The sequence below is a fragment of the Aliidiomarina iranensis genome, from assembly GCF_003987135.1.
GTDB classification, from domain to species: Bacteria; Pseudomonadota; Gammaproteobacteria; order Enterobacterales; family Alteromonadaceae; genus Aliidiomarina; species Aliidiomarina iranensis.
This window is the reverse complement of the sequence record NZ_PIPJ01000004.1, coordinates 57,672-173,014: the sequence shown is the minus strand read 5'-3', so window position 1 is coordinate 173,014 and position 115,343 is coordinate 57,672. Positions and strand designations below refer to the sequence as shown.

104 protein-coding genes (2 of these 104 cut by a window edge) are annotated in these 115,343 nt (G+C 46.6%); 60 read left to right on the top strand and 44 right to left on the bottom strand.

The annotated features are described in order from the left end of the window. The 4 genes from CWE08_RS07540 to CWE08_RS07525 all read left to right on the top strand — a co-directional run. Positions 1 to 2,885 carry the 3' portion of an efflux RND transporter permease subunit gene (locus CWE08_RS07540; RefSeq protein WP_126767225.1) on the top strand. Its footprint begins 256 nt before the window's first position, so 2,885 of the gene's 3,141 nt are visible here — the last part of the coding sequence; its start codon lies off the left edge, out of view; it ends in the stop codon at positions 2,883 to 2,885. 171 nt (positions 2,886 to 3,056) lie between these two features. Next, the gene (locus CWE08_RS07535) at positions 3,057 to 3,317 is read left to right on the top strand and encodes a DUF3081 domain-containing protein (protein WP_126767223.1); all 261 of its coding nucleotides are present in this window, start codon (positions 3,057 to 3,059) and stop codon (positions 3,315 to 3,317) included. A 122-nt stretch (positions 3,318 to 3,439) separates the two neighbouring features. Further along, positions 3,440 to 4,084 carry a PAQR family membrane homeostasis protein TrhA gene (gene trhA / locus CWE08_RS07530; RefSeq protein WP_126767222.1) on the top strand — a complete coding sequence of 215 codons (645 nt, stop codon included), beginning with the start codon at positions 3,440 to 3,442 and terminating at the stop codon, positions 4,082 to 4,084. Between the two features lie 250 nt (positions 4,085 to 4,334). Further along, entirely contained in the window at positions 4,335 to 5,879 is a 1,545-nt protein-coding gene (locus CWE08_RS07525; protein ID WP_126767220.1) for a sensor domain-containing diguanylate cyclase, read from the top strand. A gap of 155 nt (positions 5,880 to 6,034) precedes the next feature. On the opposite strand, the gene typA is transcribed toward CWE08_RS07525, so the two are convergent. Further along, entirely contained in the window at positions 6,035 to 7,870 is a 1,836-nt protein-coding gene (typA, locus tag CWE08_RS07520) for a translational GTPase TypA (RefSeq protein ID WP_126767218.1), read from the bottom strand. A 203-nt stretch (positions 7,871 to 8,073) separates the two neighbouring features. Here typA and CWE08_RS07515 point away from each other — a divergent pair, with 203 nt between their 5' ends. The 7 genes from CWE08_RS07515 (at position 8,074) to CWE08_RS07485 (ending at position 16,815) form a co-directional block, all read left to right on the top strand. Beyond that, a complete protein-coding gene (locus CWE08_RS07515; protein ID WP_126767217.1) occupies positions 8,074 to 8,772 on the top strand; it encodes a DsbA family protein in 699 nt (232 codons plus the stop codon). A 287-nt stretch (positions 8,773 to 9,059) separates the two neighbouring features. Beyond that, a complete protein-coding gene (gene glnA, locus CWE08_RS07510) occupies positions 9,060 to 10,469 on the top strand; it encodes a glutamate--ammonia ligase (RefSeq protein ID WP_126767215.1) in 1,410 nt (469 codons plus the stop codon). A gap of 143 nt (positions 10,470 to 10,612) precedes the next feature. Beyond that, positions 10,613 to 11,734 carry a nitrogen regulation protein NR(II) gene (gene glnL / locus CWE08_RS07505; protein WP_126767214.1) on the top strand — a complete coding sequence of 374 codons (1,122 nt, stop codon included), beginning with the start codon at positions 10,613 to 10,615 and terminating at the stop codon, positions 11,732 to 11,734. Next, on the top strand, positions 11,731 to 13,233 hold the full coding sequence (gene ntrC / locus CWE08_RS07500) for a nitrogen regulation protein NR(I) (RefSeq protein ID WP_198677104.1): 1,503 nt from the start codon (positions 11,731 to 11,733) through the stop codon (positions 13,231 to 13,233). The genes glnL and ntrC overlap by 4 nt, the downstream gene beginning before the upstream one ends. 193 nt (positions 13,234 to 13,426) lie before the next feature. Next, the gene (locus CWE08_RS07495; RefSeq protein ID WP_126767210.1) at positions 13,427 to 14,134 is read left to right on the top strand and encodes a response regulator transcription factor; all 708 of its coding nucleotides are present in this window, start codon (positions 13,427 to 13,429) and stop codon (positions 14,132 to 14,134) included. A 3-nt stretch (positions 14,135 to 14,137) separates the two neighbouring features. Then, on the top strand, positions 14,138 to 15,577 hold the full coding sequence (locus CWE08_RS07490) for a sensor histidine kinase (RefSeq protein ID WP_126767209.1): 1,440 nt from the start codon (positions 14,138 to 14,140) through the stop codon (positions 15,575 to 15,577). A 95-nt stretch (positions 15,578 to 15,672) separates the two neighbouring features. Continuing rightward, positions 15,673 to 16,815 (top strand): alpha/beta fold hydrolase, encoded by a 1,143-nt coding sequence (locus CWE08_RS07485; protein WP_126767207.1) that lies wholly within the window; start codon positions 15,673 to 15,675, stop codon positions 16,813 to 16,815. A 97-nt stretch (positions 16,816 to 16,912) separates the two neighbouring features. On the opposite strand, the gene CWE08_RS07480 is transcribed toward CWE08_RS07485, so the two are convergent. After that, positions 16,913 to 17,377 (bottom strand): tRNA (cytidine(34)-2'-O)-methyltransferase, encoded by a 465-nt coding sequence (locus tag CWE08_RS07480; RefSeq protein ID WP_126767206.1) that lies wholly within the window; start codon positions 17,375 to 17,377, stop codon positions 16,913 to 16,915. A gap of 54 nt (positions 17,378 to 17,431) precedes the next feature. Then, positions 17,432 to 17,935 (bottom strand): prepilin-type N-terminal cleavage/methylation domain-containing protein, encoded by a 504-nt coding sequence (locus CWE08_RS07475; RefSeq protein ID WP_126767204.1) that lies wholly within the window; start codon positions 17,933 to 17,935, stop codon positions 17,432 to 17,434. A gap of 311 nt (positions 17,936 to 18,246) precedes the next feature. Between CWE08_RS07475 and CWE08_RS07470 the strand changes: the two genes are divergently transcribed. After that, positions 18,247 to 19,923: a type 1 glutamine amidotransferase family protein gene (locus CWE08_RS07470; RefSeq protein ID WP_126767203.1), complete on the top strand. Its 1,677-nt coding sequence runs from the start codon at positions 18,247 to 18,249 to the stop codon at positions 19,921 to 19,923. A gap of 87 nt (positions 19,924 to 20,010) precedes the next feature. On the opposite strand, the gene CWE08_RS07465 is transcribed toward CWE08_RS07470, so the two are convergent. From CWE08_RS07465 to rph, 3 genes are read right to left on the bottom strand one after another with little or no spacing between them, the layout of a single operon-like run. Next, positions 20,011 to 20,664 (bottom strand): NADPH-dependent FMN reductase, encoded by a 654-nt coding sequence (locus CWE08_RS07465; RefSeq protein ID WP_126767201.1) that lies wholly within the window; start codon positions 20,662 to 20,664, stop codon positions 20,011 to 20,013. A gap of 48 nt (positions 20,665 to 20,712) precedes the next feature. Beyond that, positions 20,713 to 21,357: an orotate phosphoribosyltransferase gene (gene pyrE / locus CWE08_RS07460; protein WP_126767199.1), complete on the bottom strand. Its 645-nt coding sequence runs from the start codon at positions 21,355 to 21,357 to the stop codon at positions 20,713 to 20,715. Continuing rightward, positions 21,357 to 22,070 carry a ribonuclease PH gene (gene rph, locus CWE08_RS07455; protein ID WP_126767197.1) on the bottom strand — a complete coding sequence of 238 codons (714 nt, stop codon included), beginning with the start codon at positions 22,068 to 22,070 and terminating at the stop codon, positions 21,357 to 21,359. The genes pyrE and rph overlap by 1 nt, the downstream gene beginning before the upstream one ends. A 222-nt stretch (positions 22,071 to 22,292) precedes the next feature. Between rph and CWE08_RS07450 the strand changes: the two genes are divergently transcribed. From CWE08_RS07450 to CWE08_RS07365, 17 genes are all read left to right on the top strand, one after another. Continuing rightward, positions 22,293 to 23,156, top strand: a complete 864-nt coding sequence (locus tag CWE08_RS07450) for a YicC/YloC family endoribonuclease (RefSeq protein WP_126767196.1) — start codon at positions 22,293 to 22,295, stop codon at positions 23,154 to 23,156. Between the two features lie 173 nt (positions 23,157 to 23,329). Then, on the top strand, positions 23,330 to 24,520 hold the full coding sequence (locus tag CWE08_RS07445) for a tyrosine-type recombinase/integrase (protein ID WP_126767194.1): 1,191 nt from the start codon (positions 23,330 to 23,332) through the stop codon (positions 24,518 to 24,520). Positions 24,521 to 24,555: 35 nt separating this feature from the next. Beyond that, positions 24,556 to 25,368 carry a DUF6387 family protein gene (locus CWE08_RS07440; RefSeq protein WP_126767193.1) on the top strand — a complete coding sequence of 271 codons (813 nt, stop codon included), beginning with the start codon at positions 24,556 to 24,558 and terminating at the stop codon, positions 25,366 to 25,368. Between the two features lie 112 nt (positions 25,369 to 25,480). Continuing rightward, positions 25,481 to 25,738 (top strand): AlpA family phage regulatory protein, encoded by a 258-nt coding sequence (locus tag CWE08_RS07435; protein ID WP_126767191.1) that lies wholly within the window; start codon positions 25,481 to 25,483, stop codon positions 25,736 to 25,738. Continuing rightward, positions 25,731 to 25,925, top strand: a complete 195-nt coding sequence (locus CWE08_RS07430) for a hypothetical protein (protein WP_126767190.1) — start codon at positions 25,731 to 25,733, stop codon at positions 25,923 to 25,925. Before CWE08_RS07435 ends, CWE08_RS07430 begins: the two co-directional genes overlap by 8 nt. A 311-nt stretch (positions 25,926 to 26,236) precedes the next feature. Next, complete coding sequence (locus tag CWE08_RS07425) at positions 26,237 to 27,544, top strand: DUF5906 domain-containing protein (RefSeq protein ID WP_126767189.1); 1,308 nt, start codon at positions 26,237 to 26,239, stop codon at positions 27,542 to 27,544. A gap of 159 nt (positions 27,545 to 27,703) precedes the next feature. Continuing rightward, positions 27,704 to 27,940: a hypothetical protein gene (locus tag CWE08_RS07420; RefSeq protein ID WP_126767187.1), complete on the top strand. Its 237-nt coding sequence runs from the start codon at positions 27,704 to 27,706 to the stop codon at positions 27,938 to 27,940. A 25-nt stretch (positions 27,941 to 27,965) separates the two neighbouring features. Further along, entirely contained in the window at positions 27,966 to 28,478 is a 513-nt protein-coding gene (locus CWE08_RS07415) for a hypothetical protein (RefSeq protein WP_126767186.1), read from the top strand. A 360-nt stretch (positions 28,479 to 28,838) separates the two neighbouring features. Next, positions 28,839 to 30,389, top strand: coding sequence for a type I restriction-modification system subunit M (locus CWE08_RS07410; protein ID WP_126767185.1), 1,551 nt, complete (start codon positions 28,839 to 28,841; stop codon positions 30,387 to 30,389). A 2-nt stretch (positions 30,390 to 30,391) separates the two neighbouring features. Continuing rightward, entirely contained in the window at positions 30,392 to 31,555 is a 1,164-nt protein-coding gene (locus CWE08_RS07405; RefSeq protein WP_198677103.1) for a restriction endonuclease subunit S, read from the top strand. 156 nt (positions 31,556 to 31,711) lie between these two features. Then, positions 31,712 to 32,719 (top strand): virulence RhuM family protein/type II toxin-antitoxin system death-on-curing family toxin, encoded by a 1,008-nt coding sequence (locus tag CWE08_RS07400; RefSeq protein WP_126767183.1) that lies wholly within the window; start codon positions 31,712 to 31,714, stop codon positions 32,717 to 32,719. 104 nt (positions 32,720 to 32,823) lie between these two features. Next, on the top strand, positions 32,824 to 35,922 hold the full coding sequence (locus tag CWE08_RS07395; RefSeq protein ID WP_126767181.1) for a type I restriction endonuclease subunit R: 3,099 nt from the start codon (positions 32,824 to 32,826) through the stop codon (positions 35,920 to 35,922). 56 nt (positions 35,923 to 35,978) lie between these two features. Next, a complete protein-coding gene (locus CWE08_RS07390) occupies positions 35,979 to 36,812 on the top strand; it encodes a phosphoribosyltransferase-like protein (protein WP_126767180.1) in 834 nt (277 codons plus the stop codon). A gap of 4 nt (positions 36,813 to 36,816) precedes the next feature. Beyond that, positions 36,817 to 37,116, top strand: a complete 300-nt coding sequence (locus tag CWE08_RS07385) for a winged helix-turn-helix domain-containing protein (protein ID WP_126767179.1) — start codon at positions 36,817 to 36,819, stop codon at positions 37,114 to 37,116. 264 nt (positions 37,117 to 37,380) lie between these two features. Further along, positions 37,381 to 38,394, top strand: a complete 1,014-nt coding sequence (locus CWE08_RS07380) for a reverse transcriptase family protein (RefSeq protein ID WP_126767178.1) — start codon at positions 37,381 to 37,383, stop codon at positions 38,392 to 38,394. A gap of 547 nt (positions 38,395 to 38,941) precedes the next feature. Continuing rightward, the gene (locus tag CWE08_RS07375; RefSeq protein WP_126767177.1) at positions 38,942 to 40,498 is read left to right on the top strand and encodes a Fic family protein; all 1,557 of its coding nucleotides are present in this window, start codon (positions 38,942 to 38,944) and stop codon (positions 40,496 to 40,498) included. 431 nt (positions 40,499 to 40,929) lie between these two features. Beyond that, positions 40,930 to 42,537, top strand: coding sequence for an MBL fold metallo-hydrolase (locus CWE08_RS07365; protein WP_126767174.1), 1,608 nt, complete (start codon positions 40,930 to 40,932; stop codon positions 42,535 to 42,537). Between the two features lie 41 nt (positions 42,538 to 42,578). On the opposite strand, the gene CWE08_RS07360 is transcribed toward CWE08_RS07365, so the two are convergent. Next, positions 42,579 to 43,781 carry a hypothetical protein gene (locus tag CWE08_RS07360; RefSeq protein ID WP_126767172.1) on the bottom strand — a complete coding sequence of 401 codons (1,203 nt, stop codon included), beginning with the start codon at positions 43,779 to 43,781 and terminating at the stop codon, positions 42,579 to 42,581. A 59-nt stretch (positions 43,782 to 43,840) separates the two neighbouring features. Between CWE08_RS07360 and CWE08_RS07355 the strand changes: the two genes are divergently transcribed. Continuing rightward, positions 43,841 to 44,137: a hypothetical protein gene (locus tag CWE08_RS07355; protein ID WP_126767171.1), complete on the top strand. Its 297-nt coding sequence runs from the start codon at positions 43,841 to 43,843 to the stop codon at positions 44,135 to 44,137. Between the two features lie 106 nt (positions 44,138 to 44,243). Here CWE08_RS07355 and CWE08_RS07350 read toward each other — a convergent pair whose 3' ends face one another. Together CWE08_RS07350 and CWE08_RS07345 are read right to left on the bottom strand one after the other, a co-directional pair. Continuing rightward, positions 44,244 to 45,488 (bottom strand): ATP-binding protein, encoded by a 1,245-nt coding sequence (locus CWE08_RS07350; RefSeq protein WP_126767170.1) that lies wholly within the window; start codon positions 45,486 to 45,488, stop codon positions 44,244 to 44,246. A 126-nt stretch (positions 45,489 to 45,614) separates the two neighbouring features. Further along, positions 45,615 to 45,899 carry a hypothetical protein gene (locus tag CWE08_RS07345; RefSeq protein ID WP_126767169.1) on the bottom strand — a complete coding sequence of 95 codons (285 nt, stop codon included), beginning with the start codon at positions 45,897 to 45,899 and terminating at the stop codon, positions 45,615 to 45,617. Positions 45,900 to 46,044: 145 nt separating this feature from the next. Between CWE08_RS07345 and CWE08_RS07340 the strand changes: the two genes are divergently transcribed. Beyond that, complete coding sequence (locus CWE08_RS07340) at positions 46,045 to 49,197, top strand: DEAD/DEAH box helicase (protein WP_126767167.1); 3,153 nt, start codon at positions 46,045 to 46,047, stop codon at positions 49,195 to 49,197. Here the strand turns inward: CWE08_RS07340 and CWE08_RS12310 are convergent. Genes CWE08_RS12310 through CWE08_RS12300 form a run of 3 tightly spaced genes read right to left on the bottom strand, consistent with a single transcriptional unit; the run spans position 49,194 to position 50,195 of the window. Then, positions 49,194 to 49,469 (bottom strand): hypothetical protein, encoded by a 276-nt coding sequence (locus CWE08_RS12310; protein WP_241973857.1) that lies wholly within the window; start codon positions 49,467 to 49,469, stop codon positions 49,194 to 49,196. The two genes, CWE08_RS07340 and CWE08_RS12310, sit on opposite strands and share 4 nt — an antisense overlap. 54 nt (positions 49,470 to 49,523) lie before the next feature. Beyond that, on the bottom strand, positions 49,524 to 49,943 hold the full coding sequence (locus CWE08_RS12305; protein ID WP_241973856.1) for a hypothetical protein: 420 nt from the start codon (positions 49,941 to 49,943) through the stop codon (positions 49,524 to 49,526). Between the two features lie 6 nt (positions 49,944 to 49,949). Further along, the gene (locus CWE08_RS12300; RefSeq protein ID WP_275540783.1) at positions 49,950 to 50,195 is read right to left on the bottom strand and encodes an SEC-C metal-binding domain-containing protein; all 246 of its coding nucleotides are present in this window, start codon (positions 50,193 to 50,195) and stop codon (positions 49,950 to 49,952) included. A 130-nt stretch (positions 50,196 to 50,325) separates the two neighbouring features. On the opposite strand from CWE08_RS12300, the gene CWE08_RS07330 reads away from it, so the two are divergent. Then, positions 50,326 to 50,544, top strand: coding sequence for a hypothetical protein (locus tag CWE08_RS07330; protein ID WP_126767165.1), 219 nt, complete (start codon positions 50,326 to 50,328; stop codon positions 50,542 to 50,544). A gap of 141 nt (positions 50,545 to 50,685) precedes the next feature. Here CWE08_RS07330 and CWE08_RS07325 read toward each other — a convergent pair whose 3' ends face one another. Continuing rightward, entirely contained in the window at positions 50,686 to 51,141 is a 456-nt protein-coding gene (locus CWE08_RS07325; protein WP_126767164.1) for a nuclear transport factor 2 family protein, read from the bottom strand. Positions 51,142 to 51,229: 88 nt separating this feature from the next. After that, positions 51,230 to 51,967, bottom strand: coding sequence for an endonuclease/exonuclease/phosphatase family protein (locus CWE08_RS07320; RefSeq protein ID WP_241973855.1), 738 nt, complete (start codon positions 51,965 to 51,967; stop codon positions 51,230 to 51,232). A gap of 171 nt (positions 51,968 to 52,138) precedes the next feature. Between CWE08_RS07320 and CWE08_RS07315 the strand changes: the two genes are divergently transcribed. Next, entirely contained in the window at positions 52,139 to 53,875 is a 1,737-nt protein-coding gene (locus tag CWE08_RS07315) for a bifunctional protein tyrosine phosphatase family protein/NAD(P)/FAD-dependent oxidoreductase (protein WP_126767162.1), read from the top strand. Positions 53,876 to 53,942: 67 nt separating this feature from the next. Here CWE08_RS07315 and CWE08_RS07310 read toward each other — a convergent pair whose 3' ends face one another. Beyond that, positions 53,943 to 55,070 (bottom strand): GGDEF domain-containing protein, encoded by a 1,128-nt coding sequence (locus CWE08_RS07310; RefSeq protein WP_126767160.1) that lies wholly within the window; start codon positions 55,068 to 55,070, stop codon positions 53,943 to 53,945. Between the two features lie 266 nt (positions 55,071 to 55,336). Here CWE08_RS07310 and CWE08_RS07305 point away from each other — a divergent pair, with 266 nt between their 5' ends. Next, on the top strand, positions 55,337 to 55,888 hold the full coding sequence (locus tag CWE08_RS07305; RefSeq protein ID WP_126767159.1) for a phosphoribosyl-AMP cyclohydrolase: 552 nt from the start codon (positions 55,337 to 55,339) through the stop codon (positions 55,886 to 55,888). 15 nt (positions 55,889 to 55,903) lie between these two features. On the opposite strand, the gene CWE08_RS07300 is transcribed toward CWE08_RS07305, so the two are convergent. From CWE08_RS07300 to CWE08_RS07290, 3 genes are all read right to left on the bottom strand, one after another. After that, on the bottom strand, positions 55,904 to 56,587 hold the full coding sequence (locus CWE08_RS07300; protein ID WP_126767157.1) for a response regulator transcription factor: 684 nt from the start codon (positions 56,585 to 56,587) through the stop codon (positions 55,904 to 55,906). After that, positions 56,584 to 58,191: a sensor histidine kinase gene (locus tag CWE08_RS07295; protein ID WP_126767156.1), complete on the bottom strand. Its 1,608-nt coding sequence runs from the start codon at positions 58,189 to 58,191 to the stop codon at positions 56,584 to 56,586. The genes CWE08_RS07300 and CWE08_RS07295 overlap by 4 nt, the downstream gene beginning before the upstream one ends. A 76-nt stretch (positions 58,192 to 58,267) precedes the next feature. Then, on the bottom strand, positions 58,268 to 58,963 hold the full coding sequence (locus tag CWE08_RS07290) for a tellurite resistance TerB family protein (RefSeq protein ID WP_126767154.1): 696 nt from the start codon (positions 58,961 to 58,963) through the stop codon (positions 58,268 to 58,270). Between the two features lie 120 nt (positions 58,964 to 59,083). Between CWE08_RS07290 and CWE08_RS07285 the strand changes: the two genes are divergently transcribed. Together CWE08_RS07285 and CWE08_RS07280 are read left to right on the top strand one after the other, a co-directional pair. Continuing rightward, the gene (locus CWE08_RS07285; RefSeq protein WP_126767153.1) at positions 59,084 to 59,278 is read left to right on the top strand and encodes a zinc ribbon domain-containing protein; all 195 of its coding nucleotides are present in this window, start codon (positions 59,084 to 59,086) and stop codon (positions 59,276 to 59,278) included. 180 nt (positions 59,279 to 59,458) lie between these two features. Further along, on the top strand, positions 59,459 to 61,195 hold the full coding sequence (locus tag CWE08_RS07280; protein WP_126767151.1) for a DUF5666 domain-containing protein: 1,737 nt from the start codon (positions 59,459 to 59,461) through the stop codon (positions 61,193 to 61,195). 120 nt (positions 61,196 to 61,315) lie between these two features. On the opposite strand, the gene kynU is transcribed toward CWE08_RS07280, so the two are convergent. Beyond that, a complete protein-coding gene (gene kynU, locus CWE08_RS07275) occupies positions 61,316 to 62,569 on the bottom strand; it encodes a kynureninase (RefSeq protein WP_126767150.1) in 1,254 nt (417 codons plus the stop codon). Between the two features lie 61 nt (positions 62,570 to 62,630). Then, complete coding sequence (locus CWE08_RS07270) at positions 62,631 to 63,434, bottom strand: alpha/beta hydrolase family protein (protein ID WP_126767148.1); 804 nt, start codon at positions 63,432 to 63,434, stop codon at positions 62,631 to 62,633. A 260-nt stretch (positions 63,435 to 63,694) separates the two neighbouring features. Here CWE08_RS07270 and CWE08_RS07265 point away from each other — a divergent pair, with 260 nt between their 5' ends. After that, positions 63,695 to 64,702, top strand: a complete 1,008-nt coding sequence (locus tag CWE08_RS07265) for a sensor domain-containing diguanylate cyclase (protein WP_126767146.1) — start codon at positions 63,695 to 63,697, stop codon at positions 64,700 to 64,702. 97 nt (positions 64,703 to 64,799) lie between these two features. On the opposite strand, the gene CWE08_RS07260 is transcribed toward CWE08_RS07265, so the two are convergent. Continuing rightward, positions 64,800 to 66,368 (bottom strand): glutamate synthase-related protein, encoded by a 1,569-nt coding sequence (locus CWE08_RS07260; protein ID WP_126767145.1) that lies wholly within the window; start codon positions 66,366 to 66,368, stop codon positions 64,800 to 64,802. Positions 66,369 to 66,500: 132 nt separating this feature from the next. On the opposite strand from CWE08_RS07260, the gene CWE08_RS12460 reads away from it, so the two are divergent. Further along, positions 66,501 to 66,563: a hypothetical protein gene (locus CWE08_RS12460; protein WP_420837081.1), complete on the top strand. Its 63-nt coding sequence runs from the start codon at positions 66,501 to 66,503 to the stop codon at positions 66,561 to 66,563. Here CWE08_RS12460 and CWE08_RS07250 read toward each other — a convergent pair. The 9 genes from CWE08_RS07250 to CWE08_RS07210 all read right to left on the bottom strand — a co-directional run bounded on the left by CWE08_RS07250 (position 66,535) and on the right by CWE08_RS07210 (position 74,852). Next, positions 66,535 to 66,822, bottom strand: coding sequence for a helix-turn-helix transcriptional regulator (locus tag CWE08_RS07250; RefSeq protein WP_126767143.1), 288 nt, complete (start codon positions 66,820 to 66,822; stop codon positions 66,535 to 66,537). The two genes, CWE08_RS12460 and CWE08_RS07250, sit on opposite strands and share 29 nt — an antisense overlap. Next, the gene (locus tag CWE08_RS07245; RefSeq protein WP_126767142.1) at positions 66,822 to 67,106 is read right to left on the bottom strand and encodes a type II toxin-antitoxin system RelE/ParE family toxin; all 285 of its coding nucleotides are present in this window, start codon (positions 67,104 to 67,106) and stop codon (positions 66,822 to 66,824) included. Before CWE08_RS07245 ends, CWE08_RS07250 begins: the two co-directional genes overlap by 1 nt. A 61-nt stretch (positions 67,107 to 67,167) precedes the next feature. Next, positions 67,168 to 68,601, bottom strand: coding sequence for a M24 family metallopeptidase (locus CWE08_RS07240; protein WP_241973854.1), 1,434 nt, complete (start codon positions 68,599 to 68,601; stop codon positions 67,168 to 67,170). 75 nt (positions 68,602 to 68,676) lie between these two features. Next, positions 68,677 to 69,222, bottom strand: coding sequence for a cytochrome b (locus CWE08_RS07235; RefSeq protein ID WP_126767140.1), 546 nt, complete (start codon positions 69,220 to 69,222; stop codon positions 68,677 to 68,679). After that, positions 69,222 to 70,262, bottom strand: a complete 1,041-nt coding sequence (locus CWE08_RS07230) for a catalase family peroxidase (protein ID WP_126767139.1) — start codon at positions 70,260 to 70,262, stop codon at positions 69,222 to 69,224. Before CWE08_RS07230 ends, CWE08_RS07235 begins: the two co-directional genes overlap by 1 nt. Before the next feature lie 110 nt (positions 70,263 to 70,372). Next, positions 70,373 to 71,671, bottom strand: coding sequence for a type II toxin-antitoxin system HipA family toxin (locus CWE08_RS07225; RefSeq protein ID WP_126767137.1), 1,299 nt, complete (start codon positions 71,669 to 71,671; stop codon positions 70,373 to 70,375). Continuing rightward, positions 71,661 to 71,954 (bottom strand): helix-turn-helix domain-containing protein, encoded by a 294-nt coding sequence (locus CWE08_RS07220; protein WP_126767136.1) that lies wholly within the window; start codon positions 71,952 to 71,954, stop codon positions 71,661 to 71,663. The genes CWE08_RS07225 and CWE08_RS07220 overlap by 11 nt, the downstream gene beginning before the upstream one ends. A 112-nt stretch (positions 71,955 to 72,066) precedes the next feature. Beyond that, positions 72,067 to 73,731: a GGDEF domain-containing protein gene (locus CWE08_RS07215; protein ID WP_241973858.1), complete on the bottom strand. Its 1,665-nt coding sequence runs from the start codon at positions 73,729 to 73,731 to the stop codon at positions 72,067 to 72,069. Positions 73,732 to 73,967: 236 nt separating this feature from the next. After that, positions 73,968 to 74,852 carry a hypothetical protein gene (locus tag CWE08_RS07210; protein ID WP_126767133.1) on the bottom strand — a complete coding sequence of 295 codons (885 nt, stop codon included), beginning with the start codon at positions 74,850 to 74,852 and terminating at the stop codon, positions 73,968 to 73,970. A 174-nt stretch (positions 74,853 to 75,026) separates the two neighbouring features. Between CWE08_RS07210 and CWE08_RS07205 the strand changes: the two genes are divergently transcribed. The 4 genes from CWE08_RS07205 to CWE08_RS07190 all read left to right on the top strand — a co-directional run bounded on the left by CWE08_RS07205 (position 75,027) and on the right by CWE08_RS07190 (position 79,986). Continuing rightward, entirely contained in the window at positions 75,027 to 76,007 is a 981-nt protein-coding gene (locus CWE08_RS07205) for a M23 family metallopeptidase (protein ID WP_126767131.1), read from the top strand. Between the two features lie 109 nt (positions 76,008 to 76,116). Beyond that, complete coding sequence (locus CWE08_RS07200) at positions 76,117 to 76,710, top strand: class I SAM-dependent methyltransferase (RefSeq protein WP_126767130.1); 594 nt, start codon at positions 76,117 to 76,119, stop codon at positions 76,708 to 76,710. A gap of 3 nt (positions 76,711 to 76,713) precedes the next feature. Beyond that, positions 76,714 to 79,167, top strand: coding sequence for a DEAD/DEAH box helicase family protein (locus tag CWE08_RS07195; protein WP_126767128.1), 2,454 nt, complete (start codon positions 76,714 to 76,716; stop codon positions 79,165 to 79,167). 57 nt (positions 79,168 to 79,224) lie between these two features. Next, entirely contained in the window at positions 79,225 to 79,986 is a 762-nt protein-coding gene (locus CWE08_RS07190) for a nuclease-related domain-containing protein (RefSeq protein ID WP_126767127.1), read from the top strand. A gap of 85 nt (positions 79,987 to 80,071) precedes the next feature. Here the strand turns inward: CWE08_RS07190 and CWE08_RS07185 are convergent, their stop codons facing one another. From CWE08_RS07185 to CWE08_RS07170, 4 genes are all read right to left on the bottom strand, one after another. Beyond that, the gene (locus tag CWE08_RS07185) at positions 80,072 to 80,848 is read right to left on the bottom strand and encodes an START domain-containing protein (RefSeq protein WP_126767125.1); all 777 of its coding nucleotides are present in this window, start codon (positions 80,846 to 80,848) and stop codon (positions 80,072 to 80,074) included. A gap of 28 nt (positions 80,849 to 80,876) precedes the next feature. Next, positions 80,877 to 82,157 carry a DUF4236 domain-containing protein gene (locus CWE08_RS07180; protein WP_126767124.1) on the bottom strand — a complete coding sequence of 427 codons (1,281 nt, stop codon included), beginning with the start codon at positions 82,155 to 82,157 and terminating at the stop codon, positions 80,877 to 80,879. A gap of 100 nt (positions 82,158 to 82,257) precedes the next feature. Then, complete coding sequence (locus CWE08_RS07175; RefSeq protein ID WP_007420073.1) at positions 82,258 to 82,467, bottom strand: helix-turn-helix domain-containing protein; 210 nt, start codon at positions 82,465 to 82,467, stop codon at positions 82,258 to 82,260. 9 nt (positions 82,468 to 82,476) lie between these two features. After that, on the bottom strand, positions 82,477 to 83,082 hold the full coding sequence (locus CWE08_RS07170; protein ID WP_126767122.1) for a hypothetical protein: 606 nt from the start codon (positions 83,080 to 83,082) through the stop codon (positions 82,477 to 82,479). 382 nt (positions 83,083 to 83,464) lie between these two features. On the opposite strand from CWE08_RS07170, the gene CWE08_RS07165 reads away from it, so the two are divergent. From CWE08_RS07165 to CWE08_RS07150, 4 genes are all read left to right on the top strand, one after another. Beyond that, on the top strand, positions 83,465 to 83,659 hold the full coding sequence (locus CWE08_RS07165; protein WP_126767121.1) for a type II toxin-antitoxin system VapB family antitoxin: 195 nt from the start codon (positions 83,465 to 83,467) through the stop codon (positions 83,657 to 83,659). After that, positions 83,656 to 84,051, top strand: coding sequence for a type II toxin-antitoxin system VapC family toxin (gene vapC / locus CWE08_RS07160; protein WP_126767119.1), 396 nt, complete (start codon positions 83,656 to 83,658; stop codon positions 84,049 to 84,051). The genes CWE08_RS07165 and vapC overlap by 4 nt, the downstream gene beginning before the upstream one ends. 395 nt (positions 84,052 to 84,446) lie before the next feature. After that, positions 84,447 to 84,947 carry a type II toxin-antitoxin system antitoxin DhiA gene (gene dhiA / locus CWE08_RS07155; RefSeq protein ID WP_126767118.1) on the top strand — a complete coding sequence of 167 codons (501 nt, stop codon included), beginning with the start codon at positions 84,447 to 84,449 and terminating at the stop codon, positions 84,945 to 84,947. Positions 84,948 to 85,151: 204 nt separating this feature from the next. Next, positions 85,152 to 85,361, top strand: coding sequence for a cold-shock protein (locus tag CWE08_RS07150; protein WP_126767116.1), 210 nt, complete (start codon positions 85,152 to 85,154; stop codon positions 85,359 to 85,361). A 101-nt stretch (positions 85,362 to 85,462) separates the two neighbouring features. On the opposite strand, the gene CWE08_RS07145 is transcribed toward CWE08_RS07150, so the two are convergent. The 5 genes from CWE08_RS07145 to zwf form a co-directional block, all read right to left on the bottom strand. Then, entirely contained in the window at positions 85,463 to 86,107 is a 645-nt protein-coding gene (locus CWE08_RS07145) for a bifunctional 4-hydroxy-2-oxoglutarate aldolase/2-dehydro-3-deoxy-phosphogluconate aldolase (protein ID WP_126767115.1), read from the bottom strand. Between the two features lie 29 nt (positions 86,108 to 86,136). Continuing rightward, on the bottom strand, positions 86,137 to 87,156 hold the full coding sequence (gene glk, locus CWE08_RS07140) for a glucokinase (RefSeq protein WP_126767113.1): 1,020 nt from the start codon (positions 87,154 to 87,156) through the stop codon (positions 86,137 to 86,139). Between the two features lie 11 nt (positions 87,157 to 87,167). Further along, a complete protein-coding gene (edd, locus tag CWE08_RS07135) occupies positions 87,168 to 88,985 on the bottom strand; it encodes a phosphogluconate dehydratase (RefSeq protein ID WP_126767112.1) in 1,818 nt (605 codons plus the stop codon). 2 nt (positions 88,986 to 88,987) lie between these two features. Continuing rightward, positions 88,988 to 89,680 (bottom strand): 6-phosphogluconolactonase, encoded by a 693-nt coding sequence (gene pgl / locus CWE08_RS07130; protein WP_126767110.1) that lies wholly within the window; start codon positions 89,678 to 89,680, stop codon positions 88,988 to 88,990. An 88-nt stretch (positions 89,681 to 89,768) separates the two neighbouring features. Next, complete coding sequence (gene zwf, locus CWE08_RS07125; RefSeq protein WP_126767109.1) at positions 89,769 to 91,274, bottom strand: glucose-6-phosphate dehydrogenase; 1,506 nt, start codon at positions 91,272 to 91,274, stop codon at positions 89,769 to 89,771. A 124-nt stretch (positions 91,275 to 91,398) separates the two neighbouring features. Between zwf and hexR the strand changes: the two genes are divergently transcribed. The 4 genes from hexR to CWE08_RS07105 all read left to right on the top strand — a co-directional run bounded on the left by hexR (position 91,399) and on the right by CWE08_RS07105 (position 99,144). Continuing rightward, on the top strand, positions 91,399 to 92,247 hold the full coding sequence (gene hexR / locus CWE08_RS07120; protein ID WP_126767107.1) for a transcriptional regulator HexR: 849 nt from the start codon (positions 91,399 to 91,401) through the stop codon (positions 92,245 to 92,247). Between the two features lie 52 nt (positions 92,248 to 92,299). Then, entirely contained in the window at positions 92,300 to 93,307 is a 1,008-nt protein-coding gene (gap, locus tag CWE08_RS07115; protein WP_126767105.1) for a type I glyceraldehyde-3-phosphate dehydrogenase, read from the top strand. Between the two features lie 193 nt (positions 93,308 to 93,500). Next, on the top strand, positions 93,501 to 96,140 hold the full coding sequence (locus CWE08_RS07110) for a family 16 glycosylhydrolase (RefSeq protein WP_126767104.1): 2,640 nt from the start codon (positions 93,501 to 93,503) through the stop codon (positions 96,138 to 96,140). A 31-nt stretch (positions 96,141 to 96,171) separates the two neighbouring features. Beyond that, on the top strand, positions 96,172 to 99,144 hold the full coding sequence (locus CWE08_RS07105; RefSeq protein WP_126767102.1) for a TonB-dependent receptor: 2,973 nt from the start codon (positions 96,172 to 96,174) through the stop codon (positions 99,142 to 99,144). 211 nt (positions 99,145 to 99,355) lie between these two features. On the opposite strand, the gene CWE08_RS07100 is transcribed toward CWE08_RS07105, so the two are convergent. Then, positions 99,356 to 101,875, bottom strand: a complete 2,520-nt coding sequence (locus CWE08_RS07100; protein WP_126767100.1) for a glycoside hydrolase family 3 protein — start codon at positions 101,873 to 101,875, stop codon at positions 99,356 to 99,358. Continuing rightward, on the bottom strand, positions 101,875 to 103,131 hold the full coding sequence (locus CWE08_RS07095) for a sugar MFS transporter (RefSeq protein WP_126767099.1): 1,257 nt from the start codon (positions 103,129 to 103,131) through the stop codon (positions 101,875 to 101,877). Before CWE08_RS07095 ends, CWE08_RS07100 begins: the two co-directional genes overlap by 1 nt. Before the next feature lie 100 nt (positions 103,132 to 103,231). Between CWE08_RS07095 and CWE08_RS07090 the strand changes: the two genes are divergently transcribed. Genes CWE08_RS07090 through CWE08_RS07080 form a run of 3 tightly spaced genes read left to right on the top strand, consistent with a single transcriptional unit; the run spans position 103,232 to position 106,936 of the window. After that, the gene (locus CWE08_RS07090; protein ID WP_126767097.1) at positions 103,232 to 104,593 is read left to right on the top strand and encodes a GH1 family beta-glucosidase; all 1,362 of its coding nucleotides are present in this window, start codon (positions 103,232 to 103,234) and stop codon (positions 104,591 to 104,593) included. Further along, the gene (locus CWE08_RS07085; RefSeq protein ID WP_126767096.1) at positions 104,590 to 105,909 is read left to right on the top strand and encodes a glycoside-pentoside-hexuronide (GPH):cation symporter; all 1,320 of its coding nucleotides are present in this window, start codon (positions 104,590 to 104,592) and stop codon (positions 105,907 to 105,909) included. The genes CWE08_RS07090 and CWE08_RS07085 overlap by 4 nt, the downstream gene beginning before the upstream one ends. 37 nt (positions 105,910 to 105,946) lie before the next feature. Then, the gene (locus tag CWE08_RS07080; RefSeq protein WP_126767094.1) at positions 105,947 to 106,936 is read left to right on the top strand and encodes a LacI family DNA-binding transcriptional regulator; all 990 of its coding nucleotides are present in this window, start codon (positions 105,947 to 105,949) and stop codon (positions 106,934 to 106,936) included. On the opposite strand, the gene CWE08_RS07075 is transcribed toward CWE08_RS07080, so the two are convergent. The 3 genes from CWE08_RS07075 to CWE08_RS07065 all read right to left on the bottom strand — a co-directional run bounded on the left by CWE08_RS07075 (position 106,928) and on the right by CWE08_RS07065 (position 108,507). Next, positions 106,928 to 107,509, bottom strand: a complete 582-nt coding sequence (locus CWE08_RS07075) for a gamma-glutamylcyclotransferase (protein WP_126767093.1) — start codon at positions 107,507 to 107,509, stop codon at positions 106,928 to 106,930. The two genes, CWE08_RS07080 and CWE08_RS07075, sit on opposite strands and share 9 nt — an antisense overlap. An 11-nt stretch (positions 107,510 to 107,520) precedes the next feature. Further along, a complete protein-coding gene (locus tag CWE08_RS07070) occupies positions 107,521 to 107,838 on the bottom strand; it encodes an Mpo1-like protein (protein WP_126767091.1) in 318 nt (105 codons plus the stop codon). Between the two features lie 222 nt (positions 107,839 to 108,060). Beyond that, a complete protein-coding gene (locus CWE08_RS07065; RefSeq protein WP_126767090.1) occupies positions 108,061 to 108,507 on the bottom strand; it encodes a hypothetical protein in 447 nt (148 codons plus the stop codon). Between the two features lie 182 nt (positions 108,508 to 108,689). Here CWE08_RS07065 and CWE08_RS07060 point away from each other — a divergent pair, with 182 nt between their 5' ends. The 7 genes from CWE08_RS07060 to CWE08_RS07030 all read left to right on the top strand — a co-directional run. Beyond that, a complete protein-coding gene (locus CWE08_RS07060; protein WP_126767088.1) occupies positions 108,690 to 109,049 on the top strand; it encodes a PepSY domain-containing protein in 360 nt (119 codons plus the stop codon). Then, positions 109,046 to 109,717, top strand: a complete 672-nt coding sequence (locus CWE08_RS07055; protein ID WP_126767087.1) for a response regulator transcription factor — start codon at positions 109,046 to 109,048, stop codon at positions 109,715 to 109,717. The genes CWE08_RS07060 and CWE08_RS07055 overlap by 4 nt, the downstream gene beginning before the upstream one ends. Next, complete coding sequence (locus CWE08_RS07050; RefSeq protein WP_126767084.1) at positions 109,714 to 111,024, top strand: ATP-binding protein; 1,311 nt, start codon at positions 109,714 to 109,716, stop codon at positions 111,022 to 111,024. The genes CWE08_RS07055 and CWE08_RS07050 overlap by 4 nt, the downstream gene beginning before the upstream one ends. A 100-nt stretch (positions 111,025 to 111,124) precedes the next feature. After that, a complete protein-coding gene (sufB, locus tag CWE08_RS07045; RefSeq protein ID WP_126767080.1) occupies positions 111,125 to 112,561 on the top strand; it encodes a Fe-S cluster assembly protein SufB in 1,437 nt (478 codons plus the stop codon). A 3-nt stretch (positions 112,562 to 112,564) separates the two neighbouring features. Further along, the gene (gene sufC, locus CWE08_RS07040; protein ID WP_126767271.1) at positions 112,565 to 113,323 is read left to right on the top strand and encodes a Fe-S cluster assembly ATPase SufC; all 759 of its coding nucleotides are present in this window, start codon (positions 112,565 to 112,567) and stop codon (positions 113,321 to 113,323) included. Further along, positions 113,320 to 114,567: a Fe-S cluster assembly protein SufD gene (gene sufD / locus CWE08_RS07035; RefSeq protein WP_126767079.1), complete on the top strand. Its 1,248-nt coding sequence runs from the start codon at positions 113,320 to 113,322 to the stop codon at positions 114,565 to 114,567. The genes sufC and sufD overlap by 4 nt, the downstream gene beginning before the upstream one ends. Next, positions 114,564 to 115,343 carry the 5' portion of an aminotransferase class V-fold PLP-dependent enzyme gene (locus CWE08_RS07030; RefSeq protein ID WP_126767077.1) on the top strand. 444 nt of this gene lie beyond the right edge of the window, so the window shows 780 of its 1,224 coding nt (coding positions 1-780); its start codon is at positions 114,564 to 114,566; its stop codon lies off the right edge, out of view. The genes sufD and CWE08_RS07030 overlap by 4 nt, the downstream gene beginning before the upstream one ends.

Below are 115,343 nucleotides of genomic sequence, written 5' to 3'. Positions count from 1 at the left end.
CCGGCAGTGTAAGCATCACTGTGGTATTTGAAGTGGGCACCGATGTAGACCAAGCAGCAATCGATGTAGATGCGCAGGTGCAACGGGCGTTTTCTCGTTTACCCGAGGAAGTGCAGCGCAATGGTGTACAAATTCGCAAGCAATCAAGCTCGATTCTGAAAATCGTTTCCTTGAGCTCTCCCGATGCTAGCCGTGACTCCCTATTTTTGAACAATTACGCCACGCTCACGGTGCAAGATGAGTTAAGCCGTGTAAACGGTGTTGCCAGCGTTACCTTCTTTGGTTCGAAAACCTATGCGATGCGCGTTTGGTTACGCCCAGATCAACTCGCCGATTATCGGCTCACACCCGCCGATGTAAGTGCCGCCATAAACGAACAAAATGCCATGTTCGCGGCCGGCCGTTTTGGCGATGCACCCAACCCAAATAATCCACAAGAAATTAGTTTTCCCATTGGAACCGAGGGCCGGTTTTCGAGTGTTGAGCAATTTGAAGAAATTATTTTGCGTAGCGATGAAGGCGGCTCAGTAGTTCGTTTACGTGATGTGGCGCGAGTAGAGCTGGGTGCCAGTAATTACGATTTTGATGCAGTACAAAATGGTGAAACTGTGGTTCCCATGGGTATCTTCTTGCGCCCAGGCGCCAATGCGCTTGAAGTATCACAGGAAGTCGATGCGGTAATGGCGCGCATGAGCCAAAGCTTCCCCTCTGGGGTTGATTATTCTACCTCGTTCGATACTACCGAGTTTGTGCAGGTATCCATACAGCAAGTTGTGTTCACGCTATTCCAAGCCTTAGTTTTGGTTATGGCGGTGATTTACTTGTTCTTGCAGCGCTGGCGCGCCGCGTTAATACCCTTGCTATCGATCCCAGTAGCCCTCATAGGCGCCTTTGCTGGCATGTTTGTGTTTGGCTTTTCAGTGAACTTATTAACCTTGCTAGCAATGGTTCTAGCTATCGGTATCGTGGTTGATGATGCCATTGTTGTACTAGAGAATGTGGAACGGCTAATTCGCGAGAAAGGCTTAACCCCGAAAGAGGCTGCGATTGAAGCCATGCAAGAGGTATCAACGCCGATTATCACCATGGTATTGGTACTCGCTGCTGTGTTTATCCCAGTGGCATTTCTAGGTGGGCTTGCCGGGATTATGTATCAGCAGTTTGCACTCACTATCGCGGTATCGGTAATTTTATCAGGCTTTATTGCTCTTACGTTATCGCCGGCGTTGTGTGCGCTTATCTTGGAAGAAAAACCCAAGCCACCACCGAAACTGCTTGCGCAGTTCAATGATTGGTTTGATAAAGCCACCCAAAAGTACACCAGCGGCGTTCGCTTTATGCTGAAGCGAACGGGGATTGCAAGTGCCGTATTTGTGGTTATTGCGCTCGCTGCTTGGGGTGGCTTTACTCAATTGCCGGGCGGCTTAGTACCTGATGAAGATCAGGGCTACGTGATGGTTTCTCACCGTTTGCCTGAGGGGGCCTCGCTCGATCGCACCGTTGCCTTCTCATTGCCTTGGAACGCCGAGCTCGGGGAAATGCAGGGTGTGGCGAACACGCTTACCTTCATGGGCTATGATCTTGTGAACGGAGGCCGAAAGCCGAACGTTGGCGCAAGCTTCGTTACCCTTGAGCATTGGGATGATCGCGATTTAGGCAGTAATGGTTCCCAAGCGTTCGCTGAAAGTGTAAATGCGGCTGGCCTTGAACACTCACAAGCAAGTGTGAGTGCGTTTAATCCGCCTCCGATTTCGGGTATCTCAACCACCGGCGGGCTCGAAGCGTACCTAGTTGCCATTATGGATGGTGGTAATGAAAGGTTGGTAGAGCGCATTAATCAAGTGATCGAAAACGGCAATGAACGGCCAGAGCTGGAGAATTTGCGCACTACATTAAACATGGATATTCCGCGTTATACTGCGTATGTGGATCGCGAACGGGCAAAATCTATTGATGTGCCGATCAACGAAATTTTCGCAGCAATGCGCTCAACTTTTGGGCGAGCTTATGTAAACGATTTTAATTACCTTGGCCGTGCATGGCGCGTTTACATGATGGCGGAATCTTCTTATCGTGAAGGCCCACACAACTTAGCCGATGTGTTTGTGCGTGCCGGCAGCGGAGAAATGATTCCACTCAACTCACTAGTGCAAATTGAACGTATCACCGGGCCAGATGAAGTACACCGTTACAACAACCGCCCAGCGGCTCGGTTATTGGCAGATCCAGCTGCAGGTTATAGTTCTGGTGAAGCAATGCAAGCGTTGGAAGAAGTAGTAACGGCGCTAGTAAGCGAAGATCAAGATTATCAGTTGTTCTGGACAGGCGCCTCTAGGCAGGAGCGGGAAAGTTCAAATGCAGCAGGCCTAGCGTTTGGCTTTGCGATCCTTATGGTGTTCTTGCTGCTGGCTGCGCAGTATGAGCGTTGGAGCCTACCATTGGCAGTGCTAACGGCTATACCCTTTGCGATTTTTGGTGCAGTGATGGCAACTTGGGTAACCGGCTTACAGAACAATATTTACTTTCAGGTTGGGCTATTGGTACTAATTGGGCTATCCGCGAAAAACGCGATATTGATCGTTGAATTCGCCGTAATCAATAGGAAACGCGGCATGAGTGTACTTGCTTCAACGCTTATTTCGTGCCGTCAGCGTTTTCGCCCCATATTAATGACATCGCTTGCCTTTATTTTAGGTGCTATGCCACTAGTAATTACTTCCGGTGCTGGTGCTGCGGCGCGGCAGGCCGTGGGGGTTACTGTGGTAGGAGGAATGTTGGTAGCCACTTTTGTATCAATATTCTTTATCCCGGTTTTCTACCAGTTTATTGAAAAGCGGGTATTATCGAGCAAGGTGAAAAAGCGGAAATTAGCACGCAAGAGTTAAGTTAACGAGTGCCTTTTCACGGGATACTTGAACAAATATGCGATATCTCAAAAGAACTGCAGCAATCCAAAGGGTTGCTGCAGTTTTTGTACTACACTTCTGAACTATACGCTTTGATTCCACGTTAGCGTGCTATGAATGAACCAATTTTAAGCTGCAATGAGGTGTAATATGGATAAAGATATAAGTGTTCGAATGATTCTCTCAGTGTTTGAAAAAATCACTGAGCATGGCACCGCAAAAGACGACCGGCACGAGCTTGAGGGTGTTATTGGTTATACCGATCACGATGGCTACACGGTGTTTTTAGAAGACCACAAAGTAAAACTTCGCACGGGCTTTCACAATACCTATCACCTTGATTACGATTCTGCGCGCGATTATGAAAACTTCATGAAAAAGCTAAAGCAAATCGAGCGAGATTACGATTAATGATAACAATTTCAACTTAATGTATGTGCTCCCGAGCCAAGCTTGAAAATTAGGCTTACACGTGTGCGCTGAATATGTTTTAATAGTAACCTAATTTGCTTTTTTAAGTGACAGAGGTATTTATGGGTTCCGCGAAAAACTATTCGTTGGGTGAAGAAATAGCGCATGCAGTAAGCCACGGCTTCGGTGCCATTTTAGGTGTGATTGGCCTAGTAGTAATGCTTTGGCTTTCCGTTGAATATGGCGATGTATGGCACATAGTGAGCGTATCCATTTATGGTGCGTCCATCATCCTGCTATATTCAGCGTCAACGCTCTATCATGCGATTACCAACGAGCGCGCGAAACGATTCTTTCAGTTAATGGATCATGCCGCAATCTTCCTTTTAATTGCCGGTACCTATACCCCTTTCCTTCTGGTAAACCTTCGTGAATCTTGGGGTTGGCCGCTGTTTATCATTATTTGGTCGATAGCAATTGGTGGTGTTTTTCTTGAAACTATGAAAAAAGAACGCATCAAGTGGTTATCACTTACGCTTTATCTAGGGTTGGGTTGGATGGCCTTAGTAGCGATGAAGCCTATGCTAGAGTATGTGAACACGATTGGCCTTACACTGCTGTTAGTGGGCGGCTTGCTCTATTCATTCGGCGTTATTTTCTATGTTCGTAAGCAAATGGTATATCACCATGCAATTTGGCATGTGTTCGTTTTAGCCGCCAGTGTGGCCCATTTCTTCGCAGTTATTTACGGGGTTATTTTAGTCTAGGTTGGGCGTTCAAAGCTCGTACTTACATTACAGCAGTTCAGTTTGCAACGAGGCAATTAATGCTACCTATAAATAGGTAGTTAACTGAAAATAAAAGGTATTTACTCAGAATCAATCTATGGGAATTACTGTGAGCTTACTTTTATTCTGATATCTAACCATTTATCATACGCGTTTGGTTGAGCAGAATCTGAGCTTTAGATTGAAAAACCCATCCTTCGAAAAATTAAAAAATATTCATTGGCGAGCCGTGTTCGGATTCGCCCTTGCTATTTTTATTCTGCTATCCGCTGCCTTTGTTTACACGGTATATAGCCAGATAAAAACTTTTTCTGTTGCTCAGCATGAAAAACAGCGAGCGCAATTTCAATTTAATGTAAAAGCCACGGGTACGCTCAGTGATTCGGTATTTCAAACCACTATCAATGTTCCTGAAGTACAAAAGCTTCTAGCAACAGCCCATAACGGCGATGAGAACGCGAAAGCGGAAGTGCGCGAAGCTCTATATCGGTTGATGCAACCGTTGTATGAAACATTACAGTTTTCAAATGTTCAACAACTGCACTTTCATACTACGGATAACCATAGTTTTTTGCGTATGCATCGGCCAAATCTGTATGGCGACGACCTCTCTGATTTTCGTTTTTCGGTTAAATATGTGAATGAAAATTTAGAACCATTTCATGGCTTTGAAGAGGGGCGGATTTTTAATGGCTACCGGCATGTGTATCCTATGTTCTACCAAGGTGCGCACGTGGGCAGTGTTGAGATATCTAATTCACTGATTAGCTTCAAAGAAGGTTATGAGCAAATCGCCCGCGATAGCGTTGATTTTGTAATGCTGCGAGACGTTGTAGAGGCGTTTGTTTTTGAGAGTGAACAAAGTAATTATGATGATTATCTGCTTTCACCAGATTTAGTGATTCAAAATATCTTTAATCGTGTGGAAAGCGAGCAAACATGGCTTTCTGATGCAGAGCGAAATACGGTGCTTGAAGCTAGCGCAAAGCGTTCTAAGTTGCAGCAAGCTGTTGCGGCAGGAAACAAGTACTTTGATATTTTGTTCGTGGATGGGAGATTATATTCTCTACGGCTCGATCCGCTCTACGGCTCGTTAAATACTCGTGTTGTGGGTTTTGTGGTGAGCGTTTCCACGTTTGAATATCTAACTCAAGCGTTACCTGCGTTGCTGATTCAGCTAGGTATCTTCTTTATTATTTCGTTGGTATTTGCGTTCTTACTCGCTAAACAGCGCGTATATACCAAGCAAATGCGGCGGTTAGCGCAGCGTGATGGGCTTACGAATCTTTATAATCGCCGCTATTTTTCCGAATGTGTAAAACGGGTGTTGGTGAATAAATTATCGGCGCGCGGTAACCGAAAATCTGCTGAAACAAATAACAAGCGCTATTGCTTTATTATGTTTGATGTCGATCATTTTAAGAAAGTGAACGATACCTTCGGTCATGATATCGGTGATGCCGTGCTTGTGAAGTTGGCCGAGATTTTAAAATCAGTGCTCCGAGAGGGCGATTTGTATTGCCGTTGGGGTGGTGAGGAGTTCATGGCTTTAATCGAAGCCGATCTTGCTATGGGCGAAGAAATTGCTGAGCGCTTAAGAGTAGCCATTCCGGCCGGTTTTGCTGATAGTGATATGCCTGCGGTTACCTGTAGCTTCGGTGTAGTGGCTATGCACAAATTTGATCAACTTGAGCCTGCGCTGAACCTAGTAGATAAAATGCTTTATAAAGCGAAGGCTGAGGGCCGTAATACCACACGAATCGCGAGTGTTTAATTAACGAGCTATATTTTTCAGTAAAGTGACCTTGCTACAATTAATTACAGTTTTATAGGCGCGAGTGAATAAGCGCGAACCTTGGCGACAAAAAACCGGTTTATCTCTCGATAAACCGGTTTTTGCGTTTTTATCACGGCGCATGAGGCGGCGTGTTAAGCTTCTTCGCCACCAGTGCGTGAATGACGTTTACGCTCATTCTCAGTTAAGAACTTCTTGCGTACACGAATAGATTTTGGCGTTACTTCTACCAATTCATCGTTATCGATGAACTCAAGCGCACGCTCAAGCGACATTCTGATTGGCGGCGTAAGCGTTAACGCTTCATCAGTACCTGCCGCACGAATGTTGGTTAGCTGCTTACCTTTCAAACAGTTTACGGTTAAATCGTTCGAACGGTTATGAATACCAATAATTTGGCCTTCATAAACTTCATCAGCGTGCGAAGCGAACAAACGGCCACGTTCTTGGATGTTGAACAGGGCGTATGCCAATGCTTTACCTTGCGCGTTTGAAATCAATACACCGTTAACACGTTGGCCAATTTTGCCACCCTTGTGCGGGCCGTAATGATCAAACGCGTGGTATACCAAACCAGTACCTGAAGTAAGTGTCATGAACTCAGTTTGGAAACCAATTAAGCCACGGCTCGGCACGATGAAATCAATACGCGTACGGCCTTTACCATCTTGCTGCATGTCGGTCATTTCTGCTTTACGCAGGCCTAACGCTTCCATTACAGAACCCTGATGCTGTTCTTCAACATCAACGGTTAAGGTTTCATAGGGTTCCATTTTCACGTCGTTTTCATACTTGATGATAACTTCAGGGCGGGAAACCGCTAATTCAAAACCTTCACGGCGCATGTTTTCGATTAATACACCTAAGTGCAATTCACCACGGCCTGATACACGGAATTTATCCGGGTCAGCCGTTTCTTCAACACGCAACGCAACGTTGTGTACTAATTCTTTTTGTAAACGCTCAAGAATTTGGCGAGAAGTAACGTATTTCCCTTCTTTACCAGCAAACGGCGAGGTGTTTACTTGGAAGGTCATGGTTACTGTCGGTTCATCAACGGTAAGCGGTGGTAACGCTTCGTTGTGGCCTACTGCACAAACGGTATCGGAGATTTTTAATTCGCCCAAACCGGTAATCGCGCAGATATCGCCCGCATGTGAAGAATCAACTTCCATGCGATCAAGGCCTAAGTAACCAAACACTTTACCAATTTTACCATTGCGGGTAGAACCATCGGCACCCACTACGGTTACTTGTTGATTTGGCTTTACGGTACCACGACGAATCCGGCCAATACCGATAACGCCAAGGTAGCTTGAGTAATCAAGCTGTGAAATTTGTAACTGTAATGGGCCATCGATTTCAGCAACTGGCGGCGCAACTTCACGCACAATTGTTTCGAACAATGGGTTCATATCGCCGCTCTTCACTTCTGAATCAAGCGAGGCAAAACCATTTAGTGCCGATGCATAAACGATTGGGAAATCGAGTTGTTCATCGGTAGCACCAAGGTTTACAAACAAATCAAAGATTTGATCAACAACCCAATCAACGCGAGCGCCTGGGCGGTCAACTTTGTTTACTACAAGAATAGGGTGCAAACCGTGCGAAAACGCTTTTTGTGTTACAAAGCGAGTTTGTGGCATTGGGCCATCAACGGCATCAACCAAAAGTAATACAGAATCGGCCATTGAAAGTACGCGCTCTACTTCACCGCCGAAATCAGCGTGTCCTGGAGTATCCAAGATGTTGATGTGGTAATCGCCCCAATTGATCGCAGTGTTCTTTGCGAGAATGGTAATGCCGCGCTCTTTTTCTAGATCGTTTGAATCCATGATCCGTTCTTGCAATTCGCCCCGGCTTTCAAGTGTGCCAGATTGTTGCAGAAGTTTATCAACCAGTGTTGTTTTACCATGGTCAACGTGCGCGATAATTGCGATATTGCGAATTTTTTCAATAGCTTTTGACATAAAACTGTATTTTAACCTGTGGTGAAGGCCATCGGGCCATAGGGGGGCGGATCATACGCTGATTTCACTGAATAAAAAAGCACCGAATGGAAAGCAGCGCTATATTTAACGAAAAAACTACGTTTTTCCTATTAGGAACGCTATGCTGTGGCCCTAATGCGCAGAAAATAAATTTTTTAGTTAATTAATCATAGGAAGTATTTATGACAGAACGAGGTTTATTCCGCTCAATTCGCGCTGCTTTGCTTTCGGCTGTGGCCATTCTAACTATTTCAGCTTGCGGTGGTGAGGCACCAGCGCCGAGTAGCAGTACTGAAGCCGTGCCAGAAGCAAGTGCCGCCGCGGCATCACGTTCATTCACTGAGGGTGATTACTACCGCGTTTTGGAAAATCCGGTGCAAGGTGATCGCGCTGAACCATTCATTGTGGAATACTTTTGGGTAGGTTGCCCTGCTTGTCAGCGTTTTGAGCCGATTATTCAGGGTGTGAAGCAAGCTTTTCCAGAAACGCCAGTAGTGCGCCGGCATGCGGTATTTAATGAGCGCTGGGCGCTTGATGCGCGTATTTATCATGCTACAAGTGAAGTGGCCGGCCGAGATGTAGGTACTGAAATGCTGGCCTTTTATCAAAGCCAAGCGCCAGATCTTCCTGATTTTGCCGATTTATCGGTATTTTTTCAGCAACAAGGGTTAGATGAAGAAGCTATTTTTGATATCGCTGATACGGCGGAAATTGTGAGCACAATGGAGCAAACCTTCAACGAAATGCAAAGCAATGAAATCCCTGGTGTGCCAGCTATTGTGGTGAATGGGCGCTACTTAGTGAAAAACCCACTGCCCGAAGATATGCGAACACAAGAAGATTATAATCAACTCATTGAGCACTTGCTGAGTTTAGATTAAGAAAAAGGCGCACCATAGTGGTGCGCCTTTTTTTATGGAACCAGAGCGTTACGCACCAAATTAGTGCAATATTGTTCGGGGCTTAACTTTTTCATAGCGTGAGCCTGAAAAATTTCGAAGTAATAGCAGCACAACGGCGTAGCCATTTTATTTTTATCATTAAAAACAATGGCATGTGGCGTTTAATTTGGTTTTGGCACGCGGTTTGCTACACAGGCTGCTAAATAGTTCACAATTTAGATTTACACTTATCTGCACAAATACGCACAACAACCCGGAGGCAAACAATGTCTATTAAAGCGGTGATGGATTTAATTGAAGAAAACGAAGTACGCTTCGTGGATATGCGTTTTACCGATACTAAAGGTAAAGAGCAACACGTAACGATTCCGGTTTCACAGATTGACGAAGATTTTTTTGAAGATGGCAAAATGTTTGATGGTTCATCAATTGCCGGCTGGAAAGGCATTAATGAATCCGACATGGTGTTGAGCCCAGATACTGAAACCGCGGTAATGGACCCGTTTTCAGAAATTCCTACGCTGATTGTACGTTGCTCAATTTTAGAGCCTGATACGCGCCAAGGTTACGATCGTGACCCTCGTTCTATTGCGCGCCGTGCGGAAGAATACTTAGCATCAACCGGTATTGCCGATAGCGCCTTGATGGGCCCTGAACCAGAGTTTTTCTTGTTCGACGACGTACGCTTTAATACCGACATGAGCGGTTCGTTCTACAAAATCGATGATATCGAAGCGAAGTGGAACTCAGGCACTGAATATGAAGGTGGCAATAAAGGCCATCGCCCAGGTGTGAAAGGCGGCTACTTCCCAGTACCACCGGTTGATTCTTCCCATGAGATTCGTAGCGAAATGTGCGAAGTGATGGAAGAGATGGGCTTGGTTGTAGAAGCGCACCACCACGAAGTGGCCACTGCAGGCCAGAACGAAATTGCTTGCCGGTTCAACACCTTGGTGAATAAAGCTGATGAGCTGCAAATTTTTAAATATGTAGTGCATAACGTAGCTCACGCCTATGGCAAAACAGCCACCTTTATGCCGAAACCTTTAGTGGGTGATAATGGCTCAGGTATGCATGTGCACATGAGCTTAGCCAAAGATGGTAAAAACTTATTTGCTGGTGATAAATACGGTGGCCTTTCAGAAACGGCGTTGTATTACATTGGCGGCATTATTAAGCACGCGCGTGCAATTAATGCCTTTACTAACCCTGGTACCAACTCTTACAAGCGCTTGGTACCTGGTTTCGAAGCACCGGTCATGCTTGCTTACTCAGCACGGAACCGCTCTGCATCGATTCGTATTCCATTAATTTCGAATCCAAAAGGGCGCCGTATTGAAGCGCGCTTCCCAGATCCAAGCTCGAACCCATACTTCGCGTTTACTGCGTTGTTAATGGCCGGCCTTGATGGCATTCAAAACAAAATTCATCCGGGCGATGCTATGGATAAAGATTTGTATGATTTGCCAGCTGAGGAAGCGAAAGAAATTCCAACGGTAGCGAGTTCATTGGAAATGGCGTTAGATGCGTTAGATAAAGATCGCGATTTCTTAACCGCTGGCGGTGTAATGAGCGACGATATGATCGATGCTTACATTGGCTTGAAGCGCAAAGAAGTAGAGAAGCTGATGATGACAACGCACCCTGTTGAATTCGATATGTATTATTCGTGCTAATTTTCGTTCTGATTTAAGATCGAAAAACGAATTAGCGCTGCGTAATAGAGCCTTGCTCATTGCGCAGCGCACCATTCTGGTGCAAACTCTTCGATTGCACCAAAGAAGCCCGGTGCGATTTAATTCTAACACTGAGGTTCATTATGTCGGCGGCAAACCCTGTACTGCACGAAAGCATAAACCAAACCCTTGTGGATCAACTCACAAGTGCGGTTTTGGTGTTAGATAAAAACCTCCATGTATGCTTTGCGAATGCTGCGGCAGATGCCATTTTTTCTGGAAGCTCTCGGCGCTTGCTGGGCGCGCCCCTCGATAGCCACCTGCGCTATAGCAGCTTTGATCTCACCTTATTACGAAATATCGCCTTGAACCAGCAGAGCATATCCGATAGCGATGTGAGTTGGGTGTTTCATGATGGCAAATCGATTGCCATTGAATTGAACGCCTCGATTGCTGCATTCAAGGGGTTGGATAGTGCAATTCTGGTGGAATTAAGGCAGGTTGATTTAATTCGCCGGCTGAATCAAGAGCAAGCGCAACAGCACCAGCGCGAAGCAGCTCAACAACTTGTGCGTGGGCTTGCACATGAAATTAAAAACCCTTTAGGTGGTATTCGTGGCGCGGCACAACTTCTGAATGCGGAATTGCAAGCGCCGGAACAACGAGAGTTCACTCAGTTAATTATGGCGCAATCGGATCGCTTGCGAAATTTAGTAGATAGGCTGCTAGGGCCAAACCGGCCGAGTGCCCGCAGCTACCAGAATATTCATGCGGTATTGCAGCAAGTGCTGGATGTGATTGGCGTAAATAAACCGGCTAATTTAACCATTAGCAAAGATTATGATCCAAGCCTACCCGACCTCTACATTAGTGCCGATCAAATAGAGCAGGTATTTCTAAACCTTATCAGCAATGCAATGGATGCCCTAGATCAACAACTTGGTGAACGGCAAATTGTAGTGCGTACACGGGTAAGCCACCAAGAAACGATTTACGGCAAACGGTATCGCCAGTGTGCATTAATTTGTGTGCAAGATAACGGCCCGGGAATACCGAGCGAACTGAAAGATACTTTATTCTACCCATTGGTAACTGGGCGTGAGGGTGGAACGGGCCTAGGCCTTTCGATTGCGCAATCCTTGATACATCAACATGCGGGTAAAATTGAAGTGAGTAGCCGGCCTGGGCATACGGAATTTACCGCAGTGTTGCCCTATTTAGACAATGCTACTGGCGAAACAACAACCCCAGGAGCGGCATCATGAATCGAGTTGTTTGGATATTAGATGATGATAGCTCCATTCGTTGGGTGTTGGAACGCGCTTTTAAAGGAGCGGGCTGGCAGCCTCGGCTTTTTGCTGAACCAACATTCTTTTTACAAGCGTTAACCGAAAGTGGTGGCGAAACCCCGGCTTTGGTGCTCACTGATGTGCGGATGCCCGGTACCGATGGCATGCAGGTGTTGCAGGAAATTCAACAGCGGTTTGCCGATATTCCGGTGATCGTAATGACAGCACACTCGGATTTAGAAAGTGCGGTGAAAGCTTTTAAAGGAGGTGCGTTCGAGTATTTGCCGAAACCTTTTGATTTAGATGAAGTGATTGCAATTGCGGAACGCGCGGTGAAGCCAAAGCAACAGGAAAGTTCAGAGGCTGGGGAAAAGGTGCCAGAGCACGCCGACAACGACACCGGTAACGACACCGGTATTATTGGTGAATCGGCGGCGATGCAAGAGGTGTTTCGCGCAATTGGGCGGCTTTCGCGGTCAAGTGTTTCGGTGTTACTTACCGGCGAATCGGGCACTGGTAAAGAGCTGGTGGCGAAGGCTTTACATGATCATAGCCCGCGGGCGGAAAAGCCCTTTGTGGCGTTAAATATGGCGGCGATTCCGGGTGAATTAATTGAATCGGAATTGTTTGGCCATGAAAAAGGCGCGTTTACCGGCGCCCAAAGCCGCAGAGCTGGCCGATTTCAGCAAGCAGATGGCGGTACCTTATTTCTCGATGAAATTGGTGATATGCCACTGGCGGTGCAAACTCGTTTGCTACGGGCCTTGGCGGAGGGGCAATTTTACCCGGTGGGAAGCCATCAACTCGCCACCGTGAATGTTCGCGTTATTGCGGCTACCCATATTGATTTACGCAAAGCGATTGATGAGGGCCGCTTTCGTGAAGATCTCTATCATCGGTTGAATGTTATTCACTTGCAGCTTCCTTCGTTGCAGGAACGCCGGAGCGATATCCCAGCCCTAGCGGAACATTTTCTGTTTATTGCTGCCAAAGAGCTGCAAATGCCGCAGAAGCGCTTAACGCCTGCGGCATTTGGGCAGTTACAAACAGCAGCTTGGCCTGGTAATGTTCGGCAACTGGAAAACACCTGCCGTTGGATAACCGTGATGGCAAGTGGTGATGTGGTTGATGTTGATGAGCTACCAGCCGATTTACAGCGTATCGCGGCCGAAACTGCGGGTGAGAGCGTAGGGCAGGTATCGATACTTGGCACTGGCGAGCAAGATAGTGAGCAACAAGCAAGCGCCGTGGTAATCGGGCAAAAACTGCAGAATAATTGGCGAGAAGGCCTACAAGCCGAATTGCTGGCGGCACTTGATGGCACTAATAATACACGGTGTGCTGAAGTGCTGGCGGAAATAGAACAGCTCGCCATTGATGCAGCATTGCAGCAAACCAAAGGCCATCGGCAACAAGCCGCCGAACGTTTGGGTTGGGGTAGAAATACCCTCACCCGAAAATTGAGTAAGCGTTAAATACAAGCTGTACAGCTTGCGAGCTTCTGTAAAGGGAATGCAAAGGTACTCGCTTCTGTTTGTGTAACGGGTAGATTGTGGAAATGTAAAGATTGTAAAGGCATTTCCATTTAAAGGTTGGCTGAGGCTAAGCACCTATACCGAATTGTTTGGGCCAACCCAATATCGTAAGAATACGAAAGGAAGGTAGATTGTGGTACATGTTCTGTTAGTAGATGATGATGCTGATTTAGGCGCAATGCTCACTGATGTGTTCGCCAGGGAAGGAATTCGCCTTACCACCGTTGAGGATGGTAAAACTGGCCTCGATACGGCGAGCAAAGGCGAATATTCACTTATATTACTCGATATTATGTTACCGGAAATGGATGGCTTGCAGGTTTTGAAGCATCTGCGCCAAGGTGGCATTGAAACGCCAGTGCTCATGCTTACCGCTCGCGGTGAAGATGTGGATCGCGTTGTGGGTTTAGAGTTGGGCGCTGATGATTATCTCGCCAAACCTTTTTATCCACGCGAGCTTGTAGCGCGAGTGAAAGCTTTATTACGCCGCAGTAAAGGCGGCGACACGGCGGTGGCGGAAACTATTCGGTTCGCAGGTTTTGAACTCGATACCGTAAATGCTGTGGCTCATTGTGATGGTGAGGCCCTAACCCTTACCCCCACAGAATTTGAGGTTCTGCGCCAGTTAGTTACTCATCATGGCCAATTAGTTACCAAAGAAAGCCTCTCGAATCAGGTTTTGGGGCGCCAATTGGGGCCATTTGATCGCTCCCTTGATGTGCATATTAGTAACGTTCGGAAAAAGCTTCCAGCCCACCCAGATCGTATCCAAACAGTTCGGGGCCGTGGCTATCGCGTGCTAGAGCCTGAGATACTGGAACCTGAAACTTTGGAAAACTAGAAAATGCGCTTACGCCGTACGCGATGGTATCAATCGTTAACCATTCGGTTGTTAGCGATATTTTGGGCTTTAATCCTGCTTACGGCGATCGCGGCATTTTCTGTTGTTTTGTACCTTTCCCGCCCGCCGGGCCCTTCGCCAATGGCAGAAGATTTCCCGCGGGCGTTGCAACCTATTCTTAATCACGCTTCAACCGTGGGAATGATACAACCCGGGCGCTTGTTAGTGGGCGATTATCGGGTAGTGGCGGTTGATAGCCCTGATAACAGTGATATTCAATATATTCCTGGGTTAGGGCAAACCGAAGTGGGTGTTGCCTTTAATATTCTGCAAAGCCCCGAACCAATTCAAACAATAGTGGCTGATCGCACTTATGCTGGCCCCTTAGGAAGTAGTGCAGGCGCCGTAGTGATGAGCCGAACAGCCACTAACGAAGAGCTAGCGGCGCTCGTAGCTGCTGAAGATCAAGATTGGTTACCGCGTTTGATTCTAATGGCATTTGGGGCCTCTTTCTTGGGTGCATTAATTCTTGGCTGGTGGTTTGTGCGGCCACTGAAGCAACTACGTGATGCCACGAGAGAAATAGCCACCGGCTCTGCGGAACCAAACCTAGCGCGCTTGCCAAAACGCAAAGATGAACTTGGTGAGCTGGCGCGAACGATGAACGCAACGGCTATCGAATTAGCGAATTCTCGCGATGCTCAGCGGCGTTTGTTAAGTGATGTTTCTCATGAGTTACGTTCACCTTTAGCGCGCTTACAAGTGGCCCTTGATTTGATGGAAACCGATACCTTAAAAACCGACCGTAATTACATGCAGTTAAATAAAGATATTTATCGGTTGGGCTCGATTATTGATAGTATTTTGTGGCTTTCACGGTTGGAAAACGGCCTCGATAAATTGGTGAAAGGCCCGGTTAACGTATTTGCGTTGCTGGAAGAACTTCGTAACGATTTGTATTACATGCAATACGGTAAGGGGCAACAAAACTGGGATGGCCGATTAACGCTGCCTGAGCAGCCAATTCCGGAAATAGAAACCGATGGTGTGTTGCTTCGCTTAGTGCTGGAAAACCTGATTCGTAACGGCTTCCAATATGGGCCCGATAACGGGGTAGTAATTGTGAGTGCGGAAGTGGTGAAGCAAGAAAAAAGCACCAACAGCCCGAATCGAAAAGGAAATAAAAGCAACGCACCTGCCCAGAAGCAACAATGGCTTGAAATTACCGTAAAAGATGAAGGGCCGGGTGTGCCAGCCGATAAACTGCAGAAAATGTTCGAACCCTTTTATCGTGCCGATCCCTCACGCCATCACGGCGCCGGTGTAGGCCTTGGCCTTGCCCTTTGCCAGCGCGCTACGGCGGTATTAGATGGGGAAATTACGGCGATTAATCATGCGCAAGGTGGCCTTGCCGTGAGTGTGCGTTTACCACTAGAAAATTAAGCACTTATGCTCTTGAAAAATCCGCGTTAGAATAAACCAAAACCGCTCGCGAACAACGAGCAAAACTTGGTATGAAAGGGTAGTAAGGATAATTCATGAGTGAAATGGCCAGTAAGTACGCACTTGCGGTGCTCAATCGCCGCCCGGCTGATAATCAAAGTGCATGGCTAGATTGGGCGCGTGAAGATCTTTATGAGTTTTATCGTTACGCTGAACATGGTGAATTTCGCAGTAGCGATGGCCATGAAATTCGCTACGCGCTATTTGAAAATAAAGTATTACCTGAAGAAGCCAACACATCTTCAGTGAGCGACCCCCTCAACGACCCAACCGATCAGTTTGTTGCCAGCCTTGCGCAAGCAAAAGAAGAACCCGCCGAGCCGCACCGTGGTTGGGTGGTTATTGCGCCGGGTAGAATAGAATCCTACTTAAAGTATCAAGAAATCACATTGGAACTTGTGGCCGCCGGCTACTCCGTGGCAATGATCGACCACCGAGGGCAAGGCCACTCTTCGCGATTAACCCACCACCATCAGCATGGGCATGTAAATAACTTTACCGATTATGTCCGTGATTTTGCCGAATGGATGCAACTGATCGAGCCCCGAATTGGTGATGCGCCGGCCTATATACTTTCTCACTCGATGGGCGGCGCCATTGCCGCACAATACTTACAACAATTTGCCGGTAGCTCGGAGTTTCCGTTTAACCCGTTTAAGAAAATTGTGTTTTGCGCGCCCATGTTTGGCATTCAAACTCGGCCGTTTCCGTTCTGGATTGCCAAACCGCTTACTAGGTTTTTAGCTTTTTTGAACAGTATTCTGGCACCGAAAAAGCCTTGGTATGCGCCAACCACCGGCGATTACATTATGCTGCCGTTCGCCGAAAACTTACTCACACATAGTGAGAGCCGCTACAGCTGGTTTAGCAACATGTACCACGATATGGAAAATATTAAAGTGGGTGGCCCTACTAATTACTGGGTGGCCGAGGCCATTTTGGCGGCGCGCCAAGTAGTGCTCCAGGCTGAGCGCTTAAAAATTCCAGCGCTCGTTTTGCAAGGTGCGGAAGATAAAATTGTTGCGCCCAAGCCGCAACAGGAATTTATTGAGCGGCAGAAAAATAGTGCCAGTAAATTAAAGCGCATAGAGGGTGCACGGCACGAAATTTTAATGGAAAACGATGCCATCAGAGAGCCAGCCATGAAGCAAATTTTGCAATTTTTGCGCGCTAAATAGCGGCTACGTAGCAGGCAATTTAAAACAGCAAGCAGCTCAAATAGCAGGAAACGCCGGCGTATTGCAGCATGTAGGTGCATATCCTAGTTTCTGGCCCTTAACTACCACCCGCAAACTCATGCTGGCGCCAGGCTTCATAGCTCACCAGTGCCACTGTGTTTGAAAGGTTCAACGAGCGGTTATTTGGCATCATGGGCACGCGCAGCCGCAGCTCTGGCTGAATTTGCCCCATTACATCTGCTGGCAAACCGCTGGTTTCAGAACCAAAGAGCAAAACATCACCAGGTTGGTATTGGAGTTCCGTGTAGCCACGGGTGCCTTTTGTGGTGATCGCGTAAATATTATGGCCAACAAACTTCTCAGCAAATGCGGCAAAATTTGGATAACGCTCCACGTTGCTTAAATCGTGATAATCCAACCCAGCTCGGCGCAACTTCTTTTCTTCTAAATCAAAACCCAAAGGCTCAATCAAATGCAAAGCGCAGCCGTTGTTCGCACATAGCCTTATGATATTACCCGTATTAGCCGCCATTACCGGATTGTGTAAAACAATATGAAACATCGAAGGGTTTTCTCCATTCAAAACCAAAGTAAGCGCTACGAACCGGAGTGTATATTAACAGCCTGAATCAAAAAATGTATAAGTTGGCGCATCACCAGGATTTGTTGGTGGGCGATAGGCAAGGTAACAATCGGGTCTGAGAAGTGGAATGTTATTATTGGTGGGGCCACTAGAGCCAATAATACGCGCGGGTGAAAAGAACAATTGTGTTCCGCCGAAGGTATTACCATATCGCCAATCTTCCTCAAGCGACAAGGCGTTTGGCAGGCCTTTAATGCGATCGCCCGTAGGGTAACCGTAAACAGTTTCTATGTCGCTCACACCATCACCATCCAGATCGACAGTGCCAAGCACTTTGCCAGCTTCACCTTGGATCAATGCTTTAGCATACACAAGATTTGCGGCACTTTTACTCGCGCCCGCGAGTTCTTCGAGCAGAGCACGGTTGGCATCAGTGCTCAGGTTAAAAAAGCGTGGGGCAGCCGTAACCCCTACCACAGCTAAAATGATAATAACGATGATAAGTTCGATAAGGCTGAAGCCACGAGCTCTACCCATAATACTGAAACCATCCCAATTGGTTTTTACGCGTTAATTATTAAATGAACCATCGCTTTATTATCGCGTAATATTCACAACTGACGTTATATGTTGATCAATATACCAATTTTTAACAGAGACTGGACAAAGTTTAGAATTTACAACCATAAAGAAACTTAACAGCGAGCGCACACTCAAATGCGTTATACTGATGAGCTCAACCTCGCAGTGGCCTAAGAGTATTAAGCCTTGAATAGCTTAAGGGTTTAAATTAGGGGCTTGAAATAGGCCAACGCAATGAAAAGCCAACGCAACGAAAGGTAAGCGCAATGAGCAGTAAGTTGAAAGCAGTATTCGCCGCCATCAGCCTAGGGTTGATGTTCACTAGTACAAGTGTGAGTGCACAGGCGGAAAACAACGGTTCAGCCGAGAATCCACAATGGAATCTAATGCTCGCCGGCAGTGAATTGCAGATTTGCTCGAGCATGAATTCTGATTACTGTAATTCTACAAGCTGGATTGATGCCAATGAAATGCGCACTGCGCGTTTATTTCAGCTTACTGATGTGCGGCGCCGCGAAACCTTGCGGCAGGCCATTTGGCCGCGGGAAAGAAACGGGGTGCGCGAAGAGCTCGATGTTGCTTTACGCGAGATGGTGGATTATTTCGGCCGCGGCGTAGTGCCCGAATATCGTTTTGTTGAACGCTTGCGCTCGCGGGCCTACCTTGAATTAATTATGCGCCTTTCGGAAGCCGAGTATGAGCGCGTGCTTGATAACTTGGAAATGCCACGCCTTGAAGGCTTGAATGAAGTAGTGAACCTGGCAGAGGGCAAAGATAATAGTGCCGTGTTTGTGAACGAGTTTGTGCAAATGGCGGCGCAAATCAAAGGTGATACCCCTACTATTTTGGTAGTTACCGCGGGCGAGCGTGATAGTTTCCGTGCTGTTGATAGCCATCTTCAAGCATTTGAACAAGCCGGAGCCAATGCCCAATGGTTGCCTATCGATATTGCCGTTACCGAAGCTCAACGCACGGGTGCCTGTGGCTCGCTTGAATCGCTGCGCCGTGAATTGAGTGGAAGCTATGATCGAAACCGCGTGAACCCAGCTCGGCACGCTGAGCAAGTAGCGTTCTGTAACAATGAAAATGTGGCAGCTGAGCTTTTAGCTAACGCCGATGGGGTATTTTTCACCGGCGGCAGCGCCAATCGTTTAAGTAATACGTTATTACCAGAAGGCGAACCCATCAGTGCGCTGCAAGCATTGCGCAGCAAATTCGCCGAAGGTGAGTTAGCAGTTGGCGGCGCTGGCGCTGGTGCACAAGCGTTAGTAAGCGCTAACATGATCACCAACGGCCACAGCCGAGAAGCGTTAGTAGCAGGCTCTAATGCGGCCGCGGCACCAACTCCGGGCTGTGATTTCGATGATAGTTGCCCGCGTGGCTTAAACCCGAATTCACTCACCTATGAGCCGCTCGGTGGCGTAGGCGTGTTCCGCGCCGGTATTGTGGATACCGATGTAGGCCAGCGCGGCCGAGAAATGCGCATGTTGCGAGTAGCCGCCGATACCAACACTCCCCTTGCTATGGGCATTGATCGCGATACCGCGGTGTTAATGAATACCCGCAGTGGCGTGTTTGCGGTGCAGGGTGCAAACAGTGTGTTTTTCGTTGAAGGGGCGCAAAGTACCGGCAACATGTTGGCGGCAAGCTTTCATTATTTGCGCAACGGTAGCATGGGGCGTTTAGCCGGCAGCCGAGTAGCCAATGTGGTATTCGCAGAACAACCGGATTTCTTCCCAGAAAGTGCAACGAACCGATTTTTAGGAAATACGGGCATCAGCGATAATATTCATGTGGCGTGTAGCGGGCAGAGGCAGCTGCGCTTGCTACAAGATAACTTTGTATTGATGATGCAAACCACTGATAACAGCGAAACAGTAACAAGCCGCGGGCGCTGCCAGATATATAACGGCGTAATGGGTGTGGCCGAGCAATCATTGTAAACACGACTAACACAAAAATGCCCGCCAAATGGCGGGCATTTTTGTTTGATTTTCTAAAAATAAGAACTAGTTGCTTGAATATTTTTTCTACGGTGCATTGCGCTGAGCTGGTGACATTGCAAATGCGGGAGCCGTATCTAAGGGGCTTTCTTGCTCGCGTTGAGCGTTGCAAGCTTCAGCCCACCAGCGCAACTGGCCGAAACTGCGGCCAAAATATTCAGCCCAGCGCTCGGAGTTCTCACAGAAGTTACCTTCCGCATCAAGCGCCTCTTGCGCTTTAGGCACATGAATCATTGCTGAAACCGGCAAGCAGCCCAACTCACTTAAAAAGCTGCGCATGCCAATAGCAGCGCGGGTGCCGCCCCACTGGCCAGCAGAGTAAGTAACAATGCTACTTGGCTTATAACTAAAGCTCGAGCTACGAAAATGGTTCAGCATATCGGCTAAAGCTGGGCTCATTGAATGGTTATATTCAGGGCTCACCATTACATAACCATCCGCGGCTTCTATCTTTGCTTGCAGGGCGCTCAGCTGTTTCGGGCGGTTGTGATCACCGTAAGCAAATGCAGGTTTAAATATTGCTGGGCGTTCATAATCAATCGGGTCGATAAGCTCAACATCATGCCCTGCCTCGCGGATTAAACGTTCACAAGCGAGGGCTACGCGTAATCCCAACCGAGCAGGCTTTGGCGGAGTGCTATCGCGTACGCTTCCTAAAAATACGAGTATGTTTAATGCCATGCGAAGCTCCTTTTTGATGCCTGAATTCAGGGTTAAAAATCTAGCAAGTTAAGAAATACCGTAGGTTGCCCGATATTCCTTCATTTTTGCCAGCATATCTTCGTTGCCTGGCTGTTCTGCTAAATATTCAATTACATCGCTAAGCGTAACAATGGCAATCACAGGCGCATTATAATCGCGCTCCACCTCTTGAATAGCCGAAAGCTCTCCACGGCCCTTCTCCTGCCGATCAAGGGCGATAAGCACGCCTGCTAAGCTGGCGCCGTTCGCTTCTACGATATCCATCGATTCCCGGATAGCCGTACCGGCGGTAATTACATCATCAACCAGCATAATACGGCCATTTAGCGGCGAACCCACTAAGCTGCCACCTTCACCGTGGTCTTTTTTCTCTTTGCGGTTAAAGCAATAGGGCACATCTTTTTGATACTGCTCATAAAGGCTAACCACGGTAGCACTAGCAATTGGAATACCTTTGTAAGCCGGGCCAAACAGCACATCATAGGCAATACCGGAATCTTCCAATGCCGCTGAATAATAGCGGCCTAAACGCGCTAAATCAGCGCCGGTGTTAAATAACCCGGCGTTGAAAAAGTAAGGGCTAGTGCGGCCCGATTTCAGCGTAAACTCACCAAATTTCAATACGCCCTTACCGAGCGCAAATTCAATAAATTCCCGTTGATAGGCTTTCATTAGTTTAGTGCCTCTTTCTGGTGATCGTTCAGCTCCCGAATAGCGTGCTTTGCAAGCTCAACCATGCTATTCATTTCTTCAAAGCTAAATGGCTCTTCTTCAGCGGTGCCCTGAATTTCAATGATTTTGCCGGTGTCTGTCATTACCACATTCATATCGGTATCAGCCGCTGAATCTTCTGGGTAATCGAGATCGGCAACTGCTTCGCCTTTATAAATGCCAACTGAAATCGCTGCCACCATGCACTTCAATGGGTTGCCTTTAATAGCGCCCTTCTTGCGCAAAAAGTTAATGGCATCCACCATGGCAACACAAGCACCGGTTATAGAAGCTGTGCGCGTACCGCCATCAGCCTGAATAACATCGCAATCAACGGTAATAGTATTTTCGCCAAGCGCATTTAAATCAACCGCCGCCCGCAATGAACGGGCAATCAGGCGTTGAATTTCCATGGTGCGGCCACCTTGTTTGCCGCGTGCCGCTTCACGGTCAGAGCGCGTGTGCGTAGCGCGTGGAAGCATGCCGTATTCAGCGGTTATCCAGCCTTTGCCTTTGCCTTTCAAAAAGCGCGGAACGCCCTCTTGCACACTCGCGTTGCACAAAACCTTAGTATCACCAAACTCAATTAAAACGCTACCTTCAGCGTGGCGGGTGTAATTCCGGGTAATCGTTACCGGGCGAATTTGTTGTGCGGTACGGCCACTTGGACGCATGAAAACCTCTGCTGATTTGTAGGAATGGGGTGTGAAAAAACATCGCCATTATAGGCTTTTCCGCAAATTTTCGCCATGCCGCACAGTTTTTAAGGTAAGCGGGCCGTGCATTATTGCTCGGTATCGTTATACTTAAGCCCTGTTTAGCAGCTACAAGCGACACCAAATGGCGCAAAACTACTGAACAAAGAAACCTCAAAGCTTTGTTTAATAAGGATTATTATGATTTACAGCATGACAGCCTACGCCCGTGAAGAAGTAAAATCAGAATGGGGCACCGCGGTTTGGGAATTACGCTCAGTAAACCAACGTTATTTAGAAACCTATTTTCGCCTACCAGAGCAATTCCGCGGCTTAGAAACAAGCTTGCGCGAGCGTTTACGGAAACAGTTGCAACGGGGCAAAGTAGAATGTGGCTTACGTTTTACCGCGAATGCTGGCGCCAATACCGAACTGCAAGTAAATGAAAACCTCGCCAAAGCGCTCCTGCGTTCCGCCGAGTGGGTGCAAGAAAACGGCGCCAAAGCCTCTATCGATCCGCTCGATGTCTTGCGTTGGCCCGGTGTGCTAGAAACCGCAGAAGCGGACATGGACGCCATTCAAAAAGAGTTACTGGAAGGATTCGAACGCGCGCTAACTGCTTTTATTGAGCATCGTGCCAGCGAAGGTGCGAACATGCAAAAGCTCATCGAAGCTCGCCTCGAAGGTATTAGCAATGAAGCCAGCAAAGTGCGTGCTAATATGCCCGCCGTACTCGAGTGGCAACGGGAACGCATCGCCAGTAAGTTCGCAGAAGCAAAAATCGACCTCGATTCCGAACGCCTCGCCCAAGAAATGGTGCTCCTTGCCCAAAAAACTGACGTAGCCGAAGAACTCGATCGCCTCGATTCCCACATCAAAGAAACCCGCAATATACTCCGCAAAGGCGGTGCCTGCGGCCGACGCCTCGATTTCATGATGCAAGAATTCAACCGCGAAGCCAACACCCTCGGCTCCAAATCCATCAACAGCGACATCACCAACAGCGCCGTAGAAGTGAAGGTTCTGATTGAGCAGATGCGGGAGCAGATCCAAAATATAGAATGATGCACTGGGGGTGTCGGGTGGTTATATAAATCAATAACTTACCTGAAAATAATTGCCTCAAGATACCCCAAGATCACTAGCGTAAACAGTCCAAATGGATACAATAATGGATCCAAAAACTGGAGTTCCCACTCCATGTTCCGATTTTTGGATCCATTTTGAGATTTACGTGAATGGCAAAGTTAAATACCAAACAACTCCACGCAATCTGGAAGCAAGGCGAAGAGGGCCGAACCTTTCTCGGGAACGGTTTGATTTTTCGCGTAAGTGCTTCAGGTACCGCAACTTTTGAGGTTCGCTACAGCATTTATGGTCGGCGACGAATAATGGGATTACTCCCCGCTTTCCCCGCCCTATCACTTGCTGAAGCTGAACACCAAGCCGCCCAAATTCGTTACCAAGCCAAGCAAGGTTTGGATCCACAAGAGACAAAAAAGCAGGTAAAACAGAAGCCGTTTAAGCTTTTTAGGGATCTTGCGAAGCACTGGTTAGACGATATCGACGACCGGATTAAAACCGGGCACATCTATCGACGCGTCTACAACAACGACATAGACCCACAGCTGGGTGGCTTGCCACCGGACAAGATACGGCCTATCGATATTAATAACCTGCTAAAGAAAATACGTACATCGGGCCGACCTGCCATCGCCAATGACGCGCTGCATTACATTAAGCGTATTTTCCAACATGGCATGAAACTCGGTGAAGTGACGAACAACCCCGCCGAGCCGTTCCGGTATGAAGATGCAGGCGGTACCGAGAAACCCAGAGACCGAGCGCTCACCTTCAAAGAGCTGGAAATTTTGTTCAGCACCATGCGCAAATACAAAGACCAGATCACGCGGGAGAACTACCTTGCCGTTGCGCTCCTGGTTTGTTTGGGTTGCCGAAAAATGGAGCTCATGGCTGCCACTTGGGACGAGATCGACTTTAACGAGCGAGAATGGCTGATGCCAAGCAACCGCAGTAAAACCGGGAAAGCGATTCGTGTACCCTTGGTGGACCCCGTTTACGACTGGCTACAAGAACTGCACGTTCGCGCTGCCGGTTCCGACTATGTATTCCCGAGCCGACGCGCCAGCAAGCGACCACATGTGTCACCCGACACCTTGAATGCGGCACTGGCAAAGCTGCTGCGTGAAGAGAAGCTGGCGCTGGAACCTTTTACCATTCACGACCTTCGCCGCACCACGAAAACCTTACTGGCCAGCATGGGCGTTCCGCCGCACGTGAGCGAGCGTTGCCTGAACCACAAGATTCGTGGCGTTGAAGGCGTGTATGACCATTATGACTATTTTGATGAGCGCAAAACCGCGTATGAGAAATTGAGCGGGGTTATTGCGCCGATGGTTCGAGAGTAGATTTATGTGGTTTCCAAAAACTTGGAGTTTTTTGCGTGGATAAAAGCATTTTAACCAGATTAGATTTTGAGAGTTATGGAGTCCTATATGAACTTCCAATCGAAAAGCTATTGAGTGAAATTAAGCTAAGAGTTTGGCTTTATGCGCAAGACTACTTCGATTGTAAGAAACCTGACTTACTTGAAGAAACAGCGGCACACTTTGAAAGGTTCTGGGCAGAAAGATTCGTTAAAGGAAACATCATGGGTCACACATTTGGTGAGGATTTACACCAAGCCCACTTACCATATGTATACTGCGATCGCGATCATGTTGAACCATCGTTACCAGTCACATCACGGAAATCTGTCAAAGTACCATCCATGTTGGAGACAATAGATTGGGTTAACGCATTAGGTAAAGTAATGAAAGATAACTTCTATGCTCATAGTAAGGAGGCTGGTATTGAATCAGCGGAAAAAGAATATTTGATGTTTATGAAAGGTCCTGCTTACAGGCTTCACGAGATATTCGTAACGGTTGACTTCCTTCAACCAAAATCCCTCATCCTGAGAGATATGGAAAGAATTATAGACCAGGTAAAGTCTCATGATCTTACCTATAGCCTCATAGGTTCATCTTGGCGAGATGATAAACGACAGAAAATGCGTAACTACCGAGTTTTTGAACAAGTAGACTCGATTATTGTTGCTAGAGCATTCTCTATAAACCTGTCTAACGAAAAACTAGCTGAAATAATTTTTAAGAATAATCCAGATATGGATCCAGATAATTTTAGACGGACTCAACATAAGTTTATGAAAAGAATTTTTTCACAGAGGGGCTACCGCGAGCTAAGTTCATTGTAGTTTGGTTCGTCGACTACAAAAAAGTGCCGATACTTTTTTGCCTAAAACTCCAAGAAGATCAGTCATAACATCGGTATCCGTTATCACTCACTATCTAACGGAGACTTGAGCTATGACGAAACTACCTACACCTGATCGTGTCCGCCAAGCGCTGCTTGAGGCATATGGCGAAACCGAGCGCCTTGTGCGCGAACAGGAGCGCAAGCGGATCACGACTCTTTCTCGCAGCCGAACCACACAGCTAGAGCGCGAGGGTATACACCCGAAGCGTCGTATTCTTGGCAACAATAGCGTGGCTTGGCTGCTTTCTGACTTATTGCTGTTCATTAATCAGCGGAACCCAGGTTTGGAGGGTTTCAACGATGAATAACAACTACGAGTCAGTGGAGTTTCACATTCACGAAGCCAACCTCGTTGTGAAGTTGCTGTTTAATGCCGGAGCTGATGGCGAGTTTCCGATCACGCACAACGATGTGCTCGATATCCTCAACATGATTCGCAAGAAACTTGATGAGGCGGGTTTAACGTTGGAGGACTTGGCTCGTGAACAGCGTTAACCGATTGACCTTAATCGCCAATGGTCGACCCCATTCATTTCTACTAAGCCAGCCGGACGGAAGTCCGGATTGGCTCGCAATAACCATAGTTCCGAGCAAGTTTGGCTGGTTTTTGTGTGCAATTGCGTCACAACCGGGCGTAGTGGCACATCAGTTCAACCACCCGATTCAAGCTACCGGAGACTGGCCCAAGCGCATTCGCATGTCGCTAATGGAATGCTCCGTAATGTTCCACCAAGAGACGTTACACCGCATTCATCAAGAACTGCGCCGGAAGTTAAAATTTTTGCGCCAGTTAGAGGAGAAAGATCGTGCAGCAGCTTGATCATCGCGTGCTCTCTGACGGCAAAGAACTAAGTTCGGCAGAGCTTACGCAACTGGAAAATCTGAACAAAACATTCACCCATGTATTGTTTGGTAACAAGAACAAGATAGTGACGGTAAAGCCGTGCCCAGTGCACGGCGCAAACTTCGTCTTCTTGTCGATGGAGGAATTCATCAATTACGTTCGCCACTTGCCGCAGATTGCGGGTAAGAGTGCCGGAAAAGCGTGGTTAATGTGGCCGGGTAAATCATTCAAGCCCGATGGCATTGGCTTTTACCCTAAGCCCGAGAAATGCCCTGCCAGCGTATTTAATACCTATACCGCCTCGCATGTGGTGCCGTTACCGGGTAGCTGCGAGCCGTACTTAAATCATTTGAAGCACGTGATATGCGCGGGCGATGAACGTGCCTACCACTATCTCATTCAGTTTATGGCACACCTTCTGCAAAAGCCGGACGAGAAACCAACTACAGCGATTTTGTTACGCTCGGTGGAGGGTACCGGGAAAGGAACCATGGTGAAGCCGCTGTTGGCAATGGTAGGCGCTCAGGGAGCACATATAAACGGGCATCATCACATTACTGGACAGTTCAATAGCGTGATAGCAAACAAGCTACTGATATTTGCTGACGAAGTAGACCTTTCATCGAGCCAAGTAGCCGATAAACTCAAGGCGCTCATTAGCGAGCCGATTGTGCAGTTGGAACGCAAAGGACTCGAACCCATAGCGATACCCAACTATGCGCGGTTGATATTTGCCAGTAACCGTGACTTTGTATTGAAAGCTGGCCTAAAAGAACGGCGTTACTTCGTGTTAGAGCCTTCGGCTGAATACGCACAAGATCAGCGCTATTTCAGTAAGCTACACCAGTGGTTAGAAAATGGCGGAACGTCGTTTCTGATGGATTACTTGTTAAAGCTCGATATTAGCGAGTTCAACCCATACAAAGCGCCGACCACATCGGCACTAATGGAGCAAAAGCTGCAAGCCATGCCATTGATATACCAATATGCGTATCAGAACCTAAGCAGTGAGACACCTTTTGCAGGCCGAGCAAGAATATTGTCTACCGATGCCATCAACGACTTTATGCACTGGTGTGAGAGCCATAATCATGACGTGAGTTATGGCAGTGCCAGCAGCTCGGTGGGCAAGTTGTTCAAAGAGATCGCAGAGCAAGTTTATGGTCGGTCAGATCGAGGTGGTCGGTATTTTGAACTTGGTAGCGTTGATGATATGCGCGAGCGATTCGCAAGGCTTATCGGTGCTGAACCACATGACCTCTTCGACTAGTTGACTAGTGCGCGTTATTGATAATGATGTAGCTGGAACACCAATACTTGGAACGCTGCATCGTTTTAGGTAACGCGTTTCTTCTGAGCCCTCCAAACGATAGCAATACTCCTAGGTTTCGGTGTTCGTTAACGCATGCTCAAAATAAGGAGAACGAACATGTGGCACGTTTTACAAATGTCAGAAGAGTACATCGAAAAATACTTAAGACTGACGGGCCAAACCCGTGAGGAGGTCGAGGCAAGGTTTGCAGCCGATCGTGAACGCGATATGCGAGACGACTTTGATGAATCGGACTGGGTGCAAGGCTGTGACCCAAGCCAGCGGGAGAAATTCACCATGCCAATCGCATTTGAAATTGTCGGCGATGACAACGAACAAGAGAACAAAGAGTAAAAGAAAGTTAATACGGAGAACGCTCATGAGAAAAACAATGATAACAATGACTCTAGCCACTCTTCTAACCGCATGTGCAACAACAACCGGCACACAGCCCGACGTGCGAACCAGCGGATTTGACCAGGCAAAGATCGTGGAGATTCAACCACACGGAGCCTCATGCGGCAGTGCTGGGTGCCTGGGGCTCGGCGCACAATGGAACGAAAGCCACGGCGACAACGCCTTTTTTATAGTAACCAGCTACATGGACTATGTCGCCATTCTGGACGCCCAGCTAAACATCGACGGTCAGGTGATCGATTTAGAGCCCGCCGATGTCGTAACCGACTTTGATAGTCAATATGGCAAGGTTTCATCAAAAGGGTTCAGAACGAACTTGGACACCATCGAAGCCATCACAAAGGCCGATCGAGTGTGGCTGCGGATTAAAACGCCTAACGGCACCAGAGAGGATCGTATCATTGACCAGGACGGCGACAGCAAAGCCTACCATGCAATGAAACGGTTTATGAACTCAGTAAGAGGAACGAGATAACCTATCCCACCACTCCCACCTTACCCCAAGGCAATAAGAAAGCACTCTTCCGATGGGGAGGGTGCTTTTTAACTTAAAACCGACCCTACCCAGCTACAGCGCAATAAGCTTGTGCCTTCCCGAGACTTGGGAGGGGTGGTATGGGTAGTCTGCCACTATTTATTTGGACCTATGAGGCAAAACGATAGACGTGAACCGACTTTGTTCTGCCTTAACAAAGTGATAACTTTTCTATATTTTCAAAATTAAGATTTTATGGACAATTAAAACTTAGCTTAAAGGTTCCACGCGCACAGATTGTGGTATCTTTTAAAGCATATTAATAACAAGCTCAAAATGGATTAAGGCAGGGATATAAAAATGACAAGTACCCAACAGCGCGCCGCGCTTCAGCGCCAAATTTGGCAGATTGCCAACGACGTTCGTGGCTCAGTAGACGGCTGGGATTTTAAGCAGTATGTACTCGGTACCTTGTTCTATCGCTTTATCAGCGAAAACTTCGCCAGCTACATCGAAGCCGGTGACGAAAGCATCAACTATGCATCGCTTGATGACTCGGTAATTACCGACGACATCAAAGACGATGCCATTAAAACCAAAGGCTATTTTATTTACCCAAGCCAATTGTTCGTGAACGTTGCTAAGAACGCGAACAACAACGAGAGCTTGAACACCGACCTGGCCCGCATCTTTGGTGAAATTGAAAATTCAGCCAACGGCTATGCATCCGAAGATGACATTAAAGGCTTGTTCGCTGATTTCGACACCACCAGCAACCGCTTGGGTAATACCGTAAAAGACAAAAACCTACGTTTAGCGGCCGTATTAAAGGGCGTAGCCGGGTTAGACTTCGGCAACTTCGAAGACAACCAAATTGATTTATTCGGAGACGCTTACGAGTTTCTTATTTCAAACTATGCAGCGAATGCCGGGAAATCAGGTGGCGAGTTCTTCACGCCACAACATGTATCGAAGCTGATTGCGTTACTGGCGATTCATGGGCAAACCAGTATCAATAAAATCTATGACCCGGCAGCGGGTTCGGGTTCTTTGCTGATGCAGGCGAGAAAGCACATCGACGTGCATCGTATTGAAGACGGTTACTTCGGGCAGGAGATTAATCACACCACGTACAACCTTGCCCGTATGAACATGTTCCTGCACAACATCAACTACGACAAGTTCAATATCCAGTTAGGGAACACGCTTACGAATCCACATTTTTTGGATGACAAGCCGTTTGATGCCATCGTTTCTAACCCACCCTACTCGGTGAAGTGGATTGGCAGCGATGACCCCACACTCATTAACGACGAGCGTTTTGCCCCAGCAGGCGTACTAGCCCCCAAATCAAAAGCTGACTTTGCCTTTGTGTTGCACGCACTCAGTTATCTTTCGAGCAAAGGCCGTGCAGCCATTGTTTGTTTCCCCGGTATTTTCTATCGCGGTGGTGCCGAGCAGAAAATTCGTAAGTACCTGGTAGACAACAACTACGTTGAAACCGTGATTTCGTTAGCGCCAAACTTGTTCTTTGGTACCACGATTGCCGTCAACATTTTGGTGCTCTCCAAGCATAAGCAAGACACCAGTACACAGTTTATTGACGCGAGTAACCTGTTCAAGAAGGAAACCAACAACAACATTCTGACCGATGAGCACATCGAGCAGATCATGAAAGTGTTCGAGAGCAAAGAGGATGTTGAGCACTTTGCCAAGTCGGTACCATTTGAGAAGGTTTCTGGAAGTGAGTACAACCTTTCTGTCAGCAGCTATGTCGAAGCCAAAGACAATCGCGAAGTTGTCGACATTACGGAGCTTAACGCAGAGCTGAAAACGACCGTTGCCAAAATTGACCAATTGCGTGCGGATATTGATGCGATTGTGGCGGAAATTGAGGGAGCGGGAGTATAAGTATGGATATTTCTGGTTTTATGGCGAAGTTGCTTCATAGGGATGACATCATATGGTTGCCGTTGAAATCGGTATTGGTGCGCACAAAAGGGACTAAAATCACAGCGGGACAGATGAAGGTACTGCATAAAGATGGTGCGCCGGTAAAAATATTTGCTGGGGGAAAAACTGTTGCGTTTGTCGATTACGACGATATACCGGAGAAGGACATAAACACCAAACCCTCTATCATTGTTAAGTCGCGTGGAAATATAGAGTTTGAGTATTATGACCAACCATTCTCACACAAGAACGAAATGTGGTCGTATCATTCAAATGAAAAAAGTATAAATATTAAGTATCTGTATCATTACCTAAAAATGAACCAGAGCTATTTTCAAGGCATCGGTAGTAAGATGCAGATGCCACAAATCGCCACACCAGATACTGATAATTTTCAGGTTCCAATCCCATGCCCTGAAAACCCAGAAAAGTCGCTACAAATCCAAGCGGAAATCGTCCGAATTTTGGACGCGTTTACCTCCCTTACCGCCGAGCTTACCGCCGAGCTTAGCGCACGCAAGCAGCAGTATAGCCACTATCAGTTTGAACTGTTGCAATTTACAGAAGCGACTCAACATTTAAAAATTGGAGAGTGCTGTGATATCAAAAAAGGTTTAACACCAATTAAAAAAGCAACGCCAGGTAAATATCCACTTGTTGCCACAACTCAAGAAAGACAGTCGTCTTCTGAATATCAATTTGATTGTGCTGCTGTATGTGTGCCATTAATATCATCAAGAGGTCATGGGGTAGCAAGTATAGACCGGATATATTTTCAAGAAGGTAAATTTGCTCTTGGCAATATTTTGTGTGCAATCATCCCCAATGACAGTCAAGTTTTATCAGCTAAATTTCTAAGATATTATCTCTTTGATAAAAAAGATGTACTGTTAGTCCCTTTGATGAGAGGTGGCGCAAATGTTTCCTTAACTGTGGATTCTCTCAAAAAGGTTAAAATACCTATACCACCTATAGCTGACCAAGAACGAATCGTTCGTATCCTCGATAAGTTCGATGAACTTGTTAAAGGCCTCCCTCGCGAAATCGAGCTGCGGCAAAAGCAGTACGAGTATTACCGTGATCTGCTATTAAGCTTTCCAAAGCCAGATGAGCAGGCGGCTTGATATGATAAAAATGCTTGGGGATGTAGTCTGTTCAGGTGCTCTTCCCGAAGCGATAGGTAATTGTGGAATGTTGGTTGGGTACGAGTTTTTAATGGTGATTACCGAGGATTTCTCGGTAGTTCAAAGTTTAACAATGACACGGAAAAGGAGTTTCCAATGACCAGCAATATTGAGATATACCAAACCGATAATGGCAAGCTTGAGCTGAAAGTTGAGCTTGATGATGAAACAGTATGGTTAACACAGGCTCAAATAGCTGAGCTGTTCGAAGTTAAACCGCAAAACATCACCATGCACCTGAAAAATGTATTTTCCGATGGCGAGCTGCAAGAATCGGCAACTTGTAAGGATTCCTTACAAGTTCAAATGGAAGGTGCACGAGAAGTTAAACGGAAGCGCAAGCTCTACAATCTCGATGCCATTATTTCCGTGGGTTATCGTGTGAACTCAGCGCGCGCAACGCAATTCCGCCAATGGGCCACACGCACGTTAAAGAACCACCTGATTGAAGGCTACACGCTTAACCAGCGGCGACTACAAGAGCGAGGTGTTGAGTTCGAGCAAGCGATTGCTTTGCTTTCTCGTACACTGGCTAACCAACAATTAGTGAGTGATGAAGGCGCGGCTGTACTTGCTGTCATTAATGACTATGCGCGCAGTTGGAGCCTGTTACAGGGTTATGACGAACAAAGCCTAACCTCATTAACGAACAAGCAAAATGACATGCTGGCGCTGAAGCTAGACGATGTACTTGTTGCGATTGCCGAACTTAAAAAGATGCTGATTGAAAAAGGTGAAGCGACCGAGCTGTTTGGCCAAGTACGTGGTGACGGCTTGGCGTCCGCACTGGCTACTATTGAGCAAGGCTTCGCCGACGAACTGTTTTATCCGAATGTTGCCAGCCGCGCTGCACACTTGCTCTACTTTGTGATTAAGAACCACCCGCTTGCCGACGGTAATAAGCGCACCGGGTCATTTTTATTTTTATGGTATTTACGAGTAAACCAGCACTTATTGGCAAAACCTGTCGAACAACTAATAAACGACAATACGTTGGTTGCGCTGGCATTATTAGTTGCCGAAAGCTTGCCCGACCAGAAAGAACTAATGATTCGTTTGGTTGAGCATTTTATTCTGTTGAAAGCAGATGATAAAAGCGACTAGTTCCATTTTGGAACCCGTGCACTGAAAGCAGTTATTTCCATTTTGGAAACAACCACTCAACCGCACGTGATTAAAAGGCTGTTGCAGAAAAAGGATACAAAGGAATGACCACCTACAAACCCATAGCCGAGTCAAAACACTTTATCGTTTTAGATAAGTACACCAAGCAATATGAAGTTGCTGAAAGCTATCAAAGCGAGAGTGATTTAGAGCGTGAGCTGATTCAAGATTTAGTGAATCAGGGCTATGAGTATGTTCCCGGGCTGAATAACCCAATGGCGATGCTTGCCAACGTGCGCGTGCAGTTACAAACCTTAAATAACGTTGAATTCTCGGACGGCGAGTGGGCGCGCTTTGTTGAGATCTACCTTGATAGGCCCAGCGACAGCATCACCGATAAAACGCGCAAAATTCACGACGACTACATTGAAGATTTCGTTTTTGATGATGGCCGTATTCAAAACATTTACTTGGTCGATAAAAAGAACATCGCGCGCAACAAAGTGCAGGTGATCAAGCAGTTTGAACAAACGGGTTCGCATGCGAATCGTTACGACGTCACCATTTTGGTGAACGGCCTGCCACTCGTTCAAATTGAACTGAAAAAGCGCGGTGTGGCCATTCGTGAAGCCTTTAACCAAGTGCACCGCTACAGCAAAGAGAGTTTCAATGCCGAAAGCTCATTGTTTAAGTATCTGCAGCTATTTGTGATTTCAAACGGGACCGACACGCGCTACTTTGCCAACACCGTCAAGCGTAACAAGAACACCTTTGATTTCACCATGAACTGGGCGAAATCTGACAACGGCTTGATTAAAGATCTTAAAGACTTCACTGCGACCTTCTTTCAAAAAGAGACGTTGCTCAAAGTATTACTGCACTTCTCGGTGTTTGATGTAAGCGACACCCTGCTGGTGATGCGGCCTTATCAAATTGCCGCCACAGAGCGAATCTTGTGGAAAATAAAAAGCGCGTTTCAGGCCAAGCAATGGAGTTCAACCGATGCTGGCGGCTATATCTGGCACACCACAGGCTCGGGGAAAACATTAACCAGCTTTAAAGCAGCACGCTTAGCGACCGAACTCGATTTTATCGACAAAGTATTCTTCGTGGTGGACCGTAAAGATCTCGATTACCAGACCATGAAGGAATATCAGCGTTTCTCGCCGGATAGCGTCAATGGCTCGGATAGCACCGCAGGGCTTAAGCGTAATTTGAGTTTGGATGACAACAAAATCATTGTGACCACCATTCAGAAACTAAATAACCTGATGAAAACAGAGCGTGACTTGCCGGTTTATCGTCAGCAGGTGGTGTTTATTTTTGACGAATGCCACCGCAGTCAGTTTGGTGAAGCGCAGAAGAACTTACAGAAGAAATTTAAGCGCTATTATCAGTTTGGTTTTACCGGAACGCCGATATTTCCACAGAATGCATTAGGCGCTGAGACGACCGCTAGCGTGTTTGGTCGGGAACTGCATTCGTACGTGATCACTGATGCCATTCGCGACGAAAAAGTGCTTAAGTTCAAAGTGGACTACAACGACGTACGACCCCAGTTCCGTCAAATTGAGACCGAGCAGGACGAGAAAAAACTCAGTGCCGCAGAGAACAAACAAGCGTTACTTCACCCGGAACGTATTCGGGAAATCACCCAATACATACTGACGCACTTTCGCCAAAAAACGCACCGCATGAAGGCGGGCGGGCGAGGTTTTAATGCCATGTTCGCGGTCAGCAGCGTTGATGCTGCAAAAGCCTACTACGAGGCGTTTAAACAACTGCAACAAGATGCCGAGCGACCTTTGCGTGTGGCGACCATTTTCTCGTTCGCCGCGAATGAAGAGCAAGATTCCATCGGTGAGATACCCGATGAAAGCTTTGAAGTCTCCGCCATGAATAGCAGCGGTAAGGAGTTTCTAAGCGCAGCGATTGCTGATTACAACGCCATGTTTCAATCCAACTATGGCGTGGATAGCAACGGCTTCCAAAACTACTACCGTGATCTTGCCAAGCGCGTGAAAAGCCAAGAAATTGATTTGCTGATTGTGGTGGGTATGTTCCTCACCGGTTTTGATGCACCGACACTGAATACCTTGTTTGTGGATAAGAACCTGCGTTACCACGGACTTATTCAAGCCTATTCGCGCACCAATCGTATTTACGATGCTACGAAGACTTTCGGCAATATCGTGACCTTCCGTGATTTGGAGAAAGCGACGATTGATGCCATCACTTTGTTTGGTGATAAGAATACGAAGAATGTAGTGCTCGAGAAGAGCTATAAAGAGTACATGGAAGGCTTCACAGACCTCGTCACTGGGCAAGCGCGACGTGGCTTTATGGAAGTGGTTTCCGAACTCGAGCAACGTTTTCCTAACCCTGATGAAATTGAGCTCGAGAAAGACAAGAAAGACTTCGCCAAATTATTTGGCGAGTATTTGCGTGTTGAAAACATCCTGCAAAACTACGATGAATTTGCCAGCTTAAAAGCGTTGCAGACCATTGATACGAGCGATGCGGAAGCTGTTGAAGCGTTCAAGATTGAGCATCACTTAAGCGACGACGATATCGCGACGTTACAAACGATTCGCATACCGCCTGAGCGCAAGGTGCAAGATTATCGCTCGACCTATAACGATATTCGCGACTGGATACGCCGCGAGAAATCAGCCGAGAACCAAGCACAGTCAACAATTGACTGGGACGATATCGAGTTTGAAATCGACTTGCTAAAATCGCAGGAAATTAACCTCGACTACATTCTTGAGCTGATATTCGAGCAGAACAAGAAAAACAAAAGCAAAGGTGATTTGATTGAAGAAGTTCGCCGTCTGATTCGAGCCAGCCTTGGCAACCGCGCCAAAGAAAGCTTAATTGTCGACTTCATCAACCAAACCGACTTAGATGAAATGCCAGATAAAGCAGGCATTATCGATGAGTTCTTCAAGTTCGCTCAAGCCGAGCAGCAGCGCGAAGCCGAAGAGCTCATTCGTTCAGAAAACCTAAATGAAGACGCGGCCAAGCGCTATATCGCCGCCTCATTACGCCGAGAATACGCCAGCGAAAACGGCACCGAACTCAACTCAACACTACCGAAGTTAAGCCCTTTGAACCCAGAATACCGGACCAAGAAGCAAACGGTGTTTCAGAAGATCTCGGCGTTTGTTGAGAAGTTTAAAGGGGTTGGTGGGCAGCTTTAGTTACGCTTAATCTGAATCAAATAAATTCAAGCCGAGTTAAGGAGTTTTACCTGATTATGCAGAAATATCACAAACAGATGCAGGAATTTCTGCTTGCTAATCCATGGATGAGTGAATTTCAAGATCAGCTTTCATATTTGATATTCGAAGAGTGTTCGTCAAACACAGAGAGAGACTTAGTGTTTCATTTCCTAAGAAGTGGAAAATTCATGTCTCAACAAGCATATAACTCGGCTATTGGAGAGCTTGTGAGGGAAGCTGAGGCAATGGTTAACAGATACTCGCAAGACATTATTGTTGTCGCCACTTCAATTGACAGCGATCCCGACAGCTCTAATGAATTGATATATGCCATTAAGATAGGTCTTGGACGAAGTTGCCTACAGCAACGAATTAAGCCGATCAATTCACTTAACTCATTAAAGGACGCAATCAAGAAATCAGGTATTAAAAAGTGTCTTTGGATCGATGAGTTTATTGGAACAGGAACTTCGATTATTGGTCGGCATAAAGAGATTATGACACGGTTCGCGCAGGCTAAAATTACCGATGTCGATGTAAAAGTCAAAGTCATTCTTTCAACTGAAGAAGGCTTAGCAAAGGTCAAAGCGGCGGGAATAAATGTTGAATCGCTCCACTCCATTAGAAAAGCAATAGCAGATTCTTTTGGGCCTAGTGCTATGGAATATAAAGTGCTTGATGGTATGTGTTCGCAGTTTGCAACTGAATACGGTAACGAGCAGTTAAGTGTCTTGGGATGGGGCGATTCCGAAGCAGTTTATGGTAGGGAGAGAGGTAACGTTCCTAACAATGTGTTGCCTATACTGTGGTGGGGTCTTTATAAAAATGGAAATCCTCGGCCTTTCGTGCTGAGTCGATTTATCGGTTAGGTTTATGAAAAAAGATGTAGCAAAAAAAATATTAAAATTACTCATTGAGAGCTATGCAGGTTTAGCGGCGAGTACGCTTTATGGTCGAGCTAACCTTGAGTTTAAAGTGTTTACTCAAACTCTTCTGTTGCTCGAAGAGGAGGGATATATCCTTAATCGCGAGGATTTTATTCGAATAACCTCTAAAGGCAAGGAGCAGCTTTTACAGGTTGAGAAAGCACAAAAAAGGCAAGTAGCTCATGTGCGAGATGAAGAGTTCTATACTCCCAATGTGAACCGATTGAGATTGTCGCAAAAGAGTTAGTTTGCTATGGTTGGAAACGTGGCTCTCGAGCCTAGTTACCTGTAAAAGAGTGCAGTCGCTCTGGGCTTAAGGTCAGTTTTAGCCTCGGTAAAAGACGACTCCTTAAAAATGTTCCATTTTTAAGGAGTGCTCGCACCGCTGCGCGGTGACTCGCTGGAAAGATTATCAGTCTTTCCGCGCGAGCACGGAAAGACTGATAATCTTTCCGCGGGAGCAAAAGTTTCGATGTAGGATCGAGAGCCACAATTACAAGCGTGATAAATTATGAAATTAAAATCGCCAAAAGAATGGGAAGGCTATATAAAAAGCAGGGGATTAGAACCTGAATTAGAAAAGACCTTGTCAGCTTATGCGAGCAACCTCTCAAGTAAAAACTTACCGGTTATATTCGAGCTCGAACATTTATCTAATATACTTGATATTGAACATGACGAGATGAGAGTCATGGTGAATGGCTCGGATTGGTTTTATAGAGAGTTCGAAATACCAAAGCGACGCGGAGGGGTAAGGGTGATTAAAGTCCCCTACAGTTCGCTAATGCACGCCCAATATTGGCTTAAAGAAGCAATACTAGACAAAGAATTTATTCACAGTAAAGCGCATGGATTTGCTAATGGGAAATCTATAAAAAGTCACGTAGAGTGTCACTGCCATTCACTTCATATATTAAAATTAGACATTAAAGATTTTTTCCCAACATTTAAGAAATCTTGGGTAGCTAATTATTTTAATCAGCTTGGTTATGCGCCAAACGTTGCTTTTTATCTAGCAAACTTAACGACTGATACTGTATCACTTGTTCAAGGTGCGCCCACAAGTCCTGTGTTAAGTAATATTTTGTTTAGAAAAGCTGACAGAGCTTTGAACAAAATAGCGGTGAAGTACGAATTATCATATTCACGGTATGCCGATGACATGTGTTTCTCGGGTAATTATATTCCTAAAAAACTTTTGAGACTGGTAGAACGAATTTTACGTTATTTTGGTTTTCAGTTAAATTCGCGGAAAACATATTTAGGTCCAGTTAATGGTTGCCATATCACCGGGATAAAAGTTGTCGATGGACAACTAAAGGTTTCGAGAAAGCTAAAACGAGAACTACGAAAACAAATTCATTTTATTGGTAAGTACGGGTTACTAAGTCACGTAAATAAGAAAAGGATTAGAGACGTATTTTTTGTCGAAAGGTTGATGGGGCAACTTAACTTTTGGAAATTCATTGAACCTGAACATGAATTTCCAATCGAAGCTTTGAGTCTTTTGCGACAAAAATTATAAGCTACGGCGTGCCAACTGGATCCAAAAATGGATCCTAAATGCGAAAAAACCAGACTTTAAACCAGCAAGTGTTTGTTTTATAAGACGATAATATCTACATCATCCATTCAGATCCAAAATATTGAATAATTTTCTCTACGCTGTCTGATATTTTCCTGATGCTTCCAAAGCCCTTTTAAATAGAGGGCTTTGTTGTTTCTGGAACTTCCTGATTTTTCCGTTGCGTAGCAGCTTTCTAGGGGATTACAGAACGACGGGAGGCGCATCAGAAGGTTGCTGATGTGATTGGGACGCTAGTTTAGAGCTGTGTCATTAATGGGGAAGTGGACAACTGATGTAACTAAAAATCGCAGTTCAACAAGGAAATGTTGATTCGTAAGTTAAAAGTCTACTTTTTAAGTGCAATACCTTATTTATAAGTGTGGTTGGTGATTTGTAATCAGAATATCTAAAATGTAATGATTTTTTTGGTAAATCAGCTATCATATATGTATACATAAACGTTGGCTAAAGATAAGACCTTTTTGGCGAGAAGTAAAGGACTGCTATGAAACCAGTTGGATATGCTTACCTTAATCTGCATTACGATCTACGTCTACCAAAGCTCGGGGTGGAGGTTTATCAGGACCCAAATGCCGAAAAAGAACAGTTGATCCAGTATGGTGGGAGCAAGCGAAAGGTGATTCCTGGCCATCTAAAATACGATGATAACCCCTATTCGCAAATGCATGCGGCAATAAAGAACCAAGGCATTAGATTACATTTCTTTGCGGCAATTTATAAAAAAATTAATGTGACTGAATTTACGGCGTTTATTTTAGATAAACCGACAAGTCAATATAATCGAGTGCTCTGGTTTCTGTACGAATGGCTAACTGGACAGAAACTTGACATCCCGGACTTAAAGTCGTCGAATTATATAAAGTTATTTGAGGACGAGTTCTACTACACCCTGGGAAATGGGCAGAAAGATAAAAGAACACGGGTTATTAACAACGCGCTAGGTACACCTGACTTTTGTCCGACGATCCGAAAAACAACTGAGATAAGTGAGCTTGATAAGGCTGACGTTTATAAAACTGCATTTGCAAAAATGCAGCGCATCGGAGAGCAGCTATCAGTTGATGTGATTGGGCGATCAGTTAATTACCTTTATACAAAAGAAACAAAGTCATCCACAGAAATCGAAAGAGAAAAGCCAAATCGACAGCGAATGCAAAGATTCCTGAATGCGATAAAAAATGTTGGCTTATATGAGTTGAACAAGCATTCGCTCATCAACGTTCAGAATCAAATTGTGGATGAGAAGTTTAAAGCGATAGATTACCGTGAATCGGAAATTTATGTCGGTACAACGATTCAACGGTTTGGGAATCGAGATGAAGATGTTCATTATGTTGGTGCGAAACAAGAACACGTAGCAAGTATGATGAATGGACTATTCAAGCTACACGAAAACTTGATGATCGATGGCTCAGTTCCCCCATTATTCCACGCAACTTTGATCTCATTCGGTGAAGTTTATATTCACCCATTTGACGATGGAAATGGTCGCATTCATCGCTATCTGATTCATGACGTCATGAAGCATCGAGAACCAGAGCATAAGTTTATTATTCCGATATCTGCTGCGATCTTAAAAAACCAACAAAAATACGACCAGGTTCTTGAAACCATTTCAGTACCAATAATGGCGATGTTGGATTATGAACTCGACAATTCCAATAGAATCGTAATCAATAATGATATTGATTACATGTATCGCTTTCCGGACTACACCGAGCATGTAAAGTTTGTATATGAGATGATGGATACAGCCATCTCCGATGATCTACTAAAAGAGGTATGCTTACTTACCGTTTTCGATTGTTTGAAAAAATTTATCAACGAAAATGCGGATTTGCCGAATAATAAAATTGATATGGTTTTGTCGATTATTATTCAAAATGGCGGTGAAGTTTCGAAACGCAAGCGTCAGGAATTAGAATCTCTATTAGAAAGCCAGATTCTCAATGAATTAGAGGAGCTCGCGACACACCTAATCGAAGAAATTAAAAATAAATTCGAAATAGATGTTGTTGCGGTGATGAATGAAGAGACTTAAGCGCTAATAAACGAGACGGTAAATGTTTCTATTTCTCTATTTATTTTATTAACCGCTTGTCGGTGGATCAATTTTACTCCGTTGGTAACATCGGTTTTGCTGGTTAATTTCATTTACTTCACGTTTATTCTGTTGTTGCGCTTTTCGCTCAATTTGCAAGCGATAGGCTGAGGTTAAAAATGCTTTATCGTAGGCAAAACTAAATCCCCCACCTCGGCTTGTGAAAGGCGCTGGTCTACATAACATTACTTTATGACTAATAACCCTGTAGACCTTAAAGATACATGGTTTGATTTCGGGATCGTGTCGCAGAAAAGGTATTTGCCTGCACTGAAGTAATAAACTTTGAACTTAGACTCCCAACCCACCTATTTCAGAGTCTTTTGCACGGAGAGAATGACCTCGAATTAACTAAACGAGGTAATACAATAATGAATATTGAATTTTTGGGTCCTTTAGGCCGTGTAACCGGTTCTTGTACTTGGATGTACGATAAAGAAAAGGATTGGAATTTCTTGGTAGATTGCGGCATCCAACAGGGCGAGGGCAATTCGGATGTTTGGAATCAGGGAGTTGAATGGCCATTTGAGCCAAGGGAGATTAAATTTGTATTGCTAACGCATGCTCACGTGGATCATTGCGGTCTGATCCCGCTTCTTTACAAAAAGGGCTTTCAAGGCAAGGTAATCTGCACCTCAGAAACGGCAGCGATTGCCAGAGTTATGCTTGCTGATGCTGTGAAGTTATGTGCCTTTTATGACGAAAGTGATGTAGCAAAAATAAAGTGGTTTGAGCCGCGAGGAAAATCATTGTTAGGGGGCGCTCTTCACCCGATTGATGATGATCTTTATATCAATTTTTACCGAACGAGCCATATTATCGGTGCCGTTGCAATTGGTGTGTACTGGGGTGACTTCAAGGCAGGTAAGCAGAAAAAGATTGTTTTCTCGGGTGACCTAGGTGTCTGCAACGAAGACTCAGAGCACTTGCCTTTGCTACGACACATCATGAAACCACATGAATTCGATTATGCTGTTATCGAGTCTACTTACGGAGGAAAAGTTCGCTCTACGGAGGAGCAAACCGTTGAGTTTCGTTGGAATCAGATTCAGAAATTGTGTGATCAAGTTGTAGCAAATGACCGCGGGGCTTTGTTACCCTCTTTCTCTCTCGGTAGAGCGCAAGATCTGCTCTTTGATTTGCATTGGATTCTTAACTCAAAACCCGAGAAGTACTCGAATATTGAGCTTGTGTTCGATTCACCAACAGCAAACAAGCTTACTCCCATCATATTACAGGCACTGGAGCGTACCGAAGTAACAGGTAAATCCTTTAAAAAAGCACGTCCTTTATGGTTAGGAAAACAAATATTCCGTTGGTTTGAGCTCGACGATACCGACCCAAATCAGGTAGACAGGCTGATTGATATCGTGAGAATGACTCTTGGTGAAGTGCCAAAGTTCCCAGAATATGCGGGGCTTTTCGGAAATCAGATTGCAAAATCATGGGCGTCGAGAGTACGAGTCATCTCGGAGCGTAACCAAAGGGAAGAGATACCAGAGAACGGCTCGCAAATTGTCATCGCAAGTTCTGGTAGCTGTGATGGTGGGGCAGTAACCCATTGGCTGCCGAAAGTCGTTCGCAGTGAAAGGAACCTCATCTGCCTTACTGGGTTTTCTGGGCCTGCCTCAGTTGCCGGGCAGCTTTCAAATCTTCAGGGTGTCGAACGGAGTGAACGACGACGTCTTCGGGGGAGCATTCAAATAGAGAGCGCTAATCTTGAGATTCCAATTCGAGATATATCTTGTCAAATAACCACCTTAAATGGTTACTCAGGTCATGCGGATCAAACAGGGCTCCTGAATTGGCTGTTTTGGAGTTTCAAAGGCGAAAGCAGGCGCACTGCACCATTTATTTTTATTCAGCATGGGAATGACAATGAGAGGAAAGCCTTAAAAAAAGCGATTTGTGAAAAAAACGGAAAAGAGTCATTAACAGTGAAATTACCGAGCCGGCAAACCCATAAGTACAGGTTGTAGCTCAAGATCTCGGAACAAGAGGGCGCCACTTATGTTCCCTCTTATTCCGAGTAAATGGCTTTAAAATGTACATAATATGAGGGATAGCGATCAACACTTCGATTAAAAGCCTCGAAACATTGAATGGATTGAAAAGGCTGTAAATCTTCGAAAATCTCCAAAAAGAGTCGGTCCATAGCCATAACTGCCACCCCGATATGTGTTAGAAAATCAACTTCAACGCTGCTTTGACGCTCACTGCGAAGGTTCTTAATAAAGCCTCGAAATTTATTATAGCTAGGGAGCTTTCCTTTGCGCCAATCTTTAAGCAAGTCGAGCTGCTTTTCTGCTAAATCATAGCCATTAATCGTCTCGTTGCTGTTTTCTATGGGGATGTATGAGGCAAGTTCGTATAATGTTATCCGGCTCTTAAATGGCGAAGTTCCAATGTCGTCTGCAAGCCATTTTAAGAACAGTTCAAATGAATCTTTGAGCTCAACTCTTGAATTCTCAATCACTAGCGGTTGAATAAGTGAACTGATGATGCCGCGCTTGAACCAAGATGGTTTTCTGTCAACCATTGCTGGCGATAACTGACGAATCCTATTTAACCAACCTAGCTCAAGCAGGGCTGCGGCTGAAAAATAGAAATCCATTTTTGAGCTGCAGTGCCATAGGGCGAGATCCTCTTCTGAGTATGAATTCGGTAGTTTATGAAGAACCGACTGAGCCGTCTGTAAGGCTCGGTCGGTAATAAGTGTCTGACTCTTTAGTTGAGCAATATAGTCGTCAAACATACAATGCTTCGGTAAATTTGCGAGTGAAGTTTTATTCAAAATGGTTCGTTCTAGATTGATTCTAGCCTCAATAAAATCAATAAGGTAACTCCATTCACTCAAGCTGTTTTGATTACATTTGAATGCTGCAACCATGCCAGTCCAGCCAGTTTCAGCTGCGCCACCGGTGTACTCATCTTCATTCGGAAGGCCCAACTCGAGGGAGTTAGAGGCCGACATCGCTTGCTGGAAAAATTCAGTAACTTTATCGCGGGATTTCGAGCTGACGCTTTGTATATTCTCCGAGTCGTTAAGTTTATACAGTGTTGCTCTTGATATAGGTAAATCAATTTCTAATGCCACTGATAGCTCCTGAAGCATTAAAGCAAAGCCGCTCGTTAGCCCAAGTAACTTTTTTGTATGAGCAAGATTTGGCAATAATGGTGTAGACTTGCTTCCAAGCGCGGGTAGCATTCTTGCTATTGGCACAACATATTCCTTATTGTTAGGGCATCTAGCGGTTTTACTTTTCACTATATCGAATAACCATGCGAAAATCTGACAAAAAGCTGGAAACTGAAATCATTCGGCGCTTAACCGATGTGTGTGAAGCTATGAAGCCGCAGCTCGAAGGCTTTGTGTGGCTCACCCATGAGGTAAATTATCAGCGGTTTCCACAGAGCCTGGTGGTTACGTTGGTGTTTAATGACGAGGTGACGGAGCAAGTTTTATTGGCTGAATTTGCTCAAATGCTTCCTGCAGTTCAAGCCGCGCTGCGGCCTATTCTAAAGAACGACTTACCCGCCAAACAAATCGAAGCACGACGAGAGCACCGGTTACATTGATCGCAGAATGTTCCGGTTCTAGCTGCTCACTTTATGAGAAACTACCCGGCGGTGGACGAAGCACGCGTTATCGAGTTCAGGTTTGTTAAGCAGCACTGTATCCTCTTCACATCAAAACGCTTATTGGAATGGCATAAAATCCATTTCCAAAGGGCAAAATTGCATCACCATCATAAAAAAGTACACCCATTGCAAAATTTTCAGGACAAGAATGCTGCAATTTGCGTAGGCCCTTAAAGTCACTTGTGAGCACAGTACTGGCCGACTTCACTTCAAAACCGTAGATCGAGCGTCCACGCTCAATAACAATATCAACTTCAACCTTATCTTTGTTTCGGAAATGGTAAAACTTCAAAGGCTCATTATAGGCATCAGCATGTTTTTTAAGTTCTTGTAACGTAAACGTTTCGAGCATTTGCCCCCAAATAGTTCGGTCTTGATAGAGTGTCTCCGCATCTACCCCCAGAAGTGAACACGCAAGACCTGTGTCGAGGAAGTGTAACTTGGGCGTTTTAACAGCACGACTTAATCGATTAGTATGCCAAGGTTGCACTTGCTCAATAATAAACAGTTGCTCTAACAACCCAAGATAATGATTTATCGTTGGTCGCGATAACGCAAAAGGAGCCGCGAGCTCGGAGGCATTAAAAAGCCGTGCGGATTGGCTGGCAGCTACCTCCAGCAATCTCGGTAGCTCACTCAAGTTCTGAATAGCTGCAATATCCTGTACGTCACGCTGAACAATAGTGTTGACATAATCTCGATACCAAACCGCTCGCCGTTTCGAATTGTTTCTGAGAATTGCGGGTGGATAGCCACCGGCGGTCACTACACGACTTAATTCTGCACCTAAGCGCCATAATCTATGTTGATTGAAAGAGGCTCGCGGCTTTTCCTCAAAAAGCTCATCGAAAAATGTCGTTGCGGAACGATGAGCGATTTCTGCTTGTGCCAAGGGCCGTAAGTGAATAATTTCCATGCGCCCAGCAAGAGAATCAGAAAGTGTAGGCAATAGAAGAATATTGGCTGACCCAGTCAAAATAAAGCGCCCAGCTGTCCGGTTTGAGTCAACAACGGCTTTTATCGCAGTAAAAATCTGTGGAACGCGTTGAACTTCGTCAAGAATACACAAATTGGGTAGGTCACGAACAAAGCCAACGGGGTCTGACTGCGCCGCGTTTAGCTGGTTTGCATCGTCAAAACTAATATAGTGATACCCGAGTGGCTCACCAATCCGCCTCGCTAATGTTTTTTTTCCGCTCTGGCGAGAACCATGAATCAATATAACTGGCGATTCATTAAGCGCCTCTTGGATGGCGTGTTCAGCAAAACGTGAATAGTAGTCCGTCATAACGATCACCCTAGTTAAATTTCAACATCGGCTAATTGTAACTTTTGGTTCGTCTAATTGAAAGTTCTATTCCGTCTAGTTGAAAGTATCCGTCCGTTTAAATGAAAGTGAACTCTAGGCAAAGATCTACCCACTATTTGCTTCACGTGCATCAATTGTTAGGGCCTTCTCTATGAACTTCTTGATCAATTCCTCTGGCGTAATGCCAAGCTCTGCGGCGCGATTTTTCAATGCTTGCGGTGTCGCCTCTTCGTGCGTAAACATAATGGTAAAACGTTCGCCTTCGGGTTCGCTTAGAGCCTTCATTTCCGCTCGCCATTGGTCGCGGTGAATATAAAGGAATACAAAAGTGCCGATGAGTACAAACATCGGCCCGAGTACGATCATAAATTTAGCAACGGTATCGACCATGGTTTATTTCCTTTCTGTGAGTGAGTTAACACTAAGCTTTCCCATTCATTGAATCATGCTTTTTGAATCGCGCAACAAATTCGCACCTCAAACTTGCCCTTCACAAATTTTCCTGGCACTTTAGGTTTCCAAGTAAGGAGGCTGCATGTCGGATTTGCCACAGGGTTTGTATGAACTGCTGAGAACGGCCGAGTTAGACGAGGCGTTGGCGCAGTTTGGCGATCGAGCGGAGCTTGAAAGCCTTAATTTAGAAACCGGTGTGCGCCATTTGGCTCATGCTATTACTGAGCAGATTTCCGATATTCTAACGCAGGTTGCAGAAACGGGGGGCAATGGCCAAGAGCGATTACAGCGGCAAGTAGAGCTACTCAACGCATTGTTAGTGCAAGCGCGGCAGCTTGCGCAGGTTGAGCGTGAAGCAAATCCAATAGCAAATCCTCCCCAAGTGCTACGCAGTATTTCGCCGCCGAACCAATCGTTAGAGTTACCCGCCATTGGCCTTGCACAACCTTGGTTGTTTACTTCAGGCAAAGATTCCCCAGCACTTTTGCATGAGCTGCAAAGTGAACTGAATAGCTGCGATTCCGTGGACATTCTGGTGAGCTTTATTACAGTGTCGGGTGTTCGCAAAATTATCGATACGTTGAAACGCATTACAGCGCTTAACGCTGCAGGCCAATCGCAAACCAAGCTTCGCATTATTACCACCACCTACATTGGTGCTACAGATCAAAAAGCGCTCGATCAACTGGCCGCGCTGCCGAATACCCACGTGAAAGTTTCCCTCGATGGGCGGCGAACTCGGCTGCATGCTAAGGCTTGGATTTTTGGACGGGAAACGGGCTTTGGTTCGGCCTATGTGGGCAGTGCGAACCTTTCCGGTGCAGCGCTTATGGGCGGTTTAGAATGGACGGTGAAGTTTACTGAAAAAGGCCAAAGAGCACTTTTTAGCCGCGCCAAAGCCCATTTTGAAACCCTTTGGCAAGACGAAGAATTTCAAGCCTACGATCCGAATAACACCGAGCATCAACGTGCCCTTAAAGATGCGTTGGTGCGGGAAAAAGGCGGGCAATACGAAGTGGTGCAAGGCATTACCACTTTCTTTGATATTCAACCGAAGCCTTTTCAGCGTATTTTGTTGGATCAGCTCGAGAATGAGCGCGAGCATGGCCGTTTTAAGAACCTGTTGGTGGCCGCTACAGGCACAGGTAAAACTGTAATGGCAGCCTTTGATTACAAACGTTTATGTGAGCGTGAAGGCGGTCAACCGCGGTTGTTGTTCGTGGCGCACCGAAAGGAAATACTCCAGCAAGCATTGAATACTTATCGGCATGTGTTGCGCGACGGTAATTTTGGTGAGCTTCTTTCCGGGCAGCACCAACCGAGCCAATATGCCCATGTGTTCACTACCATTCAAAGTGCCTTGAGCCAGAAATTGATTGAGCGATATGGTGCCGATTACTGGCGTGTGGTGGTGATCGACGAGTGCCACCATATTGCCGCTAATAGTTTTACTCAGTTTGCACAAGCGATTCAGCCGCGCTATTTGCTAGGGCTTACCGCTACCCCAGAGCGCTCTGATGACAGAAGCATTTTCACCCATTTCGATATGCGGCCTGATGGCTCGCCTGCCGCACAGTTACGTCTTTGGCATGCACTCGATCAGCAATTGCTGGCGCCTTTTGAATACTATGCCTGTGCCGACAATACGGATTACCGCGATGTTCCGTGGCGACAAGCGGGGGAAATTAGTGCGCTCGATGCCGTATTAACCGGCAACCATGTGCGTGCACAAGCCATCGTGAATGCGTGGCAAGGGCTGGTGAGCAATATTGAGGAATGCCGTGCTTTGGCGTTTTGTGTAGCCATTGCTCACGCCGAGTTCATGGTGGAAATGTTTGATAAAGCAGGCATTAAAGCTGCCTGCATTACTGGTGCAGCAACGGCTACTGAGCGTGAAGAGTTGCCGCGCATGCTGGAGCGCAGAGAAATCAACGTGCTGGTAACCGTTGATTTGTATAACGAAGGGGTGGATTTGCCCTTCGTTGATACCTTGCTGTTATTGCGCCCAACTCAAAGTGCCACGCTTTTTCAACAGCAAATTGGCCGTGGGCTGCGCTTGCATGAAGGCAAAGAGAGCTGTTTGGTGATTGATTTTGTGGGCAATTCCGCAGGCAATTTCCGCTTCGATGTACTTTACAGCGCCATTACGGGGCTCTCTCGCAAAGGCATTATGGAAGGTGTTGAGAAGGGCTTTGGTAAGTTGCCGATGGGCTGCCACATTCAACTACAAAGCCAAGCCCGTGAACAAATTCTTGCCTCGTTGCGAGAGGCGGTGAATTTTAGTTGGAATCGATTAGCACAAGAGCTGGCTCATTACCGTGCCAGAGGCGGAGCGAACTCGCTCAGCCAGTTTTTGAGTGAACAGCAGCTTGAACTTGATGATGTTTACCGCAGCGCTATCGGAACTAAAAAAACCGGCTGGACCCCACTGAAGCGCGCTGCGAATATTGTTAACGAAGAAGTAACCGCTCACCAACTTGAAGAAGAGCGTTATTTTAGCCGCCGGTTTGCCGCGCTTTTGCATGTAGACGACGTGGAGCAACTCAATGTTTTGAGAGCCGTGGGTGCGAGCCTTGGTGCGCTAGAAGTTACTGCAGAAAATAAAACACGCTTGCTCATGTTTTGCTATCAGGTAGCTGGTGGCAGTGGTGCACTTACCATTGCCAGTGTGATGGAGCGATTGGCTGCACTACCCGATATATGTAATGAGTTGGTAGAGCTCGCTGATTACTTAGATGCCCGCACCAACAAAGTATATGCTGCACTTCCCGGTTTAAGCGATACGCCTTTGAAGCTGCACAGTGCCTATCATATTCGGGAAATACTCGCCGCTATTGGGTATTACACAGAAGCCACAGCACCGCCATTTCAGGCGGGAGTTCTGCGCTTGAATGAGCAAAAAACCGAATTGTTGTTTGTTACGCTCGACAAATCCGACGCACTTCATGAAGGCGTGGCGTACGACGATTACGCCATTAGCCGATCGCTCTTTCATTGGCAATCGCAAAGCTCAACGGGGCCAAATGCACCGGCGGGTAGGCGCTATATAGAACAGGCACAAAACGGCTGGCAATTTCAGCTCTTCGTGCGCCTGAACAAGCAAAGCCCTTATCGCGCCTGCGGCCCTGTTGATTTTGTTCGCTATCACGGCTCACAACCCATGAACATTACCTGGCAGCTCCGCGAACCTCTCATCGACGAGCTCTTCCAAGCGTTCTCGGTAATTCGCGGCTAAACCTCAAACACGAAGGTGTGTGCCAACATGTGTTGCAGTTCCACACTGTAAGATGTTTCTCCTTCTGGGCTATATCGCCCAGGGGAGGCTTTCAAGAAGCCCCAATACTGCAAGAAGCGCTCGATAAAGCGAGTTTCGATGATATGGCAGAATGTGCGTTCAACCGTGGTGTATTGTGATTGCGGAATTTGAGCCAAAATATCTGGAAACGCGGTGGCGGTTTCTTTGCCTAACTGGTTGAGTGAGCGGTGCTTTTGGATGCGCCAAAGCATGAACACCCAAAATAGGCGTATGTTTATGTGTTCACCGTAGCTATCGAAGTACGCTCAGTTGTAGCGATTCACTGTAACTTCCAGCATGGGCACAAAAAAGGCGCCTATCCCATGTTTTAAGAACTGCTTTTGCGCGTCTTTTTTCACATGGAAGTAGCCTCCACGGCGGTAAATAATGCCTGCTAACTCTGCGATAATTCGAGTGTAGTGCAGGGCGTTGAACTTGTCTTCGTTTGCACCCGCGAATTCACTGATACTGATATGCGTGGGGTAATCGGAGGTAGGCAATTCGGCCCAAAGCTCGGTGGCTTTTTTCACAATAAAGGTGGGTAAATTCCCTTTCGATGTCGCTTTAAATTTGCCATCGTTTTCCATGGCCGCGCTAATGATCAGTTCCAAGTACCGCATTACGGGGCTGGCGCTGAAGTCTGTGGGGGTATTTATTTTTATCCCCTCCAGCGCATCGAACGGCATATAAAGCTAGTTCTGCATTAGGTTGGGTGAAATGCCACAGAAGTCGTCGATGGGCTTATTATTTCGGTCATGCATCATGCGCTCGGCCACTAAATTTATCTCATCGATGGACAAATTCGGATTCATCGCAAGCGTTTGCTCGAGCGCATCACGAATTTCGTTGGTTTGTTTGCCAACGCTGTTCATGCAGCACTTTTTGAATTTTTTGCCGCTGCCACAAGAGCATGGGTCGTTCCTACCGAGCTGAGCCATAAACGTTTTTCCATCATTAATTTTAGGTTGATATTCTAACAAATGAACACTTAGGTTGAGAACCGCGACACATCTTGTCGTGGCGTTGCGTAGAATGGAGTGCAATTAGAAAACACCAAGGAGAAAGCCAATGGCGCAGCGACTACATATTGTATTGAGCGAGGAAACCACCAAACGTTATTTAAAGCTGGCGAGAGAAAAAACAGAAGGCGAGATAAACGAAGACTGTGAACCCTCAGGCGCAAGTATTCAGATAGATATTTGGCACTTAGAAAATGCAGTATCGATCGAGGTGGGCAGCGATTGGATTGACATCGGCGAAGCGAGTGTGGATTTAATCGACGCCTAAATGAAACCGTATACGCTAAGCCCTTAATTGTGAGCAAAAGAGCAATAACGGTTTTGTATGGCACGAATCAATAGTTTGAGTGAAATGCCACAGAAACCCTCAACGAGATTGTACTATACAGAACACGAAGTAGCCGCTAGGCTACTCCTGCCGCCGCGTGGCATGCCAATTAATAGCCTGCCAGCGGTTATCTTGCCATAGCATAACGCCGCTGTTGTAGAACTCTTCTCGGCCGTAGCCGGCATTGCTTTCGGTTTCTGATACGAGAACGAAATTAATCACTACCAAATCACCAAAGGCTTTATAGCTGAAGTTTTCGGCGCTATAACTTTGCCAAAAACCTTCAATCTGTTCGGCGGGGCCGGCGCTAAAAACACCTTCCATCAGTTGCTGTTTACCAAATCGGGTGCCGCTCGAGCTGGTGTAAGTGAGATCAGCGTGCCAGAAGGCGTCGTGTATTTCTGCATCGTTGGCGCTAGCGCCCTCTAAAAAGCGTTTAAGCGTTGGTTCGAGCTGCTTGAAATCGGCTGTAGATTGCGCCAACGCAGGCATTGATAAACTTAAGCTAATTAGCACCAGTAGTAAGAGCTTTTGCATTTTTGTTCCTTAATCGTTCATTTAGAGAACCTAACTATAGCTGATGAGCCAAAGTGGCGCCCTCACATCGTTACAGCCGTTTAATAATTCACAGCACAAATCGCGCATAAATTGGGTTGTGGTCGGATACACTTGTGGTGTCGATGGCCGTTGCCTCTTTCAATCCTAAATCGCGATAGAAAATGAAATCGAGAGGGTTTTGGCGATAGGTTTTGATGTGCTGGGCATCAAACATGTTGGCTTGGCGTAAGCCTACACTGCGGCAAAATTTAAGTAGGTGTAAACGCCGCTGGCGGTTCCATACGTTAAAATCACCAGCAACGATAAGCGGCCCTTCATGATGCAGAAGTTCGGCTTTCAATAGCTCAAGTTCGCGTAAAAAATGGTTGGTGCGCACAAAGTTAATAGCGTGAACATTCACAATTAACAGCGATTTATCATCTGAAAGTGGATGATACGAGAGCATATAGCTTTTATGGGTAGCGAACATACCTTCTCGATGGCGTGAAAGAAGTGGCTGCGCTTCGGTAAATGCATATTGGCTGGCGGTTATAACGCCATAGGTTGAACGGTTGGTTTGCATATTCGGCGCAAGGGCATACGACCACTGGGGTAGATACCAATCATTATTTGAGGCGAATTTGGCTTCTTGCAGCAACAAAAACAAGCTCGGAAATTGTTCCAGCACGCGTGAAAGCGCCAACTGAAATTTCAACGTTTGCGTGAGCTTTTGCGTGTTCCAGCAAAGCACGCCAAATTCCTCACCCGGCACAATGAGCTGCTCATGAAAAAAACGCTGAGGAACAATGATCTTGGGTTTTAACACTTCCCCGCCTTGCAATCGCTAGTAAATGAATTTTGCGGTTCACGATTCTGGTTGCTAAATCATCATACTTCAAGCGCAGCAAACACCCAAAATTTCTTTCCTGTTGGAATTGCAACAGATACCGAATTGTGGTTATATGCTTAGAATGAATCGAAATATAAGGTTTTGCTAATGGATATTCGTCAACTAACTCCGCTGATTAGTGTTTCACCACAAATTACGGTTGAAGATGTGGGTGTTTTGGCATCGAAAGGTTTTAAAACTATTTTTTGTAATCGCCCGGATAACGAAAGTGATGATCAGGTGAATGCTGATGCAATCAGGCATGCAGCAGAAAAAAATGGTTTAGCTTTTCATTATTTGCCGATTACGCCCGGCCAGATAAGCGATACGGATATTTCAGAATTTGCCGAACTCATGGCGGGTAACCGCGGGCCGATTTTGGCTTACTGCCGCACTGGAAATCGTTCGAGTACATTGTGGGCGCTAGCTGAATCTGCGCATATCACGCCGGAAGCGCTGCTCGAGGCCACCAAAGCTGTGGGTTATGATTTATCGGGGCAGCATGAACGCATGCAGCAACGTTTTGCCGAGAGTAAATCGGAAGCAACAACATCGCGTTCAGCAAAACGCCATACGGTGGTGATTGTAGGAGGTGGCGCGGGTGGCCAATCGGTAGCGAGTAGCTTACTGAAACGCCAGCCTGATCTAGACATCGCTATCGTTGAGCCGGCGAGTTCGCATTATTATCAGCCCGGCTGGACCTTGGTAGGTGGTGGCGTATTCAAACGCGAACAAACGCAGCGGGCGATGAAAGATGTGATGCCAAGCAAAATCGCCTGGTATCAAACCGCTGTGAGCGAATTTAACCCGAAAGATCAGCGTATTGTTTTAGAGAATGGCGATGAACTTGCCTATCAAAGTTTGGTGGTGGCCACAGGCTTGAAGCTTGATTGGGATGCCATTCCGGGCCTCAGAGAAACGCTTGGGCAAAATGGTGTTACTTCTAATTATCGCTTTGATTTGGCCCCTTACACTTGGAAACTGGTGCAATCTTTACGCAAAGGCAAGGCTATTTTTACTCAACCACCGATGCCTATTAAATGCGCAGGTGCACCGCAAAAGGCCATGTACCTCTCTTGTGATGAATGGAAGCGAAGTGGCCATTTGGCACAGATGGACGTTGAGTTTTGTACTTCGGGTGCGGCCCTTTTTGGGGTGGCGGATTATGTTCCTGCACTTATGGAATATGTGGATGATTACGGTATTCAATTGCAGTTCAAGCACACGCTTAAATCAGTTGATGGCCCCAACAAGAAAGCGATTTTTTCAGCGATTGATGAGCAGGGAAACGAAACTGAAATCACTAAATCGTTTGATATGCTGCACGTTTGCCCGCCTCAATGTGCGCCCGATGTAATAGCTAAAAGCCCGTTGGCCGATGCCGCTGGCTGGGTAGATGTAAGCCCAGAAACGCTACAACATAAGCATTTCGGTAACATTTACGCTGTAGGTGATGTATCGAATGCACCGAATGCAAAAACTGCTGCCGCTGTGCGCAGCCAAGCCCCTGTGGTGGCCGAAAACGTATTAGCTAGCCTACGAGGCGCACCGGCTATGGCGCTCTACGAGGGCTACGGTTCTTGCCCGTTAACGGTTGAGCGCGGCAAAATTGTGTTAGCGGAGTTCGGTTACGGTGGCAAATTGCAACCTACGTTCCCCGGTTGGCTAGTAAATGGTAAGCGCCCTTCACGATTAGCTTGGTTTTTAAAAGAAAAACTACTGCCGTGGCTATATTGGGAAGGCATGCTGAAAGGGAAAGAGTGGCTAGTGGCGCCGAAGCACCTTACGCACCGGCCAGAACCACAATCAGCTCCCGATGCCTGTAACTTTGAAGATAAAAAATAGCTTCTTCAGTGGGCGCCGCACCGAATAGGTGAGGCGCCCACTGAATCTCGCTCGTCGGAGGAGCTGCTTATATTTCACCAGCATAAAGTGCGTCTTTTGCTTTATATAACAATACATCGGCTTTGCGCATGATGTCGTGAACGGTGCCGGCATCGCGGGAACTGCATGCGCCGCAGCTGAAGCTCATGGGTTCGCCGATGTATTGCTCACCTTGGGCGGCAATTTCGCTGCGCAGTTCTGCAAGTATTCGCTCGTGGCTGATCGGCGTTTGCTCCGGCAGCACTAGGCCAAACTCTTCGCCGCCTAAACGGCCGGCAACGCCATTAAACCGGTTTTCTATCTGTAATAGCGCTTTTGAAAACTCACGCAAAACTAAATCACCGGTGGAATGGCCGAAACGGTCGTTCACTGATTTAAACTTATCAATGTCCATGAAATAGAGTGTGAATGGCTCGCGAGCAACCAGCTTTTCTTTCGTGAGCAACTCAAAGTGTTGGCGATTGTGAATGCCGGTTAAATAATCAACATTGGCGCGCATTTGCAGCTTTTCATCGGAACGTTCTTTTAAGAAGCCAATAAAGCCGATGCCATTCCCCAAAGCACTGATAAAGGTAGCAAACATAAACAGTTGGTTACTAAAGAGCGCTTGGGTAATGATGTAATCGGGGTTCTCAATCGCTAGTGTGCCGCGAATTAGGCAAAGCATCATGATAAACACATTTACAATCAGCAATACTTTTGGGAACACGCTTCCTGAATGCTGCCGTGTGAGTTTGTAAAGCGCGAAAACATTCACCAGAAAAGATACCGCAATTAAGTATGAGGCGGTAACAATCATGGTGTTGTTGGGGCCGGGTGCGCTGTTGAAGTGCATATAAGAGAAAATAGCACTCGCAAGCATGAAACCAAGCACAAGGTGAAATAGCTTTATGCCGGCATCGGCAAGTTTGTTGTATGCGCGAGCTTCGGCCCAGCAGCCGAGGAGAATGAGAATATTGGCAAACCAGCGTAAATCATCGGAAAACGTATATAGGGCGATGGCATAAATAAAGAATGAAACCGCCTTAACACCGTGTGCTTGCGCCCAATCTTTACAGGCCAGATGCGATTCAGGGTTACGTACCTGCTGCCAGCTATACAAGGCAAACGTGAGATTGGTAATCCCCGTTAGAATAATAATGGTAATAATATCCATGCGCGCGCCGCATTCTCTTTTTATTTGTTGGGCGTTTTGCAAACTTTATGGCCTAATCAGCGATTGTGCAAGCTTTGTGCTTTTTCGAATCACATTTTCTGCTGAACGGAGCTTAATACCTTAAAAACCTAATACCTTAACAACCTAATACCTAAAAAACTTAATGCGCTGTTCATTTTATTTTAATGTAACTCGCACGTTGCTTTTCTCCCCTACCGATATGCTATAGCCCTTATCAAGTAACAAAGCTTTTAAGGAGCAATGAGATGAAGCGAGCAACATTGATATCGATGGGTTTTATGGCGGCACTCAGTTCCGCAGCGATTGCCGCAACGCCGGTGCAGAACAACAACATCACCGAAAGTGAAGTTGAGGCGGCGCAAAAAGCTTGGGGCGCAGCATTGATACAAATTAGCAAAGATTATGCCGCAAATGGCCACGAAAGTGCCTCTGCCTTGGCGAATCAAGTATTGGATCAAGCATACGGTTATAGCCATGGCCCGGTATTGTTTAAACCTACGCTGGCCTCAGGTGAAAAAACCTTCCGCGTAACCCAAGAAGGTGCATTATCGTATTTTGTGGGTGGAAACGATTACTATGGCGATGGCGGCTTTGCTTTAAAACCTTGGGAAACCTATGATTTTGAAAACGCCGCGGTTTACATTAACGGTGATTTAGCCTTAACCATGGGGCATGTGATACTTACCGATTCAGCCGGTGATACCACTACGGTGGATAAAACCTGGGCGTTTAAGAAAGACGAGCAAGGTACACTGCGCATTGTGCTGCATCACTCTTCTTTACCTTACAGCGAGTAATTACAGGAGCGGCGGTTATTCCGCCGCTTTCATATCGAGTACGTAGCCCAAACCACGCCTTGTTTTTAATAGTTTCACAGCAAATTCATCATCAATTTTTCGGCGCAACCGCGCCATGTAAACATCCACTATATTGGTGGCTGGATCTTCAAGAATTCCCCACACATGATTCAAAATCCGCTCCCGGCTCATTACTCGGCCCGGATTACGCATGAGCATTTCAATTATTTTCAATTCTTTGGCGGTTAACTCAATTAGCGTATCGCCTCGCTTCAATTCGAGCCGATCCAGATCCAATAAAAGGTCGCCTACTTGCAGTTCGTTAGCGGTATAGGTTGCGTGGTGGCGTTGTGTAAGGGCCGAAATTCGGGCTAAAAGCTCTTCAAGATGAAAAGGCTTACCAAGATAATCATCAGCGCCGCTGCGCAGCCCCTGAACCCTATCATCTACATCAGAAAGGGCTGATAGCATTAATATCTTACAAGGTATTCGTAAGTGGCGAATGCCTTTGCACACTTGCAAGCCATCACCATCTTCTAGGAGGCGATCGAGAATCACGAATTCGGGCTTCACCGCCCGCACATAACTCAAGGCATCGTGAATGCTGCTCACGGTATCGGTAGCATAACCCTCCGAAGCAAGGCCACGCGTTAGAAAATCTGCTAACTTTTGGTCGTCTTCAACGATTAAAATTTTCACGTTTCACTACTCTCGTTATCAAACAACGGTAGGCTAATTTGTGCAATAACGCCACGCGGCTCGTTGGCCTCTAACGTTAATGTACCATCGTGGGCATCAATAATGCTTTTGGCAATACACAAACCAAGCCCCAACCCATTCGGGCGAAGTTCCATGGCTTTGGCTCCCCGCTGATGGCGAGTAAATAAACAGGTTTTATCGGCTTCATTTAAGCCAATACCACGATCGATAACTTGCAACTTCACCGCCGTGTTCTGCCATTCACACCGCAAGCCCAGGTATAAATCATTTTCCTGATATTGAATGGCATTTTCGATAAGAATGCGAAACGCAAGATCGAGTTTAGCATTATCCACCAGTAAAAAAGTGTTGTGAAGATGAGCAGGTGGCGGTGGTGCTTGCCTGGCGTAATCAAGGCTTACCTGATGATGCGCGGTTTGTAATAAAACTTGCGCAACGAGTTGTTGGTAAACAGCGGCAACCGACGTTTGCTGTAAAGTTACCGAAACTAAGGCGTGCTGGCCCTTACTGAGCATTATTAAATCATCAATGCGCGAGCGTAGGGTGTGGCAGCAATCGAGAATGCGTTCAAAACTAGCTCGGTTCTCAGTGCTTTGGCCGCCGCGAAGGGCAAGTTCTGATTCACCCAAAATAATTGTAGTGGGTGTTCTTAATTCGTGTGTGATTTCACTAATAAAACCTTTTTGCCGCTCTTCAGCTTCATGCAGCTGATTTACCACGTGTTGCAGTTGAGCTGTGCGCTCAATAACTTTATCTTCTGTGGCGTTTTGCAGTGTTTTTTGTTCGCGAAGTAGGTGCAATAAGCTATTCGCCATTTTATTGAAACTTTGAGCTAATTGGGCAAATTCTCGTGAGCCTTGTTCTGGAATGGGTTGATCAAAATTTCCGGCTTCAATGCGTTCGGTGCCCTCGGTTAGCTGTTTTACCGAGGCGCTAAAATGGCGAGTTAAATACCAACTGAGGCCGAAAAACAGCAACAAGCTAATCACTGAAAACAAAATCAAATTCAAATCAAGCAGGTTATTTATAGCTTTAGCATCTTGTTCAGCTTCAACGCTTTTTTCCGTGTGCAAATTAATAGATTCGCTCACCAAACTGGAAATATCAAAGCCTGCATATTCATCTACGAGCGCCACCAACGTTTGCCAGCGCTCGCTATCGGTTTGCATCGATGTGGCTTCGCGTTCTTGTAGTGTTTCTTTTAACGCTGAAATTTTCTCACGTAGATTTTCCGATTTTTCATTTACTCGTAGTGCAAATGCAGTATCAGAATCGTAGCGTGAGTTCAGAAAAACATTCTCGTTGAGTTGTTCTATTTCTCTGAGCTGAACACTCATTCGTTCGAACAATTCATCTTGCGGGTAGGTTTCATCATGATTGGCAATAATGGAATTGGCTAGCCATATTTGTAGGCGTTTCGCTTCGGCACGGAACTGCACCATGTGGGTGAGCATTTGCTGTGCCGCGCGGCTGCGTTCAGTGTGATAAGCGGTTGTTTGGAAGGCCCAATACACGGCAATTGCTTCCGCAATGGCGAGTAGTAGAAAAACACTAAAGGCAACGATGAGCTTTCGTTGATACATGTTAAATGTTCCGTATTTTTGAGCGTGCTCTCTTGTGTTAAATCAACACGCATCGTTGCCAAATTTCAGTGGTTTACTACTGAGCTGAACCAATTGCAGCTTGCGCTTGTGTATCCAATTCTTGCTTGAGGTTTTCCGGCAAATTCAATTGCCGCGCTAATTCTTGCAAGTAACTACGCTCCATGAAGTTTTGTTGATCAACCACAAATACGCTGGCAAGGTACATTTCGGCAGCGATTTCTGGTGTAGAAGCGGCTTTCGCTACTTCGGCAGGATCAAGAGGTTTACCTAGTTCGGCGTGAAACCAGTTTTGTGCTGCCTGATCATTATTAAGTTTGGCTAACTCATCATCAATCAGCTGTTGTTCCCGTTGATCGATGTGGCCATCGGCTTTTGCTGCAGCAATAATGGCACTTAAAATCGCTTGGCTATGAATTTCAACTTCCGGCTCTGGCACACGATCAATGGTTTGTGGGGTATTTTGTGGTGCCGATCGGTTATTTTGCTGGTAATTGTTATAGGCCTTGTAAGCAACAACACCTAATGCGGCAATACCACCATACTTAAGTGCTGAGCCGCCGATTTTTCGGCCTTTCTTACTACCAAGAAGTAAACCTAGAGCGCCACCAGTAACGGCACCACCGCCAAAACTATTCATAAAGCCACCGGCTTTTTTCGGCTCGGGGCTTGCAGTTTGGCCTGAACCTCCCGAGTTTCCTAAAAACTGGCTTCCCGATTGCAACAACTGGTTCAATAAATTTTTACTACTCATGTGTGCGCCTCATTTTATGGATTAACGTAAAGACCACAGGAGCATTAAAAAATTCCCAGAAACTACCGTGGCTTTAATGCCTGCTATAGTTACATACGAATAAAACAGCGGAGTTGTATCATGAGTTTAAGTTATGAATCTGAATTTTCTTGCCCGTATTGCATGGCGCCGAACGCATTGGAAATCGATGCTGCCAACGATGTTGGCCAGGCGCAAATTGTAGATTGCCAAATCTGCTGCCAACCCATTGAGCTAACAGTTCATGAAACCATGGAAGGTGTGTTCGAGGTGCATGCTCGTACCGATGATGAATAAATGAAGCCCCGGTTTGTTTGTGTAGGCGTATTACATTCTGTAAATATCATGTTAAGAGAAGATTAATATTAGATTTTCCTAATGAGCTGATTTATTCTTCGATTTAGAATATCTACGCGAAGTATAGTAATTTCCCCTGCATGGTTACAGATTAACTGATTTAACACGAGGTAGTATCGTATGCGTTATGTAAAACCCCTTATTACGCTCGCTTTAGCTGCAGCCTTGAGTGCTTGTGGTGGTGGCTCATCAAGTGAAACATCAACCCCAAATCCTGATACTGGGAGTGGTGGTGGCGGCGGTGATCCTGTAGCTACAACAACGGTGATATCGGAAGGTGTTATTACTGGTTTTGGCAGCGTTTATGTAAACGGCCAACGCTATCGTTCTGAGAATGCGGTCATTTCAATTGCGGGTGTTCCTGCTGCCGATGAGGCCCAGCTTAAAGTGGGCATGGTTGTAAAAGTTTCGGCTTCAAGCTCCGACGATGGTGAAGACCCTGAAGCATCTGAAATTTCATATGAAGAGCATTTGCAGGGGCCAATTAGTTTTATTGACAAAAGCACCCAGGTAATTACCGTGCTTGGCCAGCGCATCGTGTATGACGATCTGACCAAATTTGATGACACTAATATCGATATGCTCTCGGTAAATGATTTTATTGAAGTAAGTGGTTATCAAGATCAGGATGGTGATTTTTACGCAACGCTGATCGAATTAGAAGATGATCAAGAAATTAAGGTTAGAGGCGAAGTTGCCTCACTTGATACGGAAGCGGGTACCTTTGTTATTAATGGTTTAACCATTGATTACAATACGGCCTTGTTTGATGATATGAGCGCAAGTGATCTTATCGATGGCTTCTTTGTAAAAGTAGAAGGCACTGATTTTGATGGCGATACCCAAACGCTTGTGGCAGAGAGTATTGAAAATAAAAACGATAACGATATCGATGCCGATATTGATGAGGTAAAAGCTGCGGGCATTGTGAGAGATTACGATGCAGAAGCAGGTACCTTCCGGCTGAATCGCTTCACGGTAGTGGTGAACGATGCAACTGAGTTTGATGATGGCACCATTGAAACCTTAGCCAATGGCGTTATTGTTAAAGTAGAGGGCGAATATGTAGATGGCCAGCTAGTTGCCGAAGAAGTTGAGTTTAAGGCACAGAAATCGGATACCAAAACCGAAGGGCAAGTAACCGATATAAATACTGATGCACGAAGCTTTACGGTAAATGGTTTGGTGTTTACGGTAAATCAGAACACGCGTTATGAAGATGATTCTGAGCTTGATGATCGCCAGTTCAACTTCGATAAAATACAAGTGAATGATTGGCTTGAAGTGGCTGCAGCCACAAACGACGCCGGTGAGTTCATTGCATTGAAGGTTGAACGCATTGATGAAGACGACTTTGAAGGTGAAGTGAAAGGCGTTGCTCGTGATGTTACTGAAACTGGCATGTTTGTAGCGGGTGTTGCAGTAACCTTCACTGAAGGAACGCACTTTGACACCGAAGAAGACCGCATTACCTTAGAGGAATTCTTAACCTTGATAGACGAGGAAAATGTTGTACTCGTTGAAGTTGAAGGTGAGTATGAATCAGGTGTGTTAGTTGCAAAAGAAGTAGAAATTGAAATGCCGAGTGATGGTAACGATGACAACCTTGGCAGAGTAGAATTCGAAGGTAGTGTTGAAGCTATCGAAGGCAACTCAGTGTTTGTTGTGGGTAATGAATTGCGATTCAACGACCAAAGCGACCTTGAGATTAATGATCAAGAAGTAACGGTTGAAGAGTTCATCGCGGCACTGAGCGTTGGCAGCGTGATTGAAGTTGAAGGTGTGTGGCGAGATAACAGCTACATTATGGTTTTAGAAGCCGAACTTGAAACTGATGACGACGATAACGACGATTAACCATCTGTAAAATTGAGAAAGCCGCGCACTAGCGCGGCTTTTTTGTATTCGGGCTTAGCGCACATTGTTTAGTGCACATTGTTTAACCCACGTTGTTTAGCCCACGTTGCTTAACTTATTCTAGGTAACGGTATTACGCTGCTGAAAGGCCTCGTTTTCATAACGGCGCTCATGCATGATAGTAGCAAGTGAACTCACCGCCTGCTGCACTTCGCCATAGGTGTTGTATAAAGCTGAGAAGCCGATACGCAGATAGTTCGGGGCACGGAAATCGGCAATGATGCCCTCGGCGATGAGCGCTTGGCAGATGGCATAAGCATGCTCGTGCTCAAAGGCTAGTTGGCTGCCGCGCTCTTCAGCTTTATCTGGTGAAATACTTGGCATAATTTCAAGCAAACCCTCATCGGCCATACAAGCCAACCAATATTCACTTAAACCAATCGATTTTTTACGAATATCAGCCATATCGATATCTGCAAAAATATCTAATGCTGCATCAACCGCGGCTAATGCCAATATGGGCGGCGTGCCGGTGAGAAATTGGCGAATGCCTTTTGCTGGCGCGTAATCCACTGAAAAGGCGAAAGGTTCGGCGTGGCCAAGCCAGCCAAATAAGGGCTGCATGGGTTTGCGGCTTGATTCCAAGTGTTTCGGCGCCACATACAAGAACGCTGGCGCACCCGGGCCTGCGTTTAAATACTTGTAGGTGCAGCCAATGGCAAAATCGATATCGTGTTGCAATAGCGCAACCGGAAAGGCGCCGGCACTGTGCGCTAAATCAACGATGGTGAGCGCGCCTTGTGCTTTCGCTTTGGCGCTGAGTTCAGCAAGCGGCAATTTCCGGCCAGTACGGAAATTCACTTCGGTGGCTAACACGGCGGCGGTATTTTCATTGATGGCGGCTAACAATTCCTGTTCCGGCACTAAGCGCAGGGTGCAGCGTTCACCTAAAAGTTGCTGCAACCCCTGAACCATATATAAATCAGTAGGAAAGTTATCTTCGGTAGAAAGCACTTCTGTGCGCCCGTGATTAATATCCAACGCCGCACATAATACCTTAAACAGGTTAAGAGAGGTGGAATCACAACACAGCGTAGTGCCCTCGGGAGCGCCAATTAAACGCGCAATTTTATCGCCAACGGTGAGCGGTAAGTTAATCCAGTTGTGCTTATTCCAACTGGTAATCACATCGTTACCCCATTGTTCGGCCATGGTATCAGCAACACGCGTTTGCACCGTTTCGCTTAATAAACCCAGCGAGTTACCATCAAAGTAAATGGTATCGGCAGGGATATGAAACTTGGTGCGTAAGGTAGCGAGTGGGTCGTGAATATCTTTTTCGTGGGCTGTTGGTGTTTGCAATGAGCGTGGCATGAGTGTTCCTTGTGTTTATTCGTTATCGGCCGCTTGAAGCTGCTTAATCCGCGTGAAGCTTCTAAGGCGCTGCGGGCGCTAGTGAATGGGTAGTGTTGAGTTGCTCTAACACCTCTAAAACCCGAGCAAAAGCGGCTGTATCTGGGTGCACCAAATCGAAATGGCCAGTATTCTCAAGGTGAATTACTTGGGCGTTCGGCAGCTCGCCTTGCTCAGCAGCAACGATGGTATCGGCGCCACCAAGGAAAAGTGTCACGTTTTCATGGCGCTTTTGCTTAACAGGGTTCATGGTTTGTGTTTGCTCAGGTGCGGTGGCCAGAAAACGCGCCGCCGCTTGTTCACAACCACTCTCGCCCTCGGCATAGCGCTCAATATCGGTAATTGCAGCTAAACCCACTACCGCTGTAATTGGCAAAGCACGCTCGGGCTGGCTCGCCAATAAGGCTAAATGGCCGCCGGCACTGTGCCCCATTAAGATGATGTTTTCTGGGTTGTAACCACTATTTGATTTTGCCGCCAATGAGCTAACCGCGCGCTCTATATCACTTAAGGTATTAGGCCAACCGCCGCCTTCATCATCTAACCTTCTGTATTCAATTAAGGCGGTGGAGAATCCAGCATTACGCAAGCCAGAAGCTAAGCCGCGGGTGTGATTAATATTAAAACTATTGAGCCAGCAGCCACCGTGTACAAAGGCAACCAGTGGTGGTTTTTCACCAGCAAAAGTTTGCGCTTTGCTTGGTGTTAAATACAATTCGATAAACTGAGGTTCCGCAGCACCATAGCGAATAATGGAATCAGGCGAGGCGCTTGAACGCTCTAGTAAATCTCCAAAGCTCTTGGTTTCGGCGCTCGCTGCGCTCATGCTGAAGCAACAGAAAATTAAGCTGGCAAATAATGTTTTTGGATATGTGAGGCGTTGAAGCACGAGCTTTTCCTTGTTAATTGTTATCTACGAAATATGAGTACCATACTTTTACCGGAATTTGCCAAGAAGGATCGCTACTATCTTATAAATTACTAAAAAAATGTGGAAGTGAACCGTTGTACTATACTTAGAGTACATATTATACGTTGAGTGCAACAAGAGCGTTGTTAACAACACACAAAAGGAATACCGAAGCAATGGAATCAGCGGTTAGTGTTTCTGAATTTTCGATACAAGTGAACAACTCGATACAGCCGTTGTTAAAACTGGCTGGGCAAATTTCTGGCCTAGAAACCACATTTATTACTTACATTGATCCAGTGAAGCAAATTCAACGGGTAATTTGGGTTGATGGCGATGGTGATATTCAGATTCAGGCTGGTTCAGAAGTGAATTGGTCGGATTCAATGTGCCGGTTATTGTTTAATAGCGATGCTATTGTATCTGAAAATGTGCCTGCGGAGTTTCCCAAAAGTGCGGGTGCTGAATTAGGCATGCAAACCTTCATTGCGCTGCCTGTGCGCAGTACTCAAAAAATAGTGGGTAGTTTGTGCGCCGCGAGTTCGAAACAGCATCACTTACCGGAAAACGCAAAGTATCAATTAAAGTTACTGGCCGAAGCCGTGAGTTTGCACATTGAGCAATGGCAAACGATTACAGAACTAGCAGAGCGATATGAAAAAGCGCAAAAAAGCTTACGTAAAGTGAAGCGAGAAACCCAAATGCTATCGCAAAAAGCAAATACCGATTTGCTTACTGGGTTGTTGAACCGCCGCGGCTTTTCTGAAAGATGGGCTGAATTGAAAGAAGCGGAATCGGGCTTGGTAACCGTGCTTGCCATTGATCTCGATAACTTCAAACCATTAAACGATGAGCATGGCCATGCAGTAGGCGATCAAGTGCTTGCTACCTTTGGTAAAGCGCTGCGGGCTTCCAGCCGAAGCTGCGATATTTGTGCGCGCATGGGTGGTGATGAATTCTTTTGGATATTTATGAATGGGTCGGTGAAAATTGCTGAGGAAGCGGCTGAACGCTTGCGCAAACAATTCACCAAACTAACCAATACGGCCATCCAATCATGTGCTTTTAGTATCGGTATTCATGTTGAGGATATTACCAAAGGTGATGATTTACTGATGGCCGCCGATAAAGCAATGTATCAGGCGAAATCACAAGGGCAATCGCTCACGCAGCTAACTGCCTAGAGTGCAGAAAAAATGGCAGCAGGTTTTTTACCTTGCTGCCATTTTTTTATTCAGCATTTACCTTGCTGGCATTTGCTTAATAACCATTCACTCTTTGCTAGCTCAGCGTTTCAATAGGAATACCGGTGTAAGGAATGCCGGCTAAAAGCGCAAGTTCGCGCTGCCAGGTGCCAATATCGTTGATATTAAAATCACTCAACCGATTATGGCCGCAGGCCCGAGCCATTACCTTCATTAGCTCATTCGAGGCATTGAAATAATTACTCAAACGCTCAGCTGCCACATCAACATTTAACCGTTTGCGCAGATCTTCGCGCTGCGTGGCAATACCCGAAGGGCAGTTGTTGGTGTTGCACATGCGGGCCCCCACACAACCAATGGCCTGAATGGCACTATTGGCAACGGCAATGCCATCTGCGCCTAGCGCCATAGCTTTAACAAAATCAATGGGTAAGCGTAAACCGCCGGTGACAATGAGCGTTACCCGGCCGCTAGCACCCTGTTGATCCAGATAACGCCGCGCACGAGCTAAAGCAGGAATGGTGGGTACGCTGATATGATCGCGGAACATGGCTGGAGCAGCGCCGGTGCCACCACCACGGCCATCTAAAATAATGTAATCAGCGCCCGCATCGAGGGCAAATTGCACATCTCGTTCAATGTGATTAGCGCTCAGTTTAAAGCCCACAGGCACACCGCCGGTAATTTCGCGAACGCGATCGGCAAAGGCACGAAAATCAGCCACACTGGAAAGATCTTTAAAGGTAGGCGGTGAAATGGCCGGTTCGCCTTCCGGAATGCCCCGCACTTCTGAAATTCGCTTGGTATTCTTGTTTCCAGGTAAATGCCCACCGGTACCCGTTTTGGCACCTTGGCCACCTTTAAAATGAAAGGCCTGAATATCGCGCAGTTGCTCTTCATGAAAGCCGAATTGCGCGCTGGCCAATTCATAAAAATAACGTGAGCTCTCATCTTTTTCTTCTGGCAGCATGCCGCCTTCGCCCGAACAAATACCGGTGCCGGCTTTGTGCGCACCGCGGGCAAGAGCTACCTTGGCCTCTAGCGAAATGGCACCAAAGCTCATATCAGAAACAAATAACGGAATATCGAGCTGCAACGGCTTTTTCGCTTCCGGGCCAATAATTAGTTTGCTATCTACTTCAACATCTTCCATTAGCGGTTTCGTGGCCATTTGCGCCACCATCACCTGAATATCATCCCACTTTGGCAACTTATCGCGCGGTACACCCATGGCGACCATGGGGCCGTGGCTGCCCATATTTTTGAGGCCGTTTTTCGCTAAATCGTGAATAAACTCAACCCCAGGCTCTTCTTTCGTGGCTTCTGGTTTGGGCATTTCATCTTTACTGCCAGCTTCATCAACACTATCGTCAACACCCGGGCCTTCTTCGCCCACTTGCTCAGAATCGAATTGCTTGTGGCTGCCATCGCAATAAGGCGGGTTTTTCGTATGCTTACACTGGCAAAGATAGGCATCGCCGCTTTCATCTGGGCTAAATGATTTCGGGGAGAAATCAGTGTTTTTGTGGGAGCCATCACAAAACGGCTGGTCGCTTGAGCGGCCACACGTGCAAAAATAGTAAGTTTCGCCTTTAGAGAGTTCTACTTTTGCCGGTTTATTATTGGCAATAACGGGCTTATCCATAACTAATCCTTTTTTTTTGTTTTTTTCGTGCACCGCATATATCCTGCTGCGCACGTGTTGTTACATTTAAAAGGTTGAAAACTCGTACTGCTTATCTACGGTGAGAAATTGCTTTGGGTTCGCCCGTATAGGATGTTTACGCAAAGTGTTTTGATAAATGGAGAACCTAAGCCACGCTTTCAGCTTCTTGATTAACCACAGAATTACCATTCTCAACTTCCCAGCCTGGAAAAACGAGTACGGCTGGATGGCATTTCAAGGCTCTTGCAAGTGATTTCGCTCGCTCTACGCCCAAATTAACCCTGTCGTTTTCAATGGCAGATATAGTTGATTGAGGGATATTGGCAAGCTTTGCTAACTCGTTCTGGCTAAGTTCTTGTAGTTCGCGCATGATTCTAACCGATTCACCGCTAGATAAATTCATACGTGTTTTTGCTTTTTGAAAATCTTTCATTAAGACCTCCTGCGATAATCGTGCGGTGTTATTTCCACCACCTGGACGTACATTTCGCCATTTTCTATTAAGTAGATAACTCGATATTGTTGATTAAGGCGAGATGACCGGTAACCTTTCCAATTTCCAGAAAGTGCTTCGTCATTAAATCCTCTGATCGCGCGCAGACCAAACGGACCAGAGATTTGGACAATATCCTTCCATTTTTCGTAACGCTTCTGAATTTCTATCGGCGCTTTAGAAAGCTGCTTATCTAATCTTTTATGCTCGAATATTGTCCACATGACTAAAAGTATATATACCTAATATAGTATGTCAATCTGATGGGGTGAATAAAATTTTTATTTAACGAATCAAATGCCACTGAGTTTGGCGGCCGGCTAAATACAAAACCCTTTCGCCATCAAAGTAACTGCTTTGTTCCAGCATAATTTGTACGGTTTGATTATCCCATTCTGGAATAGCCTGCTTAATATTGCCCTCAATGGAATGGGCTGTGTTGGGGTACAACGGCCAATCGCCGTTTACGGGTGTTTCGCCTTGGTTATCCCACATGCCAATCGTTGGCCCCGGCGCATGGCCGAAAAAGCCGATAGGGTGCGTGTAAGTGCTACTCAAAATACCCTGGCGCTCGCTTTCAGTGCGAGTTGCTGCCAAAATTTCGTTGCCGCTTCGCCCCGTAACAAATGAGCCGGTTAAAATATCCTGCCAGCGGTTGCCAGTGGCAAGCGCACTTTTTAACCCTTCAGGCACATCGTTTTCGTGGTTTTTCAAAACGTAGGCCATTTCTTGTGTATCAGTACACATTTTCAGATAGCAAATACCCACATCGGTGTGCAAAACATCGCCCCGTTGAATAACGCCCGTATTGGTGCTGCAAAACGGTGCATCGGCGGCACATTCAATGCCTTCGCGTTGAAAGGTTACATAGGGCATAAACCATACCGGTAGCTGCAATTCTTCAAAGCGATGGCGAAGATACCAAGCCACATCGTCGGTTGTGGTAGCACCTGGGGTGATTACCTTAGCGCTAAAGGCTTCAGCAATTACACCGCGAGCAAGGCCAACGGCATGGGCATATACATCAAGCTCGGCTTGCGTGCGGGTTTCTAACCAGCGCACCACTAAATCTTCGGCTGGCACTAAACGGTTTTGCAGGTTACTTGGTAATACTTCGGCTAAGCGATTATGCATGCCTTGGGTTAAACCATCCGCCTCGGGCCAATGCTTGGAAACGTTAATACCGATACGTTCTGGGTTTTTCTCCACAATAAGCTCGGCTAAAGCCGCCCATTGCTCATCAAGATCACCACCAGACCATGCCGATTCATAGGGCCCACCGAGCGGATAGGTATTCACTGAAAGGCGCTCAACGCTGCCATCTTCAAGTTTGTTGAAAATCAGCATGGTGGTTCGGCGTGCAGCGAAGGTAGGTTGCGGAACCAAGCTGAAATACACCGGATCTTCAGCATACTCACGGTTAATCACTAACCACATATCTAAATCCGCCTCGGCCATTAACCTTGGCAGCAGAGTTTCTAGCCGCTCATTGAGCATGGCGTTTTCAGGGGCAATTCGATCGCGGTGTTGCAACACCGAAAATTCATTGGCCGAAGTAATCACGCGGCCTTGAGTTGGTGTGTACTCACTTTCGTTAAAAGCTTGGCTAGTAGTAGCACAGGCGTTGGCTGTGAACAACGCTGTGGTTAATAGAGCAGCTAACGGTAAGCGAATATGAGCGGACTTCTTTAGGTTGTGCGTGCGGCTAAATAGTTTCAAGGTTGGGTGCTCCAGCGTTCGGGCCCCAACCTTGGTTTTCCACCTATTCGAAGTGGGTATCAAAGTGGGGCTTTGTTATTGTTGTTTTTGTTTTCGGCCTGTCATGCTTTGCAGCACACCATCGCGTTTTACTAACCCATGATGCAGTGCCGCAGCAATATGTATTAACAGTAGCGCAATTAGTGCCCAAGCAACAAGTGCATGCATCTCACGAAAGAAGCCATACAACGGCAAACTTTCCGGCAAAAGTGCTGGTAAAGTAAACCAATCAAACACCGCAACAGGCCGGCCCGCCGCATTCTGCATGAAATAACCACTCAGTGGCATAGCAAACATGGCCGCATATAAAAGCCAATGAGAAGCATGAGCAATGCGCTTTTGCATGGCTGGAATACTATCAGGCAAGGCTGGGGTAGCGTTTCGCAGGCGAATAATAAGGCGAACAATTACGGCCAATAGCGCAATAACGCCAAAGGATTTATGCAAACCAAGTAGCGTTAAATGCCATGGCTGTAAACTTTGCACCATGGCAAGGCCCGCGAAAATCATGGAAAGTAACAAAAGGGCCATGGCCCAATGCATCACCCGAGCTGAAAGTGCATAAGTAGTTGGCTGGCTCATTAGTTATTCTCCGGTGCTTGCTGAAGTAAATGCTCGCGTGCACGGCGACGATAAGATTCCGCATACGCAGCTGAACGGGCACGGAGAATAGGGTCGGCCGTAGCCGCCATGCCAGTGGGTAAAATTAAAGGATCAAAGTTAATGTTATTACAGTTGCCCTCACCTTCAGGCACCGCTTTCTGAACCACAATTTGCCCCGCAATCATGTTTCGGCGCTCGGAGGGCCAAAGCACGGTTGGGTTGGTTTCATCATCAGCTCCGCTGGCAAAGGTGAAGGTTAAATCAAAGGCTACCGGTGCCGATTCCACGCGATTAAAGAATTCGTTTTGCAACGCATTGGTATCATCGGAATTAAGTGGTTCGCCATTGTTAACCGTAGGCATGGCTGCCCAACGCACGGCTTGCCGCTCACCATTTTCGTTAATGAGGTAAAAAGCATTGATGCTGTGATAAATTTCCGTGGCAAAGCTGTTGCTTGGCGTGTAGCCGGCTTGCCAATTGCGAAAAGTTTGAGTTTCTGGATGTTCAGCAAAAAAGGCACGGATGCGCTCAGGGTTACGCTCTCCGGTTTCTGGGTCGGGTGATAACGCCTGTAGCTGTTCATAAAATGCTTCTGGCGTAACTACCGCCATAACCGGTGGCGTGTTCATAGCTGTTTGCCAACGGTTTGCACCTTCGCCCAAGCTTAGAGCTAAACTGCGAACAGGGGCATTCAAATCTGGTGCGGTTGGATTATTTCCCGCAATTGAGATGCGCCCCACAAATGGCGTAGAGCTTGCCGCAAACATAGGAGCCGTGGAAAAAGGCTGTAAAGAACCATTACTCACAAACTCACCGGCTATGCAAAAGCCTTTGGCATGAGCACGGCGAAAACCGAGGTGCGGGTTGCCACCTTCTTGCAAATCTACGAAATCTTGTGCGGTTACAGCCGATTGGCCAAGGCCACCAGCTACCGCGAATATTAAAGCGCCAAGCCCACCTACAGCGCCAAGAATAATGGCATAGCGCAGGGGTAGTGCGGAGGGTTTCTGTTTCAACATAGGAATTGCTACCTTGCAGGGATGTTAGTAAATGCATTATACGCCAATTGGCCTAGTTATGATCAGTAAAAACATGGGCAGCAAAAACAATTGTGAATCGGCACTAGTTATTAGTTGAATCTAGGGAACAAGTATTTGTGGTCTTCGTACACGCGGTTTAATTGCTTTTGAATTAACGCGGTTGTTTGTTTAGCTACACCGAAATCATGGGCAACCTGAGTAAAGTTAGCCAGTGAGTCCGCAACGAGCTGAATATCCAGTTGTGCATTTTTCCATGAACTATACCCAGCTCGTTCAGCAAGCTTTTTCATTGCTGATAAGGGAGGTTTTTTCCCGAAACCTAAGTATGCGGTGGCATGTTCCGAAAAAGGGTGAGGGCTAAAAGTAACATCGTAAAAGGGTGCGGCTTCCCAAGCGCCATTATCGGTTTGCAAGAACGCCCAGTTCTTACTGTGATCATCTTGATTACAGGCAAGTAAATTAAACACGGCCCGGCGAAATTGCAGCAAGCCTACCGCGGGTGCTTGGCAGAGTGTGCGGCTCGCTTTTATCAGTGATTCATAATCTAAACTTGGTGTTCGATAATCAGCATCAAGCATAGCGCACGCACTAAGCATATGTAAGTTACCGTGTGTGCCTTCAGAGTTATTAACCCAATCGAATCTTTTTACCGCTAACCAAGCACTTGCATTACTGTTTGCAGGCGCCGGAATCAATTGAAATTCAGCTGGTTGCAACTTAGCAAGCCCAGCGAGATGCAAATACACAGCTTCACACAATCCTTCCTCATGCTTAAGCGGTAAGTTCTCGGAAGTGAATTTTATTAACCAGGCCTCGTCATCACCTTTAGGCTGCGTGCGGCAGGTTTTATTTGAGTTTGGCGGCATGTATATCTGTGCTTTTGGCCTTGCGCCCCCAGAGCTTCCGGCAGCGATAAGTGCATTGAGAACATCGCCGGTTTGGTTATCAAAAATTTTTGCAGCTTCATTGCCCAAAGTAGCAATATCAATATCGCCTTCAGTTGTAACTGCATATTCAGATACAGGAGAAAATGAAAGTGCCCCCATACCTCTGTTACCTACAAAAGCAAGCCTATCCATTGGCGTAACCAAAGCCGGTAAAATACCATGCTGGCGAAATACACGATTTTGTAGCAGCGAGCCCCATCCATCGGGCAAACTATCAGAAAAAGCACCATGCAGGCCCTGATGAGGCTTTTTGGGCGCTCGTTGCAATGCCGTATCAAAGTTCAGAGTGAAGGGCGAAAGGTGCGGGAAATTTGCTACATATTCGCGTTCATATTGAAAAAAAACGCCTTGCTGGTTTTGCGCCAAGGTTCCGAGCTTTACTTGCGCACCGTTGCTAAGAGTTCGCTGTACATCAAGTTTTTGTATAGGCTTAAAGCTCATTTTTTAATACCTCAGCAATGGTTGTAGGCATAGCTGAAGAGCGCTCGGAAGATTGCGCAAGCTGATATAAGCGTTCAAGCTTATCCAAGCATTGCCACAGTAGAAGTAACTGGCGAAAGGATATATGCCCAGTAAGTTCAAAGCGCTTTATGGTTGCGGCAGGCACAGTGCTACGCTCGGCCAATGCATTACGCGAAAGCTTGGCGTTCTCGCGAAGTTTGCGTAAATGAGCAGCAAACGCCTGTTGAACGTCGATGTCGTCGATTAATTGATAACGGCCCATCAAGCAAACTCCAAAATAGATAATATGTTATCTATTATAGCCAAAAATGGATAGTTTTGGATAATATATTATCTAATTTCGTTTGGTGAGCACGAGCTCTGGTAGGGATTTATTATTCGTTAACGGCAGATATAACCCTGTTTCTGCCCGCAGTTTTGCCCTCGTATAAGGCATCATCGGCGCGCTTCAAAGCTGCATCGATATTCTTATCGAGTGGGCGTATTGCGGTCACGCCTGCGGTGATGCTTATACTAAAGCGCTGGTTTTCGTGCTCAAAGCTTAGTTCGCTAATTTCTTTTCTTATGGTATTTAGCTTTTCTACAGCTTTATCGAGGGTGCAATCACTCATGATAATGCCGAACTCTTCGCCACCAAGCCGAGCGAATGTATCAGTAGCTCGGCTTCGTTGCCGCACAAATTCAGCTAGTTTTCTTAATACTTTATCTCCTCCGGCATGGCCATATTGATCATTTATCGATTTGAAATGATCAATATCAACGATAGCAACACAGGCTTGTTTGCCACGCTCTTTCACTTTATGCAGCACAGATTTCAATTGCTCTACGAAATAGCGGCGGTTGTACACTCCGGTCAATTCATCAGTTAGGCTGAGCCGTTCTAACTCTTTTTCGTACAACTTTTGTTCCGTTATATCGCGAACGGTGCCGCTAAAGAATTTTTGATTTTCATTTAGAGTTAAATCAGCCAGTTCATGTACCCAACGAATCGTACCATCCGGGTTAATAATACGGTGCACCACATCGTGAACACCTGTTATGGCTGCTTTTCGTTCACTTTCACGTACCAGCTCAATGTCGTCGGGGTGCACAAAATTAGAGAATGCATCTACCGAGGGTGTAAAGATATCTTTGGAAACACCAAAAATTTCATAAATAACATCCGACCAGAAAAGCTCGCCGGTTTCCATGTTGGCTTGCCAATAGCCCAAACGGCCTATCCACTGCGCTCGCTCTAAATTCTGAGTGCTCTGCTGAAGCTGCAACTCCACAAGCTTTTCTGAGGTGGTATCTACAATTTGGCCGAACCAGCTCACACTGCCATCATCCGCTCGCTGCGGCACCGCATAACCGGTTACCCAGCGCTCAACACCATTTGTGGTTACGCGATATTGGCAGTACCAATCATCAAGGGTTTCATATGAATCTTGAATTGATTGCGCAACGCGCTCTAAATCATCCGGGTGGATAACTTGAAAGGCTTGTGAGGCATCTTCTTTTACTTGTTCAGGCGTTACGCCATATATGGAATAGATACCTGAGCTAGCGAAAGGAAAGCTAGTAGTACCATTGGCATCTTGCCGAAACTCATAAATCATACCGGGAATGGTATCCGCAATAGCTGAAAGGCGGTTCACTTGCGATTGAATACCGATTTCATCGTGTATCGGAATATGCGAGCCAGCTACCCATTCCGGTTCACCCTCAGCGGTGCGGGTAACCACTTTGCCATGATCGCGAACCCACACCCAATGGCCATCCTTGTGCTTCATTCGTGCATCGCAATGATAGAAATCAGTTTCACCACGAAAATGCTGGTCGAGAAGTTTTTCCGAACGTTCTAAATCTTGAGGGTGGGCGTATTTGAGCCAGGTTTCAATACTAATGGGTTTGAGTTCTTCTAAAGTGTAACCAATTAGTGCGGCCCAGCGTTCATTAAATACGGTTTCACCCGTTTGCACGTTCCAAAGCCAAGTGCCAATATCCGAACCTTCGATTATGGCCGCAAGCCAAAAAGCCTCATCATTCTCTTTGTTCATCACAATCGAGGTTCCTTTTTTCTATGTATTCTCACCGGCGTGTTATTTCGTAAAAAACTAACGAATAGATCACCGAATTCTATGATTAACAGCTTTTACTAATATAGCAACAATAGTGTGTTTTTGCGCCCTTAATTTGTTAGATATCGAGGCTTTGCGTGGTAGGTATGTGCGAAATGATCTCAGTAGATTCACTATTAATATGCGCTTGATTCATCCAAGGCTTGCATAGCAAACTATCCATCTGCGTTCAGTTGTTCTTGCAACGTGGCCAACAACTCTTCGCCATTCGATTCAAAACCACGCACGGTATAACCACCGGGTTTATCTTTACGGCTAATTCTTAAGAAATATCGCTTCGAGCTTACTGGCGCCCACGGGTTACCCACGAGCTCGGCGTTTGCTATTTGCGCATAAGGAACTTTAACGGTTCGTAAGGTGGTAATAACTTCTAGATGATCATGATGAAAAGTTAGCTGCTTAGGTTTGACCCACGCGCTGTAAATCGTATGGATAGCAAATATTGAGGCGATGATAACTATAACAATATTGTTCGAAAACGCGCCATGGAATGAACCCGTTTCTTGATAGTCACGAAATGCGAAGTAAGCAAAAAGCACAAGAAACGCGCTAGCCCAACCTATAAAGTTTGAAATTACATTGGGCTGTTGAAAATACCGCTTTTTCGAAGTGTGCTGTTGTTTTGATGTGATGTGGCTAAGCACGGAAGATACAAGATTATTGAAACGTTCAATATAGTTTGGAATTTGAATCTTTCGCGCACCCGATTTATCGAAGATATCGAGCCCTTTGTGTCCATTAATCGAAAGCTCAGCATTTTGTACATCGCGCCAGTTCACCGAGGCATGTTCTTTACCGTTGCGCTCGATAGAAATTGCATCATCAGAAATTTTTACCACATTGCGCTTGAGCGAATTTTGCACAAACCAACCGATGCCAATAGCTACCGGTAACAACGCCAACGCAACTTGCCCAAAAGATACGCCTTCAATATTTCTCGAAACAAAGCTGCTGAGGAGTATCCAGAAGATAAAAATTGGCTTACTTACGTTAGAAAATAGCTTCGGTTCACCGTTGTACACTTCCTGTTGTGATTGCATATTAATCCTTTATTAAATATTTCTTTATCGATTGTTATTACCATTGAATTCTTGCGTAGCCGGGCGATTATTGGTTTCATTGTAGTATAGGGATTTAGAAATCTCTGCACATTTATCATTCATACTTTTAGGTTTTGCAGTGCACCGATTGAGTAGAAAAGAAGGAAGCGGCACGTGAGCAAACAAGAACGCAAAAGTTGGCGAGATAAACTGAACGCATGGTATTGGCCCATCGTGGCGGCTGTGATTACTTTTCTTGTGGCTGTGGAATTAATCGGCAAAGTGTTCGGCGTTAAACTGGGTTCACTGGAGAACTTAGCGTTATATTTCGGGCTCTATTTTGTGTATGCGTGGATTTTCAGCGTTCTTGCAGGCGGTAAGAAAGAACGCGTTGCGCACCCGGCCGAAAACTGGCCAACCTCTGGCCCCATTCGTTACTGCGGGCGCTATATGCTGCTGTTTACCTTTTATCCAACGGTAATGCTCTCGGTGCTAAACCCATTTCAATTTGTGCAACAAATGAAGCAAATTTTTGGCCAAATCAAAGCCGCTAAATATTTGCGTGAGTACGAGGAAGAAAACGCCAATTATGCAACGAAAGTGAGCTATCGATTACCATTCAAAGGCGAATGGCTGGTGTTTAATGGTGGCTTAACCAAAGAAACCTCGCACTCTTGGGGCGTATATCCCCAGCGCTACGCATATGATTTTGTTATGGCCGACGAAAACTATCGCCGACACCAGAACCAAGGCGCTCGCCTGCACGATTATTTTTGCTACAACCAACCTATTTTGGCCGCTGCCGATGGTGAAGTAGTAGCCGTGCTCGATCGCGTTCGCCCCGCGCCACTAGTAGGTTTTGGTATTGCCGATTTCCTCTGCACGCATTTTGCCGGCAATCACGTGGTTATCCGCCATGCTGAGGGCGAATATGGTTTTTACGCCCACCTGGTTAAAGGCAGCATACCTGTAAACGTAGGGGAGCAAGTGCAGCAAGGGCAAGTAATTGGCCATTGCGGACACACCGGGCATTCAAGCGAACCGCACCTGCACTTTCATTTACAAAACGGCCCCAGCTTCTACAGCTCCATGGGCTTACCCATTCGTTTCGAAGGCGCAGGCGAAATTACCCGTGGTGAGAAAGTGATGGGGTAGTTCCTCGCTATTGTTGAACTCAAACCCACGAAAAGCCCAGACATTAAGAACAGTTCGAGTTCTTGGTTGAATGCGCTATGATGGGGAAAAGCTTGGCAAGAGGCCGTTCATGAGTATCGATTATTACAATAAAAACGCTGCTGAATTTCATGCCGATACGGCTTGTGTTGATATGGCCGCGCTATACGAAGAATTTCTTCCTCGCCTTTCCGTGGGGGCGCACATTATTGATGCGGGTTGTGGCTCTGGCCGCGATGCGTTGGCATTTTTACAGGCCGGTTTTCGAGTTACCGCATTCGATGCCAGCCCATCTTTGGTAGCAATAGCTCAAGAACGCCTCGGCACTGAAAAGGTAAAACTAGCTACCTTTAATGAGTTTTCAGTAAGTGAACCTGCCGATGCCATTTGGGCTTGTGCCTCGCTGTTGCATGTACCACTTTTAGAGCTAAAGCACACCTTTGTGCATTTATCTGAGCAGTTGAAAAATAGAGGCCTTTTCTATTGCTCGTTTAAGTATGGTGATAACGAAACTGAGCGTAACGGCCGCCGTTTTACCAATTTAAATGAAGCACTATTACAGCAAGTTATTCAGCAAAGTGATTTAGCCATTCAAAAAACCTGGATAACCGGCGATGCCCGGCCAGGCCGCGAGGATGAGAAATGGTTGAATGCGATTTTGGTGAAAGCTCATGGGAAGGGATAGTTAATGGAATTAGCAAAAGGACACTTGCTCACAACCGGAACAGCAAACGATCCGCTTCTACCTAAGTTGGTTCACGCAATTAATCACGCTAGTGCGATAGATATCTGTGTTTCATTTGCTCAGCGTTCAGGTGTGTCCCTACTGCTTGATGCGTTGATTGACGCGCTTAACAATGGTGCCTCTTTGCGCATCATGACATCTGATTATTTGTATATTACGCACCCTCAAGCTTTACGATTACTTTTTTTGCTACAGCAGCGCGGTGCGGAAATTAAGCTATTTAAGTGCAGTGAACGGAGAGCCTTCCATCTTAAATCCTATATTTTCGTACGGGAACGAGATGAATCTGGGGTTTCACAAATTGAAGCCGCTACCGCATTTGTTGGATCTAGTAATTTGAGCGAGAGCGCGCTTACATCTGGTATGGAGTGGAACTTACGGTTCGATTTATTGCGTGACTCGGAGGAGTCATTTGCTGAGTTTTTGCACATCCGGCAAAGTTTTGAAGTTCTATTCACTGCCGCGAACGCACATGAGCTTACCACTGAAGAAATCGCAGCATACACTTTGAAGTTTGACGAAGTTACTCGCCATAATGCGCCTTTGATGCATGCGCTCGGGGTGGAAGATGAACCTAATTCAGAACCATTCTCACCAAATGAAGCACAAATAGAAGCATTATTAGCATTGCGTGAAAGTAGAAGTGAGGGCTATCAGCGCGGCTTAGTGGTTATGGCTACCGGAATGGGTAAAACGTGGTTAGCTGCTTTCGATGCAGAGCAAATTGCAGCCGAACGAGTACTCTTTGTCGCTCATCGTGAGGAAATACTATTCCAAGCTCAACGCACATTTAGTGCTTTATTTCCACATAAGAGTATCGGATTTTATAACAGCTCCGATAAAAACGTTGAGGCCGATTTTCTGTTCGCATCCATTCAATCGATTGGCCGTTTAGAACACCTGAAGAATTTTAAGCGTGAGCATTTTGATTACGTGGTAGTGGATGAATTTCATCATGCCACAGCCCGGAGTTATCAAAAGTTACTGAGTTATTTTCTACCTGAATTTTTGCTTGGTTTGACGGCAACGCCTGAGCGTACAGACCATTCTGATATTTTAAGCCTATGTGATAATAACCTCATATTCGAACGCTCACTCATTCATGGAATTGAGCAAAACATGTTAGTGCCGTTTCATTATTACGGGATCTATGATGAGTTTGTAGATTATCAGGAAATTCCATGGCGAAGTGGTAAGTTCGATCCGGTAGCTTTGGAAAACGCTTTCGCCACAAACAAGCGCGCGAAACATATCTTTAATCACTGGGTAAATCATCAACAAAGCCGAACGCTCGGGTTTTGTATTTCTAAAAAACACGCCGATTTTATGGCTGAGTTTTTTGTTGGGCAAGGGATAAAAGCGGTCGCTGTTTATAGTGGTTCTGAAGTGCGCCGAAATGAGGCGTTAAAGTGTTTAGCTAACGGTGAAATTGAAATTGTGTTTTCTGTTGATTTGTTCAACGAAGGAACAGACATTCCGGAAGTTGATACCGTATTAATGGCACGCCCAACGGAATCGAAGATTTTGTTTTTGCAACAGCTTGGCCGAGGGTTGAGGTTATCGCCAACAACTGGAAAAACACATGTTGTAGTTTTGGATTTCATTGGTAACCACAAATCATTTCTATTGAAGCCCACAAGTTTATTGGGTACAGAAGGCCTGCAAGAGACGCTAGCAGCGGTGAAAGAGCCAACTGTTGATTTACCTGCTGGCTGTTACCTGAACTTTGATGTAGAGGTGCTTGATTTCTGGCGTGATTTGGCAAAAGCAATTACACCAACATTTAGTGATCACTATGAGCTACTCAAGTTGGAACTGGGCTATCCGCCAACGGCTGCTCAATTCTACCATTCCGGGTATTACCACAAGACAAAGATTCGGCAACAGTTTGGTAGCTGGCTAGGGATGATCGCGAAATTAGAGGGAAGTGAAGCACTTGAGAATTTGAATCAACGCTACGGCGAATTTCTTCGGCTCGGTGTTGAGCAAACTTCAATGACAAAATCGTTCAAAATTATTCTTTTGCAAGCATTTGTTGAACTTGATGGCTTCGCAGCTAAAGCTGGTGAAATGTGTGGTGTTGGTTTAGCCGATTTAGCGGCGAGAAGCTGGGAGATATTACACCGATATCCTAGGGTTATGAGCCAAGATGTTAGTTCTTCTGAACAACACCTTAAGGGTAATAGTGTTGAGTGGCTGAGATATTGGAGAAAAAACCCTATCGCGGCGTACACCTCAAAGAATAAAAACCAAAACGATGCTTGGTTTAAAATTCAAAGCAACCGTTTCGTACCAAACTTTTCGGTGAGCTCGAGTGAACGCGAGCTTTTCGAGGCCGCAGTTCTAGAGCTTTGTGAGTTGCGAATGGCAGAGTATGTTGCGCGTTCAGCGCAGTAAAACGAAACATTATTTTCCGAATTATTTAGTATTTGGTGAAATTCTCAGGGAGTTAGAATGAAATCACCTTTAAAAGCAAAACCTTTGAACAACCCGGCTGAATCTCTTCAAAAGCGTTTGAGCGATCTTGCGATGGATGAAGTATTCTTTCCCTTAATTGTATCAATGCTCTTCTTTTGCTTTGCCGTCTATGAGTGGATGCGTTGGTATTTTGAAGTACCACCAAGTCCGGTTGTCTGGAGTATTATCTCGCTCAGCGTATTAGTGTTTTATGGTTTTAAGATTTTTCGGGCATTTAAAGAGATAAAGCGACTTAAGCAAGGTATTGCCGGCGAGAAAGCGGTTGGACAATTTTTAGAACGCTTAAGAACCGATGGTGCCGAAGTGTTTCATGATATTCAGGGTGATAATTTCAATCTCGATCATGTTGTTATTCACCGAAGTGGCATTTATGTGGTTGAAACAAAAACAATGTCAAAGCCAGCAAAAGGTAAAACTGAATTAGTGTTTGATGGGAGTGATGTACTTCATAATGGTAAACCTCTAGCAAGAAATCCGGTGATTCAAGTGTCCGCTGCGTCGGCATGGCTGCGAGAGTTGCTAGAAGATAGCTCTGGGCGGAAAGTGCCGGTGAAGGGAATCGTAACATTTCCAGGTTGGTACATAGATTCGAGCCATAACACATCGAAAAATAATATTTGGGTATTAAATCCAAAGGCAATCCCGAGTTTTATAGGCAAGCAAAATCAAATGATATCTATGGAAGATGTAAACCTCTTTAAATTTCACTTAGGCAAATATGTGCGCGCTGAATACTAATAAACTGAGAGAGTTTAGATGTTTAAGTATTCGAACAACTAGGCACGTTGCTACCGATACCGAGTTGCTATGAGCATAAAAACATTCACCTCAAACAAGGCACCGAATAATAATCGCGCTGATACTCACTTTCGGTTATGGCGCTTTGCAGGGCGTTGAAGGTTTGTTCTATGGAGTTTAAGGCTGAGGAGCGGGCGATGCTTTTGGGGATGCTGCCTTTGGGGTTGGAGTTGCCTTGGTAGCGCACTTCTAGGGTGTTTTCTTCGGTGTGTTGTAAGTGCCAGCTGGCGTCTACGTCTGTCATGCGAATGGTGTTTCTTTGCTCGGGCTTTTCTTCGCTTGCATCGATAATGTGGATGGTAAGTGAGTGTGCTTCGGCATCATATTGCCAGGTGCTGCGGGTTACCATATCGCGGTCGGTTACCGGCCAAACCGCATCGAATTTCGTGTGTACGATATGAGTTTGTGGGTCGGGTTGGGCGATTACCGAAGCATCGGTGATGGCATCTACCGAATTTTCTAACCGTTCGGTGTCTTCTAATAAATGCATGAAGGCAGCGATACAGCCGCTACCTTCGCCGCTTAATTCGGTGCGCGCACGAATTTGCAAAACATCGGGTGTAAGGTAACTTGATTCAATTTCGAGCGTATTGTTGTTGCTGGCAAAACGTTCCCATTCCACCTTGGGCTCCGCGTTTGAGGTATCTAGGTTAAGTGTTCCTGAGCTCATGGCTACGGCAGGCCCCAGCCAACTCATACCGACGAAAAAGCTTGCGCAGCTCAAATAACTTAAGTAACTCAAGTAGCTCGAGCTGCTCCAGCGCTTCCGCCGAACGCTAGGAATAGCCGCAAAGCGCTTCATTTATACACTCGCATTTCCACTCACCTCTTTATTCGCTAGGCGTTATCGGCCGGAAAATTCCGGTTTTTGTCATGTTGCGTTGTAGTTCGAATACGTCGAGTGCGGCGATTGGGTTTATTTTTTCAGGTGCGGTTAAATTTAATTCCGCCCACTGTGAGCGAGTTACCCTCACTGAAATCAAGTAAGCATCTTTTTCATGGCCTGTGCTTTCATCGATTTCTTGGGTGTAAGCGGCCACTACCACCTGTTCAATGCTTGGCAGTGTAACTAGGGCGGTGCCGATAAGCCGAAACACAATGCCGTGAACGTGTTGGGCATATTCTTTGCGTTGCTGGGTGGCGCTCTTTTGTTTGATCAGCAACCGTTTGCCTGATTTATTAAACTTCGCTTCTTGGCTGGGGAAGTGTTCAGTGGTGGGCAAATCCACATCTAAGTGCAGGGTGTGGCCCTCGATTTCAAAATCGATATTGGTTTCTCGTGGCCAATCGAGCTCAGCGAGCTCATTTTCAAGTATGGCCGACATAAATTCGGTATCGGTGCGCAAATCATGTTGAAAAGCGGCAGCCATTTCATCTTGCTCGGCTTCGTGGCGTTGTTTTTCTTGTTGCCAAGCCGCTAGTTCAGCTGCGTATGCGGCTTCGAGCGCTTCTCGCTTTGCCGTTGCTGTGTTGTGCTCTTCTTGCCAGGTTGCTGTTAACGCGGCGTTGAACTCGGTACGTTTTTTCTCAAGGCCAGCAAATATACGGTGCCACCAACGTTTTTTGCGCAAGTTTGCAGCGGGGGGCAATTCGGGCAAATCAGGTTGAACGGGTGCCGGGGTAGGGAAAGGCGCTTGCTCATATTCCGGCGGTTCGGTGCAAAGTGGCGGAGTATCGTGATGAATATCAACTAATAGCGCCTGATCATCGTTAATGCGCTCAAGTTCTTGCTGCAAGAATTCGGTTACTTGCGCGCTGTGTTGTTGCCAAATGTGGCGAACTACGGAGGCGCTCGCGGGCGAGCCTTGCTCATCGAGCATGATAAGTTTGCCGCGTTCATCGCACTTTAAGTTAATGTGCCCCTTTCGCCGTGCTTGTGAGCTATCGCGTGCCTGTGAGCGCTGCGCTCGGCGCTGGTGTGCGTTATTTTTATCGAGCCGTGTTCGATACGAAAGCCCTGTTCCCGGAGCACCTAGATTGCCATACACGCCGCGCTTCCCAGCGGTAATGCTGGCGCCACGAATACCCGCAGAAACGCTTACGCCACGCTTACCAAAATTAAGCCGAATGCCCGGTAAAATTGTAACGCGCCGATGAAATCGAAATGCCAAGTGAAGCTCCTGCTAGTTACTCTCGCCAAAACACTTAAATGAGTTTAGCAATGTACGCCACGGAGTAAAGGCGAAGATGCAGGGAGTGTTCGCCACCGAATCACTTCGGTGGCACATACTCTAAAATATCCCCAGGTTGGCAGTTGAGTGCTTCGCAAATAGCTTCGAGTGTGCTGAAACGAATGGCTTTTACTTTGCCGGTTTTTAATAGCGATAAATTGGTAAGCGAAACACCCACCCGCTCCGATAGCTCGGTTAACGGCATTTTGTTTTTAGCGAGCTCCACATCTAAGTTAATTCGAATGTTCATGGTGGCCTCTTAAACCACTTCTATTTCGTGTTCACCACGAAAAAACTGAATTGCGAGCACAATTAATAGCACGGGGAATAGGAAGATATTCACAATGCCCAGCACTATGGTGAGCTGGAATATGCAGGCTATGAGTAGGCCCACGGAGAACACTTTGAGTGGCATGGAAAGTTGGCTGAAGCGGATGAGCATACTGATGGCGAAAATAAAGGCTACTACCGCGTATAAAAATAGGCAGATAAGGCTAAAGATAACCGTAGTGTTCATTAAGGTATCGCTGAGTGTTGCCAGGCCGAGTGCCAAGCTGATATCAACCAAAACTGTGGTATGAAAAAGGCCCACAACAACCGCCATAATGATGAGTAGAACTGCAGGTAAGCTGCCGTTGAGTTGATTTCTGCATAGCTTGGCAAGAGCTACGTACACCACAACTTCAAGAATTCCGATAATCACAAACAATGCATCCCAGCCATTTAGGCTGGTTAAATCTTCTTGGAATGCGGCTTCAAATGATTCCGCTGTTAGTGTTCCGAATGCGTAGAGCCAGTAAACCGGAAACAGAATGGCCAACGCGATTGCGGCGATACCGGCAGATTTAAACACATTTGTGTTCATAACGTTTTCTCCAAATATGCCGAGCCTCTTTGGGCTACATCGCGGCGGTGTTGATAAAAAGGTTTGTGCGTGTGTACTGCACCGTTGTTTATAAAATAGATCGGAATTTTATGATATGCAAGTATTATTTTATGATAAACGTAAAATAATGTTGGCGATTGTTGTGCTTTCGGTGGTAAAAGATGAACGTTTTTGCGTTATCTAAGGCTATGGGCTGAAATAATTTTCAAGGGTGAAAATTATGCTCAATTGGCTTGGAGAGGCTTTTTTACAGCTAGAGAACGGTTTGTTACCTTCGTTTACAACTGATACTATGTGTATATAAATGTATTTTATACACATAGTTAATCTGTTAGAACGAGCTGAGCTGTGAGAACTAATTATGAGAACTAATATTGTGATAGACGATAAATTAATGGCTGACGCACTAAAAGCATCTGGATACAAAACTAAAAAAGAAGCAGTAGAGCAAGGGCTCAAACTGCTCCTGCTAAGAAGCCAACAGCAGGATATCAGGAAACTTCGCGGGCAAGTAAAGTGGGAAGGTGATTTGGATGAAATGCGGGGCGATGAATGATACTGGTTGATACCAGCGTATGGATAGACTACTTCAATGGTGTTCGAAGCCAACACACAGATCTTCTTGATGCAAAAATTATTGAAGGAACCGTTGCTATTGGAGATTTGATTTATTTAGAAATTCTCCAAGGCATACGCAACGACCGTGAATATAAACTGACAAAAAAATCATTGTTGACGCTTGGGCTACTTGAGATGTTTGGTGAAGGCATGCCAGTAAAGTGTGCGGAAAATTATCGTAGCCTTCGTAAAAAGGGAATTACTATCCGTAAAACAACAGACGTTATCATTGCTACCTACTGTATAGAGCACAAAATGCCTTTATTGTTTACCGATCGGGATTTTATTCCGTTTGCAGATCACCTTGGTTTAATAGCAGTTATTCGTTGAATCTAGGTATAATTGAGTTTACCCACACTAAGCGCTCGCTTGATTCGCTAAACGATGGTGTTTATTACGATCTTGAAGCCGTGTGTTTCGCGCTACCAAGGAACAAGCCATACGTGAAGAATGTAATGTTTTACGTGATCTGTTGTTAGGCAATAGTGTTGGCGAGAGCCGCTGGGAGCTTTAGATTGGTTGCAGAAGCTAGAGCTTAAGATTATTGCCTATTCTGGGCGTATGATCTGTAATCAGATAAATATTTTCAATTAAAGTCGTCTCTTTTAAGATACGGTGCTATATTCATATTCAGAGGCAAGGATGCCAGAAATTGATGTGGGATATGGCTGTTGTGGGAATAAATCCTGGCAAGCTTTTTAACTATCTTAGTGATTAGGTGAAGAATGTTAAGAATTATTGATGTTGATCATCTGCATGACTATGTACTCGAGCTAGTGTTTAGTGATGGCTGTGTTGGAACTGTTGATTTGCAGGAAATGTTTCTGAAACCACCATTATCTCAAGTAGAGGGCTTTGAACATTTTTCTCTTACTGCAGATGGGAATTTGCAATGGAAACACCATCAAATTCGAGCCGATTTCTTCCGCTCTTTGATATCTCCCGACAAGACGGCAATTGACCATCGGAATAGTGCTCTAAGCATGGAGGAAATAATTAAGCAGGCGGCATGGGATTCAATGTGTGAGGGGCGCACCGATATCTTGCAAGCAGCGATTCGCGCTTACGTGGAGGAATTTGGCCACAGCACTGTAATTGCTAAGGCAGGTATAAAAAGCAGAACAAGCGCGTATCGCTCGCTTAAACCAGATACAACACCTAACTTTAGAACGCTTGTGCAGCTTGGCCATGCGGTAATTACTTTGGCGCAAGAACGAGAAACTTAACTCTTTTGAAAAGAAACGTTGACTCTCACTCAGATAGGAGTAGGCTAGCCGGCGTTGGATAGTAAATATTATTTAGAACTTCACTGCGTTGCCGTATTATTCGTAATTACCTCCGTCCTGTAGTATTTAATTTTGTTTTTATTTTCTCTCCGAATTATCGCCTCGAAAGGGCACTCTTATTTTATAAATTTCAGGATGTTAATTATGTCTAATACTGTAACTGGTACTGTTAAATGGTTTAACGAAGCTAAAGGTTTTGGTTTTCTAGAACAACAAGGCGGCGCTGATGTGTTCGCTCACTTTAGTGCAATCGTTAGCAGCGGTTTTAAAACTTTGACTGAAGGTCAAACTGTAGAATTTACTGTTACTCAGGGCCCTAAAGGTCCTCAAGCAGAAAATATCGTAGCGTTATAATAAATCGCGGTGGTTAAACACCGCGCTTAAGTTATAAATGCTAAAAACGCACCTTGGGAAACCTTGGTGCGTTTTTTATGGGCGCTAGGTGGCGCTTTCTTCTATTTTACTGCCGATACTGCGGCGCTCGCGAGCTCTGTTATCTTTTGCCAATCTTTCGCCGCAATGGCTGCTTTGGGCAATATCCATGAACCGCCCACGCAACGCACATTTGGCAATGCTAGATAATCTTGGTAGTTGCCTTGGTGAATGCCGCCGGTTGGGCAAAAGGTAATGTTGGGGAATGGCCCAGCAATTGATTTAAGCATGGCGCAACCGCCAGCCGCTTCGGCGGGGAAGAACTTCAGATGATCATAACCCAGTGCTTTGGCTTGCATTAGCTCGGAAATACTCGCCACCCCGGGAATTAACGGAATATCACCAGCTTTTCCGGCTTCGAGTAGCTCTGTGGTGATACCGGGGCTGATGGCAAATTGTGCACCGGCCGCTGCGGCCGCTTGTAGCTCTTCTGGGTTGGTAAGCGTGCCCACGCCAACTACTGCGCTTGGCATGGCTTTGCGCAATAGGCTAATGGCCTCAAGCGCAACGGGTGTGCGTAAGGTTACTTCGAAGAGTGATATACCCGCTTTCATTAACGCTTCCGCCATGGGCAGGGCATCATCGATGTCATCGATCACCATTACCGGCACTACAGGCGTGAGTTGAAAAATGTGTGCAGGCGAAAGTTGCCAGTTTGGGAAGCTCATGGGGTGTCCTTATCTACAGATTCAGTTATTTATAGGTTCTGCTGTTCAATAGTTTGCTTCAGGTATTGGCCAACGCCTCGCAGGCCTGCGTATTCAGCGGTGATCACAAAACAAGGGATGGCTTCCGCAACTTTGCAAAAGCGGCCTTTGTGTTCAAACCGAGCACGGAAGTTTGAGGTGGCCATGAGGTTGAGTAATTTTGGCACCACACCACCGGCGATATACACGCCGCCATAGGTGTTCAAGTTTAACGCCAAGTTGCCGGCAAAGCCGCCGAGGCTCTCAAAGAACTGATTCACAGTTTCAAGGGCCAATGTATCTATACCGCTAAGGGCCCGTTGGCCAATTTTCGCGGCGCTCAATGGCGCAACATTGCGGCCATGATAATCGGCTAGTGCTAAATACAAAGTTTCTAAGCCCGGCCCGGAAAGAATGCGTTCAGCGGAAACGCGGCCGAAGCGATTTTGAATGAAGCGGTGAATAGCCCACTCTTTTTCATTGGTGGGTGCCCAATCAACATGGCCGCCCTCGCCAGGTAGGGGCATTACGTTGCCATTTGGCAAAGTGATAAGATGGCCAACGCCAAGGCCGGTGCCGGCTCCAAGTATGGCTTTTGGTGCCTTCGGTGTAATTTTACCGCCACCAATTTGCTTAAGTTCACTGGGCTTGAGCGTTACGATACTCATTGCCGCGGCGGCAAAATCGTTGAGCACCACAAAGGTTTTCAGGCGCATGCTCTTGCGCACATTGCGAATGGAAAACTGCCAGTGGTGGTTGGTCATGTTGATTTCATCGGTATCCACTGGGCAAGCGATAGCAATGGCTACATGCTCAAGCGGTACATCTTGCTGCTGGCTGTAGGCTGTCATAACATCGGTGAGCGTGGGAAAATCAGCGCAAGGAAATACTTGAATGCGATCGAGCTCGAATGTGGCAAGGTTGATGCGGCAAAACCGTGCATTGGTACCGCCAATATCCGCTACCACGGCATGTGTTGCGATATCGAGAATACCCTCGTGCTGCTCTGGGGGGAGTTTATTGTTAGCCATAATTTTATTCTCTACTCGTTTTGAAACAGGGAGCACGCGCCAGATTCAGCACCGCTAAGGTTACTGCGCAAGGCGGCAAACATCTCCCGGCCCATACCTTCGTGGCTATCGGTTAAATCAATGCTGGCGGGCTGGCGCTTATCAAGCTCATGTTGCGCCACCAACACTTCTAAAATACCATTTTCGGCATCGAGCTTAACTAAATCGCCCTCTTGAATCTTAGCGATAAGCCCGCCATCTACCGCCTCGGGGGTAACGTGAATGGCGGCCGGCACTTTACCCGAGGCGCCGGACATTCGGCCATCGGTAACGAGCGCAACTTTGAAACCGCGTTTTTGCAACACGCCAAGGGGTGGTGTGAGTTTATGCAATTCTGGCATACCAATCGCTTTTGGCCCTTGGAACCGCACCACTACCACGCAATCTTTATCCAATTCACCAGCTTGGAAAGCGCGATCCAGTTCATGTTGGCTGGAAAAAATTACGGCAGGCGCGGTAATGCTCTCGGCGCCTTCGGGTACGGCTGAAGTTTTCATAACCGCGCGGCCGAGGTTGCCGGAAAGCACGGCTAAGCCGCCATGTGAACTAAAGGGCTGTTGCGCGTTACGCAATACACTTTCATCGAGTGATTCAGCCGGTGCATCGCGCCACACTACTTTATCGTTCTCTAATTCTGGGCGTTTGGTGTAGCGGGCTAAGCCATCGCCAGCTACGGTTTTCACATCTTCGTGCAGCAAGCCGGCATCGAGTAATGTACGCACTAAGAACGCCATGCCGCCGGCACGTTGGAAGTGATTAATATCAGCATCGCCATTTGGGTAAATACGCGTAACTAACGGCGTTACCGCGGATAAATCGGCAAAATCATCCCAGTTCACCAGATAACCCGCGGCACGCGCCACTGCTACTAAGTGCATGGTGTGGTTGGTGGAACCGCCGGTGGCGAGTAAACCTACAATACCGTTCACAATGCTTTTTGCCGTGACAATGTCAGCGATTGGGGTATATTCCGAACCCAGTTCGGTTATCCGGGTAACTTGTTGGCCTGCCACCCGCGTGAGTGCTTCACGCAGTGGCGTGCCTGGGTGCACAAATGAGGAACCGGGCAGTTGTAGGCCCATCATTTCCACTACCAGTTGATTCGAATTCGCGGTGCCATAAAACGTGCAGGTGCCGGCGCTGTGATAAGAGGCAGCTTCGGCATCGAGTAGCTCGGCTTTGCTTACTTTGCCTTCGGCATAGAGTTCCCGTACGCGAGCTTTTTCTTTGTTGGTAATGCCCGATGGCATGGGCCCGGCGGGCACGAAAACAAAGGGTAAATGGCCGAAGCTCAAGGCGGCGATAAGTAGGCCGGGTACAATTTTATCGCAGATACCAAGCATTAAGCCGCCATCAAACATATTGTGTGAGAGGCCAACCGCTGCACCCATTGCAATTACATCGCGGCTGATTAGGCTAAGTTCCATACCAGGTTGGCCTTGGGTAACACCATCGCACATGGCCGGTACGCCACCCGCAACTTGGGCCACACTGCCTACTTCACGAATGGCCTGCTTCAACTTTTCCGGATAATCAGCATATGGCTGATGAGCAGAAAGCATATCGTTATAGGCGGTAACAATGCCGATATTGGCTTGGGTAAGGCTACGCAAGTTACTTTTATCGCTTTGGCCACAGGCGGCAAAACCATGAGCAAGGTTGCCACAAGAGAGTGCGCCACGGTGTGGCCCTTTGTGCCGAGCCTTTTCCATTCGGGCGAGATATTTTTTCCGCTCTTCGGCACTGCGAGCTTCGATGCGTTGGGTTACTTCTTGAATCACGTTATGCATGGTTATTCCTCCGGTGCCGCGAGTAATACTTCAACGGGCACCTGGTCTTGCTGTAAAAATACGCTGGCCGGTAAGGCCGAATTTTCTGCGAGTGCTTGCTCTAGCACCGCCGCTTTTGCCTTACCCACGAGGTGAAAGAACAAGTGCTGGCTATTTAATAACCGCGATTTGCTTAACGACATCCGCTCATGGGGGGCGTGCAAGGGAGTAACCGCTACGGCTGGATTTTGCGTGCTCAGCCCTTCTTGTAGTGCGGCACTTTCTGGAAAAAGCGAGGCGGTGTGGCCATCTTCGCCCATACCTAGAATCACCGCATCAAAGCGAGGCAAGGGCTGCAAGCGTTGGTTTATGGTGCGCAAACCTGCAACGGCGGTGCTGTGTTCACTTATAAGGCTAATCATTTCTGCCGCTTTAGCATGATGCTGCAATAAATATTGGCGCACTAAGCCTTCGTTGCTCGCTTCGTGGCTAACCGGCAACCAGCGCTCATCGGCGAGCAAAATACTAATGTTTTGCCAAGGCAAGGGCTGTTGCGCGAGTTGCTGAAAGAAACTTACCGGGGTGCGGCCGCCGGAAACCACTAAATAGCCATGGCCACGCTCCTGCACTGCGGTGGTTAAAATATCGGAAACCTGTTGCGTTAGTTGTGCAACGAGCGCTTCGTTATTTGCAAACTTATGTATTTTCAGTGTCATATTCGGTTGCCGTTAATTTAATGTTTGCTTGCCAGTTTTAAGTTAAAAGCATGAACGATTAAAAGCGCGAACGTTAAAAGCATGAGCGCTAAAAATCGTCATCCCATTCACGGCCATCGTGCGCGATGAGGGTAATGGCGGCGGCTGGGCCCAAACTCCCGGAGGGATATGGCTTGGGTTCTTCATTTGTTTGTTGCCAGGCTTCGCGAATGCCATCGATCCATTTCCATGCGAATTCCACCTCATCACGAGCTACGAACAAATACTGATTTCCCTCAATCGCTTCGAGTAGTAGGCGTTCATACGCATCGGAAATCCGCTGATTTTCGAAGGTTTCATCAAAACTTAAATCCAGTGTAGTGGGCTTTAACTGCATCTGTTTGCCGAGCCCCGGCACTTTGTTCATCATTTGAATTTCCACGCCTTCATCGGGCTGTAAGCGAATCACCAAACGGTTGGGTGGCAGCTGCGCCATGGTTTCGTGAAAAATATTGTGAGGCTGGGGTTTGAAGGTAATCACGATTTCCGTGCGCTTTTGCGCCATTCGCTTGCCAGTGCGTAAATAGAACGGCACTTGCGACCACCGCCAGTTATCAATGTGGGCTTTGAGCGCTACAAAAGTTTCGGTTTTGCTGCTGGCATTTGCACCCTCTTCCTCTAGGTAGCCGGGCACTTTCTTATCACCTACGAAGCCACCGCTATATTGCCCCCGCACGGTATCTTCACGTACGTTTTGTTGAGTAATCGGCCGCAACGAACGCAATACCTTAATTTTTTCTTCGCGAACACTTTCGGCATCAAGCCGTGTGGGCGGTTCCATCGCAATTAATGCGAGCACTTGGAGTAAATGGTTTTGCACCATATCGCGAAGCTGGCCGGCATCATCGTAATAGCTCCAGCGCCCCTCAACACCAACCTGTTCAGCAGCTGTTATTTGCACATGATCGATGGCGTTGTGGGTCCACTGATCAGCAAAAATAGGGTTGGCGAAGCGCAGTGCTAAAAGGTTCAGCACGGTTTCTTTACCTAGGTAATGATCGATGCGGTAAATTTGCGATTCCGCAAAGTAGTTGCCTACTTCTTGGTTGATATCGCGGGAAGAGGGCAAATCGTGGCCCAAGGGTTTTTCTAGCACCACGCGTGCATTTTCAGTTACTAGCTGATGTTCACTAAGGCCTTTGCAGATGCTAGGGAATAGTTGCGGCGGTGTGGCTAGGTAACTAAGTACGGCGCGGTTGTCATCTCTCTTAAGGGTTTTTGCGAGTAGTGAGTATTCACTAACACTGGCCAAATCAAAACCACAATACGCTAAACGTTTGGCTAATCGTTCCCAAACTGCGTTATCAAGTTGGGCTTTACCCACAAATTCTTCAAGGCTTGCTTGCACCTTTGCTGTAAAGGTTTCTGTATCGATGCTATCGCGGGCTACACCAATAATGCGAGTTTTTGCATGCAGCAGATTAGCTTTCTCTAATTGATACAACGCAGGCAATAGCTTTCTGCGAGCTAAATCGCCCAAAGTGCCAAATAGAATAAAATCGCAACAGGTGGCTGTGGCTGCAGTTCCGGTGGATGCTGTTCCTTTGGAAAGCATGAGTACCTCGCAAAATGTAATTTAATTACTTATTTACCGCTTAATTGAGAAATAACATACCAATCAATTGCATTGAAATCCAATAAAATGTAATTTAATTACAAAATAACAAAGGATTTGCATTATGGCACTGTTAGAAAAAGTACAATCTGAGATTTCCAACCTGAGCAAATCAGAGCGCAAGGTAGCAGAGGCTATTCTTGCCAACCCCGAGGCGGTTTTGCAGCAAAGTATAGCAACCCTTGCGCAACTCGCTGAGGTAAGCGAACCCACAGTGAATCGATTTTGCCGAACTTTGGGCGCCAAAGGTTACCCAGATTTCAAGCTGCAGCTGGCGCAAAGCATTGCTCGCGGTACGCCGTATGTGAATCGCCATGTTGAGCAAAACGATAGCACTGAACATTTGGTGGCGAAAATAATTGAATCCACCATGGCTTCTTTGAGCATTACTCAGCGTTGCTTGGATATTCAAGCAATGGAAGCCGCTATTACCGCATTTGTTCAGGCTCAGCGTATTTCCTTTTTCGGGCTGGGCGCTTCGGCTTCGGTGGCCCACGATGCGCAAAATAAGTTTCTGCGCTTTTCCACGCCCGTGCAATTTTCTGATGATGTATTGATGCAAAAAACGGCTGCGATAAATGCAACAGCCAATGAGGTGTTGGTATTTATCAGCCACACGGGCCGAACCAAGGCGTTGTGTGAAGTAGCGGCCTTAGCGCGGCAATCTCAAGCCACAGTAATTGGCATTACCGCAGCGGGTAGCCCCTTGGCTGAAGAGTGCGCCATTGTTTTGGCCACCCATGTGCCGGAAGACACCGATGTATATATGCCGATGGCTTCGCGAATTGCCCAATTGGTATTAATTGATGTGCTTGTTACCGGATACACCCTGAAACAAGGGCCGGAGTTACAAGAAAAGCTGCGGCAAATTAAAGAAGCCTTGCGCGATTCTCGGTATGAGAAGCGCACCTAGTAAGGCCAATGATTTTGAACAACATATGTTGAACAAGTGATGTGGAGTAGATATGACAATACGAGTTGCGATTAACGGGTTTGGCCGAATCGGTAAAAATATTTTGCGCGCGTGGTATGAGCGCGGTTTAAGTGATGAAATTGAAATTGTAGCGATTAACGATTTGGGCGATGGGGATGTGCATGCGCATCTTCTGAAATATGATTCAGTGCATGGCCAGCTGCCTTGCGATGTACGCCATGAAAACGGCGACCTTATGCTTGATCAGCATAGGATTCAAATGCTCAGTTGCCGCAACCCAGCGGAGTTACCGTGGCAAGATTTGGCCATTGATGTGGTGTATGAGTGCAGTGGCTTTTTCACTGAGCGCGAAAAAGCCGCGTTGCATTTGCAGGCGGGCGCGAAGAAAGTGTTGATCTCGGCACCGGCAAAGAATGCTGATGCCACTATTGTTTACGGCGTAAATCATTGTGAACTTACCGCCGATCATCAAATTATTTCGAATGCCAGTTGCACAACAAACTGTTTAGCACCTATGGCAAAACCGTTACATGAACATTTGGGTATCGAAAATGGCTTGATGACAACCGTGCATGCTTACACCAATGATCAAAACCTTACCGATGCCTTACATAGCGATCCGCAACGTGCGCGAGCGGCGGCACTTTCGTTAATTCCTTCAAAAACCGGTGCGGCAGCCGCCGTTGGTTTGGTTATTCCGGAACTACAGGGCAGGTTTGATGGTTTAGCGATTCGCGTGCCAACCCCGAATGTATCTTTGGTAGATTTATCCTTTATCGCTGAGCGTGAAACTAGTGTTGAGGCGGTGAATGCCATTCTTGAACAAGCGGCAAAAGAGGAAGATTTAGGTCAAGTGTTGAGTGTGAACCGGTTGCCTTTGGTATCTTCTGATTTTAATCATCACCCAAGCTCATGTATTTTTGATGCCAGCCAAACGCGTGTAAGTGGCCGTTTAGTGAAGGTTATGGCTTGGTATGATAATGAGTGGGGCTTTAGCCAGCGCATGCTGGATACCACCCGATATTGGCTTTCTTGCTGATACATAAGCTCCTGCGCGTAATTTTCCTGCACGTTATTACTGCGAGTTGATCAAAAAAATAACAAATTTTTAGCTTCAGTGATTGACGATAAAACCTTCTTGTTCTATTTTATGAAAGCGCTTTCATAAAATAGAACTCGCCTCATAAGAAAAAACGTAAAAACAACATGAGTAAACAACCAGGAACTCAGTTATGTACAACAGCAAAACAATAAAAAGCTCTTTAGCTGCCATTGTTGTTGCCCTTGGCCTTGCAGGCTGTGGTGGCGGCGATGATGTAAAAACGGTTTCCGATTTTGAAGCTGTGGATACAACGGCGCCAGTGGAAGATTGGCAGCTAGTGTGGAGTGATGAATTTGATTCTGGCCGCATCGATACCAATAAATGGAACTTCGAAGTGGATTGCCGCGGTGGTGGTAACCAAGAGCAACAGTGCTATACCGATAATCCGGAAAATGCCTTTGTATCCGATGGTACTCTAAAAATTGTGGCTCTGCCTGCAGAGGAAGGTGCGCAATTACCCTACACGTCGGCGCGCTTAAATAGCCGTTACAAAGGTGATTTTAAGTATGGCCGCATTGAAGTGCGAGCGAAAATGCCAAGCGGCCAAGGTACGTGGCCCGCTGCATGGATGATGCCAACTGATGAAGTGTACGGTGGTTGGCCAAAATCGGGTGAAATCGATATTGTTGAGGCGGTTAATTTAGGTACCGAAACGGAAGATGGCGGGGTAGAAACTCGCGTTTACGGTACCCTACATTACGGCCGTGATTGGCCGAATAACTCTAATTCCGGTAAAGATTATGCCTTACCGGATGGTGCTAGCCCAGCCGATGATTTCCACACCTACGCCATTGAATGGCAAGAGGGTGAAATTCGTTGGTATGTTGATGGTTACCTTTACCAAACCCAAACCCAATCATTAACACGCACCAATAGCCGTGGTGAGCTAGTAGGTTTGCGCCATCGTGGTTGGTTTGCTGAGTTCTTTAATCAATCAACGGGTGATTTAGAAGTTTCGTATGGCCCAGAGCCTTTTGATCAGCGTTTTTATTTGTTGTTGAACCTTGCGGTTGGCGGCGATTGGCCTGAAAACGTAAACGAGCTAGGCATCGATGCCGAGGCATTTACCAATGGACAAACTTTTGAAGTTGATTATGTGCGCGTATATGAATGCGCCTCGAACCCAGATACGGGCCGTGGTTGTGAAACGATTCGCGCTGGCTACAAAGATGAAGATACTTATGTAACCGGTGATGCACCTATTCCTTCACCGCCTTCTGATGGTGTTCCCCGTAACTTAACTATTTTTGATGGCACGCCGAATCCAAGCTGGCCAGCATGGGATTGCTGCGGTGGCTCAACGCCTGAGTTGGTAGATGACGAAGAAAGAGGCCCAGCCTATCAATTCGTTGTGGGCTCAGAACCTACGGTTATGGGGTTTGTATCGCGAGAAGCGTTTATCACGGATCCTGAAGGTACACCTTCGCCATTTGATGCCACGCCTATTCTAGAAAACGGCAAGGTGAAGTTTGATATTAAGGTGTTATCGCAGCCAAATGCCGATTCAACTTGGCTATTTAAGATTGAAAGTAATGAAACCTCTAGCGAAGTGGAGTTGCCGATTACCGCGAGTGAAGAGGGTGTTGCCCCAGCTACTGGCGAATGGCAAACCGTAACCTATGGGTTGCAAGAATTAGCGGATGCAGGTTTAGATGTTTCCGGTATCGATGTGATCATGGTGTTCCCTGCTTGGGGAACCGGTGAAGGTGCCGAGTATTTACTTACCAACGTGAAGATTGAAGCGCCCTTGGGGCCATCGCCAGAATTAGTATTATTCGATGGTGCTGAAAATCCAGATTGGCCTATGTGGGATTGTTGTGCCGGTAGTTCGCCCATGGTGGTGGAAGACGATGAGCGCGGCCCAGTTGGCCAATTTAGCATTGGCGGTGAGCCTACTGTAATGGGCTTTAAGCCGGTAGAAGATAGCGGCATTCAATTCGATGCCACCGCAATTCTGGTTGATGGTGTAGTGCAATTTGATTTGAAGGTTGTGGAACCGCCGCTTAGTTCTGAAGCTACTTGGTTGTTTAAAATCGAATCGGATGGTGCCACCACAGAAGTAGAGCTGCCGCTTGCAGATGGCAACGGCGGTACAGCACCAGTGGTGGGTGAATGGGCTACTTATACCTTTAGCTTACAAGCCTTAAGCGATGCAGGCCTTGATGTTTCAGCAATTGATGTGGTGATGATGTTCCCAGCTTGGGGTACGGGTGAAGGCACGGTTTATCAGGTTGATGAAGCACGCATCTACAACCCAAGTGCCGGTATGGAAGGTTTAACCATTTTCCGTAATAACATCGTTTCTGGGTGGAATTTATGGGATTGCTGTGCGGGCACGGAACCGCAGGTAGTTGATGCGGGCGAACCCTATGGTTCAGTGGCACAATTTGAAATTCCAGGCTGGCCTGAAACCGTGCTGGGCTTCCAAGCCGATGAAGATGTTTCGTTTGATGCTTCTTCGTTAATGGGCAACGGTGTGATTAGCTTTGATATGCGCATAGTGCAACAGCCTAGCGGTGGCGAAACCGATTGGCTATTCAAAGTGGAATCAACCGGTGCTGCTACTGAATTTGAGGTGCCTTTAGCTAATGGCAACTTTGGTTCGTTGCCTGCTACCGGGGAATGGGCGCGATTCACGTTCTCGTTGCAAGATATGTTTGATGCGGGTTTAGATTTAACCGACATCAACGTGATCATGGTATTCCCAGCTTGGGGCACGGGCCAGGGCACGGTATATCAAATCGATAACGTAGAAATTACCAACTTTTAACGCGTACAGCGCAAAAACGGATAACAGAATCATGAAAAAAATAACGTTTATGAAAAGCCCTGTTGCTGCCGCCGTGTCGGTTATCCTCACCGCAGGATTAATGACACCGCTATACGCGCAAGATGTTGAGCAGGAGCAAGAAGAACAAACTGAAGAAACACGTAATATCGAGGTACTGCAAGTTCGCGGTATCCTCGGTAGCTTGGCGCGTTCAACGAACTTTAAACGCACGAGTAGCGGTATTGTGGATGCAATATCAGCTGAGGAAATGGGTAAATTTCCAGATACTAACTTAGCTGAATCATTACAGCGCATTACCGGTGTAACAGTAAGCCGTGTAAATGGTGAAGGTAGCCAGATTACGGTTCGTGGCTTTGGCCCTGAGTTTAATCTAATCACCTTGAATGGCCGGCAAATGCCGGGCACGGGTTATACACGCTCGTTTAACATGGAAAACCTTTCATCGGAGAATGTGAGTGCCCTCGAGGTTTATAAAACGGGCCGCGCGGCAACACCAAGTGGTGGTTTAGGTGCAACGGTGAACATTGTTACCACGCGCCCACTTGAACGCTCGGGCCGAAACTTTGTTTTGTTGGGTAAAGGTATTCACGATTCTTCGGTAGAGAAAGGCGATGATGTAACACCGGAAGTTGCAGCAATTTACAGTGATAGCTTTGCTGATAATCGCTTCGGTGTGGCGTTCTCGATTTCTCAGTATCGCCGTGATTTCCAAACTCAGCAGGCAAATATTCAGGGTTGGCAGGCGAACGTGCCTTTACCAACTAACTTGGATGCCGCAAATGTGGTAGACCCTCGGCCTATCGATGATGATGGTAATCGAGTAGGTAACCACTTCTTTCCAAAAGACATGAACTATGGTTTTGCCGATGTAAGCCAAGAACGCACGAATGGGCAGCTCACGTTGCAGTTCGCACCAACGGATAACCTTATGATCACCACCGATTACACCGGTAGCCGCAGCTTAACGGGCACGGAATCGTTCGGTTGGGGTATTTGGAACGAATTTGGCGGCAATATTAACGCGTATGAATTGGATGCCGATGGTACCGCTATTTATGCGGATATCGCAGGTAATGATGGTTCATTTACTGCGGAAAAAGGCACCACTGAGGTAAAATCGAGCTCCATCGGTTTGAACTTAGAATACACCTTCAGCGATACCTTAAGTTTTTGGTTCGATGTGCATGATTCAAGCACAGAAACTGATGACGGTGCCGATCCTGGAAGCGGCCATTTTGGCCAAGTAATTCTGGGTTCTGATCAACTCCGCTCGAAAATGTATGATTACCGTGTGGGCGATATTCCGCAAATGCAGATTAATTGGAATAACGGCACAAACGTATTGGGCCCCGGGGAAATTGATTCGAACTTTAGTCAGTTTTTCCACCGCCCGGCTGAATCAACCGTGCGGCAATATCAATTCCAAACTAATTGGTTAAACTTCGGCACGTTTGATATTCCACTTACGCAAATCACCGCTGGTATTTCGCGCACCGACCAAGAAATGAGTGGTTACGAGGCTTGGAGTGGATTACGTGGTGGCCCTGGGTTTAACCCAGCGTTCCCGGAAATCTTCCCCGATAGCATGTTTACTCGGCAAGCCACAGGTAGCTTCTTAGATCAGTTTACCGGCGGCGGCAATGATTTGCTTACCGATTACTATTATACCTACGATTATGATGAAGCCGTTGCTCGCCAGCAGGCGTTTTTAACCGCTGAGCTGATGGGCGATGATGTCTATTTAGCCGACCCATACATCAACGGTATTACGAGCCAAAGCTCGGTGAACGAAGTAACCGATGCCATTTTTGTGCAATCGGATTGGGAATTTTATATTCGTGATTTGCCGGTAACTTTGAATGCGGGTTTACGTTACGAAACTACCGATGTAACCAGCCAAGTTCGGCAGCGAGTAGAACGGCAGGTGAATTGGGTGAGTGCTTCTGAGTGGATTATGCAATATGAACCACAAGATGAAGTGAGCTTCCTAACCCAAGAAGGCAGCAACGATGTATTGCTACCGAATTTGGATTTTAAAATTGAATTCACAGATCAAATCGTTGGCCGTTTCTCTTACGGTAAAACCATTGCCCGCGCACCACTTGGTGATTTAGCCGGTGGCCGCTCGTTAAGTGGTAGCCCGCGCCCAGGTTCTCGTTCGGGCGGGCAAGGCAACACTAACTTGTTGCCGTTTGAATCAACCAACTTTGATGTGGCGTTAGAGTATTACTACGGTATTGGCAGCTATGCTTCAATCGGTGTGTTCCGCAAAGATGTTGATAACTTTATTCAGCGTACGATTACGGAAACCACGGTTGATGGCCTTCGTGATATTTTCGAGGGGCCACGTTATCAACAAGCTGTGGCATCGATCGAAGGGCGCGGCGAACAGGCAACCAGCACCGCTATTTTCCAAGAAATGTTAGATCTTGGATTTGGTAACGCCGATGGCGTGATTGAGCCGAGTAGTGATGATCCTTTGATTACTTGGCAGATATCTCAGCCTACCAACACTGAAAGCAAAAAAGTAGAGGGTATGGAGCTTGCCTTGCAACACGTGTTTGGTGAATCAGGCTTTGGGTTAGGTGTGAATGCCACAATTGTGAGCGGTGATGTTGATTTTGATAATGAAAGTTTAACGCAGCAATCGCCACTCACCGGCTTAGGTGATTCCGCTAACCTGCAAGCGTTTTATGAAAAGCATGGGTTATCGGTGAAGGTTACTTACGCTTGGCGTGATGATTACCTTATTGGTGTTGGCCAAGCCCAAGGCTCTTCAGAGGGCCCACCTCAGTACGCTAAATCATTTGGCCAATGGGATATGAACGCAAGTTATGCGGTAACCGATAAGCTAACGGTTTTCTTTGAGGGTTTGAACCTCACTAATGAAACTGAGCAAGGTTACGGGCGTTATGAGCGGCAGTTCTTATTTGCTCGCCAGTATGGGCCGCGTTATACATTGGGGGCGCGCTACAACTTCTAATGGGGTTAGATGCACCGTGCGTTCGAACGGCGGTGCTTATTTGTAGACATGTAGGATAGCCACGGAAGGCATATTAAAACCCCCCTCTCTTGCGAGAGGGGGGTTTCTTTTATTTGCTAGCACGTAGTTACTGGTGCTTAGTTACTGGTGCTTAGTTACTGGTGCTTAGTTACTTGTACTTAGTTACTAGTACTTAGTTACGAGATTTCTTTTAGTTACCGAGGCAGAGCGTTTGCCCTTGATCTTCGGCAACCTGAGGTACAAAGCGAATATCGTTAAAACTCACTTGCCAAGTTTCAGCAGTGCCAAGGCCAAACGCGCTACCCACTTGCGCCAAATTAAAACCAGCGCTTTCCAAGCAGCTTAAATTAAAGTACAAAGTTTGCCATTGGTTTTCTGGGAGTTCGGCAAGCTCGCCTGCAATGTTCGCGCTAAAGCTGCAATTCTCACCACAATACAGGTTGAGCGTAACATCGCTTGGTACCGCCATTTCGCTTTTTAATGTTACCGCTAAAGCACTATTTTCCGTGCTGTAAGCCCGCAAATCGCGCGGGAAGGGTGTCACTAAGCTGAAATTGGCTTGTTCTGTGCCGGCAAAGGCAAATCGCCGAGCATCTTCTTGCACCTGATCATCAAAGGTTTCGGTGCGTATCGCCCGCAAAGATTCAACAGAGCTTGCCACAATACTGCGCGTATCAGCGTTGCTCAATTCCAACAACCATGGCTGCTGAACAGCGCGTTCGAAAATCACTAAATCTTCGGTTTGCTCGCTCTCTTCAATGTCTTCCGATAAGGTTTCGCTGAGTATATTGGCATCGCCATAAGCCATCCCCATACCTAAATCGAGTAATGTTTCCTCGGCGGTTGGCGTAGCCGGCCACGAAAAAGGTAAGCGGCCGGTAGCATCAAACTGCACGTTGCCCTGGGTATCACGCAAAATAACATCGGCCACACCCTGGCCCTCACTGCCCGGCAACCACACCGCCATAAAGGCATCGGAAGCATTGATTTCTGGGTTCACCCACATAGGGCGGCCACTGATAAACAAGCTCACTACGGGAATACCTTGCTCACGTAAGTTATTCAAAAGAGCTAAATCAATGGCGTTGCCACGTTGATAATCAAGATTGGCGATATCACCATTACCTTCGGCATAAGGTTGCTCACCGAACACAACAATGGCCACATCCGGTGTTTCGTTGAATTGGCCATCTTCAGCGAGTTCAATTTGCCCACCGGCAGCAGCTACCTGATCGGCAATGCCTTGATAAATCGAGGTGCCACCGGGGAAATCTTCGTTGGTATTGCCGGTGCCTTGCCAACTAATGGTCCAGCCGCCGGATTGCTGGCCAATATGATCAGCCGCAGAGCCAGCTACCAGAATGCGTTGCTTAGGATCGAGCGGGAGTAACTGATCATTGTTCTTCAATAATACGAGCGATTGGCGCACCGCTTCCCGCGCAATTTCCCGGTGCTCAGCGGCACCGATTAAATCAGTTCTGCCAGCAAATGGCCGATTCGCCGGGCTTGGTTTTTCAAACAAACCTGCCCGAACCTTTACACGTAAAATTCGGCGCACCGCATCGTCAATGCGTGCTTGCGGAATCACGCCTGCTTGCACTTGCTCAATCAGGTTCTCATAGAGCGGTTTCCAAGCATCAGTGGGCACCATGTACACATCTAAACCAGCGTTCGCTGCCTGTGGGCAATCATAATTGGTGCAGCCGGGAATTTGCCCGTGGCCATTCCAATCACCCACCACGAAACCATCGAAGCCCATTTTTTCTTTTAGAACTTCAGTAAGTAAATAATGACTGCCATGAACTTTTTCGCCGTTCCAGCTATTAAATGTAGCCATCACGGTTTGCGCCCCGGCGCCCAAGCCACCCACATAGCCTTGCGCGTGAACATCAAATAAGGTTTGCTCATCTACTTCGGTGTTGCCCTGATCAATACCATCGGTGGTACCGCCATCACCCACAAAGTGTTTTACGGTGCTGATTACCCGCTGCTCATCGAGAAAATCTTCGCCCACGTTACCTTGTAAGCCGGTAACAATGGCAGCGGCGTAATCGCGCACAATGGCAGGGTTTTCTGAGTAACTTTCATAAGCACGGCCCCACCTCAGGTTCTTGGCCACAGCAACTGTGGGCGCAAACACCCAATCAATGCCGGTAGCCATTACTTCACGAGCTGTAGCGGCCGCTATTTGTTCAATCAGTTCTGGGTTATTCGCCGCACCTAAGCCAATGTTGTGAGGAAAGATAGTAGCGCCAATCACATTGTTGTGGCCATGAACCGCATCGGTGCCCCACATAGTAGGAATACTTGAGCCATCGAGGCTATCGTCAACCGAGGCTTCATACATGGCCTCGGCTAAAGCGATCCAATCATCTGGAGTGGCATACTTATCGTTATTAGGGAACGAACCGCCGCCATTCAAATACGAGCCAAAACCGTATTTGCGCATATCTTCTACCGTGATATCGCGAATTTCAGGCTGAATCATTTGTGCAATTTTCTGTTCCAAGGTCATGCTAGCCATGATCTCGCTTACTTGCGCTTCAACTTCGTTATTGAGCCCTACTGGTGATTCGATATAGGGCCAAATTTCATCGTTACTGTCGGCAACAGGCGCTTGCCCGTTATCACTACAAGCGCTCAAGGAGAGCGCGCATGCAAGCGTGATACCTACTGTAATAGAGTTCTTTCGAAAAACAGTGCGCCGCATTACGCCACCTCCTGCTGAGTTTGTTGCTCCGTTTGCTGCTCTATTTTGTTGGCACGCGGAATGTAGCCACGCAGCCCATAATAGAAGATATAAACATAGCAAAGTAATGGAATGATAAACGACATTTGAATGCCTACCTGATCGGCAAGGAAGCCTTGTGCCAACGGCACAATGGCGCCACCAACAATGGCTAAGCATAAAATGCCAGAGCCCTGGCCACGGCTAGCGCCAAGATTTTGTAGGGCTAAGCTAAAGATAGTGGGGAACATAATCGAATTGCATAAACCAACAAACAGAAGTGACCACATGGCTAAGGTGCTAGAAGATGTCATGGTGGTTAAAAGTAACAGCACAGCCGCAATCGCATTAAATGCCAAAACCCGGTTGCCGGAAATCTTTTGCATAATCGCGGCGCCTAAGAAACGGCCCACCATGGCGCCACCGAAATACCAAGAAATATAGTGAGAAGCACGTGAGGCACTCATATCGCCAATCTCTGGCAGTGCAATATACATGGCGAGAAAGCTGCCAATGCCTACTTCTGCACCCACGTAAACGAAAATCGCGAGTGCGCCCAGCATTAAGTGCCGTTGCCGCCAGGCTGAACCTTCTTTCGGTAATGCTACGGCTGGGTCTACTCGGCCCATGTTAGGCAATTTCAGGAATACGAAGATAATCGCCATAATCACAAGGGTAGCGGCCAAAATGAAATAAGGCAGGGCTACAGTATCGTTAGAAACGCCGGTTACTTCTGGGTCGGCTATACCCCCAAAAATCAACCAAGCCCCGAAGAATGGCGCTACGGTAGTGCCTAACGAGTTAAATGCTTGTGTCATGGTGAGGCGGCTAGATGCTGTGCTGGCATCGCCAAGCACTGTAACGTATGGGTTCGCCGCAACCTGCAAAATAGTTACTCCAGATGCGAGTATAAAAAGTGCAAACAGGAATAAACCGTAAACTTCCATCATGGCGGCTGGGTAAAATAACAAGCAACCTGCGCCGGCTACCATTAGGCCGGTAACAATGCCGGATTTATAGCCGATTTTGCCAATTAAATGACCCGCGGGAATCGATACAATAAAGTAGGCGCCGAAAAAGCAAAACTGGATAAGCATCGATTGCGCGTAGCTTAAATCAAACAGCAAACGCAAGTAAGGAATGAGAATATCATTCATGCAGGTAATAAAGCCCCACATGAAGAAGAGTGAGGTTAACGCTGTGAGCGCGAACCGATATTGGTTGTTGTTCTGGGTCATAACTGCCTCGGTGTAATTATTTTTTTGACCTTAGTAATATTTATGGCCTATGATGTAAGCGCTTTCATTTATAGCATAATTGAACGGTTTCGCAATCTTTATGAAAAAAATAAACCTACCAAAACATTCAAAATTACTCTCGAACGAGTTTGTGTTCGGTGTTGCTACCTCATCTTTTCAAATTGAGGGGGCTGCCAACGAGCGTGAACCAAGTATTTGGGATACTTTTTGTGCGCAACCGGGGCGCATTAAAGATGGCAGCAACGGCCTAATTGCTTGTGAGCATGTAAAGCGCTGGCGCGAAGATGTTGATTTGATTGCAAGCTTAGGTGTTGATGCTTATCGCTTTTCAATTGCCTGGGGCCGAGTAATTAATGCAAATGGCAGTATTAATTCTGCTGGCTTAGGTTTCTATGTGAACCTAGTTAACACTCTTGCAACCTTAGGGATAGCCTCGCACGTTACCCTATATCATTGGGATTTGCCCCAGTACCTTGAAGATCAGGGCGGTTGGGTAAACCGCGAAACCGCGTATAAATTTGCTGAGTATGCGGAGGTGGTTGTAAAAGCATTGGGCGATAAAGTAGCCAGCTACGCCACGTTAAACGAACCTTTTTGCAGTGCTTATTTAAGCTACGAAGCGGGTATTCATGCGCCTGGAAAAAGAAGCCGGAAACAAGGCCGGCAAGCGGCTCATAATTTGTTGTTAGCGCATGGTTTAGCGTTACCCATTCTCCGCAAGCACGCACCAAAGGCTGAACACGGAATTGTGCTTAACTTTAGCCCATGTTTCCCCGCAAGTGAGAGCGCTGCGGATCAACGGGCGGCAGCTATGGCGCACGCCTATCACAATCTTTGGTATTTGCAGCCGTTACTTGCGGGCACTTACCCTGAGTTGCCAGTGCCACTTGCCGATGATGAATGGCCGATTATAGATGATGGCGATATGGCTATTATTTCTCAACCCATCGATTTTTTGGGTGTGAATTATTACACTCGAACCGTATTTAGGGATAAAAATGGCTGGTTTTCTGATGTACCACCAAGTGAACCGCCGTTAACCACCATGGGCTGGGAAATTTATCCGCAAGGGCTCACGGAAGTTCTTACCCAGCTTAAAGCCGCTATGGGCAACTTGCCACCTATCTATATCACCGAAAACGGTGCGGCATTTCCTGATGAGGTGATTGATAATCAAGTACATGATGCGGCTCGAATCGATTACTATAATGGCCACTTGTTAGCCGTGCATAATTGCCTTGAGCAAGGTATTGAGATAAAAGGTTATTTTGCGTGGAGCTTACTGGATAACTTTGAGTGGGCCGAGGGCTATACTCAGCGATTTGGGATTGTGCATGTGAACTTTGATAACCAACAGCGCATTTTAAAAGATAGTGCCCGCGCCTTGCGGCAGTTTTGGCATGCTCGGAAATTAAATATCGAGGCGGCGGAAGTATTATGATCGCACGGAAAGAAAAAATAGCTTACGGCTTTGGCGACACAGCAAGTAACTTAATTTTTCAAACCGTGATGTTATTCCTAGCCTTTTTTTACACCGATATTTTCGGTATTTCAGCGGCTACGGTAGGCACTATGTTCTTAGTAGTGCGCTTACTCGACGCGGTAACCGACCCTCTCATGGGTTACCTCGCTGATAATACCCGCTCACGCTTCGGCCAGTTTCGGCCCTATTTGATTTGGCTCGTTATCCCTTTTGCGGTGTGCAGCATTCTTGCGTTCACCACACCTGATTTAGGCGATACCGGCAAAGTTATTTATGCCTATGTAACCTATACCCTGCTCATGCTTGCCTATACCGCCATTAACATTCCTTACTCGGCGCTCGGTGGCGCTATTACCAGCGATCCGCAAGAGCGTGTTTCAATTCAATCTTATCGCTTTGTGTTCGGTATGCTGGGCGGTTTAATTGTTACCTTGCTCACCTTGCCGTTGGTGAACTTCTTCGGTAACGGAGATCGTGCTTTAGGTTATCAACTTACCATAGCGGCCATGAGTGCCGTAGGTGTGTTGCTGTTTGTTCTGTGTTTTTTAGGTACAAAAGAGCGTGTGCATCCCCCCGCTGATCAACAACTTCGGTTCCGAGCAGCATTAGCAAGCGTTTGGAAAAACCCAGCCATGCGAACCTTAGCGGTTGTAGCGGTTCTGTTGCTGTGCGGGATCGCCATAAAAAATACGTTAGCAATTTTCTATGTGAAATATTATCTCGGCCGCGAAGAGCTTATTACCCCTTTTGTTTCTTTGGGTATGGTTGGCAACATTATTGGCTGTGCCCTGGCCGCGCCTTTGGTGCGGTATGTGGATAAAGTAAAAGCCTACAAAGCACTGCAAATTATTGCCGCGGTATTTTCACTCGCAGCCTTTTGGATTGGCCCAGAGCAAATTGTATTAGCCTTTGTTTTCTATTTTTTCTGGTGCTTTTTCCTACAAATGGCCACCCCCATGTTGTGGGCCAAAATTGCGGATACCGTTGATCTGGGACAACGCAGCTCTGGGGTGCGCGCAACCGGTTTAGTGTATGCTTCAGTGGTGTTTTTTATCAAAATTGGCATCGCTATAGGTGGCGCTATTGCCGGCTGGTGGCTGGCGCTTTCCGGATACGAACCGAATCAAGAACAAACGGAAGCAACGCGCTTAGGCATTCTATTTGCGTTTACCGTCTTGCCGGCAATCACCTCGTTGCTTGTTGCCTGGGTAATGCGCAGGTACACTCTGGATAATGCTCGCGTTCAACAAATTGCTAATGAGCTAGCGCAATAATTATTATATACCGCTGCAAACGAGATTATTTAAACCCATGGCTACCATTTATGAAGTATCAGAGCGGGCTGGTGTATCACTCGCAACAGTATCCCGTGTTATCAACAAAACCGTACCGGTACGTGAATCAACGCGAATTAAAGTTGAAGCGGCTATGCGTGAACTCGGTTATCGGCCAAACTCGGTAGCGCAATCACTTGCAAGTAATCGTTCTAATAGTATCGGTATCGTTGTGTCTGAGCTCGGAGGCCCTTTTTATGGTGAGTTACTTAGCCGTATTGAAAATGAGTTTCGAGCTGTAGGCAAGCATGTCATTATTGCCGCTGGGCATAGTAATGCGGAACTTGAGCGCGATAGCATTGAGTTTTTGCAAAGCCGAAATTGCGATGCTCTGATTTTGCATGTGGAATCGGTAGACGATAAATACCTCGAGGATTTAGCAGCCACGGGTTTGCCCTTTGTGCTAATCAACCGAATGGTGCCAAGCATCGCCGAGCATTGCATTACTTTGGATAACGAGCAGGGTGGCTTCTTAGCTACGGAGCACTTGTTGCAACTTGGCCATCGCGATATCGCCTACATCTCTGGCCCGTTGTGGAAACATGATGCGGAAGAACGTTACACAGGGCATCAAAGCGCCTTAGCGAGTTACGGTATTGAAGAAGATAAAACACTCTTTTACGAAGGGGATTTTCAAGAAACCGGCGGTGAGCAAGGCCTTGCTCACTTGCTTGCACAGGGTAAAAAATTTACGGCCTTAGTGTGTGCCAACGATGAAATGGCCGCTGGCGCAATTACCGCGGCCCATGAAGCAGATTTAGCGATTCCGGAGCAATTGGCGGTAATTGGCTTCGATAATATTAATTTTTCTCACTACACTTACCCAAAACTCACAACCATTGATTATCCAGTGGCCGAAATTGGCGAAATGGCGGCGCGTTGGGTATTGAAGCGCGTGTATCAGCGGCCAATTGATGACCTTGAAGTGTTGTTCGCGCCACAACTTATTGTGCGCGATTCAACCTAAGCGCCTGCTTGGCAGTGCTTGCAAGGCTGATTCGATAGCAAAAACGTGGGGGTCGTTTACCTTGAGTTCCCGTAAAGCCTCGGCCAGCTTCAGTAAGTATTCACTATTTGGCCCACTTGGGCCGGTTGCACCGGCAATGTGCTCGGCAATATCGGCTTCGCTTGCTTGCCCTAGGTAGGCGGCATTATCCGGCCCGGCTACATACACTAAGCCTTCAACGGCACCATCATTATCGAGCCACTCAAATTCAGTGAAAAAGCGTAAATAGCCATTTTTTTCGCGGTGATCAAGATGAGCAAAAACATCCGGCGTTACCTCATAAGCCATGCCCACACAACTTTCCGCGGGCGCTTCAATTAAGGTAGCTACCCGGCCGGGATGCTCGGGTGTGCCGCGGTGATCGTGGGAACCCTGCCAAAAGCGCCGTTGCCAACCATGAATGCGCGCCGGTTTTCGTTGCAGATAGGGAAAATCGGCTTTGTAAATTAGCGAGCCGTACCCAAACAGCCACACGGAATCGAGATGGTCCAGTGGTTGCCGCTTTTGGTTTTCTAAAATTGTGTTATGCGACATCTAAACGGCACTCACCATGGGAGCCGGCCGGTGAGTACGTCTTTCAACATCACCCAATCGCCCATTAAGCTATATAAAGGATGCTTAAAGGTGGCAGGCTTATTTTTTTCGAAAAAGAAATGCCCCACCCAAGCAAAACCATAACCCACTAAAGGCACCAACCAGAGCAGTGCCCAGTTGCTGCTTGCGATAGCGGTGGCAATAATCACTAAAACCAACACACTGCCGATCACGTGCAAACGCCTGCTTGTGCGGTTTTTGTGCTCTTGCAGGTAATAAGGATAAAACTCTTTAAAGCTTGAAAACTTTTCCGGCATGGTGCGAATCATGATGGCGTACTCCTCAGCAGTTGTTGAAAAAATAACGCTATTTCACTGCAGTTACAAGTTTATGCGTATTGGTGTAGGGTCTAGGGTGTAGGCGGCCAGCAATGTTCATGCGCAGAAAGCTACCAATTGGCACTTATAAGTTAGGTTAGAAGCTCAGTGCTGGTATAAAAAAGCCGAGATCGGGGTGACCTCGGCTTTTTTACCAATGTTTTTACTACCGCGTTATTGTAAATCGCTCAACATAAACTTAAGTTCGATTTCGCGGCCATTCGCATTGTAGCCATCGAGCTCAATTTGCCCGCGTGAATTCACTTCCAGTTCATCGAAACGCACCATGCCCTCGGCAACACCGCGATCAATGGCCTGTTGCACTTGGCTCGCTTCCATACCCCACGGCGATATCACTAGTTTTTCTCGTTCATCGCGTTCAATTTCATTGTTGCTATTGAATCGTTGCTCAACAAACCAGCCATCGCCGATAAAACCTTCTACGCCAATACGATCTCGGCTTTCCCATTCGATTTCAGTAACATGGCTAAAGCCATTGTCGTTCAGAATAGACATTAAACGATTATGATTAGCCGATTCTGTGGTTTGCTGCGTAACTGCATAAACCGAAGCGCTTGCAGCAAGAATTAAGGTGGCGATACTTAACGTTACTTTTTTCATAGTCGTGTTTCCTCTTTTGGTGAACATTTGCAACCAAGTAAAGTTCCCTTGTTGCGGTTGACGCCAATAGTTATAACAATGCTTACCTAACCCAATGCTGAAAATTTTATTCATCTTGTGTTCATGTTTGCTCTGGCATTATATGTCGCTAATATCAGCATAGTGTTTACAAAGGAGTTTGTATGAGTTGTTTACGCGTTTTTTGCAGTGTATTCGCTATGGTGGTGACATTAAGTTTTGCCACCAGCACAGCACAGGCAATGCCAAATACAATCTTAAATGCCATGCAGAATTCGGCTTTGCTGGTGCTCGCAGAGCAAGAGCGTGTGCCGCCGCAACAAATTCAGGAATATTTAGAAAAGAAATATTACGGGCGAATGCTCACCATTGAACTTGATAACGATGATGGCCTTTTGATCTACGAAGTAACCTGGCTTGGAAATGATGATCAAATAGTTGAATTTCACTTTAATGCGCGCACGGGTGAGCTATTTTGGATGAAGGGAATCAATATTCGCAAGCTTGAGAGGGATAAACCATGAAGCTTTTGTTGGTAGAAGATGATAAAGCCCTTGCACGCGTGATTATGCGCACCCTTGATGAAGCAGGTTTTATTGTGGAGCATGCAACAAAAGCAGAGCAGGCCGATTTTTTGTTGAGCACCGAGGATATCAAAGCTGTGCTCTTGGATTTGGGGCTACCCGATGGCGATGGTGTGCAACTCATTGATAGATGGCGCCGTGCTGATATTTCCGTACCCATTTTAGTGCTTACCGCCCGCTCTCGTTGGGCTGATAAAGCCGATAGCTTTACAGCCGGGGCTGACGATTACCTTACGAAACCGTTCTCTCATGCTGAACTCGTGTTTCGCCTGCGGGCGTTACTGCGCCGAAGTTATGGTCATAGCCACCCCAAATTGCAAGCCGGCGCAGTTGTTTACGATACCCATAGTGGTGTGGTAACCCGCGATGGTTTGCCGGTAAACCTAACCGCGCAAGAACTGCGGCTGCTGAGTTACTTGCTGCACGCCATGCCGCGAGTGGTTTCACGTGTTGAATTAGTAGAGCAAGTGTATGATCGTGATAAAGAGCCTGATTCAAATGTGATTGATGTGCAAATTGGGCGATTACGGCGAAAATTGGGCGATCAATTCATTGAAACCTTGCGTGGGCAAGGGTACCGAATTGTTCAGGATGAAAGCCAGCTATGAGCTTGCATCGGCGCTTTTTATTATCAGCGTTAGCGCTTGTGCTCATAGTTACGCCTATTATTGGCTACCTTTTAGTAAATTCTGCGCGAGTAGCGGTAACGGAATCATTCGATGCCCGATTAGAATCTATTTTAAATGTTGCTATTGCTAATTTAGATGAAAATGAGCTCGGTGAGCTTACTTGGGAAGATAGGCTAGGCGATTCTCGGTTTCGGCAACTTTCATCTGGTTGGTATTGGCAAATTGATGATGAAAACGAAACTTTGTTTCGATCGCAAAGCCTGTATGATCAAAATCTTGCCCTTGAAACCCAAGAGCGTAGCGGAATTACGGTTCTACAAGGGCCAAATGCACAGCAATTACGGGTTATGTATCGAACGGTGCGGCGGGTTAACCATGATTTTCCGATTCGCGTTGTGGTGGCTGGCAATCAGCAAGAAATAGAAGATAGTTTGGATTATTTCGAATGGCTGGCGCTCGGCAGTTTCTTACTTTTTGCTGCATTACTGTTTCTCCTTTTTGCCTTACAAATTCAATGGGCATTAAGGCCATTGCGATTCCTGCAAAAGCGAGTTGAGCGCTTACAGGCCAATGAAAATATTCCGCCTGATATGCACTTGCCAAGCGAATTAAAAGCGTTAGCCGAGGCGATTCACCGAGCAATAGAACGGAATGAAAAGCTACTGGAAAACTCGCGATTAACGGCAGGCAATTTGGCGCATGCGTTGAAAACACCGTTAGCGGTTCTGCAAAGCTATGCGGAGCGCGCGCAGAAAGTGCCTGATAGCGGGGCTACTGGTGATGAATGGTTGGTTGAAATCACCCGCATGAATGAGGCGATTCATCACCACTTGGCGCGGGCAAGTGCGGCGGGAAAACATAACCCCCGCGAAAAAATACAGGTGCTTCCGGCTTTAAATCCGGTGTTTAAAGGCCTTCAAGTAATTGCACAGCGCAAGGGGATTCGGCTTTCTGTAGCAATTGCTGAAATCCAAAGCTCTTTTTTAGATGCACAGGATTTACAAGAAGTTGTTGGGAACCTTGTTGAAAATGCTTTGAACCATGCGATCTCTGATGTATCGGTAACCTTCAAAAACAATGAATTACTGGTTTGCGACGATGGCCCCGGGATACCGGAAGCCAAGCGTGAACTGATGCTCAAGCGGGGCCAACGCTTGGACCAGCGAGCCGAAGGATACGGTTTGGGCCTCGCTATTGTGATCGATATTTTACAAAGCTACGAATTAACGTTGGAAGTTTTTCCCAACGAACCTCAGGGCACCTGCGCCCGCATATCGTTTGTTTGAACTGTTTCGCCCTTAATACTTGAGTGATTTAGTCGGGAAATGTATAATTAGCGACATTCCGCATAGTCCGAACAACATGGTTTGAACAAGAGGTAACAGGATGAGTGAACAAATCGATCAAGCTCTGGCGCGTAAATACGATGCTGGCTTCGTTTCTGAGATTGAATCAGATACTTTCCCCATCGGTTTGGATGAATCTGTTATTCGCCGCATTTCCGCAATGAAAGAAGAACCGGAGTGGATGCTGCAATGGCGTTTGCAGGCATTCCGTTCGTGGCAAAAAATGAAAGAGCCCGATTGGGCGCATTTAGGCTACGAAAAAGTGGATTACCAATCCATTTCTTATTATTCCGCGCCGAAAAGCATGAAAGATAAACCGAAATCACTAGATGAGGTGGATCCGGAACTTCTGCGTACCTATGAAAAACTTGGTATTCCGCTGCATGAGCAGGAAATGCTGGCGGGCGTAGCTGTGGATGCGGTGTTCGATTCCGTATCGGTAGTTACAACATTTCGGGCCAAGCTAGAAGAAGCGGGTGTAATTTTCTGCCCAATTTCAGAAGCAATTCAAAAATACCCAGAATTAGTGAAAAAATATATCGGTAGTGTGGTGCCGCGCAGCGATAATTTCTTTGCGGCGCTTAATAGCGCGGTGTTCACCGATGGTTCCTTTGTTTACATTCCAAAAGGCGTGCGCTGCCCAATGGAACTCTCAACCTATTTCCGCATTAACGAGTTAAACACTGGGCAGTTTGAGCGCACCCTGATCGTTGCCGAAGAAGGCAGCCATGTAAGCTATCTCGAAGGTTGTACAGCGCCGCAGCGTGATGAAAATCAGCTGCACGCGGCCGTGGTGGAATTGGTAGCGCTAGATAACGCTGAAATTAAATACAGCACCGTACAAAACTGGTATCCGGGTGATGAAAACGGTAAGGGCGGTATTTATAACTTCGTTACCAAACGTGGTATATGCGAAACCAACGCGAAAATTTCGTGGACCCAAGTTGAAACGGGCTCGGCCATTACTTGGAAATACCCAAGCTGTATTTTGCGTGGTGATAATAGCGTAGGTGAATTTTACTCTGTTGCACTAACGCGTGGCCGCCAGCAAGCAGATACGGGCACAAAAATGATTCACCTTGGCAAAAACACAAAATCGACCATCATTTCTAAAGGCATATCCGCTGGGAATAGCAGCAATGCCTACCGTGGTTTGGTGAAAATGGGGCCGAAAGCTGATGGCGCACGAAACTTCACCGAGTGTGATTCGCTATTGATTGGTGATCGTTGCGCCGCGCACACTTTCCCATATATTGAAAGCTCGAACCCTTCCGCCATTGTTGAGCATGAGGCCACTACTTCAAAAGTAAGTGATGACCAACTCTTTTTATGCCAACAACGTGGGCTAGATACAGAGAAAGCCGTATCTATGATTGTGAATGGGTTCTGTAAAGAAGTGTTTAAAGAATTACCGATGGAGTTCGCAGTAGAAGCGGGCAAATTACTTGAAATTAGTCTTGAAGGTTCAGTGGGGTAAATGATGTTAACCATTAAAGATTTGCAGGCCAGTGTTGAAGAGAAAACCATTATCAAAGGGCTTAATCTCACTATCAACCCAGGTGAAGTGCATGCAATCATGGGCCCCAATGGCGCCGGTAAAAGTACCCTTGGTTATGTGTTATCGGGCCGTGAAGGCTATGAGGTAGAAAGCGGTTCCATTCAGTTTGAGAACCAAGATTTATTGGAAATGGAAGTTGATGAGCGCGCACGCGCCGGTATTTTCTTAGCATTTCAGTATCCGGTAGAAATTCCAGGCGTAAGCAACATGGAATTTATGAAAGAAAGTGTGAATGCGGCGCGGAAAGAGCGCGGCGAAGAGCCACTTTCAGCAGCTGAGTTTTTGAAAACAGCGAAAGCCGCATGCAAGCAAGTTAATTTACCACTCGATTTCTTGAAGCGTGGTGTGAACGAAGGCTTTTCGGGTGGTGAGAAAAAACGTAATGAAATTATGCAAATGATTTTGTTGCAACCAAAGCTTTGTATTCTTGATGAATCCGATTCAGGCCTTGATATCGATGCATTGAAAGTAGTGGCCGATGGTGTAAATAGCCAACGCGATGGTGAGCGCAGTTTCCTAGTAGTTACTCACTACCAACGCTTGCTCGATTATATTCAGCCTGATTATGTGCACATTCTTGCTGATGGCAAAATTGTGAAAAGTGGTGGCCCTGAGCTTGCCAAAGAAGTTGAAGTATCAGGCTATGCGTGGCTGGAAGGCCATGAGGAGGCAAGTGCATGAGCCAGTGGTTAGCAAAGGTTATTGATCGTGCCAGCACGGTTAAAGATTCCCTTAGCCCGGTTCGGCAAACTGCACTTGCAACCTTAAGCGAGCAAAGCTGGCCAACCCGGCGTACCGAAGCTTGGCGTTACACTTCTTTACATGAAGTGGCGGAGCTGGAGTTACAGCAACCTAGCGCAAATGCGAACGCCGAGGCTCCTGTAATTGCTGGCTTAAATAGCATTGATTTGGTGTTTGTGGATGCCCAGCCGGTAACCGATATTGCCAAATTAACTTTGCCTGCGGGTGTGAGCATAAATGCTTTAAATGATGCCGATTCGCAAGCAAGCCGAGTATTTAACCAAGCCAAGCCTTCACACCATTTGTTTGGGTTGGTGAACGATGTATTGGCGCAGCAAGGTTTAGTGGTTGATGTAGCGGCGGGCGCACAGGTTGAGCAGCCTATCCGCATTGTGAACTTTGTTACCGACGGTGTGGAATCGCATCATCGCGTGTTGGTAAACGTGGGTGATAACGCAAAGGTTACCGTTATTGAACACGGTGCCGGTAATGGCCATAGCATGAACACGGCATATGCCGAATATGTGTTGGGCAAAGAGAGCAAGCTTGAGCACTACCGTTTCGCCATGCATGGCGAAAACGCAATTCATATGGGCGGTAGCCACTTCAAAATGGGCGAGAGCTCGCGTTTGAATAGTACGATTGTAGGTTACGGTAGCCGCTTAACGCGTATCGATACCGATGTAATTCACGCTGCGGAACATGCGTTCGCGAAAATGAACTGCATTTATTTGCTGGCCCCAAAAGAGCATTTCGATCTGCACACTACCATTGAGCATGCGAAGCCAAATGGTACCAGCGAAGAGAATGCGCGCGGTATCGTGGGCGATAAAGCAAAAGCGGTGTTTAATGGCCGTATTCACATTCATCGGGATGCGCAGAAAACATTGGCGGAACTAAATAACCGCAATTTACTGTTATCGCGCGGTGGGCAAATTAATACTAAGCCTGAACTCGAAATCTATGCCGATGATGTGCAGTGTGCACACGGGGCCACGGTAGCCGAAATCGCTGAAAAAGAACTTTATTATTTGCAAACTCGCGGCATTCCGCGCAGCCAAGCATTAGTGATGTTGAACTTTGGTTTTGTGCAAGAGTTGGTAAACCAAATGCCGAACAAGGCATTATCTGAATGGTTACAGCCACTATTGCGTGAGCGTTTCAGTGCCATGGAGACAAAATGAGCTTAGATGTTCAAGCCCTGCGTAGCGAGTTTCCGATATTAAGCCGCGAAGTACATGGTAAGCCTTTGGTGTATCTGGATAACGCGGCTACGACGCAAAAGCCACAAGTGGTGATTGATGCGTTGGTTAATTATTACAGCCAAAGCAATTCGAATGTGCATCGTGGCGCCCACTTTTTAAGTGATGAAGCTACGCGGTTATATGAAGATGCGCGCACAGTTGTGGCGAACTTCATCAATGCCAGTGCGCGCGAAGAAGTGATTTGGACAAGCGGCACCACCGAAAGCATCAATATTGTGAGTAAGGGCATGGCGCAGCGGTTACAAGCTGGCGATGAAGTGGTGGTTACTGAGCTTGAGCATCATGCGAATTTAGTGACCTGGCAGCAAGCGTGCAAATTGAGTGGCGCAACTCTGCATGTGGCGCCGATTGATGATAATGGCACGCTAAATCGCGAAGCGTTTAGCGAGTTACTGAATAAACGAACTGTATTTGTGGCAATGCCGCACGTTTCTAACGCACTTGGCACTGTAAACCCAGTGGTAGATTTGATTCGGCAAGTGCGAACGCATGCTCCCGCGGCTTTAGTGTTAATCGATGGTGCCCAAGGCATTGCTCATGGCAATGTGGATGTGCAGGCCATCGATTGTGATTTTTATGTATTTTCCGGCCATAAGTTGTTCGGGCCAACCGGTGTAGGTGTGCTTTGGGGCAAACAAGCCGTACTAGAAGATTGGCCAGTGTGGCTTACGGGTGGCGAAATGATTGCTTCTGTA

Excerpts from the sequence above, each read along its gene's own strand:
- CWE08_RS07535 (WP_126767223.1), top strand. The coding sequence starts at position 3,057 with ATGGATAAAGATATAAGTGTTCGAATGATTCTCTCAGTGTTTGAAAAA.
- trhA (WP_126767222.1), top strand. The coding sequence starts at position 3,440 with ATGGGTTCCGCGAAAAACTATTCGTTGGGTGAAGAAATAGCGCATGCA.
- typA (WP_126767218.1), bottom strand. The coding sequence starts at position 7,870 with ATGTCAAAAGCTATTGAAAAAATTCGCAATATCGCAATTATCGCGCAC.
- CWE08_RS07515 (WP_126767217.1), top strand. The coding sequence starts at position 8,074 with ATGACAGAACGAGGTTTATTCCGCTCAATTCGCGCTGCTTTGCTTTCG.
- glnA (WP_126767215.1), top strand. The coding sequence starts at position 9,060 with ATGTCTATTAAAGCGGTGATGGATTTAATTGAAGAAAACGAAGTACGC.
- glnL (WP_126767214.1), top strand. The coding sequence starts at position 10,613 with ATGTCGGCGGCAAACCCTGTACTGCACGAAAGCATAAACCAAACCCTT.
- ntrC (WP_198677104.1), top strand. The coding sequence starts at position 11,731 with ATGAATCGAGTTGTTTGGATATTAGATGATGATAGCTCCATTCGTTGG.
- CWE08_RS07490 (WP_126767209.1), top strand. The coding sequence starts at position 14,138 with ATGCGCTTACGCCGTACGCGATGGTATCAATCGTTAACCATTCGGTTG.
- CWE08_RS07485 (WP_126767207.1), top strand. The coding sequence starts at position 15,673 with ATGAGTGAAATGGCCAGTAAGTACGCACTTGCGGTGCTCAATCGCCGC.
- CWE08_RS07480 (WP_126767206.1), bottom strand. The coding sequence starts at position 17,377 with ATGTTTCATATTGTTTTACACAATCCGGTAATGGCGGCTAATACGGGT.
- CWE08_RS07475 (WP_126767204.1), bottom strand. The coding sequence starts at position 17,935 with ATGGGTAGAGCTCGTGGCTTCAGCCTTATCGAACTTATCATCGTTATT.
- CWE08_RS07470 (WP_126767203.1), top strand. The coding sequence starts at position 18,247 with ATGAGCAGTAAGTTGAAAGCAGTATTCGCCGCCATCAGCCTAGGGTTG.
- CWE08_RS07465 (WP_126767201.1), bottom strand. The coding sequence starts at position 20,664 with ATGGCATTAAACATACTCGTATTTTTAGGAAGCGTACGCGATAGCACT.
- pyrE (WP_126767199.1), bottom strand. The coding sequence starts at position 21,357 with ATGAAAGCCTATCAACGGGAATTTATTGAATTTGCGCTCGGTAAGGGC.
- rph (WP_126767197.1), bottom strand. The coding sequence starts at position 22,070 with ATGCGTCCAAGTGGCCGTACCGCACAACAAATTCGCCCGGTAACGATT.
- CWE08_RS07450 (WP_126767196.1), top strand. The coding sequence starts at position 22,293 with ATGATTTACAGCATGACAGCCTACGCCCGTGAAGAAGTAAAATCAGAA.
- CWE08_RS07445 (WP_126767194.1), top strand. The coding sequence starts at position 23,330 with ATGGCAAAGTTAAATACCAAACAACTCCACGCAATCTGGAAGCAAGGC.
- CWE08_RS07435 (WP_126767191.1), top strand. The coding sequence starts at position 25,481 with ATGACGAAACTACCTACACCTGATCGTGTCCGCCAAGCGCTGCTTGAG.
- CWE08_RS07430 (WP_126767190.1), top strand. The coding sequence starts at position 25,731 with ATGAATAACAACTACGAGTCAGTGGAGTTTCACATTCACGAAGCCAAC.
- CWE08_RS07420 (WP_126767187.1), top strand. The coding sequence starts at position 27,704 with ATGTGGCACGTTTTACAAATGTCAGAAGAGTACATCGAAAAATACTTA.
- CWE08_RS07415 (WP_126767186.1), top strand. The coding sequence starts at position 27,966 with ATGAGAAAAACAATGATAACAATGACTCTAGCCACTCTTCTAACCGCA.
- CWE08_RS07410 (WP_126767185.1), top strand. The coding sequence starts at position 28,839 with ATGACAAGTACCCAACAGCGCGCCGCGCTTCAGCGCCAAATTTGGCAG.
- CWE08_RS07405 (WP_198677103.1), top strand. The coding sequence starts at position 30,392 with ATGGATATTTCTGGTTTTATGGCGAAGTTGCTTCATAGGGATGACATC.
- CWE08_RS07400 (WP_126767183.1), top strand. The coding sequence starts at position 31,712 with ATGACCAGCAATATTGAGATATACCAAACCGATAATGGCAAGCTTGAG.
- CWE08_RS07395 (WP_126767181.1), top strand. The coding sequence starts at position 32,824 with ATGACCACCTACAAACCCATAGCCGAGTCAAAACACTTTATCGTTTTA.
- CWE08_RS07390 (WP_126767180.1), top strand. The coding sequence starts at position 35,979 with ATGCAGAAATATCACAAACAGATGCAGGAATTTCTGCTTGCTAATCCA.
- CWE08_RS07385 (WP_126767179.1), top strand. The coding sequence starts at position 36,817 with ATGAAAAAAGATGTAGCAAAAAAAATATTAAAATTACTCATTGAGAGC.
- CWE08_RS07380 (WP_126767178.1), top strand. The coding sequence starts at position 37,381 with ATGAAATTAAAATCGCCAAAAGAATGGGAAGGCTATATAAAAAGCAGG.
- CWE08_RS07375 (WP_126767177.1), top strand. The coding sequence starts at position 38,942 with ATGAAACCAGTTGGATATGCTTACCTTAATCTGCATTACGATCTACGT.
- CWE08_RS07365 (WP_126767174.1), top strand. The coding sequence starts at position 40,930 with ATGAATATTGAATTTTTGGGTCCTTTAGGCCGTGTAACCGGTTCTTGT.
- CWE08_RS07355 (WP_126767171.1), top strand. The coding sequence starts at position 43,841 with ATGCGAAAATCTGACAAAAAGCTGGAAACTGAAATCATTCGGCGCTTA.
- CWE08_RS07350 (WP_126767170.1), bottom strand. The coding sequence starts at position 45,488 with ATGACGGACTACTATTCACGTTTTGCTGAACACGCCATCCAAGAGGCG.
- CWE08_RS07345 (WP_126767169.1), bottom strand. The coding sequence starts at position 45,899 with ATGGTCGATACCGTTGCTAAATTTATGATCGTACTCGGGCCGATGTTT.
- CWE08_RS07340 (WP_126767167.1), top strand. The coding sequence starts at position 46,045 with ATGTCGGATTTGCCACAGGGTTTGTATGAACTGCTGAGAACGGCCGAG.
- CWE08_RS12310 (WP_241973857.1), bottom strand. The coding sequence starts at position 49,469 with ATGCTTTGGCGCATCCAAAAGCACCGCTCACTCAACCAGTTAGGCAAA.
- CWE08_RS12305 (WP_241973856.1), bottom strand. The coding sequence starts at position 49,943 with ATGCCGTTCGATGCGCTGGAGGGGATAAAAATAAATACCCCCACAGAC.
- CWE08_RS12300 (WP_275540783.1), bottom strand. The coding sequence starts at position 50,195 with ATGGCTCAGCTCGGTAGGAACGACCCATGCTCTTGTGGCAGCGGCAAA.
- CWE08_RS07330 (WP_126767165.1), top strand. The coding sequence starts at position 50,326 with ATGGCGCAGCGACTACATATTGTATTGAGCGAGGAAACCACCAAACGT.
- CWE08_RS07325 (WP_126767164.1), bottom strand. The coding sequence starts at position 51,141 with ATGCAAAAGCTCTTACTACTGGTGCTAATTAGCTTAAGTTTATCAATG.
- CWE08_RS07315 (WP_126767162.1), top strand. The coding sequence starts at position 52,139 with ATGGATATTCGTCAACTAACTCCGCTGATTAGTGTTTCACCACAAATT.
- CWE08_RS07310 (WP_126767160.1), bottom strand. The coding sequence starts at position 55,070 with ATGGATATTATTACCATTATTATTCTAACGGGGATTACCAATCTCACG.
- CWE08_RS07305 (WP_126767159.1), top strand. The coding sequence starts at position 55,337 with ATGAAGCGAGCAACATTGATATCGATGGGTTTTATGGCGGCACTCAGT.
- CWE08_RS07295 (WP_126767156.1), bottom strand. The coding sequence starts at position 58,191 with ATGTATCAACGAAAGCTCATCGTTGCCTTTAGTGTTTTTCTACTACTC.
- CWE08_RS07290 (WP_126767154.1), bottom strand. The coding sequence starts at position 58,963 with ATGAGTAGTAAAAATTTATTGAACCAGTTGTTGCAATCGGGAAGCCAG.
- CWE08_RS07285 (WP_126767153.1), top strand. The coding sequence starts at position 59,084 with ATGAGTTTAAGTTATGAATCTGAATTTTCTTGCCCGTATTGCATGGCG.
- CWE08_RS07280 (WP_126767151.1), top strand. The coding sequence starts at position 59,459 with ATGCGTTATGTAAAACCCCTTATTACGCTCGCTTTAGCTGCAGCCTTG.
- kynU (WP_126767150.1), bottom strand. The coding sequence starts at position 62,569 with ATGCCACGCTCATTGCAAACACCAACAGCCCACGAAAAAGATATTCAC.
- CWE08_RS07270 (WP_126767148.1), bottom strand. The coding sequence starts at position 63,434 with ATGAGCGCAGCGAGCGCCGAAACCAAGAGCTTTGGAGATTTACTAGAG.
- CWE08_RS07265 (WP_126767146.1), top strand. The coding sequence starts at position 63,695 with ATGGAATCAGCGGTTAGTGTTTCTGAATTTTCGATACAAGTGAACAAC.
- CWE08_RS07260 (WP_126767145.1), bottom strand. The coding sequence starts at position 66,368 with ATGGATAAGCCCGTTATTGCCAATAATAAACCGGCAAAAGTAGAACTC.
- CWE08_RS07250 (WP_126767143.1), bottom strand. The coding sequence starts at position 66,822 with ATGAAAGATTTTCAAAAAGCAAAAACACGTATGAATTTATCTAGCGGT.
- CWE08_RS07245 (WP_126767142.1), bottom strand. The coding sequence starts at position 67,106 with ATGTGGACAATATTCGAGCATAAAAGATTAGATAAGCAGCTTTCTAAA.
- CWE08_RS07235 (WP_126767140.1), bottom strand. The coding sequence starts at position 69,222 with ATGAGCCAGCCAACTACTTATGCACTTTCAGCTCGGGTGATGCATTGG.
- CWE08_RS07230 (WP_126767139.1), bottom strand. The coding sequence starts at position 70,262 with ATGTTGAAACAGAAACCCTCCGCACTACCCCTGCGCTATGCCATTATT.
- CWE08_RS07225 (WP_126767137.1), bottom strand. The coding sequence starts at position 71,671 with ATGAGCTTTAAGCCTATACAAAAACTTGATGTACAGCGAACTCTTAGC.
- CWE08_RS07220 (WP_126767136.1), bottom strand. The coding sequence starts at position 71,954 with ATGGGCCGTTATCAATTAATCGACGACATCGACGTTCAACAGGCGTTT.
- CWE08_RS07215 (WP_241973858.1), bottom strand. The coding sequence starts at position 73,731 with ATGAACAAAGAGAATGATGAGGCTTTTTGGCTTGCGGCCATAATCGAA.
- CWE08_RS07210 (WP_126767133.1), bottom strand. The coding sequence starts at position 74,852 with ATGCAATCACAACAGGAAGTGTACAACGGTGAACCGAAGCTATTTTCT.
- CWE08_RS07200 (WP_126767130.1), top strand. The coding sequence starts at position 76,117 with ATGAGTATCGATTATTACAATAAAAACGCTGCTGAATTTCATGCCGAT.
- CWE08_RS07195 (WP_126767128.1), top strand. The coding sequence starts at position 76,714 with ATGGAATTAGCAAAAGGACACTTGCTCACAACCGGAACAGCAAACGAT.
- CWE08_RS07190 (WP_126767127.1), top strand. The coding sequence starts at position 79,225 with ATGAAATCACCTTTAAAAGCAAAACCTTTGAACAACCCGGCTGAATCT.
- CWE08_RS07185 (WP_126767125.1), bottom strand. The coding sequence starts at position 80,848 with ATGAAGCGCTTTGCGGCTATTCCTAGCGTTCGGCGGAAGCGCTGGAGC.
- CWE08_RS07175 (WP_007420073.1), bottom strand. The coding sequence starts at position 82,467 with ATGAACATTCGAATTAACTTAGATGTGGAGCTCGCTAAAAACAAAATG.
- CWE08_RS07170 (WP_126767122.1), bottom strand. The coding sequence starts at position 83,082 with ATGAACACAAATGTGTTTAAATCTGCCGGTATCGCCGCAATCGCGTTG.
- CWE08_RS07165 (WP_126767121.1), top strand. The coding sequence starts at position 83,465 with ATGAGAACTAATATTGTGATAGACGATAAATTAATGGCTGACGCACTA.
- vapC (WP_126767119.1), top strand. The coding sequence starts at position 83,656 with ATGATACTGGTTGATACCAGCGTATGGATAGACTACTTCAATGGTGTT.
- dhiA (WP_126767118.1), top strand. The coding sequence starts at position 84,447 with ATGTTAAGAATTATTGATGTTGATCATCTGCATGACTATGTACTCGAG.
- CWE08_RS07150 (WP_126767116.1), top strand. The coding sequence starts at position 85,152 with ATGTCTAATACTGTAACTGGTACTGTTAAATGGTTTAACGAAGCTAAA.
- CWE08_RS07145 (WP_126767115.1), bottom strand. The coding sequence starts at position 86,107 with ATGAGCTTCCCAAACTGGCAACTTTCGCCTGCACACATTTTTCAACTC.
- glk (WP_126767113.1), bottom strand. The coding sequence starts at position 87,156 with ATGGCTAACAATAAACTCCCCCCAGAGCAGCACGAGGGTATTCTCGAT.
- edd (WP_126767112.1), bottom strand. The coding sequence starts at position 88,985 with ATGCATAACGTGATTCAAGAAGTAACCCAACGCATCGAAGCTCGCAGT.
- pgl (WP_126767110.1), bottom strand. The coding sequence starts at position 89,680 with ATGACACTGAAAATACATAAGTTTGCAAATAACGAAGCGCTCGTTGCA.
- zwf (WP_126767109.1), bottom strand. The coding sequence starts at position 91,274 with ATGCTTTCCAAAGGAACAGCATCCACCGGAACTGCAGCCACAGCCACC.
- hexR (WP_126767107.1), top strand. The coding sequence starts at position 91,399 with ATGGCACTGTTAGAAAAAGTACAATCTGAGATTTCCAACCTGAGCAAA.
- gap (WP_126767105.1), top strand. The coding sequence starts at position 92,300 with ATGACAATACGAGTTGCGATTAACGGGTTTGGCCGAATCGGTAAAAAT.
- CWE08_RS07110 (WP_126767104.1), top strand. The coding sequence starts at position 93,501 with ATGTACAACAGCAAAACAATAAAAAGCTCTTTAGCTGCCATTGTTGTT.
- CWE08_RS07105 (WP_126767102.1), top strand. The coding sequence starts at position 96,172 with ATGAAAAAAATAACGTTTATGAAAAGCCCTGTTGCTGCCGCCGTGTCG.
- CWE08_RS07100 (WP_126767100.1), bottom strand. The coding sequence starts at position 101,875 with ATGCGGCGCACTGTTTTTCGAAAGAACTCTATTACAGTAGGTATCACG.
- CWE08_RS07095 (WP_126767099.1), bottom strand. The coding sequence starts at position 103,131 with ATGACCCAGAACAACAACCAATATCGGTTCGCGCTCACAGCGTTAACC.
- CWE08_RS07090 (WP_126767097.1), top strand. The coding sequence starts at position 103,232 with ATGAAAAAAATAAACCTACCAAAACATTCAAAATTACTCTCGAACGAG.
- CWE08_RS07085 (WP_126767096.1), top strand. The coding sequence starts at position 104,590 with ATGATCGCACGGAAAGAAAAAATAGCTTACGGCTTTGGCGACACAGCA.
- CWE08_RS07080 (WP_126767094.1), top strand. The coding sequence starts at position 105,947 with ATGGCTACCATTTATGAAGTATCAGAGCGGGCTGGTGTATCACTCGCA.
- CWE08_RS07075 (WP_126767093.1), bottom strand. The coding sequence starts at position 107,509 with ATGTCGCATAACACAATTTTAGAAAACCAAAAGCGGCAACCACTGGAC.
- CWE08_RS07070 (WP_126767091.1), bottom strand. The coding sequence starts at position 107,838 with ATGATTCGCACCATGCCGGAAAAGTTTTCAAGCTTTAAAGAGTTTTAT.
- CWE08_RS07065 (WP_126767090.1), bottom strand. The coding sequence starts at position 108,507 with ATGAAAAAAGTAACGTTAAGTATCGCCACCTTAATTCTTGCTGCAAGC.
- CWE08_RS07060 (WP_126767088.1), top strand. The coding sequence starts at position 108,690 with ATGAGTTGTTTACGCGTTTTTTGCAGTGTATTCGCTATGGTGGTGACA.
- CWE08_RS07055 (WP_126767087.1), top strand. The coding sequence starts at position 109,046 with ATGAAGCTTTTGTTGGTAGAAGATGATAAAGCCCTTGCACGCGTGATT.
- CWE08_RS07050 (WP_126767084.1), top strand. The coding sequence starts at position 109,714 with ATGAGCTTGCATCGGCGCTTTTTATTATCAGCGTTAGCGCTTGTGCTC.
- sufB (WP_126767080.1), top strand. The coding sequence starts at position 111,125 with ATGAGTGAACAAATCGATCAAGCTCTGGCGCGTAAATACGATGCTGGC.
- sufC (WP_126767271.1), top strand. The coding sequence starts at position 112,565 with ATGTTAACCATTAAAGATTTGCAGGCCAGTGTTGAAGAGAAAACCATT.
- sufD (WP_126767079.1), top strand. The coding sequence starts at position 113,320 with ATGAGCCAGTGGTTAGCAAAGGTTATTGATCGTGCCAGCACGGTTAAA.